The 111217-nt window shown below is 63.8% G+C and carries 116 protein-coding genes, 1 tRNA gene and 2 riboswitches (1 of these 119 cut by a window edge); of the genes, 42 read left to right on the top strand and 75 right to left on the bottom strand.

The annotated features are described in order from the left end of the window. Nucleotides 1-424, top strand: partial view of a multicopper oxidase family protein gene (locus tag QRM57_RS06085; RefSeq protein WP_284985926.1) — the 3' end only. 1652 nt of this gene lie to the left of the window's left edge; only the last 424 of its 2076 coding nucleotides appear in the window; its start codon lies off the left edge, out of view; it ends in the stop codon at nucleotides 422-424. Nucleotides 425-430: 6 nt separating this feature from the next. Here QRM57_RS06085 and QRM57_RS06080 read toward each other — a convergent pair whose 3' ends face one another. Together QRM57_RS06080 and QRM57_RS06075 are read right to left on the bottom strand one after the other, a co-directional pair. Continuing rightward, nucleotides 431-670 carry a hypothetical protein gene (locus QRM57_RS06080; RefSeq protein ID WP_235518934.1) on the bottom strand — a complete coding sequence of 80 codons (240 nt, stop codon included), beginning with the start codon at nucleotides 668-670 and terminating at the stop codon, nucleotides 431-433. Between the two features lie 69 nt (nucleotides 671-739). Beyond that, nucleotides 740-1657, bottom strand: coding sequence for a LysR family transcriptional regulator ArgP (locus QRM57_RS06075; protein WP_257368917.1), 918 nt, complete (start codon nucleotides 1655-1657; stop codon nucleotides 740-742). Between the two features lie 68 nt (nucleotides 1658-1725). On the opposite strand from QRM57_RS06075, the gene QRM57_RS06070 reads away from it, so the two are divergent. From QRM57_RS06070 to QRM57_RS06055, 4 genes are all read left to right on the top strand, one after another. Further along, the gene (locus QRM57_RS06070) at nucleotides 1726-2355 is read left to right on the top strand and encodes a LysE/ArgO family amino acid transporter (RefSeq protein ID WP_235518930.1); all 630 of its coding nucleotides are present in this window, start codon (nucleotides 1726-1728) and stop codon (nucleotides 2353-2355) included. An 81-nt stretch (nucleotides 2356-2436) separates the two neighbouring features. Further along, a complete protein-coding gene (locus tag QRM57_RS06065) occupies nucleotides 2437-3147 on the top strand; it encodes a response regulator transcription factor (RefSeq protein ID WP_026543233.1) in 711 nt (236 codons plus the stop codon). Nucleotides 3148-3149: 2 nt separating this feature from the next. Beyond that, nucleotides 3150-4595, top strand: a complete 1446-nt coding sequence (locus QRM57_RS06060; RefSeq protein ID WP_284985925.1) for a sensor histidine kinase — start codon at nucleotides 3150-3152, stop codon at nucleotides 4593-4595. A gap of 135 nt (nucleotides 4596-4730) precedes the next feature. Continuing rightward, entirely contained in the window at nucleotides 4731-5021 is a 291-nt protein-coding gene (locus QRM57_RS06055; protein WP_257368920.1) for a WXG100 family type VII secretion target, read from the top strand. 118 nt (nucleotides 5022-5139) lie between these two features. Here QRM57_RS06055 and QRM57_RS06050 read toward each other — a convergent pair whose 3' ends face one another. The 5 genes from QRM57_RS06050 to QRM57_RS06030 all read right to left on the bottom strand — a co-directional run bounded on the left by QRM57_RS06050 (nucleotide 5140) and on the right by QRM57_RS06030 (nucleotide 9640). Beyond that, complete coding sequence (locus QRM57_RS06050; RefSeq protein WP_284985924.1) at nucleotides 5140-6192, bottom strand: ribonuclease HI family protein; 1053 nt, start codon at nucleotides 6190-6192, stop codon at nucleotides 5140-5142. Between the two features lie 121 nt (nucleotides 6193-6313). Next, nucleotides 6314-7939: a chaperonin GroEL gene (gene groL / locus QRM57_RS06045; protein WP_172324129.1), complete on the bottom strand. Its 1626-nt coding sequence runs from the start codon at nucleotides 7937-7939 to the stop codon at nucleotides 6314-6316. Nucleotides 7940-8263: 324 nt separating this feature from the next. Then, nucleotides 8264-8467, bottom strand: coding sequence for a cold-shock protein (locus QRM57_RS06040; RefSeq protein WP_011773737.1), 204 nt, complete (start codon nucleotides 8465-8467; stop codon nucleotides 8264-8266). A gap of 170 nt (nucleotides 8468-8637) precedes the next feature. Further along, nucleotides 8638-9255: a LytR C-terminal domain-containing protein gene (locus QRM57_RS06035; RefSeq protein WP_284985923.1), complete on the bottom strand. Its 618-nt coding sequence runs from the start codon at nucleotides 9253-9255 to the stop codon at nucleotides 8638-8640. Nucleotides 9256-9304: 49 nt separating this feature from the next. Continuing rightward, on the bottom strand, nucleotides 9305-9640 hold the full coding sequence (locus QRM57_RS06030) for a DUF3263 domain-containing protein (protein WP_374111512.1): 336 nt from the start codon (nucleotides 9638-9640) through the stop codon (nucleotides 9305-9307). 107 nt (nucleotides 9641-9747) lie between these two features. On the opposite strand from QRM57_RS06030, the gene QRM57_RS06025 reads away from it, so the two are divergent. Further along, entirely contained in the window at nucleotides 9748-10515 is a 768-nt protein-coding gene (locus QRM57_RS06025) for a uracil-DNA glycosylase (RefSeq protein ID WP_257368924.1), read from the top strand. 200 nt (nucleotides 10516-10715) lie between these two features. Then, the gene (locus QRM57_RS06020; RefSeq protein WP_284985922.1) at nucleotides 10716-11555 is read left to right on the top strand and encodes a siderophore-interacting protein; all 840 of its coding nucleotides are present in this window, start codon (nucleotides 10716-10718) and stop codon (nucleotides 11553-11555) included. Nucleotides 11556-11578: 23 nt separating this feature from the next. Here the strand turns inward: QRM57_RS06020 and QRM57_RS06015 are convergent, their stop codons facing one another. The 9 genes from QRM57_RS06015 to QRM57_RS05975 all read right to left on the bottom strand — a co-directional run bounded on the left by QRM57_RS06015 (nucleotide 11579) and on the right by QRM57_RS05975 (nucleotide 23482). Then, a complete protein-coding gene (locus QRM57_RS06015) occupies nucleotides 11579-13066 on the bottom strand; it encodes a threonine/serine exporter family protein (protein WP_257368926.1) in 1488 nt (495 codons plus the stop codon). Nucleotides 13067-13094: 28 nt separating this feature from the next. Beyond that, the gene (locus QRM57_RS06010) at nucleotides 13095-14411 is read right to left on the bottom strand and encodes a peptidoglycan bridge formation glycyltransferase FemA/FemB family protein (protein WP_284985921.1); all 1317 of its coding nucleotides are present in this window, start codon (nucleotides 14409-14411) and stop codon (nucleotides 13095-13097) included. A 110-nt stretch (nucleotides 14412-14521) separates the two neighbouring features. Then, nucleotides 14522-15610, bottom strand: a complete 1089-nt coding sequence (locus QRM57_RS06005; RefSeq protein ID WP_284985920.1) for a lipid II:glycine glycyltransferase FemX — start codon at nucleotides 15608-15610, stop codon at nucleotides 14522-14524. Between the two features lie 84 nt (nucleotides 15611-15694). Further along, the gene (locus QRM57_RS06000) at nucleotides 15695-16516 is read right to left on the bottom strand and encodes a DNA/RNA non-specific endonuclease (RefSeq protein WP_257368929.1); all 822 of its coding nucleotides are present in this window, start codon (nucleotides 16514-16516) and stop codon (nucleotides 15695-15697) included. Between the two features lie 38 nt (nucleotides 16517-16554). Continuing rightward, on the bottom strand, nucleotides 16555-17955 hold the full coding sequence (locus QRM57_RS05995) for an L-serine ammonia-lyase (protein ID WP_284985919.1): 1401 nt from the start codon (nucleotides 17953-17955) through the stop codon (nucleotides 16555-16557). Between the two features lie 187 nt (nucleotides 17956-18142). Next, entirely contained in the window at nucleotides 18143-18529 is a 387-nt protein-coding gene (gene gcvH, locus QRM57_RS05990) for a glycine cleavage system protein GcvH (protein ID WP_257368931.1), read from the bottom strand. Nucleotides 18530-18563: 34 nt separating this feature from the next. Then, a complete protein-coding gene (gene gcvT / locus QRM57_RS05985; RefSeq protein WP_284985918.1) occupies nucleotides 18564-19712 on the bottom strand; it encodes a glycine cleavage system aminomethyltransferase GcvT in 1149 nt (382 codons plus the stop codon). A 13-nt stretch (nucleotides 19713-19725) separates the two neighbouring features. Then, nucleotides 19726-22572: an aminomethyl-transferring glycine dehydrogenase gene (gene gcvP / locus QRM57_RS05980; protein ID WP_284985917.1), complete on the bottom strand. Its 2847-nt coding sequence runs from the start codon at nucleotides 22570-22572 to the stop codon at nucleotides 19726-19728. A 52-nt stretch (nucleotides 22573-22624) separates the two neighbouring features. After that, a riboswitch (glycine riboswitch) is annotated at nucleotides 22625-22748 on the bottom strand. Nucleotide 22749: 1 nt separating this feature from the next. Continuing rightward, a riboswitch (glycine riboswitch) is annotated at nucleotides 22750-22847 on the bottom strand. Nucleotides 22848-22942: 95 nt separating this feature from the next. Continuing rightward, nucleotides 22943-23482, bottom strand: coding sequence for a TetR/AcrR family transcriptional regulator (locus QRM57_RS05975; RefSeq protein WP_284985916.1), 540 nt, complete (start codon nucleotides 23480-23482; stop codon nucleotides 22943-22945). Between the two features lie 72 nt (nucleotides 23483-23554). On the opposite strand from QRM57_RS05975, the gene QRM57_RS05970 reads away from it, so the two are divergent. Further along, complete coding sequence (locus tag QRM57_RS05970) at nucleotides 23555-25102, top strand: MFS transporter (RefSeq protein ID WP_284985915.1); 1548 nt, start codon at nucleotides 23555-23557, stop codon at nucleotides 25100-25102. A gap of 58 nt (nucleotides 25103-25160) precedes the next feature. Here QRM57_RS05970 and QRM57_RS05965 read toward each other — a convergent pair whose 3' ends face one another. Next, complete coding sequence (locus tag QRM57_RS05965; RefSeq protein WP_284985914.1) at nucleotides 25161-25976, bottom strand: sigma-70 family RNA polymerase sigma factor; 816 nt, start codon at nucleotides 25974-25976, stop codon at nucleotides 25161-25163. A gap of 210 nt (nucleotides 25977-26186) precedes the next feature. On the opposite strand from QRM57_RS05965, the gene QRM57_RS05960 reads away from it, so the two are divergent. Further along, nucleotides 26187-26732 carry a flagellar protein FlgN gene (locus QRM57_RS05960; protein WP_284985913.1) on the top strand — a complete coding sequence of 182 codons (546 nt, stop codon included), beginning with the start codon at nucleotides 26187-26189 and terminating at the stop codon, nucleotides 26730-26732. A 504-nt stretch (nucleotides 26733-27236) separates the two neighbouring features. Here the strand turns inward: QRM57_RS05960 and csrA are convergent. From csrA to QRM57_RS05830, 26 genes are all read right to left on the bottom strand, one after another. Further along, the gene (gene csrA, locus QRM57_RS05955) at nucleotides 27237-27476 is read right to left on the bottom strand and encodes a carbon storage regulator CsrA (RefSeq protein WP_235518896.1); all 240 of its coding nucleotides are present in this window, start codon (nucleotides 27474-27476) and stop codon (nucleotides 27237-27239) included. A 4-nt stretch (nucleotides 27477-27480) separates the two neighbouring features. After that, a complete protein-coding gene (locus QRM57_RS05950; RefSeq protein WP_257368938.1) occupies nucleotides 27481-28446 on the bottom strand; it encodes a hypothetical protein in 966 nt (321 codons plus the stop codon). Continuing rightward, nucleotides 28424-30475, bottom strand: a complete 2052-nt coding sequence (locus QRM57_RS05945; protein WP_257368939.1) for a flagellar biosynthesis protein FlhA — start codon at nucleotides 30473-30475, stop codon at nucleotides 28424-28426. The genes QRM57_RS05950 and QRM57_RS05945 overlap by 23 nt, the downstream gene beginning before the upstream one ends. Continuing rightward, nucleotides 30472-31557 carry an EscU/YscU/HrcU family type III secretion system export apparatus switch protein gene (locus tag QRM57_RS05940; RefSeq protein WP_284985912.1) on the bottom strand — a complete coding sequence of 362 codons (1086 nt, stop codon included), beginning with the start codon at nucleotides 31555-31557 and terminating at the stop codon, nucleotides 30472-30474. Before QRM57_RS05940 ends, QRM57_RS05945 begins: the two co-directional genes overlap by 4 nt. Beyond that, the gene (locus tag QRM57_RS05935) at nucleotides 31557-32315 is read right to left on the bottom strand and encodes a flagellar biosynthetic protein FliR (RefSeq protein WP_284985911.1); all 759 of its coding nucleotides are present in this window, start codon (nucleotides 32313-32315) and stop codon (nucleotides 31557-31559) included. The genes QRM57_RS05940 and QRM57_RS05935 overlap by 1 nt, the downstream gene beginning before the upstream one ends. Before the next feature lies 1 nt (nucleotide 32316). Continuing rightward, a complete protein-coding gene (gene fliQ / locus QRM57_RS05930; RefSeq protein ID WP_159708780.1) occupies nucleotides 32317-32592 on the bottom strand; it encodes a flagellar biosynthesis protein FliQ in 276 nt (91 codons plus the stop codon). Then, nucleotides 32592-33335 carry a flagellar type III secretion system pore protein FliP gene (fliP, locus tag QRM57_RS05925; protein WP_235519720.1) on the bottom strand — a complete coding sequence of 248 codons (744 nt, stop codon included), beginning with the start codon at nucleotides 33333-33335 and terminating at the stop codon, nucleotides 32592-32594. The genes fliQ and fliP overlap by 1 nt, the downstream gene beginning before the upstream one ends. Before the next feature lie 122 nt (nucleotides 33336-33457). After that, complete coding sequence (gene fliO / locus QRM57_RS05920) at nucleotides 33458-33985, bottom strand: flagellar biosynthetic protein FliO (RefSeq protein ID WP_284985910.1); 528 nt, start codon at nucleotides 33983-33985, stop codon at nucleotides 33458-33460. Beyond that, nucleotides 33986-34711 (bottom strand): flagellar motor switch protein FliN, encoded by a 726-nt coding sequence (gene fliN, locus QRM57_RS05915; RefSeq protein ID WP_284985909.1) that lies wholly within the window; start codon nucleotides 34709-34711, stop codon nucleotides 33986-33988. Then, a complete protein-coding gene (locus tag QRM57_RS05910) occupies nucleotides 34708-35604 on the bottom strand; it encodes a flagellar motor switch protein FliM (RefSeq protein WP_284985908.1) in 897 nt (298 codons plus the stop codon). The genes fliN and QRM57_RS05910 overlap by 4 nt, the downstream gene beginning before the upstream one ends. A 63-nt stretch (nucleotides 35605-35667) precedes the next feature. Then, nucleotides 35668-36489, bottom strand: a complete 822-nt coding sequence (locus QRM57_RS05905; protein WP_284985907.1) for an OmpA/MotB family protein — start codon at nucleotides 36487-36489, stop codon at nucleotides 35668-35670. Continuing rightward, a complete protein-coding gene (locus QRM57_RS05900; protein WP_284985906.1) occupies nucleotides 36486-37298 on the bottom strand; it encodes a motility protein A in 813 nt (270 codons plus the stop codon). The genes QRM57_RS05905 and QRM57_RS05900 overlap by 4 nt, the downstream gene beginning before the upstream one ends. A gap of 3 nt (nucleotides 37299-37301) precedes the next feature. Next, nucleotides 37302-37676, bottom strand: a complete 375-nt coding sequence (locus tag QRM57_RS05895; RefSeq protein ID WP_284985905.1) for a flagellar FlbD family protein — start codon at nucleotides 37674-37676, stop codon at nucleotides 37302-37304. A 155-nt stretch (nucleotides 37677-37831) separates the two neighbouring features. Then, nucleotides 37832-39004 carry a flagellar hook protein FlgE gene (locus tag QRM57_RS05890; protein ID WP_235518879.1) on the bottom strand — a complete coding sequence of 391 codons (1173 nt, stop codon included), beginning with the start codon at nucleotides 39002-39004 and terminating at the stop codon, nucleotides 37832-37834. A gap of 47 nt (nucleotides 39005-39051) precedes the next feature. Next, nucleotides 39052-39492 (bottom strand): flagellar hook assembly protein FlgD, encoded by a 441-nt coding sequence (locus QRM57_RS05885; protein WP_284985904.1) that lies wholly within the window; start codon nucleotides 39490-39492, stop codon nucleotides 39052-39054. A gap of 14 nt (nucleotides 39493-39506) precedes the next feature. Next, on the bottom strand, nucleotides 39507-41327 hold the full coding sequence (locus tag QRM57_RS05880) for a flagellar hook-length control protein FliK (RefSeq protein ID WP_284985903.1): 1821 nt from the start codon (nucleotides 41325-41327) through the stop codon (nucleotides 39507-39509). Continuing rightward, entirely contained in the window at nucleotides 41327-42001 is a 675-nt protein-coding gene (locus tag QRM57_RS05875) for a C40 family peptidase (RefSeq protein WP_284986233.1), read from the bottom strand. The genes QRM57_RS05880 and QRM57_RS05875 overlap by 1 nt, the downstream gene beginning before the upstream one ends. A 2-nt stretch (nucleotides 42002-42003) precedes the next feature. Further along, complete coding sequence (locus QRM57_RS05870) at nucleotides 42004-42429, bottom strand: flagellar FliJ family protein (RefSeq protein ID WP_284985902.1); 426 nt, start codon at nucleotides 42427-42429, stop codon at nucleotides 42004-42006. After that, nucleotides 42426-43763, bottom strand: a complete 1338-nt coding sequence (locus QRM57_RS05865) for a FliI/YscN family ATPase (RefSeq protein WP_284985901.1) — start codon at nucleotides 43761-43763, stop codon at nucleotides 42426-42428. Before QRM57_RS05865 ends, QRM57_RS05870 begins: the two co-directional genes overlap by 4 nt. Continuing rightward, nucleotides 43760-44377, bottom strand: coding sequence for a FliH/SctL family protein (locus QRM57_RS05860; protein ID WP_284985900.1), 618 nt, complete (start codon nucleotides 44375-44377; stop codon nucleotides 43760-43762). The genes QRM57_RS05865 and QRM57_RS05860 overlap by 4 nt, the downstream gene beginning before the upstream one ends. Beyond that, a complete protein-coding gene (fliG, locus tag QRM57_RS05855) occupies nucleotides 44367-45395 on the bottom strand; it encodes a flagellar motor switch protein FliG (RefSeq protein WP_235518867.1) in 1029 nt (342 codons plus the stop codon). The genes QRM57_RS05860 and fliG overlap by 11 nt, the downstream gene beginning before the upstream one ends. Continuing rightward, complete coding sequence (gene fliF / locus QRM57_RS05850; RefSeq protein ID WP_284985899.1) at nucleotides 45392-47026, bottom strand: flagellar basal-body MS-ring/collar protein FliF; 1635 nt, start codon at nucleotides 47024-47026, stop codon at nucleotides 45392-45394. The genes fliG and fliF overlap by 4 nt, the downstream gene beginning before the upstream one ends. Beyond that, nucleotides 47026-47325: a flagellar hook-basal body complex protein FliE gene (fliE, locus tag QRM57_RS05845; protein ID WP_284985898.1), complete on the bottom strand. Its 300-nt coding sequence runs from the start codon at nucleotides 47323-47325 to the stop codon at nucleotides 47026-47028. The genes fliF and fliE overlap by 1 nt, the downstream gene beginning before the upstream one ends. Then, entirely contained in the window at nucleotides 47325-47717 is a 393-nt protein-coding gene (locus tag QRM57_RS05840; RefSeq protein WP_235518861.1) for a flagellar basal body rod protein FlgC, read from the bottom strand. The genes fliE and QRM57_RS05840 overlap by 1 nt, the downstream gene beginning before the upstream one ends. Further along, nucleotides 47717-48058, bottom strand: coding sequence for a flagellar basal body rod protein FlgB (locus QRM57_RS05835; RefSeq protein WP_257368956.1), 342 nt, complete (start codon nucleotides 48056-48058; stop codon nucleotides 47717-47719). The genes QRM57_RS05840 and QRM57_RS05835 overlap by 1 nt, the downstream gene beginning before the upstream one ends. Before the next feature lie 119 nt (nucleotides 48059-48177). Then, the gene (locus tag QRM57_RS05830; protein WP_284985897.1) at nucleotides 48178-48834 is read right to left on the bottom strand and encodes a cyclodeaminase/cyclohydrolase family protein; all 657 of its coding nucleotides are present in this window, start codon (nucleotides 48832-48834) and stop codon (nucleotides 48178-48180) included. Nucleotides 48835-48924: 90 nt separating this feature from the next. On the opposite strand from QRM57_RS05830, the gene QRM57_RS05825 reads away from it, so the two are divergent. Further along, nucleotides 48925-50151 carry an amidohydrolase gene (locus QRM57_RS05825; RefSeq protein WP_284985896.1) on the top strand — a complete coding sequence of 409 codons (1227 nt, stop codon included), beginning with the start codon at nucleotides 48925-48927 and terminating at the stop codon, nucleotides 50149-50151. 1 nt (nucleotide 50152) lies between these two features. On the opposite strand, the gene QRM57_RS05820 is transcribed toward QRM57_RS05825, so the two are convergent. The 4 genes from QRM57_RS05820 to QRM57_RS05805 all read right to left on the bottom strand — a co-directional run bounded on the left by QRM57_RS05820 (nucleotide 50153) and on the right by QRM57_RS05805 (nucleotide 53205). Next, on the bottom strand, nucleotides 50153-50437 hold the full coding sequence (locus QRM57_RS05820; RefSeq protein ID WP_284985895.1) for a hypothetical protein: 285 nt from the start codon (nucleotides 50435-50437) through the stop codon (nucleotides 50153-50155). Continuing rightward, complete coding sequence (gene fliS / locus QRM57_RS05815) at nucleotides 50424-50882, bottom strand: flagellar export chaperone FliS (RefSeq protein WP_284985894.1); 459 nt, start codon at nucleotides 50880-50882, stop codon at nucleotides 50424-50426. Before fliS ends, QRM57_RS05820 begins: the two co-directional genes overlap by 14 nt. Beyond that, a complete protein-coding gene (gene fliD, locus QRM57_RS05810) occupies nucleotides 50879-52261 on the bottom strand; it encodes a flagellar filament capping protein FliD (protein ID WP_284985893.1) in 1383 nt (460 codons plus the stop codon). Before fliD ends, fliS begins: the two co-directional genes overlap by 4 nt. A 107-nt stretch (nucleotides 52262-52368) precedes the next feature. Continuing rightward, nucleotides 52369-53205: a flagellin N-terminal helical domain-containing protein gene (locus QRM57_RS05805; protein WP_257368962.1), complete on the bottom strand. Its 837-nt coding sequence runs from the start codon at nucleotides 53203-53205 to the stop codon at nucleotides 52369-52371. A gap of 229 nt (nucleotides 53206-53434) precedes the next feature. Between QRM57_RS05805 and QRM57_RS05800 the strand changes: the two genes are divergently transcribed. From QRM57_RS05800 to QRM57_RS05785, 4 genes are read left to right on the top strand one after another with little or no spacing between them, the layout of a single operon-like run. Then, nucleotides 53435-53917 (top strand): flagellar protein FlgN, encoded by a 483-nt coding sequence (locus QRM57_RS05800; RefSeq protein ID WP_257368963.1) that lies wholly within the window; start codon nucleotides 53435-53437, stop codon nucleotides 53915-53917. A gap of 30 nt (nucleotides 53918-53947) precedes the next feature. Beyond that, complete coding sequence (gene flgK / locus QRM57_RS05795; RefSeq protein ID WP_284985892.1) at nucleotides 53948-55381, top strand: flagellar hook-associated protein FlgK; 1434 nt, start codon at nucleotides 53948-53950, stop codon at nucleotides 55379-55381. Nucleotides 55382-55384: 3 nt separating this feature from the next. Continuing rightward, nucleotides 55385-56272, top strand: coding sequence for a flagellar hook-associated protein FlgL (gene flgL / locus QRM57_RS05790; protein WP_284985891.1), 888 nt, complete (start codon nucleotides 55385-55387; stop codon nucleotides 56270-56272). Continuing rightward, on the top strand, nucleotides 56269-56652 hold the full coding sequence (locus QRM57_RS05785) for a flagellar assembly protein FliW (protein WP_284985890.1): 384 nt from the start codon (nucleotides 56269-56271) through the stop codon (nucleotides 56650-56652). The genes flgL and QRM57_RS05785 overlap by 4 nt, the downstream gene beginning before the upstream one ends. A gap of 128 nt (nucleotides 56653-56780) precedes the next feature. On the opposite strand, the gene QRM57_RS05780 is transcribed toward QRM57_RS05785, so the two are convergent. Then, nucleotides 56781-56996 (bottom strand): DUF4312 family protein, encoded by a 216-nt coding sequence (locus QRM57_RS05780; protein ID WP_235518841.1) that lies wholly within the window; start codon nucleotides 56994-56996, stop codon nucleotides 56781-56783. Between the two features lie 67 nt (nucleotides 56997-57063). Then, entirely contained in the window at nucleotides 57064-58059 is a 996-nt protein-coding gene (locus tag QRM57_RS05775; RefSeq protein WP_284986232.1) for an NAD(P)/FAD-dependent oxidoreductase, read from the bottom strand. A 122-nt stretch (nucleotides 58060-58181) separates the two neighbouring features. On the opposite strand from QRM57_RS05775, the gene QRM57_RS05770 reads away from it, so the two are divergent. Further along, on the top strand, nucleotides 58182-58769 hold the full coding sequence (locus QRM57_RS05770) for a helix-turn-helix domain-containing protein (protein WP_284985889.1): 588 nt from the start codon (nucleotides 58182-58184) through the stop codon (nucleotides 58767-58769). Here QRM57_RS05770 and QRM57_RS05765 read toward each other — a convergent pair. Next, on the bottom strand, nucleotides 58766-59056 hold the full coding sequence (locus tag QRM57_RS05765; protein WP_235518839.1) for a helix-turn-helix domain-containing protein: 291 nt from the start codon (nucleotides 59054-59056) through the stop codon (nucleotides 58766-58768). The genes QRM57_RS05770 and QRM57_RS05765 overlap by 4 nt on opposite strands. Nucleotides 59057-59123: 67 nt before the next feature. On the opposite strand from QRM57_RS05765, the gene map reads away from it, so the two are divergent. Beyond that, entirely contained in the window at nucleotides 59124-59903 is a 780-nt protein-coding gene (gene map, locus QRM57_RS05760) for a type I methionyl aminopeptidase (RefSeq protein WP_284985888.1), read from the top strand. 216 nt (nucleotides 59904-60119) lie between these two features. Further along, complete coding sequence (locus QRM57_RS05755; protein WP_284985887.1) at nucleotides 60120-61658, top strand: APC family permease; 1539 nt, start codon at nucleotides 60120-60122, stop codon at nucleotides 61656-61658. A gap of 113 nt (nucleotides 61659-61771) precedes the next feature. Here the strand turns inward: QRM57_RS05755 and QRM57_RS05750 are convergent, their stop codons facing one another. The 11 genes from QRM57_RS05750 to QRM57_RS05700 all read right to left on the bottom strand — a co-directional run bounded on the left by QRM57_RS05750 (nucleotide 61772) and on the right by QRM57_RS05700 (nucleotide 71992). Further along, entirely contained in the window at nucleotides 61772-62317 is a 546-nt protein-coding gene (locus QRM57_RS05750) for an AMIN-like domain-containing (lipo)protein (protein ID WP_284985886.1), read from the bottom strand. A gap of 216 nt (nucleotides 62318-62533) precedes the next feature. Then, complete coding sequence (locus tag QRM57_RS05745) at nucleotides 62534-62836, bottom strand: DUF4193 domain-containing protein (protein ID WP_211712788.1); 303 nt, start codon at nucleotides 62834-62836, stop codon at nucleotides 62534-62536. Nucleotides 62837-62967: 131 nt separating this feature from the next. After that, a complete protein-coding gene (locus QRM57_RS05740; RefSeq protein WP_284985885.1) occupies nucleotides 62968-63180 on the bottom strand; it encodes a hypothetical protein in 213 nt (70 codons plus the stop codon). A gap of 80 nt (nucleotides 63181-63260) precedes the next feature. Continuing rightward, nucleotides 63261-64466 (bottom strand): L-2-hydroxyglutarate dehydrogenase, encoded by a 1206-nt coding sequence (gene lhgD, locus QRM57_RS05735; protein WP_284985884.1) that lies wholly within the window; start codon nucleotides 64464-64466, stop codon nucleotides 63261-63263. Nucleotides 64467-64633: 167 nt separating this feature from the next. After that, nucleotides 64634-65128 carry a DUF805 domain-containing protein gene (locus tag QRM57_RS05730; RefSeq protein ID WP_284985883.1) on the bottom strand — a complete coding sequence of 165 codons (495 nt, stop codon included), beginning with the start codon at nucleotides 65126-65128 and terminating at the stop codon, nucleotides 64634-64636. A gap of 412 nt (nucleotides 65129-65540) precedes the next feature. After that, nucleotides 65541-67091, bottom strand: coding sequence for an o-succinylbenzoate--CoA ligase (gene menE, locus QRM57_RS05725; protein WP_284985882.1), 1551 nt, complete (start codon nucleotides 67089-67091; stop codon nucleotides 65541-65543). Between the two features lie 11 nt (nucleotides 67092-67102). After that, nucleotides 67103-68428: an MFS transporter gene (locus tag QRM57_RS05720; protein WP_284985881.1), complete on the bottom strand. Its 1326-nt coding sequence runs from the start codon at nucleotides 68426-68428 to the stop codon at nucleotides 67103-67105. A 41-nt stretch (nucleotides 68429-68469) separates the two neighbouring features. After that, nucleotides 68470-68925: a MaoC family dehydratase gene (locus QRM57_RS05715; protein WP_235518828.1), complete on the bottom strand. Its 456-nt coding sequence runs from the start codon at nucleotides 68923-68925 to the stop codon at nucleotides 68470-68472. A gap of 31 nt (nucleotides 68926-68956) precedes the next feature. Beyond that, nucleotides 68957-70153: an acyl-CoA dehydrogenase family protein gene (locus tag QRM57_RS05710; RefSeq protein WP_284985880.1), complete on the bottom strand. Its 1197-nt coding sequence runs from the start codon at nucleotides 70151-70153 to the stop codon at nucleotides 68957-68959. Nucleotide 70154: 1 nt separating this feature from the next. After that, entirely contained in the window at nucleotides 70155-71045 is an 891-nt protein-coding gene (locus tag QRM57_RS05705) for an amidohydrolase family protein (protein ID WP_257368977.1), read from the bottom strand. Between the two features lie 2 nt (nucleotides 71046-71047). Continuing rightward, nucleotides 71048-71992, bottom strand: a complete 945-nt coding sequence (locus QRM57_RS05700) for an SDR family NAD(P)-dependent oxidoreductase (protein ID WP_284985879.1) — start codon at nucleotides 71990-71992, stop codon at nucleotides 71048-71050. A gap of 139 nt (nucleotides 71993-72131) precedes the next feature. On the opposite strand from QRM57_RS05700, the gene QRM57_RS05695 reads away from it, so the two are divergent. The 4 genes from QRM57_RS05695 (at nucleotide 72132) to QRM57_RS05680 (ending at nucleotide 74070) form a co-directional block, all read left to right on the top strand. After that, nucleotides 72132-72590, top strand: coding sequence for a MarR family winged helix-turn-helix transcriptional regulator (locus QRM57_RS05695; protein ID WP_211712778.1), 459 nt, complete (start codon nucleotides 72132-72134; stop codon nucleotides 72588-72590). A gap of 89 nt (nucleotides 72591-72679) precedes the next feature. Beyond that, nucleotides 72680-72901 carry a hypothetical protein gene (locus QRM57_RS05690; RefSeq protein ID WP_284985878.1) on the top strand — a complete coding sequence of 74 codons (222 nt, stop codon included), beginning with the start codon at nucleotides 72680-72682 and terminating at the stop codon, nucleotides 72899-72901. A 42-nt stretch (nucleotides 72902-72943) separates the two neighbouring features. Further along, on the top strand, nucleotides 72944-73675 hold the full coding sequence (locus tag QRM57_RS05685; protein WP_284985877.1) for a DUF72 domain-containing protein: 732 nt from the start codon (nucleotides 72944-72946) through the stop codon (nucleotides 73673-73675). Between the two features lie 29 nt (nucleotides 73676-73704). Beyond that, entirely contained in the window at nucleotides 73705-74070 is a 366-nt protein-coding gene (locus tag QRM57_RS05680; RefSeq protein WP_284985876.1) for a cupin domain-containing protein, read from the top strand. A 61-nt stretch (nucleotides 74071-74131) separates the two neighbouring features. Here the strand turns inward: QRM57_RS05680 and QRM57_RS05675 are convergent, their stop codons facing one another. Continuing rightward, the gene (locus QRM57_RS05675; RefSeq protein ID WP_257368982.1) at nucleotides 74132-74593 is read right to left on the bottom strand and encodes a GatB/YqeY domain-containing protein; all 462 of its coding nucleotides are present in this window, start codon (nucleotides 74591-74593) and stop codon (nucleotides 74132-74134) included. Nucleotides 74594-74660: 67 nt separating this feature from the next. Beyond that, nucleotides 74661-75941, bottom strand: a complete 1281-nt coding sequence (locus QRM57_RS05670; RefSeq protein WP_284985875.1) for an NAD(P)/FAD-dependent oxidoreductase — start codon at nucleotides 75939-75941, stop codon at nucleotides 74661-74663. 134 nt (nucleotides 75942-76075) lie between these two features. Here QRM57_RS05670 and QRM57_RS05665 point away from each other — a divergent pair, with 134 nt between their 5' ends. Continuing rightward, nucleotides 76076-76852, top strand: coding sequence for a histidine phosphatase family protein (locus QRM57_RS05665; RefSeq protein WP_284985874.1), 777 nt, complete (start codon nucleotides 76076-76078; stop codon nucleotides 76850-76852). Then, the gene (locus QRM57_RS05660) at nucleotides 76836-77759 is read left to right on the top strand and encodes an NAD(P)H-hydrate dehydratase (RefSeq protein WP_284985873.1); all 924 of its coding nucleotides are present in this window, start codon (nucleotides 76836-76838) and stop codon (nucleotides 77757-77759) included. The genes QRM57_RS05665 and QRM57_RS05660 overlap by 17 nt, the downstream gene beginning before the upstream one ends. 13 nt (nucleotides 77760-77772) lie before the next feature. Here QRM57_RS05660 and QRM57_RS05655 read toward each other — a convergent pair whose 3' ends face one another. Beyond that, nucleotides 77773-79440: a RecQ family ATP-dependent DNA helicase gene (locus tag QRM57_RS05655; protein WP_284985872.1), complete on the bottom strand. Its 1668-nt coding sequence runs from the start codon at nucleotides 79438-79440 to the stop codon at nucleotides 77773-77775. A gap of 139 nt (nucleotides 79441-79579) precedes the next feature. Further along, nucleotides 79580-81139 carry a glycoside hydrolase family 32 protein gene (locus tag QRM57_RS05650; protein WP_257368987.1) on the bottom strand — a complete coding sequence of 520 codons (1560 nt, stop codon included), beginning with the start codon at nucleotides 81137-81139 and terminating at the stop codon, nucleotides 79580-79582. Nucleotides 81140-81451: 312 nt separating this feature from the next. Here QRM57_RS05650 and QRM57_RS05645 point away from each other — a divergent pair, with 312 nt between their 5' ends. The 8 genes from QRM57_RS05645 to QRM57_RS05610 all read left to right on the top strand — a co-directional run bounded on the left by QRM57_RS05645 (nucleotide 81452) and on the right by QRM57_RS05610 (nucleotide 89545). Beyond that, nucleotides 81452-82888, top strand: coding sequence for a glycoside hydrolase family 32 protein (locus QRM57_RS05645; RefSeq protein ID WP_257368988.1), 1437 nt, complete (start codon nucleotides 81452-81454; stop codon nucleotides 82886-82888). A gap of 45 nt (nucleotides 82889-82933) precedes the next feature. Then, nucleotides 82934-84271, top strand: a complete 1338-nt coding sequence (locus tag QRM57_RS05640; protein WP_284985871.1) for an ABC transporter substrate-binding protein — start codon at nucleotides 82934-82936, stop codon at nucleotides 84269-84271. A 48-nt stretch (nucleotides 84272-84319) separates the two neighbouring features. Continuing rightward, complete coding sequence (locus tag QRM57_RS05635) at nucleotides 84320-85201, top strand: carbohydrate ABC transporter permease (protein ID WP_257368990.1); 882 nt, start codon at nucleotides 84320-84322, stop codon at nucleotides 85199-85201. Further along, nucleotides 85198-86100: a carbohydrate ABC transporter permease gene (locus tag QRM57_RS05630; RefSeq protein WP_284985870.1), complete on the top strand. Its 903-nt coding sequence runs from the start codon at nucleotides 85198-85200 to the stop codon at nucleotides 86098-86100. Before QRM57_RS05635 ends, QRM57_RS05630 begins: the two co-directional genes overlap by 4 nt. Nucleotides 86101-86138: 38 nt before the next feature. After that, on the top strand, nucleotides 86139-87218 hold the full coding sequence (locus QRM57_RS05625; protein WP_284985869.1) for a LacI family DNA-binding transcriptional regulator: 1080 nt from the start codon (nucleotides 86139-86141) through the stop codon (nucleotides 87216-87218). Between the two features lie 115 nt (nucleotides 87219-87333). Next, nucleotides 87334-88227 (top strand): glucose 1-dehydrogenase, encoded by an 894-nt coding sequence (locus tag QRM57_RS05620; protein WP_284985868.1) that lies wholly within the window; start codon nucleotides 87334-87336, stop codon nucleotides 88225-88227. Between the two features lie 218 nt (nucleotides 88228-88445). Further along, nucleotides 88446-89051: a TasA family protein gene (locus QRM57_RS05615; protein WP_257368994.1), complete on the top strand. Its 606-nt coding sequence runs from the start codon at nucleotides 88446-88448 to the stop codon at nucleotides 89049-89051. Nucleotides 89052-89137: 86 nt separating this feature from the next. Further along, entirely contained in the window at nucleotides 89138-89545 is a 408-nt protein-coding gene (locus tag QRM57_RS05610) for an Hpt domain-containing protein (RefSeq protein ID WP_284985867.1), read from the top strand. 11 nt (nucleotides 89546-89556) lie between these two features. On the opposite strand, the gene arr is transcribed toward QRM57_RS05610, so the two are convergent. Further along, entirely contained in the window at nucleotides 89557-89967 is a 411-nt protein-coding gene (arr, locus tag QRM57_RS05605) for an NAD(+)--rifampin ADP-ribosyltransferase (RefSeq protein WP_284985866.1), read from the bottom strand. Between the two features lie 88 nt (nucleotides 89968-90055). On the opposite strand from arr, the gene QRM57_RS05600 reads away from it, so the two are divergent. The 3 genes from QRM57_RS05600 (at nucleotide 90056) to QRM57_RS05590 (ending at nucleotide 92881) form a co-directional block, all read left to right on the top strand. Then, nucleotides 90056-90568, top strand: coding sequence for a DUF2306 domain-containing protein (locus QRM57_RS05600; protein WP_284985865.1), 513 nt, complete (start codon nucleotides 90056-90058; stop codon nucleotides 90566-90568). Next, nucleotides 90565-91341: an alpha/beta fold hydrolase gene (locus QRM57_RS05595; protein WP_284985864.1), complete on the top strand. Its 777-nt coding sequence runs from the start codon at nucleotides 90565-90567 to the stop codon at nucleotides 91339-91341. Before QRM57_RS05600 ends, QRM57_RS05595 begins: the two co-directional genes overlap by 4 nt. Before the next feature lie 265 nt (nucleotides 91342-91606). Then, a complete protein-coding gene (locus QRM57_RS05590; RefSeq protein ID WP_257368999.1) occupies nucleotides 91607-92881 on the top strand; it encodes a Fic family protein in 1275 nt (424 codons plus the stop codon). A gap of 71 nt (nucleotides 92882-92952) precedes the next feature. On the opposite strand, the gene QRM57_RS05585 is transcribed toward QRM57_RS05590, so the two are convergent. Then, nucleotides 92953-93029 (bottom strand) — tRNA-Thr (locus QRM57_RS05585). 162 nt (nucleotides 93030-93191) lie between these two features. Beyond that, the gene (locus QRM57_RS05580) at nucleotides 93192-94070 is read right to left on the bottom strand and encodes a DsbA family protein (RefSeq protein ID WP_257369000.1); all 879 of its coding nucleotides are present in this window, start codon (nucleotides 94068-94070) and stop codon (nucleotides 93192-93194) included. Between the two features lie 176 nt (nucleotides 94071-94246). On the opposite strand from QRM57_RS05580, the gene QRM57_RS05575 reads away from it, so the two are divergent. The 5 genes from QRM57_RS05575 to QRM57_RS05555 all read left to right on the top strand — a co-directional run bounded on the left by QRM57_RS05575 (nucleotide 94247) and on the right by QRM57_RS05555 (nucleotide 100939). Beyond that, nucleotides 94247-95749, top strand: coding sequence for an alpha,alpha-trehalose-phosphate synthase (UDP-forming) (locus QRM57_RS05575; protein WP_284985863.1), 1503 nt, complete (start codon nucleotides 94247-94249; stop codon nucleotides 95747-95749). Further along, nucleotides 95739-96542 carry a trehalose-phosphatase gene (otsB, locus tag QRM57_RS05570; protein WP_284985862.1) on the top strand — a complete coding sequence of 268 codons (804 nt, stop codon included), beginning with the start codon at nucleotides 95739-95741 and terminating at the stop codon, nucleotides 96540-96542. The genes QRM57_RS05575 and otsB overlap by 11 nt, the downstream gene beginning before the upstream one ends. 199 nt (nucleotides 96543-96741) lie before the next feature. Then, a complete protein-coding gene (locus QRM57_RS05565) occupies nucleotides 96742-97824 on the top strand; it encodes an ABC transporter ATP-binding protein (protein ID WP_142936539.1) in 1083 nt (360 codons plus the stop codon). A gap of 110 nt (nucleotides 97825-97934) precedes the next feature. After that, nucleotides 97935-99521 (top strand): beta-N-acetylhexosaminidase, encoded by a 1587-nt coding sequence (locus QRM57_RS05560; RefSeq protein ID WP_284985861.1) that lies wholly within the window; start codon nucleotides 97935-97937, stop codon nucleotides 99519-99521. Next, nucleotides 99518-100939 (top strand): DUF4032 domain-containing protein, encoded by a 1422-nt coding sequence (locus QRM57_RS05555; RefSeq protein ID WP_284985860.1) that lies wholly within the window; start codon nucleotides 99518-99520, stop codon nucleotides 100937-100939. Before QRM57_RS05560 ends, QRM57_RS05555 begins: the two co-directional genes overlap by 4 nt. Nucleotides 100940-100946: 7 nt before the next feature. On the opposite strand, the gene QRM57_RS05550 is transcribed toward QRM57_RS05555, so the two are convergent. Beyond that, nucleotides 100947-101630: a GntR family transcriptional regulator gene (locus QRM57_RS05550; protein ID WP_284985859.1), complete on the bottom strand. Its 684-nt coding sequence runs from the start codon at nucleotides 101628-101630 to the stop codon at nucleotides 100947-100949. 52 nt (nucleotides 101631-101682) lie between these two features. Continuing rightward, complete coding sequence (locus tag QRM57_RS05545) at nucleotides 101683-101946, bottom strand: hypothetical protein (protein WP_284985858.1); 264 nt, start codon at nucleotides 101944-101946, stop codon at nucleotides 101683-101685. Nucleotides 101947-102152: 206 nt separating this feature from the next. Here QRM57_RS05545 and QRM57_RS05540 point away from each other — a divergent pair, with 206 nt between their 5' ends. Beyond that, complete coding sequence (locus tag QRM57_RS05540; RefSeq protein WP_284985857.1) at nucleotides 102153-103382, top strand: amidohydrolase family protein; 1230 nt, start codon at nucleotides 102153-102155, stop codon at nucleotides 103380-103382. 83 nt (nucleotides 103383-103465) lie between these two features. On the opposite strand, the gene QRM57_RS05535 is transcribed toward QRM57_RS05540, so the two are convergent. The 3 genes from QRM57_RS05535 to QRM57_RS05525 form a co-directional block, all read right to left on the bottom strand. Continuing rightward, entirely contained in the window at nucleotides 103466-103954 is a 489-nt protein-coding gene (locus QRM57_RS05535; protein WP_257369007.1) for a pyridoxamine 5'-phosphate oxidase family protein, read from the bottom strand. 102 nt (nucleotides 103955-104056) lie between these two features. Then, complete coding sequence (locus tag QRM57_RS05530; protein WP_284985856.1) at nucleotides 104057-105337, bottom strand: MFS transporter; 1281 nt, start codon at nucleotides 105335-105337, stop codon at nucleotides 104057-104059. 253 nt (nucleotides 105338-105590) lie between these two features. Then, nucleotides 105591-107024 carry an FAD-binding oxidoreductase gene (locus QRM57_RS05525; RefSeq protein ID WP_284986231.1) on the bottom strand — a complete coding sequence of 478 codons (1434 nt, stop codon included), beginning with the start codon at nucleotides 107022-107024 and terminating at the stop codon, nucleotides 105591-105593. Between the two features lie 289 nt (nucleotides 107025-107313). Here QRM57_RS05525 and QRM57_RS05520 point away from each other — a divergent pair, with 289 nt between their 5' ends. Then, a complete protein-coding gene (locus tag QRM57_RS05520) occupies nucleotides 107314-109056 on the top strand; it encodes a glycoside hydrolase family 13 protein (protein ID WP_284985855.1) in 1743 nt (580 codons plus the stop codon). 19 nt (nucleotides 109057-109075) lie between these two features. After that, on the top strand, nucleotides 109076-110098 hold the full coding sequence (locus QRM57_RS05515; RefSeq protein ID WP_284985854.1) for a LacI family DNA-binding transcriptional regulator: 1023 nt from the start codon (nucleotides 109076-109078) through the stop codon (nucleotides 110096-110098). A 25-nt stretch (nucleotides 110099-110123) separates the two neighbouring features. Here QRM57_RS05515 and QRM57_RS05510 read toward each other — a convergent pair whose 3' ends face one another. Continuing rightward, nucleotides 110124-110642, bottom strand: a complete 519-nt coding sequence (locus QRM57_RS05510; protein WP_257369011.1) for a GNAT family N-acetyltransferase — start codon at nucleotides 110640-110642, stop codon at nucleotides 110124-110126. Further along, complete coding sequence (locus QRM57_RS05505; RefSeq protein ID WP_257369012.1) at nucleotides 110635-111129, bottom strand: SRPBCC domain-containing protein; 495 nt, start codon at nucleotides 111127-111129, stop codon at nucleotides 110635-110637. Before QRM57_RS05505 ends, QRM57_RS05510 begins: the two co-directional genes overlap by 8 nt. Nucleotides 111130-111217: the final 88 nt, after the last annotated feature.

Genomic DNA, 111217 nt, shown 5'->3' with positions numbered 1-111217 from the left:
AGAAGTAATGGTCCTGGACCGGCAATTCCGTTTTGTCGATGGAATTCCGCGTTTTGCCTTCACCGTCAACGGCGCAGCCTACCCCTTGGTCCCCTCCATTGACGTGTCTCTCGGCGACACCGTGAAGGTGACGGTGGTGAACCGCACTGCCGAACCACATCCCATGCATCCGCACGGGCACCATGTGCAGGTCCTGAGCCGGAACGGCGTGGCCCCCACGGGCTCGCCGCTGCTGCTGGACACCGTTGACGTTCAGCCTGGCGAGGTCTGGGAACTGCTGCTGCACGCCGACAACCCGGGCATCTGGATGGACCACTGCCACAACCTGGATCACGCGGCGGAAGGGATGATGATGCTCCTGAAGTATCAGGGGGTGTCATCGCCTTTCATGCACGGGGGCCACGCCCACAACAGGCCGGAGTGAAGTGGGTCAGGCGACCATTCGGCTGGTGGCCGAGATGCTGACGTGGTCCACCACGGCCCAGCACTCTTCATCGCGGAGCTGTGCACTGGCGAAGCGTTCGGCTGCGGCGAGGTCCTGGAAATCCTCGCGGCGGACATGGCCGGTGTCGGTGTCCAGGTATGTCACATGGAACTCGACGTCGTCCCTGTCGCGGAGCTGGTGGACGGTGTTGGAAGCTGCTGTGGTGGGAGCTGCTGTGTTTGCCATGTTTTAAGTGTGGAACGGGGCACTGACATTATTGGAAGCATCAGCGGGCGTGTCCGGTTCCAGGGACATTTACAGCCTCCTCAGATACTGGGCAGAAACGTCCCGCACCGTCTCGCTGAGGACGTCCAGGACCCGTGAGGCCGTGCGCCACCGTTGCCAGTAAAGCGGAACATCGAACGGCCTGTCCGGTGCCAGCTCGACCAGCCGGCCGTCCGCTATGTCCGGCCCGCATTGCACTTCGGGGATCAGCCCCCAGCCAAGGCCCAGGCGGATGGCGTCGCCAAAATCGTGCGAGGCCGGAACGAAATGGCGGGGACCCCGGCGCTCGGGCACGCTCCCGGCCTCAGCCCACGACTGGACGAAAGCCCACTGATAGGTGTCCTTGCGATCGAAGTCGACCGTGGGGGCAGCGTTCAGCGACACCCCGTTGATACCCTTCGGGAAATCAGGGAACCATCGGGCCAGATACTGCGGCGCAGCAACGGGAAGGTATCGCATGACCCCAAGGCTCTCGACGCGGCATCCTTGCACTGGTTCAGGGGTGGCCGTGACTGCTGCCATGACTGTTCCTGACCGCAACAGCGACGTTGAATGCTGTTCGTCATCCCGATGGAGGTCGAACGTCACGTTCAGCTCCTGCGGAACCTTCACCAGCGCCTGCAGGAACCACACGGCCAGCGAATCCGCGTTGACGACGATCGGCACGGCGAGTTCCGCTCCCTCCGAGCCCAAACCAAGTTCCCTGCCCGCGTCGGCCTCAAGCTGCGCCACCTGGCGTGCCAGCCGCAAGACCACCTCTCCGGCTTCCGTTGCCTGCACGGGGTTGCTTCTCCTTAGCAGCACCCGGCCCGCCGCCTGCTCGAGCGCCTTGAGCCGCTGGGACACTGCCGACGGCGTGACATGTAGTTGGCGCGCGGCCGCGTCCAGCGTTCCCTCCGAGAGGACGGTGGCGAATGTGAGCAGCTGTTCGGACGGAAACTGGAACATTAGAACAGCTTACGCCGCATCAAAATACTTAGCTGGTCTAATGCTTGGCGCATCCGTAATTTCGAAGCGTGACTATTACTGACATCTCCCACTCCGCGGGCCTTGGGCTCGCCACAGGCCTGGCCCTCATCGTCGCGATCGGGGCACAGAATGCGTTCGTGCTTCGTCAGGGGATCCGTGGCGAACACATAGGTCCGATCGTCGCGGTATGCGCCCTCTCCGACGCCGTCCTTATCGCTGCCGGCGTTCTGGGCATCGGCGCCCTGGTCACTGCCGCACCGGCCGCCGTCGTCGTCCTCCGCTATGTGGGCGCAGCGTTCCTGGTGACCTATGGCCTGATGGCCGCACGGAGGGCCTTCCGCCCCCAGTCGCTGACCAGCGATGGCCCGGACGACGGCGGCGCGAGGCGCGGCCTGGCGGGCGCCGTCGCCACCGTCCTGGCCCTGACCTGGCTCAACCCGCACGTCTATCTGGATATTGCCTTGATCGGCTCCCTGGCCAGCGCGCAAGGAACTCCCCTGCAATGGTGGTTCGGCGCCGGGGCAATGCTGGGCAGCATTCTTTGGTTCTGCTCGCTGGGATTCGGTGCGCGGTACCTTCGTGGCTTCTTTTCGAGGCCCCGCTCCTGGCGGATCCTGGACGGCGGCATCGCCGTGACCATGGTGGCATTGGGAGCGGGCCTGGTCCTCGGTGCATGATGCCGTCCGTGGACTTCCCGCGCAGTTTGCTCACATGCAGCATTCAGAAAACTCCCAGTTACTGGGAGGATCATGGATGGCATGAAAAAGAACGGTCCCGAAGCCAAGCTTCTTGTGGTTGATGACGAACCCAACATTCGTGAGCTGCTGTCCACGTCGCTGCGTTTCGCAGGGTTCGAGGTAGTGGCCGCTTCCAACGGTCGCGAAGCCCTTGCTGCGGCCGATCTCCACGCCCCGGACCTCGCCGTCCTGGATGTCATGCTGCCGGATATGGACGGTTTTACCGTGACCCGGCGCCTCCGCGCGGCCGGCAAGCATTTCCCCGTCCTGTTCCTCACAGCGAAGGACGACACCGAGGACAAAGTCACGGGCCTCACCGTGGGCGGGGATGACTATGTCACCAAGCCTTTCAGCCTCGACGAGGTTGTAGCCCGTATCCGGGCCGTCCTCCGCCGTACCCAGCCGCTCGAAGACGACGACGCCGTCATCCGCGTCGACGACCTCGAACTCGACGACGACGCCCACGAGGTCCGTCGCGGCGGAACTGTCATCGAGCTGTCCCCCACGGAGTTCAAGCTCCTGCGCTACCTCATGCTCAATCCCAACCGTGTCCTTTCCAAGGCGCAGATCCTGGACCACGTGTGGGAGTACGACTTCAACGGCGATGCCTCAATTGTCGAGTCGTACATTTCGTACCTGCGCCGCAAGGTGGACATCGATCCCGACGCCGCCGCCCTCATCCAGACCAAGCGCGGCGTGGGCTACGTGCTGCGGACGGCCGAGAAGCGCTGACCTTGCTGCAACGCTGGAAGTCGGCCTCACTGAGGTCGCAGCTCGTCGCCATCATCATGGGTCTGCTCCTGCTGGCCCTGGCAGCGACGGGCGCGGGAACCCTGACCCTGGTCAAGAGCTACCTGCAGGGCCAGGTGGACGACAAGCTCAAGGCGGCAGTTGCCTTGGCGCAGGACCGCCAATCCTTTGACAAGTTGTCTGAACCCAACACTGCCGTTCCCACGGACTACTCCCTGACGCTCTATGTGCCGGGTCTGGACCCCTACCCCTTTGGCGGGAACCAGAGCGACCGCCCGGCGATCGCCAACATCACCGCTGCAGAAGCCAAATTGCGCGGCAATGCGCCCTTCCAGGTCAAGGGCACGGCGGGGACCAACTGGCGGGTTGTCGCCGTTGGCGTGATCGCCAACGGGCAGAACGGCGTGGTGATCATCGGCCTGCCGCTGACCCCGGTGGACAAAGTGATGGAGCACGCCGTCCTTGTGGTGGTCGGCGTCGGCCTTTTGACGCTGGTACTGGCCTTCTTCATTGCCACGTGGACCGTGGCCCGGTCCTTCAGGCCCCTGGCCAAAGTGGAAAAGACGGCTGCGGCCATCGCGGCCGGCGACCTGTCCCGCCGTGTTGAAATCGATAATCCACATACAGAAGTGGGCCGCCTCGGCGGATCACTGAACGCCATGCTGGCGCACATTGAGGCGTCGTTCGCAGCCCGGGCTGCTTCTGAGGGGCGGATGCGGCGCTTTGCGGCCGACGCCTCCCACGAACTCCGCACGCCCTTGGTCACCATCCGGGGCTTCTCGGAGCTCTACAGGCATGGCGCCCTGACCACGGAAGAAGATGTGGCCATGGCCATGGGCCGGATCGAAAGCGAAGCCAAACGGATGGGCTCCATGGTCGAAGACCTGTTGCTGCTGGCCAGGCTGGACGAGCAGCGGCCGCTGCAGCTCAAGCCCGTGGACCTGCACCTCCTGGCCCACGACGCCATGGTGGACACCAAAGCTTCCTCGGGCGACCGGACCATCACCCTGACAGGACTCGACGGCGGCTCCCCCGCCCCTGCCCCCGTGCAAGGAGACGAAGCCAAACTCCGGCAGGTCATTGGGAACCTGGTGGGCAATGCCCTGCGATATACGCCGGAAGGCAGCCCGATCGAGCTTGCCGTTGGTGTCCGGAACACGCCCGCTGGCGCCGAGTCGGTCATCGAGATCCGTGATCATGGACCGGGAATTCCGGAAGACGAGACCAACAAGATCTTCGAACGCTTCTACCGCGCTGACACCTCGCGCACCCGAGAGACGGGTGGCAGCGGCCTTGGCCTGGCGATTGTGGCTGCCATCGTGGGCTCGCACGGCGGAAGCGTCCGTGTTTCAGAGACCGACGGCGGCGGCGCCACTCTGGTGGTCAGCCTCCCCTTCCACGAGCAACCCGCCGAGCTTCTCTCCACGTAGTACCGCACTTTCGACGCCGTTTTCCACATAGCGGCAGACGTTCGTTCCGCGGTTGAAGCCTGCTGCCTAGGCTCGATGGTGTGGCCCACACTTACCGCCGCACCATGCGGAACACCTTCGTCGAAAGGCACAACCATGTCCGTCATCTCCGTCGATACCGAGATGCTCCAGCTCAAGTCCGACAATGTCCGGGGAACCATTGACCGCATCAGTTCGGACGTTCACACCATGAAGCGCGGGCTTGAGGAACTCCAGGCAACGTGGAAAGGAACTGCGGCCGCGAACTTTCAGTCCCTGGTTCTGGAATGGTCCCTGACGCAAAGCAAGGTGGAGGCATCGTTGGCTTCCATCACCGTGGCGTTGTCCACTGCGGCCTCAAACTACGCCGAAGTCGAGCAGGGCAACACCCAGCGGTTCACCTACTAGGAACCGCCAGCCCGCCGGCACAGTCCCGCGCACTCCTGCGGGGCCGGATGTCTTCCCCTGAACTATCCGGCCCCGCAGGTCACGCCGCACCTGTTGTCCTCGGTTGGCGTCGCTGTCTCTATGGCTCCAAGGTGCCCTGGTGGAACCTCAGCCGCCATTGGCCGCGGTCCAACATCCAGATCGAGCTGCGAAGCGCAGAGCCCGCGTGGGCGTAACTGCGGTAGTTCAGCAAAATGGTGGTTTCATTGAGGCGGTCGGCGCTCAGGAGCTCCAGCTCTCCCGGTTCGCCCGGGTCCTCTTCCAGCGCCATCATCATGGCGTCCCGCGTCCAAAACCGGCCGGAACTGCCAATCTCCGCGAAGTCCGGGTGGAGCAGCACTCCAATCCTGCCAATGTCCGCCCTCACATCCGGTCGCAACAGTTCCCGTTCCAAGGCAAGGACCGTGTCTTCCGGCGAGAGCTCCGGGGCCGCTGCGTCACCTTCCAGTTCACTGAAAAGGTCCGCTTGGCCGAAGATGCCTGACTCGCCGAAGAGCGTCGGCTCAAAGTGCGGCCGGGAACTCCTGGGCGGCGCGGCAACGGCATTCGCAGAAATAGCCGTCGCGGTGGCGGCCCTGCCGGCGGTGACCGTCGCGGAGCTTGCTGCTGTCCCAACCGAGGTGGTTCCGGAGGACCCGGAACCCTCGGCCACGGAGTCATGCTTGGCGCCCGGGAAACCTGGTCCAACCCGCGGTGCGACGCCCTGTTGATACGCCACGGCGACAGCCCGGGCACGCTCATCCGCGGCTTCGTTCAGATCGTGTCCTGCGTGGCCCTTGACCCATTCGAAAGTGTATTTGCGGCCAACGATCGCCTGATCGATGTCCTTGAGGAGATCGACGTTGAGCACCGCCTTGCCGTCCGCCTTACGCCATCCTTTGCGCTTCCAGCCCGGCATCCATTTGGTGATGCAGTTGATGACATACTGGCTATCGCACAGGATCAGCAGTTCCTCGTGGGCAACATGGGCCGTGGAGCGGAAAAGATCCAGGACTGCCATCAGTTCGCCCTGGTTGTTGGTGCCATGTGGCCAACCTCCTGCATGCCAACAGGAGTCGTCAACGTACCAGGCCCAACCGGCCGGCCCAGGATTACCGAGGGCGGACCCGTCGGCGGCAGCAATAATCGTCATACCGTTAATCCTGCCAGAACCCACGGACACTAAAACCGTGGTAGGCAGCAAAACGGCGGCCCCCTCCAGTTGGTGGGGACCGCCGTCGTTAGCTCTGAAACGAAATGTTCAGCGAGGGGGCTTAGAAGCCGCCCATGCCGCCCATGTCGTCGCCGCCCGGAGCCGGAGCGTTCTTCTCGGGCTTGTCAGCCACTACAGCCTCGGTGGTCAGGAACAGACCAGCGATGGAAGCAGCGTTCTGGAGAGCCGAGCGGGTGACCTTTACGGGGTCGTTGACGCCGGCAGCCAGGAGGTCTTCGTAGACGCCCGTGGCAGCGTTCAGGCCGTGGCCGGAAGGCAGGCCGCGAACCTTGTCGACGACAACGCCCGGCTCGAGGCCAGCGTTGAACGCGATCTGCTTCAGCGGAGCGTCGATGGCAACCTTGACGATGTTGGCACCGGTTGCCTCGTCACCCTGCAGGGTGAGGTTGGCGAATGCCTTGGCGCCTGCCTGGATGAGGGCTACGCCACCACCGGCAACGATGCCTTCTTCAACAGCAGCCTTGGCGTTGCGGACTGCGTCCTCAATGCGGTGCTTGCGTTCCTTGAGCTCAACTTCGGTTGCGGCACCGGCCTTGATGACTGCAACGCCACCGGCCAGCTTGGCCAGGCGCTCCTGCAGCTTCTCGCGGTCGTAGTCGGAGTCGGAGTTTTCGATCTCGGCACGGATCTGGGCCACGCGGCCTGCGATCTGCTCGGCGTCGCCGGCACCTTCAACGATGGTGGTCTCGTCCTTGGTGACAACAACCTTGCGGGCGGTGCCGAGGAGTTCCAGGCCAGCGTTTTCGAGCTTGAGGCCAACTTCTTCGGAGATGACCTGGCCGCCGGTGAGGATGGCGATGTCGGCCAGCTGGGCCTTGCGGCGGTCACCGAAGCCCGGGGCCTTGACGGCGACGGACTTGAAGGTGCCACGGATCTTGTTGACGATCAGGGTGGCCAGGGCCTCGCCCTCGATGTCTTCGGCGATGATCAGCAGCGGCTTGTTGGACTGCATGACCTTCTCCAGAACCGTGACGAGTTCCTTCACGTTGGAGATCTTGGAGTTGACGATCAGGATGTACGGGTCTTCGAGGACCGTTTCCTGGCGCTCTGCGTCGGTGACGAAGTAAGCGGAGATGTAGCCCTTGTCGAAGCGCATGCCCTCGGTGAGCTCAAGCTCCAAGCCGAAGGTGTTGGATTCCTCGACCGTGATGACGCCTTCCTTGCCCACCTTGTCCAGGGCTTCGGCGATCAGGCTGCCGATTTCCGGGTCACCGGCGGAGATGGAAGCCGTGGCTGCGATCTCTTCCTTGGTTTCGATTTCCTTGGCAGAGGCCAGCAGTTCGTTGATGACTGCTTCAACAGCCTTCTCGATGCCGCGCTTGAGGGACAGCGGGTCGGCGCCGGCGGCAACGTTGCGCAGGCCTTCCTTCACCAGTGCCTGGGCGAGGACGGTTGCAGTGGTCGTACCATCGCCAGCGACGTCATCCGTCTTCTTGGCAACTTCCTTGACCAGTTCTGCACCGATCTTCTCGTAAGGGTCGTCCAGCTCGATCTCCTTGGCGATGGAAACGCCATCGTTGGTGATCGTGGGGGCGCCCCACTTCTTTTCGAGGACGACGTTGCGTCCACGCGGGCCGAGGGTGACCTTGACGGCGTCAGCGAGGATGTTCAGGCCCCGCTCGAGGCCGCGGCGTGCCTCTTCATCAAATGCAATGATCTTGGCCATAACGGCGGTAGTCCTTTCGGGACAGTCGTTAAGAAGGTACCTGTCAGATGCGGTGCCCGCGACGGACGGTCCTTTGCTTGCGGCCTATGTATGCCCCGCGCTCCGAACCTCACCACACCAAGGTTTTTCTTGATCCTCCAGCGATCCGGCAGCCGATCGGGACCGGCGTAAGCCGGGCCATACTTAGCAGTCGAACCGTAGGAGTGCTAAATCAATAATTAGCACTCGACCGGGGAGAGTGCAAGCAGGAATGCGTCTTTGCGACGGAAATCAAGGGGGTTTCAGCCATGAGCTGAGCCGGTCAGGCGTTGGCCTGCCCCAGGGCTAGGCGACGCGCACGCCTTCTGCCTGCGGCCCCTTCTGTCCTTCCCCCAATTCGAACTCCACCCGCTGGCCCTCCTCGAGGGCCCGGAAGCCATCCATCTGGATGGCGGACCAGTGCACAAAAACGTCGTCGCCGGACTCATCCACAGTGATGAATCCGTAGCCCTTTTCGGCGTTGAACCATTTGACGGTTCCCAATGCCATGATGCCCACACTTTCGCAGTAGCCAAGACCGGTTGCCGGGATCTCCGTACCGGAATCAATCCACTGTAACCACAGTCACTCCTGCGGCGCTGCCGGTGGGCAGCAGTGCTTCGGTTTTGTTATTGATGCTTAACCGAGTTGGGGCTCAAAGGTGCTCCTACAGCGGCCCGCTACTGGTATCCGGGACCGGCAACAACCACCAGGGGCTGCTGGATTTCCGGGGACTCAACGATCGACTGAATGCGCAGCAGGGTTCCCAACGCTTCAGCGTTGGCCTTCTGCGCAGGACTGTTGTAGAAGATCACGGAGGTCTGCTGCGGCAGGCCACCCCAGTTCCCAACTGTACTCAGCGTCCAGCCATCGCCCTGTACCAGACCGGCCACCCGGCCTGCCAGGCCAGCCGTGCCAGCGCCGTTGTAGACAGCCACGGGAATGGTCTTGTCTACCGGAGCCGAGGACGGAGTAGCGGACGGAACGTTGGACGGTGACGCCTCGGGGCTCGGTTCACCCGAAGCCGTGGGAGCCGGTTCGCTGGGCGCCGCAGAAGGCGAGGTATCAGTACTCTGCTGGGGTGCCGGCGTCGAGACGTTAGAGGAGGCGCTGGGGCCCACCACGCCGAGGTTTGGAAGGATCAGGAAGGCCACCAGGCCCAGCACCAGAGCGACAGCTCCGACTGTGAGGACCGGCCACAAGGCAGGGCGGGCAGTCTCCTGGGCGTCGCGGTGGACGCCCTGGCGATTGGTGGTTTGCGGAACCTGGTCGAATTCATCCCTGGCAAATTTGGTCATGGTGAAGCGTTGTCCTTGCTGGTTGCTGCTGACAGATCAGCCTGGCGATTTACGCGTCGGACCCCAAGCGACGTGCCGTCCGCGCACGTTGGCGGGACGTACGTAGTCTACGCAATCTCTTGACGAGCATGGGATCGTGGGCCAACGCGTCCTCGGTATCGATCAGCGCGTTCAGGATCTGGTAGTAATGCGTAGCGGAGAGATCGAACAGCTCACGGATAGCCTGTTCCTTGGCGCCTGCGTACTTCCACCACTGCCGTTCAAGTGCCAGCATTTGCTGGTCGCGTTCACTGAGGGGCGATTCGCTGCGGGTTTCAGCCGCGAGGTCCTCGAGGGAAAAACCTGTCGCCTGCTGCGCCATCGGTTCCGGTGCTGGTTCCGCCACGGCATACTCCTTCGACGCTTGATGGGAAATTGTCCTACCCCTATGTTACGGGTGAATAACAACGCTGTCATTCGCCCCGCCTGGCAGGCGCGGGGGACAATGGCGTGATGACTGGCGAGGATGCACTGTTTGAACTTGAACCGGCAGGCGTGGCGGATAGCGACTTCGCGGAACTGATCGACCGTCCGCTGGAAGAGCTAATGGCGCCCGACTGGGCGGACGCCTTGTTGCCCGTGGAAGACCAACTCCGCGCCGCCCTCGCGTTCGTTGCCGGCCAGGCCGCCAACGGGCGCCAGGTCCTGCCGGCGGCCGACAATCTCCTGCGCGCCTTCAAACAGCCGCTGGCCGACGTCAAAGTACTCATCCTCGGCCAGGACCCCTACCCAACTCCGGGACACGCCGTCGGTCTTTCCTTCGCTGTTTCGGGGAGTACGCGACCCATCCCGCGGAGCCTCGCCAATATCTACCGCGAACTTCATGAGGACCTCGGCCTGCCACCTCGCGTCCATGGCGACTTGAGCGAATGGACCCGCCAGGGCGTGCTCCTGCTGAATCGTGTCCTCAGCGTCGAGGCGGGAAATGCCGGCTCGCACCGCGGCAAAGGCTGGGAGGACATCACGACGGCGGCTGTCACCGCCGTCGCCGACCGAACCACCAGTACCGGGCAGCAACAGCCACTCGTCGCCATCCTGTGGGGGAAGGACGCTGAGGGTGTCGTGCCGCTGCTCAAAGGAGCGCCTTCGCTCGTGTCGGCCCATCCCAGCCCGTTATCGGCGTCGCGGGGCTTCTTTGGCTCCAAGCCGTTCAGCCGGGCCAACGAGCTTCTGGCCCAGCAGGGCGCCGGGCCGATCGACTGGGAGTTGCCGGTCCTCTAGCGCTCAGCCGCCAAAGGCCGCGAAGCGGACGGAACGTGAGAGAGCGTCTGCCCGAAGCGGACGGAACGTGAGCGAGGGTTTGCCCCAAGCGGACGGAACGTGAGCGAGCGTCCGCCCCAAGCGTACGGAACGTGAGCGAGGGTGTGTAACGTTCGGCCCTATCCAGCCGACGTCCAGCGCACTAGCTTAGGCTTGCCTATATGGCCGCTCTCCCCGTCACCTCGTCCGCTACCCGCAATACCCGCCCACAGGTCAACCTGACCGTGCTCAGGAAAGAACTCCTTTCCCCACACATGGTGCGGATTGTGGCCGGTGGGCCAGGTTTCAGCGATTACGCAAACAACGACTACGTGGACCGCTACGTCAAAATCGTTTTTCCCCAGCCGGGCGTCGACTACGACTTCCCGCTGGACCTCTGGACCATCCGCGAGACCATGCCGCGCGAGCAATGGCCGCACACCCGGACCTACACCATCCGCTGGGTGGACGTGGCTGCGCAGGAGCTGGCGATCGACTTTGTTGTCCATGGTGACGAGGGACTTGCCGGGCCGTGGGCTGCAGCAGCCGAACCAGGTGAAACGCTGGTCTTTACGGGCCCCGGCGGTGGCTACAATCCCGACCCCAACGCCGACTGGTACCTTTTCGCCGGCGACGACGCCGCCATCCCAGCGGTTGCCGCTTGCGTGGAGGCACTGGCTCCTGACGCACGCGGCGTTGCTTACCTGGAGGTGGACAGTGAGGCGGACATCTTGCCTATCGCGGCACCTGCCGGCCTGGAACTGCGCTGGCTGCTGCGCGGCGGCGTGCCTGCCGGCTCCAGTGACCTCCTGCTCGAAGCCCTAAGGACCACCGAGTGGCTGCCCGGCAAAGTGGACGTCTTCGCCCACGGCGAGCGGGGCTACATGAAGGGTCTTCGGGAGATCTTCTTCGTCCAGCGGGGCTTGGAACGTTCGCAGGTTTCCTTGTCCGGGTACTGGGCACAAGGGCGCGTCGAAGAGGTCTTCCAAGCCGAGAAGAAGCTCCCCGTAGGGAAGATCTAGCAAGCTCCAGCACCCCTCAAAGGCTAGCGCCGACGCACCCTGCGGCGTTCGTTGCTGGACAGGCCCTTCGTCAGCGGCCTGGCCAGGTTGTCGCCGAGCACGATACCCGCGGCCACTCCCAGGACAATCGCTCCGGCGTTAAGCATCCCGCCGGCACCGGCCAGGAAGTCGCCCCCTTCAACGGTGAGGGCATACATCGAACGGAAGATCGTCAGGCCGGGCAGCAGGATCAAAGCCGCGGGAACAGCGACGACCAGTTGGGGAGCACCCAACTTCAGGGCCACCACACGGGCCAGCAAGCCGATGACCACCGCCGCGACAGCGGGCGATAAACGATCGCCAAGACCAGCTTGGCCGACCCCCCACAAAACGAAGAAGCCCACTATGCCGACTGCCGCCGTCGGAATCAGCAACCGCATCTGGGTTTGTTCCGTGACGCCGATGGCAACCACAGCGACGGCGATGAGGACGGCGCGCCCCCACAACGGATACGCGTCGGGGAATGTTTGCGTGACATCCAGGACAGCGCTGCCCATGAGGGTGCCCACCACGACGGCGACACCGATCCCTGCCACGATCGCCCCGAAGGTGAGCAGCGTGGAGAGGAACCGACCCGCGGCGGTGACCGGGAAGCCGTTGATCGCATCCTGTACCGACGACACGAGCCTGCCCGTTGGGAGCAGCAGCAGGATTCCGCCCGCCACCACTATGGAGGGAGCGATGTCCACACCTGCCCAGCGGAGCATCAAGGCAATGAAGGTGACAAGAAACGCGCACGCCATGGTGTTGAAGAAGTCCGCCGTCCTCCACCTGGCCAGTTGACGGGAAAGCAGGCTGATCAGGATGTTGGAGCAGAAGGCCACCGCTGATGCGCCGAGCCCACCGCCCAGGACGCCCACGAAGACAGCCGCGAAGATACCGAACGCTATGGTCACCATCCATCGAGGGAAGGGCTTGGCGCTGCGGATAATTTCGTTCAACCGGCGCACGGCTTCGTCGCGGCCCACTCCCCCGGCCACAATGTCTGTGACCAGTTGGTGCACCTGCGCCAAGCCTGCGTAGTTGTTGGTCCAGGAGCGCACCACACGGAGGAGCGTGATGGGCGTCTGGTCCTTGGGCGCATAGTTGATGGCCACCGACTGGTTGGTGATGTCCACTTCAACGTTCTTCAGGCCCAGGGCAGCCGTGACGGCGATCATGCTCGTCTCGACTTCCAAGGCGCCGGCACCGTATCGGAACATGACTTCAGCCAGGTGCAAGGCAAAATCGATGGTCTTGCGGGCGGATGCATCCACCCCCACTACCTGGATGGTGGGGTTGGCATACGGGCTGCCCGCCAGCCGGTCCACGATGTTCATGGGAGCCGTCGGTGGGCTATCGCCTTGCACCAGGCGCATCAGCATGCGTTTGGCGTTGACGTTCTGCCGGACCTGCGACGGCCTAAGCGGCTGGGTCTTGGGCAAGCCGTCCGTGTGGGGCCTGCTACCGGACCCCTCGGGGCGTTCAGTCACGCGGTGATCCTCCCCTGCGCTTGTGTGATTAGTGGTTCCTCCGTAGTCTTCCTACGACCGGCAATTTCTCAAGTGGCAATCGTCCCAGTACTGTCTGGGCGGCTCCTGCAAGCTTCCTGGCCAGGCGGTAGGCGTTGAACGTGAGCGGGTTCACCGGAGCCACGAAGTCGCCAATCAGCTGGACCACCTCGCCGCCAAACCCCTTCTTGAATTCATACCCACCGTGACCGGTGTCGTCCTGGCCTTGGATGCCGAACGTGCCGTAGAAGTTGTACCGCGAGTACCCGTTGTTGAGCGCGTGGAGCATCATGCCCCAGTACAGGGACGTGGCGCCGTTGAAGTAGATGTAGTCCTGCACCGTGCCACCGATAACGCAGGTCAGTTCGTCGCCGGAGCACGCGAAGTGGATGGCCGCCACCGTGGCAACCCCCACGGAATCGGGGAAACGCTCGATGTCCTTGAGGCTGCGCTCGTAGCTGTCCACGAGGTCCTGGACCACCTTGACGCGGTTGGCCTTCTTCTTGCTGCCGGTCTCCTCGACTTCACGTTTCAGTTCGGCCAGTGTCTTGGATTCAGCTTCGAGCCGCTCCGTGATGGACGCGCGGTACTCGGGGATGTTGATCTTGGCCATCATGAGCTTGGTGAACTCATCGGAGGTGTTCCGGAGCAGCTGCTCGTAGTACTCCCGCTCGCGGTACGTGAAGCCCTTCTCGTCGCCTGCGGTGCTCAGCGCGGTGTAGAAGTCGTCCAGCGTCTCCAGCGTGGCCTGTTCCAGGTAGACGCCGTTCTTCTCGGCCTTCCGGATCGCCTTGCGGGTGCGGTAGTTCATGCCCATGATGAGCTCTTCGGAGTCCGCGAACCCATCGAGCTGCTTGATGAACATCCAGTTGATGTTGGCGAAGTTCATGTCGAAGCCCTGGTGTTGGAAGCCTAAGCCCTCGAGTTCCTTGAGCAGCGGGCGGTTGTCCTCAACCTCCGGGTGCTCGGCGCCGTCTTCGTCACGGGCGATGTAACGAAGGTTCGGCGAGATCCGGAGTTCGGCCGCCTTCTTCGAGGCGGCATGCTTCTTCAACTGCTCGACGACGAAGCGAACCACGGCGGGGTCGCTGTAGTCCATCAGTGGTCCCTTGGCGCAGTCTGCGGTCTTGTAGCCAAAACGGTTGGACGTGTAGACGAGCTTTCCCGCAGCAATGAGGCTGCCGGCGCGGGTTACGCCAAAGAGCTCGACCTCCTGGCCACGGGCTCGTTGGAAGCGCGTCAGGTCCATGGACTGGATGAAGCTCCCCTGTGGGTGTCCCTTGGCGAACGTCTCGAAATCAGCGTCACTGAGAATCGCGAATTCCATGTCGGTTCCAGCCTCGATCGGAGTCAAAGAAATTACCTCACCTAGATTAGATTTGCGCCCGTTGGTGGCCGGGGCGGGCCTGTGGGTTGGCTTGCTGGCTTGGGTGTCCGTCAGTAGAACTGACCGCCGGTGCGCATGGTTTCGAGCCTTCTGAACACCTTCTCTGCGCCCTTGAGCCACAGCTTGTACCGGACAGGGCCCAGCACGAGGTCGTAGCAGCCCACGAAGTCCGTAACGGTCTTGGTGAAGCTCGTCTTGAACGATCCCAGGCCGTAGAGCGGGTGGCTCTTGTCCTTGATCCTGGCAGCTGGGGGTGTGCCGCAGAAGTCGTATTCCACGCAGCCGAGCTCCTGCATGCGCTGGATGGCTGCCCATTGGACCAAGTGCGAGTCGCCATACTGTTTACGGTTCTGCGTGGAACCGCCGTCCTTGTAGGTTGCCTTGGAACCGTAGTTGATGACGAAAGCGCCAACGCTCGGGGCACCGTCCTCGTAGACGAAGAAGAAGTGTCCCTGGCCCCGACTGCAAAACTCTTCCCAGAAGGTGGCGTAGTACTCGTAGCTTCGCAGCGGCATGGCGCCCTTGGCGTTCATGGTGTTCTGCATCAGGGCGTAGAGCTTCTTGTAGCTGTCCTGGCCGGGCTCTGCTTCCACAACTTCGCAGCCTTCGCGCTCCGCCCTTCGGACCGCATTGCGGGCCCGGGACGAAATACTCCGCAGGACTTCGTTCGCCGGGGCGGAGATGTCCAACAACGCCGTGGAATCGTTGGACTGGATATTCGGAGCCTTGACCAGGCCAGACGCCTTCAGCTTCGCGACCACCTCAGGTGACTCCACGACGTCGGGCTCGATCTTAATGCTGAAGACGTTCAGCTTCTGTTCCTTGGCCAACGCCGCCACCGCCCTGAGCATGGGCTCGATCTCGTCCGCCGAGGCAGCATCCGGTCCCTTGATCAGGTACCAGAGCCGGCCGAGAACGGGGAACTTCTTCTCCAGCAGCAGGTTGTAGCTGGCGTACCCGGCGGTTTCCACCACCACGCGGCGGACCAGCCAGCCGTTGCCGTCCTTTACTGCGGCGTAGGCGTCCGACTGCAGCATGTTGCCGCCGTTCGGATTGGCCGTGACGTGCTTGTCCCAGTTATCGGTTTCCTCGGCGGTGGCAAAGCGGGCAGTAAATTCTCGCAAGGTGGCCGTGTCCAATCTCAGGGTTTTGGTGCAGTGTTCAAAGGCATGCGGACATGCAGCTCCAAGTCTATCGGGCCGGGAAAAATCTTCCGGTTCGCCCTAAAGCCTGATCTGATCCGCGCTTTCCAACTTAATGGCCTTCGGCGCCTTTCCGAGCTCTCGCTGGCCGCTGGCCAGACGATCTGCGTTCACCAACCGGCTGAGGCTGAGCCCGGTCAGATCCGCAATCTCCCCAATGGGCACCTGGAACGTCCGGAACGGCCCCAACGGCGGCGGTTCGCCTTCCAGGAGCCGCTGGTCGATGGCCCGTTTCAGCTCTACTTTGCCCAGGAGCGGCGACTGGTCCAGGACGAATCCCGCGGCCGCCAGTTTGGCATCACTGGTCCATGCAGCGATCTTCCAGAATTTCCGTGGAACCTGCACGCCCCTGTACGGGGGGTCGTCGTCGAGAAGAACCGGCCCCGTGAAGACGCTGAGCTTGGCATCGTAGGCATCAGCGTGTTCCAGGACATGGTCCTCCAGCCCCACCCACAGTTCCTTGCCTTGGTTGAAGTCATCAACCTGCGGCGCAGCATTGGTGAACACGAAGGTGTCCTGGTTGGCCTTTTTGGCGGTGGCAGGATCTCCCCACACCGGGTCCAGACGCCGCACCAGATGCCCGCGGTCAAACGCGTTGTTCTTGTAGACGTCCGGACCGGCCTGCTGCTCCCGGGGAATCCGGTCATCGAAATGCCAGGTACCTTCACGGGCCAGCGGGTTCAGCTCCTTGCCGTTGATATTGACCCCCACGATCGCCGCGAGCTTCCGGGAAACCCGGAAACGCACGGAGAAGTGGATGTAGTCCAAAAGAGTCGTCGTCGCCGACGGACTGGGCAGCTCAAGGCGTGCCCGCAAAAAATCCCTGTCGTATCCCCCGCTCATGGATACAGCATGGCACTAGGCACCGACAGTAAACAGACTCAGCATTCGACGACGTTGACGGCGAGGCCGCCCATCGCTGTTTCTTTGTATTTGTGGGACATGTCCTTGCCCGTTTCACGCATGGTCACGATCACCTCGTCCAACGAGACCCGGTGCGTACCGTCACCCCACAACGCCATCTTCGCCGCGTTGATCGCCTTCGCCGCAGCGATCGCGTTCCGCTCGATACACGGGATCTGCACCAACCCGCCAATCGGATCACACGTCAACCCCAGGTTATGTTCCATCGCGATCTCCGCCGCGTTCTCCACCTGACCCGGGGAACCACCCATCACCTCAGCCAAACCCGCAGCAGCCATCGACGACGCCGACCCGACCTCACCCTGACAACCCACCTCAGCACCCGAAATAGACGCCTGCTCCTTGTACAACACACCCACCGCACCGGCAGCGAGCAGGAACTTCACCACCACATCGTCCTTATCAGCCTGGGTCGCTTTATCCATGCCCGGCGCGTAATTCAACGCGTAATACAACACCGCCGGAATGATCCCCGCCGCACCATTGGTCGGAGCCGTCACCACCCGCCCACCGGAGGCGTTCTCCTCATTGACCGCCAACGCGATCAGGTTCACCCACTCCTGCCGGTACTTCGGATCGTTCCGGTCCTTGTCCTCCTTCAGGAGCCGCTCCAACCAATCCGGCGCACGACGACGGACCTTCAACCCACCCGGCAACACGCCCTCACGCTGCAAACTGGTTTCAACACAAGCCTCCATCACAGCCCAGATATGCAGCAGACCCTCCCGGATCTCCTCCTCGGACCGGGACGCCCGCTCATTAATGAACATGATGTCGCTGATCCCCAAACCCTTGGACGCGCACCGGCCCAACAACTCCGCCGCCGTCCGGAACGGCAACGGCAACTCCTTCTTGGACTCCTCCAACTCCGCCTGAGCCGCGTTCTCCTCGCCCTCCCGGACAATGAACCCACCACCGACCGAGAAAAACGTCGCCTCCTTCAGCACGTTCCCCTCGGCATCGGAGACAGCAAACTTCATCCCGTTCGTATGCCGCGGCAACACCGTCAAGGGATGCAAAACCATGTCCTCCACCGCATACGGCAACAGAACCTCACCAGCCAGGTTGAGCTTCCCCGTCTCCGCAATCGACGCCAACCGTGCCTCCACCTCATCGGGAAGGATCAACTCCGGCTCAAAACCCTCAAGCCCCAACAGGGTCGCAGTGAACGTCCCATGCCCACGACCGGTCGCCGCCAACGACCCATACAGGTCCACCCGCAACGACGCCACCGAATCAAGGACGCCAGCGTCCTTCAACTCAGAAGCGAACACCGCCCCGGCACGCATCGGGCCCACCGTATGCGAACTCGACGGACCAATGCCTACAGAGAACAGATCGAAAACACCAACAGCCATAGCCGTGATTCCTTCATAAAAACTTGAGATGTCCCGGCAGATGGTCCTGCCGGATGGCCGCTCCCGCTTGTGGCGGAAGTCAACCGAAGCACGACGCCGGATGGCCCCCAAAGGCGGCAACCCGGCGTCGCAATTTTTCAGTTACTGGTTACCACGCTACGCCCATGGAGCTCGCGTGGCGGGATACCTAGGACAGGTCTCCGCCATTCTTGGAGGCGTATTCCTCGGCGGAAAGCAGCGGACCGTCGGCCTCGGCGGCCACCTTGAACAGCCAGCCTGCACCGTAGGGATCATTGTTGATCAGTGCGGGGTCGGAAACAACGGCGTCGTTGATTTCGGTGACCTCGCCGGTGACGGGCGAGTACAGGTCGGAGACCGACTTGGTGGACTCAACTTCGCCACAGGTCTCGCCTGCGGTCACAGTGGAACCGACCTCGGGCAGGTCAACATAGACAATGTCGCCCAGTGCGTCGGTGGCAACCTCGGAGATACCAACAGACACCGAGTTCCCTTCGCCGCGGGAAACCCACTCGTGTTCGTCGGAGTACTGAAGTTCGGGCGCTACTTTGGGCATTCTGTTTCCTAACGTGTGGTGAATGAAAAACTGGCTACTTTTGGCGCTTGTAGAACGGCAAGGCAACGACCTCGAAAGGCTCGGCCTTGCCGCGCAGGTCGATGTCCAGCGCGGTTCCAACCTCGGCAAACTCGACGTCGACATACGCCAACGCTACCGGGTAGCCGAGCGTCGGGCTGGGCTGGCCGGAGGTCACTTCGCCAACAACCGCTCCGTCCTTCAGGACCGGGTAGTGGCTGCGTCCGGCGCGGCGCCCCAGGCCCTTGAGGCCAACGAGCTTGCGGCCGGTAGTGGACCCGGCCCCGTCCGCCTTCAGGGCAGCCAGGGCTTCCTTGCCCACGAAGTCGCCTTCCTTGGACAGCGCAACCACGGGCCCAAGTCCTGCGGCGAAGGGGTTGCCCTCACGGGAAAGTTCGTTGCCGTAGAGGGGCATGCCCGCTTCGAGCCGGAGGGAGTCGCGGGATGCGAGGCCGGCGGGGATGAGCTCGCCGTCATCCGCGACTGCGGCAATGGCCTGCCACAGGGCTGCGGCGGATTCATTGGGCACGAAGATCTCGAAGCCGTCCTCGCCCGTGTAGCCGGTGCGGGCCAGGAGCAGGTCCTGGCCGCTGCCGGCCACCAGGAACGTGACCTCGACGGCGGCGTAATACTTCAGTTCCGTGACCAGGGAGTGCTGCTCGGCAGGCACGAGCCGCAGCAGGATCGATTCCGCAAGGGGACCCTGGACGGCGATGAGTGAGGTCTCGGCGGAGGCGTCCTGAACCACAACGTCGAATCCGGCGGCCCGTTCGGCAAGGGCGTCAGCCACTACCTTCGCGTTGCCCGCGTTGGGGACTACGAGGAACTTGTCCTCACCTTCTTCGGGTGAGGGGCGACGGTAGGTGATGAGGTCATCGATGATGCCGCCGTCTTCCTGGCAGATCAGCGAGTACTTGGCCTTGCCGTCGGCCATGGCGGAGATTTTGCCTACCAGGGAGTAGTCCAGGAACGCAGCAGCTTCCGGCCCGGTGACCCAGACTTCGCCCATGTGGGAGAGGTCGAACAGGCCTGCGGATTTGCGGACGGCGTGGTGCTCAGCCAGCTCCGAGGAGTACTTGAGCGGCATTTGCCAGCCACCGAAGTCGGTGAAGGAGGCGCCGAGTTTCTTGTGCTCTTCGTAGAGGGCCGTGTAGTTCTCAGTCATTTTCCGGAACCCCCTAGTTCTCGAAGTCTTCGATGGGCGGGCAGGAGCAGACCAGGTTGCGGTCTCCGGCTGCGCCGTCGATGCGGCCAACGGGCGGGAAGTACTTGTCCTGCTTCAGGTGGTGGACCGGGAAGGCAGCCTGCTCACGCGGGTAGGCGCGGTCCCAGTCGGAACTTACGACGGCGGCTGCCGTGTGGGGCGCGCGGCGAAGCGGGGAGTCCTGCACGGAGAAGTCACCGGCAGCGACCTGGTCGATTTCCTTGCGGATGGTGATCATGGCTTCGATGAAGCGATCGATCTCCACGAGGTCTTCGGACTCGGTGGGCTCCACCATCAAGGTCCCTGCAACCGGGAAGGCGAGCGTGGGGGCGTGGAAGCCGAAGTCAATGAGGCGCTTGGCCACATCTTCAGCGGTGACGCCGGTCTTGGCCGTCAGTTCCCGCAGGTCCAAGATGCACTCGTGTGCCACGAGTCCACCTTCGCCGGTGTAGAGCACCGGGAAGTGGTCGTTGAGGCGGGACGCGATGTAGTTCGCAGCGAGCAGCGCGGACTTGGTTGCTTCGGTGAGGCCCTGGCCACCCATGAGCTTCACATATGCCCAGGAGATCGGCAGGACACCGGCGGAACCAAAGCGGGATGCGGAAATCGGAACGTCGTTGCCTTCGGTCCAGGAAGCCGCATCGCCCGGCATGAACGGTGCCAGGTGTGCCTTGGCGGCAACCGGACCAACGCCGGGACCGCCACCGCCATGCGGGATGCAGAAGGTCTTGTGCAGGTTCAGGTGCGAGACGTCGCCACCGAACTTGCCCGGCTGGGCAAGGCCAACAAGGGCGTTGAGGTTGGCACCGTCGATGTAGACCTGCCCGCCGGCTTCGTGGATGGCGTCGCAGACTTCGCGGACGTCGGCATCGTAGACACCGTGCGTGGACGGGTAGGTGATCATGATTGCCGAGAGGGCGTCGCGGTTGGCCTCGATCTTGGCCTTGAGGTCTACGTGGTCGATGGTGCCATCCGGCGCGGTGGCAACGACCACCACCTTCATGCCCGCCAGGACGGCAGAGGCAGCGTTGGTGCCGTGGGCGGAAGCCGGGATGAGGCAGACGTTGCGCTGCTCGTCACCGTTGGAGTGGTGGTAGCCGCGGATCGCGAGGAGCCCGGCGAGTTCACCCTGGGAACCGGCGTTCGGCTGGATGGAGACCTGGTCGTAGCCGGTGATCTCGGTCAGCTGTGCCTCGAGGTCGGTGATGAGCTCACGCCAGCCTTCTGTCTGGGAGTCCGGCGCGAACGGGTGGATGGAAGCGAACTCCGGCCAGGAGATAGCTTCCATTTCGGCCGTGGCGTTGAGCTTCATGGTGCACGAACCCAGCGGGATCATGGTGCGGTCCAGCGCGAGGTCCCGGTCGGACAGCTTGCGGATGTAACGCAGGAGCTGGGTTTCGGAGCGGTGGGTGTTGAACACCGGGTGCTGCATGAAGTCGCTGGTGCGCTCAACGGAGGATTCCAGCGCGAAGCCTTCAACGGCTTCAGTTACCGAAGCGCCGAAGACGCTTGCGACGTCGGCGACAATCGCCGTCGTCGTTGTTTCATCCACTGAGATGCCAACCGTGTCGGCGTCGACGCCGCGCAGGTTGATGCCCTTGGCCTCAGCTGCGGCCACCAGCTCGGCGGCCTTGCCCGGGACGCGGACCGTGATGGTGTCGAAGAACGAGCCGTGGAGGACCTCGACGTCGGCAGCCTTCAGGGATGCGGCCAGGGTCCGGGCGTGGTCGTGGGCGGTCTCCGCGATTGCCTTCAGTCCCTCGGGGCCGTGGTAAACCGCGTACATGGAGGCCACAATCGCCAGGAGTGCCTGGGCTGTACAGATGTTGGACGTAGCCTTCTCGCGGCGGATGTGCTGCTCGCGGGTCTGCAGCGCCAAGCGGTAGGCGGGGACACCGGCGTCGTCCTTGGAAACGCCTACCAGGCGGCCGGGCATGGAGCGCTCCAGGCCCTTCTGGACGGCCATGTACGCGGCGTGCGGGCCGCCGAAGAACAGCGGCACGCCCAGGCGCTGGGCGGAACCAACAGCGATGTCGGCGCCCTGCTCGCCCGGAGGGGTGATGAGCGTGAGGGACAGGAGGTCGGCGGCGACCGTGACCAGCGCGCCGCGCTCTTTGGCTTCAGCAATGACGGCGGAGTGATCGAACACGCGGCCGGAAACGCCGGGCTGCTGGAGGACGACGCCGTTGATGGCACCTTCCGGAAGACCGGCGCTCAGGTCGGCTACCTCAACTTCGAAGCCGAGCGCTTCCGCGCGGCCCTTCACGATCGCAATGGTCTGCGGGAGGCAGTCGGCGTCGAGGACAGTCTTGCCGTCCTGGGCGGACTTGTTCTTGTTGGCGCGGCGCATCATCAGCACGGCTTCGGCCACAGCCGTTGCTTCATCCAGGAGGGAAGCGTTGGCGATGGGCAGGCCCACCAGGTCCTGGACCATGGTCTGGAAGTTGAGGAGCGCTTCGAGGCGGCCCTGGGAGATTTCCGGCTGGTACGGGGTGTAGGCGGTGTACCAGGCCGGGGACTCGAGGATGTTGCGGCGGATCACCGGCGGCGTGACGGTGTCGTAGTAGCCCTGGCCGATCATTTGCACGGCGGTCTTGTTCTTGGAGGCGAGCTTGCGGAGCTCGGCAAGGACTTCGACTTCGCTCAGGGCGTTCTGCAGGGTGAGGGCGACGTCCTGGCGGATGTCGTTGGGGACGGCGGTGTCGACCAACGCGTCAACGGTGTCGTAGCCCACGGACTTGAGCATGGTCTCAATGTCGGCCTGGCGGCGGGCGCCAATATGCCGATCAACGAAGGTGGTGGAGGCAGAACTAACCGTCACGAAGGAACTCCATTACTTGGGCGGCGTTTGGGTACGCCACAGTGGCTGGGTTCCTCCCCGCTCTGTATTGGACCTGAGAGTTTCCGCGTTGTTGGAACAACATCGCTTGCACCGTCGGTGAGCACAGCACTCTTTCACCCTTCGGTGGTCAGAGCGCCTGCTGCTTTCCAGAGTTGCCTTGCCGCGGCGGTGCGTGGGCCTGAGAGATTCCTGGGGAGGGTTTGCTCCTACGGCGCCTGCATCACGTGCTTGCAGGACTCTCCCGCCGCAGATCATAGGCAATGTTCAGTTATAACGCGGCCCGATTTCAGGCAGGCCACAAGGGTTAATTGTCCTACGTGTGGCGCGTCGCCGCAAATGGGATGATGCGCTACTTCCGCAGCCGCTCCAGCACTCCGAGCAGGATTTTGACGTCGGCTTCCCGGCCGCCGTCGCTAGCCTCCTGGCCGCCCTCGAACATTGCGTTGAAATACAGTCCGTCGCCCATGTAGCTAACGGCCTTCGCTACCTCGGGTCCGACATCCTTGGCCAGGACATCAAGCCACTGCTTTTGGATTCCGGCAAACCTGCGACGCGTTTCTTCGTGGGCAACCTCGGCCAGCCGGGTAGCAGCGACGAAAGCGCGGTCCATCGGCGTCCCGGCCCACAATGACGTCCGGATGAAGTAGGCAGCGGCACCGTCCGGCGCGGCCCTCATCTGCTCAATGTCCTGTACTGCCAGTTGGTCCAGGCGTTCCAGGAGGGCGCTGATCAGCGACTCCTTGTTGGGGAAGTGGTACAGCAACCCGCCCTTCGAGACGCCGGCACGCTTGGCAACTGCGTCGAGCGTGGCGGCCCGCTCCCCCACCTCTATAAGGAGGGATTCGTAGGCATCCAGGACGGCGTCCCGGGCAACTGGTTTTCGTGGCATGAGTACATCATTCCCTAAAGGCTTGCTGGGGTTTAATTTGAAACTATACCGTCTGGACGGTACAGTAAAGACATGTTCTCGCCGTCCTCCACCCAAGCTCCCAGTTCAGCTCGTCCCGTCATGGGCCCTGCACCGTGGCGCGACTGGACGGCCCTGGCACTCCTGATGTTCCCGGTACTGCTGGTGGCCGTCGACAACACCGCGCTCACCTTTGCCCTGCCCGAGATCGCCCGATCCCTCGATGTCGGTGGCGTGCAACTGCTCTGGATCGTTGACGCCTACCCCTTGGTCCTGGCCGCACTCCTCGTCTCCATGGGCAACCTCGGCGACAGGATCGGCCGACGGCGGCTGCTTCTGATCGGCAGCACGGGCTTTGCTGCGGTTTCGGCTGCTACTGCGTTCGCGCCCTCAGCAGAATGGCTGATTGGCGGACGCGCCGCCCTTGGCGTTTTCGGCGCCATGCTGATGCCCTCAACGCTTTCCCTGATCCGGAACATCTTCACCGACCCCAACCGCCGCCGGCTCGCTATTGCCGTGTGGGCGGCCGGGTTCTCAGGCGGTGCTGCCCTCGGGCCGATCTTCGGCGGTTGGCTGGTGGAACACTTCTGGTGGGGTGCCGTCTTCCTGGTGGCAGCCTTCCTGCTGCTGCCGCTGCTCGCCTTCGGAAAGGTCCTGATCCCCGAGTCCAAAGACGCGAACCCGGGCCGCGTGGATGTCCCCAGCATCGCTTTGTCCATCTTGACCATGGCTCCGTTTGTCTACGGCATCAAAGAATTCGCAGTGCACGGCTTTGGGGCATCAGCCGCGGCGTTCATGCTTTTCGGTCTGGTGATGGGTGTCCTCTTCGTCCGACGCCAGCAGAGGATCGACAGCCCGATGCTGGATGTCAGCCTGTTCAAGAACAAGGTATTCAGTACGGCAATCGTTGCCAACGTACTTTCCCTCTTCTCCATGACCGGCTTCATCTACTTCTTCGCCCAGCACCTGCAATTGGTTGAGGGCCAGTCCCCCATGGAGGCGGGTATCGCAATGATCCCGGCCCTCCTGGCAACAGTCATCGCCGGACTGCTGGTGGTGCCCCTGGTCAAAAAGGTCCGGCCCGGTTTTGTGGTGGCCGGAGGGTTGACGCTCAGTGCCGTTGGCTACCTCGTGGCTGTTGTGGGCGACCACGGCAGCGGCCCCGTGTTCCTCCTGTCAGCCCTCACAGTTCTTGCTGTTGGCGTGGGTGCGGCGGAGACCATCTCCAACGACCTCATCCTGGCCTCCGTACCGGCTGACAAATCCGGGGCAGCATCAGCCATCTCGGAGACCGGTTACGAGTTGGGTTCGCTGTTGGGAACGGCTGTCCTTGGTTCCATCCTCACGGCCTCCTACCAGCACAACCTGGTCATACCTGACGGCGTGTCCGGCCACGCCGCCGAAAAGTCCGGGGAAACCCTGGCCGGCGCCGTTGACGTTGCTTCCACGCTCCCAGCGCCCTTGGCTGAAGCCTTGACGGCCTCGGCACGCGTCGCCTTTGACTCCGGCGTCCACGTCACTGCGGCGATTGGGCTGGTACTCATGGCAGGAGCGGCAGCCCTTGCCGCCGTCGTACTCCGGCGTGTCCCCAAGGCGCACTAGCCGAGTCTACGCAAGGAGGCCGGGTCGCTGAGCGGCCCGGCCTCCTTCGCGTCAGTGTCTAAACGGCGCTGTTGAGTGAGGTCCCCAGGCTAAAGCCGCGGGTGATTCCACCCGTGGTTGCCGCGGCAAGGGATGAAAGATAGTCATTGCGGCGGCGGGCTGTGATGCGCGATTCCGGTTCGAAAACCTGGTCGGGCGAATCGGCGTAATGGGCCGCCAGGCCGTCGCGCATGAGCCGGATCCCCTCAGCCCGCTGCTGCGAGACGGCGGCATGCGTGGAACCCAGTTCCTCGGCAAGCTCCTTCACGGACCGTCCCGCGAGATAGATTTCCTGGACGACGAAGCGCATTTTTTCGGGGAGGGCATCGACGGCGGCACGCAGGTACTTGATCCGCTCATCAGCCAGCACCGAGTGTTCCGGGGAATCCGTGGGGGACGCAACCGTGTCCGCCACCACCTCATCCAGTGAAGTCAGCGTCCGGGATGCGTCCACCAGGGCAGCTTCAACATGGCTACGCTCGACACCCAGGGCCGAAGCCATCTCGGCGACGCTGGGACCCCGTCCCAGCATGCTGGTCAAGGTCTCCTGGACGCCCAGGGTTTCCTTGATCCGCTTGCGGGCCGACCGCGTAGCCCAATCTCCGGCTCTCATCTCGTCCGCAAAGGCACCTACGATCCGGCGGCGCGCGAAAGCACCGAACGGAACACCGAGGTCCGGATCGAAGGAATCAGCAGACGTTATCAGGGCAACGGCACCGACAGAAGCAAAATCATCGCGCGATAAATGCGACGCGCGCGCGCAAAGGTCAGAGACCAGGTAACCAACGAGCGGAAGGTGCTGCAACACCAGCTCGTTGCGCTGTTCGCGATTCAAAAGTGAGTCCCCCCATGAGACCGGATTATTGAGTTGCAAACCCGACTTCTTTGCCGTTTCGCCGATGTCCAGAGACCAATCAGAGCATCGTTGTTGAGCGTTCAATCAGGTACGTATTCAGTGAACATACCACCTCAAAAGCTCCCTGCGTGTACGCTCGACAGAAGTAAAGATAAACCCTGCCAAATTGTGATTTTGGCGGGCCATAAAATGAATTGGGGAACCGTGGGGGCGGACGAGCTATCGGCAACGCTGTGGCGCGAACGGAGGCAGCTGGATTTCCTGCTTTTCCTCCTCGAAACACAGCTCCTGCATCTCCGGGCAGGCAACTGGCACCGGTTGACCTTCACCGCGGCCGAACTCGAAAAAGTCCTGGAAAATCTACGTTTCGAATCCCTCGCACGCGGCGTGGAAGCCTCCGCGCTGGCCGCCGAATGGAAAGCCCCCGATCAATCCACCCTTCCATCCCTTATTTCGCTGGCGCCCCCGGGACTGTGGCCCGAACTCCTTGACGATCACCGCCGGGGACTGACTGCGTTGTTGGCAGGAATTGACCTTGCCGTTGCCCGGAATGTCGAGCTGTTGAAAGCCCCACCGGACGTGGCCGGGATACCGTCGCCGGGCACCGATGAGGCACTGGTTAGCGACGTTGCGGACTTGGACCTCCTGGCCCGTGATTCGAACATCCAACGCGCCTTGGCTGCAGTGCGCTCGGCTACCCTGCCCACGCTGCGCGATTTCCTGGAGCTGGACTAGCCCCCCCTCGACGCTCCATCACATCCCGGCGCCTTCCGCCCAACCCTCCATCACAACCCACCCCCATCAGCCCAACCCTCACTCACAACCCACCCCCATCACCCCAACCCTCACTCACAACCCACCCCCAATCAGCCCATTCAGCCCAACCCTCCATCACAACCCACCCCCGTCAGCCCAACCCTCCATCACAACTCTGCGCCTTTGGCAGTAGACGCCCATCCGTGAACCGCATTTACTGCGCCACCATGGGTGGCGAGCTCTTCCCGCGGATCCCAAGGCCCGGCGTCGACCTTCCCCAGGAGGACGCATCCGGCTCAACCGGGCGGGACGTGAGAGAGGATCCCCGCCCAACTGGGCGGGACGTGAGAGAGCGCCCCGCCCAACACGGTGGAACGTGAGAGAGCGTCCCGCCCAACACGGCGGGAGGTGAGAGAGCGTCCCGCCCAACACGGCGGAACGTGAGAGAGCGTCACGCCCAATAGGGCGGGATGTGAATGAGGGTCAGGCTTTGGGGGCAGGCGGGCGGAGGGCCGCCAGGAGTTCCTCGGCGTCGGGGCCGGCCTGGGTTGCTGCCAGGTTGGCTGCGGCGATGGCTTCCACCACCTCGCTGCGCTGGATGGACACTCCGCGGGGAGCCTCGATTCCGATCCGGACGCCGTCGCCGCGCCCTTCCATGACGGTGATGACAATGTCGTCCCCGATCATGATCTTTTCGCCCGGCTTACGCGTCAGTACCAGCATGCTTTCAATTTACCTTTCCGAGGACGGATGCGGTGGCGGGTTTGCCATCTACCCAACCGACAGGAATGTCCAGCGTATCCACCGTTTGCGGACTCGCGGTTTCCGAGGCACCGATGACGGCGAGCGCGTCAACACCCAATGACTCCCCTGCCACGACACGCTGGAGTGCCTGTACCCAGGCCTGGGTGTCTTCCGCTTTGTGCCGGGCGTCGACCACCACCCACATTTGGTCGGCGGCCAGGAGGGAGATGTCCGCGCCATGTGATGGCACGTCCCCCGGGCGTCCGAGCCCGAACGCAACCACCACAGTCTGGCCGGTGAGGACGGCCTGGGCGCGTGCCGCCGTCGTGCCTTGCCTTCCTTGGACGTGAAGGTGGCCGAAGGCGGTGAGCCTGCCCGCGGTGCGGACATCCGAGCCTCCGGCGGCTATGGACATTTCCAGTGCGGGTCCGAGCGCGTCGTCGCCGAGGCCCAAGAGGACGATGAGGTTACCGTCGCCTGTTATGGGCTGCGGAACCTTCGGCATGGGCTTATCGGCCGACGGCGGCATGGTCACCAGGGCCGGCACGGAGGGGGACGGACCGGCCGGCTGGAGTTCCTTGCCGAGTTGTTCCAGCAGGCCCGCGAAGTCCGGGGATGCGGTGGAGACCGGCGCGGGCGTGGGCTGGTGCATCTCAAGCTCGGCGGCGTCGGCTCGCTCCAGGAGTGCCGCGATGGCTGGCCCGTGGAGCTCGTGAACGGGACTTGGCTCAACAAGCCGGGCAGTCAGCGGCGCCTGCTGGCCAGCAGGTTCCGGGACGTCCGACACCTCCACCGTGGCTTCGAACCTGGCTGCGGCGAACAGCCCCACGATTCCCGGATTGGTGACCTTCTCGGCGGAGACTACGCGCGCACCGGGTCCGTACTGCTTGAGTGCTTTGGCGCGAATGGCTTCCAGCGACGCACCGCTAAGCTTGTAGCGCTTCTGCATGGCGGACCACCCCCACCGTCTCGATACGGATGTTGGCGGAGGTCACTTCGCGATACGAGAGGACGGGGACACCGCCGTCGGGGGCTGCGACGAGCCGCCGGATCGCGGGACGGAGGGCTGGTGCACACACAAGCACGGCTTCCCGGCCGGCAGCAGCGGCTCCGTCGGCAGCGGACTTCAGGGAGTTCAGGACACTGTCCAATTTCGCCTGGCCCATGACAATCTGGGTCCCGCCTTCGCCTGGACGCATGTCCTCCAACATGGACTGCTCCAACAACGGATCGATCATGATCACGTTCAGGACCGCCCCGTCCATGTACCTGTCCGCAAGCACCGGACCCAGCGCGTGGCGGGCCGATTCCACCAGCGATTCGGGGTCGGTGGAAACCTTGGCCCGCAACGCCAGTGCTTCGTAGATCCGCGGGAGGTCGTTGATGGGGACCTGCTCTTCGAGGAGTCCTTGGAGCACGCGCTGGATTTCGGCCAGGGACAGCAGGGCAGGCGTGAGTTCTTCCACGGCGGAGGGGCTCTGCTTCCGGACCCCTTCTGTGAGCACCCGGACGTCTTCGCGGGTCAGGAGCCGGGCCGCGTTTGCGGTGATGATCGAGGACAGGTGCGTTACCAGGACGGAGACCCGGTCAATGACCGTGGCTCCGGTCATTTCGGCGCTGTGCCGCATTTCCGTTGGAACCCATTTGCCGGAGAGACCAAACACCGGTTCCACGGTTGCGGTGCCCGGCAACGCGTCCAGGAATTCGCCCAAGGCAAGCAGCTTGCCCGACGGTGCCACTCCCCTTCCAGCCTCGACGCCGGCGATGCGGATGGCATAGGTGGACGGCGGCAGGTCCATCGCGTCGCGTGTGCGGACGGGAGGGACCACGAGCCCCAGTTCCATGGCGATCTTGTGCCGGAGGGAGCGTACCCGCGCCAGCAGGTCATCGGAGGCGCCGGAAACAATGTCCACAAGGTCCGGTGCGAGCAGGATCTCCACGGGATGGACGCGCATATCTTCCATGAGCCGCTCGTTGGGGTCCTCCTCCCCGGTCAAAGCTGCTGCGTTCTCTGCCTCCTGCGTTTCGGCCTGGAGTTTTTGTGCGCTGGCTACGCGCCTGGAAGCGAGGACCAGCAGCGCGCCCACCACCACGAACGGAAGGATGGGCATGCCGGGAATGAGGGCCATGCTGCCGGCAGCCAGGCCTGCGATCAGCAGGGCGTTGGGTGACTGCATGAGCTGCGAAGAAGCCGTGCGGCCCATGTCTTCTTCGGCATTGGACCGGGTGACGATCATGCCGGTGGAGACGGCCATAAGCAGTGCAGGAATCTGGGTGACCAAGCCATCGCCCATGGTCAGGAGACCGTAGGTGTTCAGGGCATCGCCGGCATCCATGCCGCGCTGCAGCACGCCAATGGCGATTCCGCCCACGAAGTTGATGATGATAATGATGATGCCCGCGATGGCATCACCCTTGACGAACTTCGAAGCACCATCCATGGCGCCGTAAAAGTCGGCTTCAGCGGACACTTCGGCACGCCGTTTCCGGGCTTCGGCGTCGGTGATGAGTCCGGCGTTGAGGTCCGCGTCGATGGCCATCTGCTTGCCGGGCATGGCATCCAGGGTGAAGCGCGCGCCCACCTCGGCAACACGTTCGGCACCCTTGGTGACCACCACGAACTGGATGACCACCAGGATCAGGAACACCACGGCGCCGATGATCAGCGAACCACCAACCGTGACCTTGCCGAACGCCTCGATGACCTGGCCCGCGAACCCCTGGCCCAGTACCAACCGGGTGGACGCCACGTTGAGTCCCAGCCGGAAGAGCGTAGCCACGAGCAGCAGCGACGGGAAGACGGAGAAGTCCAGGGGCTTCTTCACGAACATGCTGGTCAGCAGGATCAGCAACGCCAGGAGGATGTTGCACACGATCAGGAAGTCCAGCAGCGCGGCCGGCAGCGGAACAACCAGTAGCAGCACAATTCCTACGATGCCAACCGGCACGGAAAGCCGGGCGAACTTGTTGTTCTTCATGCCTTCATACTTTCTTTCATCTGATGGATTCCCCGTGCAGTTCCGCGTTTCTTCAGCGACATCACAAAGGCCAACACTCCGGCGACCGAGCGGTACAGCTCAACCGGGATCTCCTGGCCCAACTCGCAGGCCGAGTGCAGGGCCCGCGCCAAGGGGATGTCCTGGACCATGGGCACACCCTTGGCTTCGGCTTCCTCCCTGATGCGGGCAGCGATCAGCCCTGAGCCTTTTGCCACGACGCGCGGTGCCGATTTACCGGCGTCGTACTTCAACGCAACTGCCACGTGCGTCGGGTTGACCAGCACGACGTCCGCTTCCCCAATGGCGCCGATCATGCGGTTGCGGCTCATGCTGAGCTGGCGTGAGCGCCGTTGGGATTTGATCAGGGGGTCGCCGTCGGTGTTCTTGTTCTCGTCCTGGACTTCCTTCTTGGACATCCGCGTTTTCTTGCGGTTGCGGCGCATCACCACGAAGATGTCCGCCGCTGCCAGCACCAGCCCTGCGGCGACGGCGAACTGGATGAGCGCGCCAATTCCCCCCGCAGCCGCTGCCAATATCCCGGCAACCGGAAGCCCGCCAGCGGTCAACAGCACCGGCATCAGTCCCTGCACCACGGCGTAAAGGACAAGACCCACGACGGCGGTCTTCAGGAGCGCTTTGACGCCTCCCCATAGTGCCTGGCCGCCGAACATGCGTTTGAAACCGGCGAGCAGGTTGAAATGCTCAAACTCGGCCCGGAACTTCTTGAAGCGGATGCCACCCTGCAGGGCCGAGCCTGCCAGCACCACGACGGTGACAACCAAGAGCAAGGGCCCCAGGATTCCGGCCAGGGACCCCAGCCCTGCTTCGAGTGCAGCAACGGCTTTCGCGGGATCAGGCTGCGCGATGACGCTTTTCACGGTGAAGAGCTGGTCGACGGCCGCGTTTGTGGCGTGATCGATGGTTGCCGGGAGCATCGCAGCGGCGGCCCCCACTGCCAGCCAGGCCATAAGGTCCTGGGACCGGGACAGTTGCCCCTTTTCCCGTACCTCGCGCATGCGTTTGTCGGTGGCTTGTTCGGTCTTCTCTTGTGAATCCGCCACTAGCCCACCCCCATCAAAGTGTTGGCTGCCTGCTCGGCCAGGGTGGCCACGAGCCGGGGCAACGCCAGGAACAGGAAGCCTGCCAGTGCCAGGGTGATGAAGATCTTGAGCGGAAAGCCGAGCGAGAAGGCGTTGAGTGCCGGGGCCACGCGCGTCAGGAGTCCCAGTCCGACGTCGGCGAGCACCAGGACCACAAGGAGCGGACCGGCGATCTGCACGGCGGCGAGGAACATGCCTGTTACGGCGCCGATCATGGCCTCAATGGGCTGGCTGAGGTCGATGCCACCAGCCAAAGGCAGGGCGTTGAAGCTACCCATGAGGCCGCCAAGGACCATCTGGTAGCCGTCCGAGGCGAAAAGGAGTGCAAGGGCGGCCATTTGGAGGAGCCGGGTGAACTGGGCACCATTGACCATCATTTGGGGGTCGAACGCCTGGGCCATTTGGAAACCGCTGAAGAGGTCCACCAAGCTGCCTGCGGACTGGATCGCTGCGAAAATCACCATCACCAGGAAGCCCAGGACCAGGCCGGTGACCAGCTCAAGGACCACGGCCATGACGAATCCTGCCGTGTCCGACGGGACGGCTCCGGACGAGAGCCGCTGGGAGACGGCCAACCCCAACCCGATCCCGAGCATGGCCTTGATGCGGGTGGGGATGGCGTGGTGGGCGAACGGCGGAGCAACCACCAGGAAGGCTGTCATGCGAACCGATGCCAGCAAGAGGACCTGGATCCACGACTGGTCGACGGGGATGTCCACCTCACGCTCCGCCGATCAGGCCGGGGATGCGGGCGAACAGCTCATTGGTGAAAGCCACCATTTCCGAAATCATCCAGTGGCCACAGACCACCAAGGCGATCGCTACTGCAACAGCCTTGGGGACGAATGACAACGTTGCTTCCTGCAACTGCGTGATGGACTGCAGGAGCGAAATCGCCAGTCCCACCACCAGTGCGGTTACCAATGTGGGTGCGGCGAGCTTGGCTGCGACGATCATGGCCTGGAGGCAGATGTCCAGGACTGCATTGGTATCCATCAGCCGCTCGAATAGCTCTGGATCAGGGACGTGATGACCAGTCCCCAACCGTCCACCAGGACAAACAAAAGGATCTTGAACGGCAGCGAGATCATCACCGGAGGAAGCATCATCATGCCCATGGACATGAGCGCAGCGGATACCACGAGGTCGATGACCAGGAAGGGGATGAAAATGACGAAGCCGATAATGAACGCGGCACGCAGTTCCGAAATCATGAAGGCCGGAACCAGTGTCTGGAACGGCACGGCTTCAGGGTTGGCGGGGTTGTCCATCTTCGCGGCCCGGGTCATCAGCGCGATGTCCTCTTCCCGTGTGTGGGCCAGCATGAAGTGTTGGAGCGGAGACCAACCCGCGGACATTGCACCGTTGAAGTCCAGCCCGCCGTTCAGGTATGGCTGCACGGCCGCTGTATTGATGTCCGAGACGACGGGCCACATGACGAACAAGGAGAGGAACAGCGCGAGTCCGGCCAGGACCTGGTTGGGCGGGATAGCCGGCAAGGAGAGGGCGTTCCGGGTCATCGCCAGCACCACGAAGATCTTGGTGAAGGACGTCATCATGAGCAGCAGCGCGGGGGCTACGGAAAGCAGCGTGATCCCGATCAGTGTTACGACCGCCGTGGAGGGTGTCCCGTCGAGGCCGTTGATGTCTATGCTGACGTTCCCGGAACCGGGTGCCGCAGGTGGAGTTGGAGGCGTGGGCTGCGTGGGATCGATGGGGGTTGCCTGGGCGGCTGCCATTCCAAGCAACAGCAGAACGCCCGTGAACAACACGACTGCCGCAGCAGAGAACAACTGCGGCAGGGCGCGCCGGCGTGCGGCAGGAAATGGCCGGCCCGGCAGGCCGAACCCAGCAGTTCGGATCAATTGCGGCGTCCCCGGATGGCATCCGAGGCTTGCCGCCAAGTGGAAGCGGACAGGATGGAGCCATGCAGGGGGTGCTCCGGCATTTGGCCTCGACGGTGGAGTTCGCTCCGACGCCGAAGCACCGGCAGCGAGTCCGTTACCGGCTCCGGAAGCGACCCAGTGAGCGGCTGCGGACGAAGTTCAGGCTGGGGGCGACCCGATGCCTGCCGGAACAGCTCCGCGAAGCTCCCGGCCGACTGGGCTCCCACTGCTTCCTCCGGCTCCGGCGTTATGGCAGGAGTGTCACCGCTGTGGAGCACTGTCACCGCGTGCTCGGTGACGCCCAACAGGAAACGCTTGTCCCCGGCGTCGACCACCACCACTGACGCTTTCTGGCCTACCACCTGACGGCTCACGACCGTCAGCGCGGCATCCGCGCGCCGGCGGCCTTTGCCCTTACCGAGGCGCTTCTGCACCAGCCAGATGAAGCCCAGCACAGCTCCGAGGGCCACTAGCACCCGCAGCCCGAGGATCATTGTGTCCATCTACAGTGTTCCCTCGGACCCGTCCAGGATGCGGGTGATGCGCACTGCATAGTCCTGGTCCACCACCACAACTTCGCCATGGGCGATCAGCCTGCCGTTCAGCAGCACATCCGCCGGTGCACCGGCTGACCGGTCCAGTTCAATGACCTTCCCGGGCTCGAGTGCCAGGGCGTCCCGCACTGACATCCGGGTACGGCCGATCTCCACGGTCAACGCCATCTCAACGCTGCTGATCAGGCCCAAGCGGGCAGCCAGCTCGTTACCTTGTCCACGGGCACCGGCATCAGTGCCAGTACCGTTGTCCCGCACACGGACAGCGAACCAGCCGAAGGGGGCACCGCCGTCGTTCAGTTCAAAAACCGCAGTATCGGGGTCCGAGAGCAGCGCGGCTGAGTCCTCCTCGCGCACCTCACCCAGCACGCCGGCGTCGAACGCTGACGCGGCCTGTTCCAGAGCGGGACGCAGAACGTCGCCGGCCTGCACGGCATGCTGGACCGCACCACCCAGCCCGGCTCCACCGGCGGCGGCCAGGAACGACCGGTCCACCAGCAGCAGCGCAAAATCGGCCGTCAAGGCTCCAACAAACGTGGCAGTGACGGCCGGAGAAGCATAGGCGGCCGCGTCCTGCGCAGGAACGATGCCGGCAACACGGAGGGTGGATGCGCTGGGCAGGTGCAGCGCGAGGCGCTCGGCAGCAGCCGCCTGCAGGGTCAAAATGTTGCTCATCGCTGATGCTCCTCGGTTGTGACGATGACTGCGGCGGCGCGGGAGCCGTTGCGGGCGGCCGCGGCGGTGGCCAGGCGGGTGCCGTTGATGGTGACATCGAACGGACGGTTTTCAAGGTGCGGCAGCGGCAGGACATCTCCGACGGCGAGACCCAGGATCTGTGCGGGCGTCACCGGTGCGGCGGTCAACTGTACGGCCACATCCACCGGCACCTGCGCCAGTTGGGTGCGGACCAGTGCTTCGTTGTCGACGCTGTGGACCATGGGGTTTACATCGCCGAGCCTGGACAGCAGCACGTCGGCAGGAACTGCCAAGGTGGCCGCGCACTGGGTTTCCCCCACGTTGACGTTGAAGGACGCCACGATCATGAGCTCGGAGGGGGCGGCCGCCTGCGCGAACTGGGAGTTGTACTGGATGCCGTCCATCGTCACGGCCTGCGTCAGAAGGTTGCCCAGAGAGTACCGGAGGTCTTCCAGCACTTCCTCCACCATCCGGGAAACCAGTGCGTGTTCGATCTGGGTGAACTTCCGCTCCGGCACTGCGGTTTCCGTTGAACCCCCGAGCATCCGGCTCAGCCACGACAGGGCGGCCGTAGCGGGGAACTGGATGACCAGGCGGGATTCGCTGCCATCAATCCTGCAGAGCACCATGGACGTGACCGAAGGGAGGGAGGCCGAGTATTCGTCGTAGCTCTGCATGCTCAGCTGTTCCAGCGTGGCCGTGGACTTCAACCGCACCTTGGCTGTGAGCTGCGTACCCCACTGCCGGGCGAAGGTTTCGAAAGCAACTTCCAGGACCCGGCTATGCTGGCGCGGCAAAGTGGTGGGTCGACGGAAGTCGTAGACCTCTACGGTGCGCTGGCGTACCGCCGCGCGATCTTCCTGTTCTCCCACGGACGGCACTATCGGCACGTCGGAGAAGCGCGTAAGACGTTTCCCGCTACGACTATTTGGACTCTATTTCGCAGCTTTCGCCGCCGCCGCGGATTCCATGGTCTGGGCTTCTATCGCGCCGGGAATCAGCGCACGCACATCCTCCGGGCTGGAGGACAACAACACCACGTCCACGCGGCGGTTCAACTCCATGAGCTCCTCGGTGGAGTCGTCCGTCACCTGGCGTGCGGCACCAAAAGCCACTGCGCCGATCCGACCAGGCGGCATGCCGGCGTCGTCCACAAAGTACCGCAGGACGTTGACGGAACGGGCCGCCGACAGCTCCCACGTGGATGCATAGGCCGTGATTCCCTTGGCTGCGTGGCCCTCCACCATGACTTCAAGCCCGGAGCCCACCACGGTGGGTGCGATGGTCTTCAGGATCTCGAGGGCGCGGTTGGTCAGGTCCGGCATGTCCGGTTGGAAGAACGTCTGGGAGCCCACCAGTTTCACGGACAGACCCCGCTCGCCGACGTCGAACTGCACGTTTGCGCCAAGGCCCTGGGCATCGAGTTTGGCCTTCATTTCGTGCTCAAGGGCGGTGAGCTTGTCGGCTTCCTTGATGGCCAAATCCAGTGCCGAAAAACCTTCGCCGTCGGAAGCAGCGAGCTCCGCCGGGACCACAACGCCAGTAGCCGTATCCACTTTCTGGCTGATCTGGGTGCCGAAGCCCGTGGCCAGCGAATTGCGCAGCTTCTCGAACTTATCCTGATCCACCGAGGACATGGCGAACAGGACAATGAACATGCACATCAGCACCGTGACCATGTCCATGTAGGAAGCCATCCAGCGTTCGTCGACGTGGTGCTCCTCGGGCTGGGCACCCCGCCTCCTCCGGGTCCTCATGCTGCCTTGGACGCCGGCAACTTACCGGACTTGCCGCCGTCGTCCGCTTTTCCGTCTTTGGACTTGGCCTTGGCCCCTGCGGGCGCCATGGCCCGGAGCCGTTCGGCCAGAAGCAGCGGCTGGGTGCCGTTCTGCACAGCGAGCAGGCCCTCCATGAGGAGCGTCATGCGTTCGATTTCCAGCTCGGAGAGGCGCTTGAGCTTGGCACTCAACGGCAGCCAGATGAAGTTCGCGGACAGCAGGCCCCAGAGGGTGGCAACGAAGGCTGCCGCGATCATCGGCCCCAAATGGTCGGGCGATGAAAGGTTCTCCAGGACGTGCGTCAAGGAGACCACCGTGCCGATGATGCCGATAGTGGGCGCGTACCCGCCCAGGGCCGCGAAGAACTTGGACGACACGTGGTCGGCACGCATTTTGGTGTCGATTTCGTCCTCCATGAGCAGGCGCAATTCCTCAGCGTCCGTCCCGTCGGCGATGTTCTGGAGGGAGCGCTGCAGGAACGCATCCTTGGCGTTGTTGGCCTCCTCCTCCAAGGAAAGGAGGCCCTCGCTGCGGGCCTTCTCTGCGAGGCGGACCAACTCGTCGATGCTCTCCGTGGGCTTGGCGGGCTTGCCGAGGAAGGCCTTGGGAACGTCCTTGAAGGCCTTCCTGACATCCGCGAGCGTGTTCCCTGCCAGGCCCACCGCGATGGTGGCGCCGAAAACCAGGATCATTGGTGCCGGCAGGAGCAGCGACATGAGGTTCGCGTGCTCCAGGGTGACCATGGCCACCACGGATGCGAAGGCCAGCAGCAGGCCAAGAATTGTCATCGACTACGTTCCGTTCGGGTGGTTGTTCGGCTGCGGGCCGGGCTCGGGCGCGGGCTGCGGCGCGTCGGCCGGGCCAGGCTCGGGCGCGGGCTGCGGCGCGTCGGCCGGGCCAGGCTCAGGCTCGGGCTCGGGCTCGGGCTCGGGCGACCGGACCAGGCTCAGCGGATACCCTGTGCGTGCGGGAAGATCCTGGGCACGGCGAAGGACACTGGCACGGTAATCCGCGATCAGCTCCACCACCTCGGCGAGCGATTCCCGCACGACGTAAGCGGCGCCGTCGAGAGTCACCAAGTGGGTGTCCGGACTCTCGTGGATCCGTTCAAGGATGTCCGGGTTCACGGCGAAGCGTGTGCCGTTGAGGCGGGTGACAACGATCATGGGCCGTTTCTGGTCAGGGTGTGGCTGGAAGTGGTGCTGTCCCCTACTGTCGGCCGGACCGGGCCGGGCGTTAGCTTGCGTGCAGCCCTCTCCCGTCCTTGTTCGGTTATCCGCACGTACTACGCGGCTGGAATCCGGACAAGGACGGGATCTGCTTAGCGCTTCAGGTTGCTCAGTTCCTGCAGGACCTCGTCCGAGGTGGTGATGATGCGGGCATTCGCCTGGAAACCACGCTGGGCCACAATCAGGTTGGTGAACTCCTGGGACAGGTCCACGTTGGACATCTCCAGCGAACCCGAAGCCAGCGAGCCAAGACCGCCTTCACCGGCAACCCCAAGCTGGGCCGCACCCGAGTTGGCCGTGGCAACATACGCGGAGCCGCCGGCCTTCTCCAGGCCTTCGGGGTTGGTGAATCGCGCCAGGGCCACGCGTGCCAGGACTTCCTTGGCACCGTTACTGAAGGACCCCACCAAGGAACCGTCGCCAGCCAACGTGAACGACTCGAGTTCGCCCGCTTCCGCGCCGTTCTGGCCGGTAACGGAGAGGGTACTCATCTGCGCGAAGCCGGTGACCGCGCCCATGTTCACCGTGATTCCACCAACCGTCATCGTCCCGCCGGACGTCAAAGCACCGTTGGCGAAGGTCAAGGTGCCCGTTCCATTGGCTCCGTTGGCGTCCGCACCGGCCACATTCCAGCCCGTGGCCGAACGGCTGAACGTCAGGGTGAGGCTGCGCTCCGCCCCGTTGGCGTCGTACACCTTCACCTGGCGCTCCACGGAGGTGCCCACAGCGGCGTCGGAAGGCAGGTTGCCGCCCAAGGTGGCGTTCGTCGTCGCAACTGCCGGCGCGGTGGTGCCCGGCGACAACGTGATGGGCCCCGTTGCCCCGCCCGGGTTGACCACGCCGTTGGTGGCCGTCCAGCCCTGGAGGATGCCGCCGTCGGGACTGACCAAGCGGCCCGCAGCGTCCATCTGGAAGTTACCCGCGCGGGTGTAGTACTGCTGGGTGCCCTTGCCGGTGACGAAGAAGCCCTCACCGGAGATCATCAGGTCCGTGCCGCGGCCGGTGCTCTGCGACGATCCCTGGCCGAAGTTGGTGCTCACGCCGGCCACCCGGACTCCGAGACCGATCTGTGCGGGATTGGAACCGCCCACGTTCTGCTGCGGTCCCGCCGCGCCCTGCGTCATCTGGGAGAGCGTGTCCTGGAACTGGGCGGACGAGGACTTGTAGCCGGTGGTGTTCACGTTGGCGATGTTGTTGCCGGTGACGTCGAGCATGGCCTGGTGGGCTCGGAGGCCGGAAATTCCGGAGTACAGCGAACGGAGCATGGTGTTGCCTTTCTTCGGTTTTGGTTCGGGGTAAGTATTTTTGGGGATCAGGTGGTCTTCTTGGGCTCGACGGCCGCTGGTGCCGTCATGCCGGTGATCAGGTCCAGGGGCACTTTGGCCTGGCCCACGCTCACGGTGGGGACACCGTCCGCGAACGACACCGCACTGGCGACGCCCGCGCCCTTGGTGCCGTCGGCGAGCGTATAGCTCACCTCGGTTCCGATGATCTGCGCCGCAGCGCTTCGCATCTGCAGCGAGAAGCTCTCCTTGGACCCGGCTGTCAGCTCGGTCATCTTCTCCATCATGGAGAGCTGCACGGACTGGCTCATCATCTGGTTGGTGTCCATGGGGGCACTGGGGTCCTGGTACCTCAGCTGGGTGACCAGCAAGGACATGAAGACCTCCGAATCCATGGCCTTGACCGGGCTTCTTGGGGTGCTGCCCGGGGCTGCGCCGTTGTTGGCCGCGATTGCGGGAATGGTTGTCATACTCGTCTCTTTCGTCAGGCCAGGATGTCCAGGCGGTTCGGGCTACCCGGGCGGCGTACGACGCCGGGTGGCAGCTGTGGTTGGGCATCGGCACCTTCGTGCCCCGCTTCGCCCGGCCCTTGCTCGTTGGGGCCTCGCTCGATGGTCCCTTGTTCGCCGTGCCCTTGTTCGCCGGGCCCTTGGGTGCGGGTGTCCGGGTCACGTGTTCCGCTGCCGGGACCTGAGCCCTGCCCTGTTCCTTGGCCGGGATCCCGTCCGCTGCCTTGCCCGGGATCCCGGCCGGCGTCGGGTGGGCTGTTCTGTGAAGAGAGGCTCAGGCTCGCGCCGGAGTCTTCGAGGCTTCGTCGGAGCTCCGGAAGGACATGCCGCACTGCGTCCCTGCCCGCGTCCCCGGGTGCGAACAGTTCGATTCGCACGCCCGCGGCGTCGATGTGGGCCCTGACCGTGAGGGGTCCCAGGTCGTCCGGGGCAACACGCAACGTCATCACGTGCTCCCCGTGTCCTGCCGATGCCAGCGAAAAAAGTGGTGCGGCGAGCTGGGGTGCGAGGGCCGGTTGGGGTGCGCTAGCCAGCGGGGTTGGGGTAGCCGGCTGGGTTGGGATGGTGTTGAGCTGCGGGGGTACAGGCTGCAGGCTCGGGGGAATTTGCGAAGCCTGCGTGACTTGGGGTGCCTGGAGCGGGCCCGATTCGACGCTTACCTGCTGGTTAGACGCAAAGAAGCGTCTGTCGTGCAGCGATCCGTCGAATTGGAGGGCCGGCGACAGCACCGAAGCAGCGCCCACCCCTACCCCTGCACTGGTGCCCACCCCTACCCCTGCACTGGATGGAGGAATGGGCTGCGTCGCCTGGGGGCCGGAGGCAGCGGCAAGCCCAGCGCTCCCGGCAAGCCCAGCCGCACCAGCACCCGCCGCGTTCCCGGCCAAGCCGCCGTTCCCGGCAAGCCCAGCCGCACCAGCACCCGCCGGGTTCCCGGCAAGCCCCGTATTCCCGGCAAGCCCAGCCGCACCAGCACCCGCCGCGTTCCCGGCCAAGCCGCCGAGCCCGGGCACACCCGATTCGGGGGTTTGCTGCGAATCGTGCCGTGCGTTCGGCACACTCCGCAGCGAAGCATCGAATTGGAGAGCACCAGAAAGCGCCGGAGGGGCATCAACTGCTACCCCGAAGCTAGGAACCATGGCCCCGGGCACGCCCATTTCGACGGCTTGCTGCCCATTAGACGGTAGGAATCGTCTAACCGGCAGCGAAGCGTCTAAATGGGTGGCCGAAGGAATCCCGGACACGCCAACATCTCCCTCAACCCGGGCCAATCCCGGCACCCCGGCAGCCACATAAACACCAGCGGGCACAGCAGACACAAGTGCATCCGATTCGGGGGCTTGCTGCGAATCGTGCCGTGCGTTCGGCACACTCCGCAGCGAAGCATCGAAACGGACAGAGGAAGAGACCTCAAACCCTCCCCCGGCACTGGCCACGCTCGCACCGGGCACGCCCCGCTCGGGGGTTTGCTGCGAATCGTGCCGTGCGCCCGGCACACTCCGCAGCGGAGCATCGAAACGGGCATCCCCGGCAATCCCGAAAGGAAGCGCGGGAAGAGCATCCGCCGCTCCCCCCGGGCCACCCACAGAATCCCCGGCCGCGTCCGTTTCGATGGCCTGCTGCGAATTAGACGGCAGGGAACGTCTATCCTGCAGCGCACCGTCGAGCTGGCCGGCGGGTTGGGCTTCGGCTGCCATCACGGCCTCGAATGCGCCGTCGTCCCCTGGGCCATGAGGCATCCGGGCGCCGGAACCAAGCTGGGGACCCAGGAACCGCAGCCCCGCGGCAAAGGCGGACATCAGGCCACCCCGGCCGGAACAATCCGACGGATCGAGGTCAGGTTGGAGTACTTTTCCCAGGCGTCCCGGATCTGGATGGTCTGCCCGGGCACGGGTGCGTCGATGGCTTTCCCGTTGCCCAGGTAGATGGAGATGTGCTCTCCGCCGTAGCTGACAAGGAGGTCCCCTGGCTTCGCTTCGGCCAGGGAGGCCACAGGGGTTCCTTTCTTCATCTGGTCGCTGACCACCCGGGGTAGTTCCACGCCCAGGTCCTTGAAGACCCTTTGCACGAATCCGGAACAGTCCATGCCTACTGCCGGGTTGGTTCCACCCCAGACGTAGGGCACGCCGATGTACTTCTTGGCTGCTGCAACCACGGCGTCACCCGACGTCGTGCCGCCGCTGCCGCCGACTGCCGCCGCTCCGGTGGCCGCCGTCGTGCTTCCCAAGGCCGCGTTCGAAGAAGTCGCACTCCCTACGGCCGGCAGCAGGGAACCCAGGCCTGAAGCAAGGGAAGTGGAGGTACCCATCGCGCTGCTCAACGCGGAGGCGAAGGACGCAGCGTCGGAGGCTGAGGTGGCTGAGGCAGCCGAGCTCCCAGCGGAGGCTGAAGAGGCTGGGGTAGAACGGGTCGGCGATGTCAGCTGTTGCAGGGACGCTTCGATGTTCTGTATCCGCCCAATGGCGTCGGTCATGCTCACGGGGTGGCCTTCCTGTGCCAGGCGGTGGATGCGATCTCGTCCAGGACGCCCTGCTCCGCGTTCAACTGTGCGGCAACGAAAGCGGCGTCGTGGCGGACTTCGAGCTTCTCCAGGCCCACCGCCCGGCGCTTGGCTTCGGTGTAGTCGGCGCGGGCAGCGTCGGCGTCCGCCTCGGCACTGGCTACCAGGGCGTCGAGTTCGGCCAGCATGCTCTGCGAGGACGCACGGGCCGCGGCGATGGCCAGCAACGACGCCGAATCCCCTGCGTGCCCGTTCGAATCGGCAAGCACCTCGCGGGCTTCCGCACGCCGGACCCGCAATGACGCGGATCGTGAGTTGGCGGCGGCGAGCCCGCTTTCCGCGGACGTCTGTTCAGCCTGCCGCAGCCTCAACAGCCCGGCAAGGGAGAATTGTCGGTTCACGCTGCTCCTTCAAAGTGTCCAAAGTTGGCTGTGAGCTGGGCCAACGCGTCCCAGGACCCATTGTTGGGCGTCGATTCGCCCATTGGCTGGCGCAGGAACTGGTTGATCGCGTCCTCGTGGTCAAGGGCCGCGTCCACCAGCGGGTTGCTGCCCCGCTGGTACGCGCCGACGTCGATCAGGTCCTGCGCGCCACGCCTCGCCGCCAGGACTCTCCGGAGGGCAACGGCGAGCGCGGTGTGCCTGGCAGGGTTGACCTTGGAGGCGACCCGGGACACCGAACCGAGGACGTCGACGGAGGGAAAGTGCCCCGTGACGGCGAGTTTCCTGTCCAGGACCACGTGTCCGTCCAGGATGGAGCGGGCGGCGTCGGCGATGGGTTCGTTGTGGTCGTCGCCGTCCACCAGAACGGTGTAGATGCCGGTGACGGAGCCCCTTTCGGCGGTGCCGGCGCGTTCCAGGAGCCGGGCCAGGACGGAAAAGGTCGACGGCGGGTAGCCGCGTGTCGCTGGCGGCTCACCTGCGGAGAGGCCGATTTCGCGTTGGGCCATGGCCACGCGGGTGAGTGAGTCCATCATGAGCACGACGTCCTTGCCGGCTTCGCGGAAGGACTCGGCGATGCGGGTGGCGGTGACGGCGGCCCGGAGCCGCATGAGGGCGGGTTCGTCGGAGGTGGCAACCACCACCACGGAGCGGGCCAACCCTTCGGCTCCAAGGTCGTCTTCCAGGAACTCGCGGACTTCACGGCCGCGTTCCCCAACGAGGGCGATCACGGAGACTTCGGCGTCGGTGCCTCGGGCCACCATGGACAACAGCGAGGACTTTCCCACGCCGGAGCCGGCGAAGAGCCCCATGCGTTGGCCGCGACCCAGGGTGGTCATCGTGTCGAGTATGCGGACTCCGGTCTGCAGGGGCGTGTCGATCCGGGCCCGGCTCATGGCATTCGGCGCTTCCTGATCCAACGGAACCGTCGGGGACGGTGGAAGTGGCCCCTTGCCGTCGATGGGCCGGCCCAGCGCATCGAGCACCCGTCCGAACAGCCCGGCGCCGGTGGGGACGAGCATGGGAGACCCCGCGGCCCGTGCGGGTGTTCCTGCCGCGACGCCGGTCAACCGGCCCAGGGGCATGCACCGCAGCGTGCCACCCACAGAGGCGACCACTTCGGCGTCGAGCGTTTCCGTTCCGGAGCCGACCGTCACCAGCTCCCCCACTGCGCAGTGCAGCCCGGCGACGTCCAATCCCAGTCCGAGCACGGAAGTCACGGTGCCTACGCGTTGCGGGGCGGCGGCGGCCAGTGCTGCACGGAAACCGTTCGCGTGGGGGCGGTACGCCGTCACTGCCGGACCTCGAGCAGGGCTCTCCGGGCCCGGTCCAGCGCGGTACCGATCTGGGCGTCAATCCATCCGTTCGGGTACTCGCCGATAGCGTCGCCGGGCCTGAGCGTGGCATCGGCTTTCAGCTCCACACCGGCAATATCGTCAACACCCGCGGCTTGGAGCGCTGCGATGTCGTGTGGGTGGAGGCGTACTGCGGTGACGTGTTCGACGCCGGTGCTGCCGCCGGCTCCCAGCGCGCGGTTCAGTGCCGCCCGGGCCGTGTCCGCGCCGTGGGCGAGCTCGTATCCGAGGATTGCCTCGGCCAGTTCCACCGCGCTGGCCGCCAGCACGTCCTGCATCTCGTCCAAGGTGATTTCCTGGCGCTGCTGGGCCGCTTGTGCTGCAGCCTGCAGGACCTGTGCGGAACGGGCCAGGGAGGACCTGCCAGCGTCGAGCATTTCCTGGTGCTCGGCCCGCAAGCGCTGCTGGAGCTCGCCGTGCTCGACTGCGGCGGCTTGCATACCGGCGGCATAGCCGGCCGCATGGCCTTGGACGAAGCCGCGATCGGCGTCATCGGAACGGTCGGTGGTGCCAACCGGCGGGAAGGTGATGCGGGTGAAGTTCTCAGTAGACAAAGTCGTCCTCGTCCCCGCGCCGGACCACGATCGCGCCTTCGGCTTCGAGTTCGCGGATGGAGCGGACGATCTCCGCGCGGGCTTCCTCCACTTGCGAGGCACGAACCGGACCGGAGGCGGCCATCTCGGCTTCGAGGATTTCCAGGTTGCGGCCGGACACGTTGGCCCGGACGGTATCCAGAACCACGGCCGGGGCGCCCTTCATGGCTACTGCCAGGACGTCGGCGCTGACTCCGCGGAGGATCCGTTGGATGTCCCGCGGTTCCAGCTTCACGATGTCCACGAAGGTGAGCATCCGGGCCCTGACCTCGGTGGCGAGCTCGGGATCCAGCGTGCCCAGGCCGTCCAGGACGGAGCGTTCGGTGGTGATGTCGGACCGGTTGATGATGTCCACCAGCGGTTGGATACCGCCAACGATTTCGTTTGACTTCCGCTGCGACATGACAGCGCCGGCCCTGGCTTTGAGGGTTTCAGCCACGATCCCAACGGCTTCGGGTGATGCTGAGCCCATGGTGGCGATGCTGCGGGCAACATCGATGCGCTGGGTGTCGCCGAGACCCGCCATGACGGCGGAGGCCTTCCCCGGCCGCAGGTGGGCGAGGATCAGTGCGATGGTTTGCGGGAGCTCGCCGTCGATCAGGGCCAGGATTTGCCCGGGATCCATCATTTCCAGGAACTCGAACGACTTACCGGCCATGGTGGACGCGAGCCGGTCCATGAAGCCGGCGGCTTTGTCCGCGCCGAAGGATGCTTCCAGGAGCCCGACGGCGAATTCCTGGCCACCGCGGGCAGTGCGGCGCCCGCTGACGGCCAGGCCGTGGAATTCGTTGATGACGTGGTCGGCGACCACCGAGGACACACGGCGGAGCCGAACGATTTCGGCCGCGATGTCTTCGGCTTCGGATTCGGAGAATTGGGCCATGACGGCTGCCGCGCTGGACGGGTTCATTTGCATGAGCACCACCGCCACTTTTTGCACCCCGCTCAGGGCTGAGGCTTCCGGGACCATCTGGCTCATACGGACTGCCTGTCATCCATGAGCCCGCGCAGGTACTCGGCCGTGCGTGCCGGGTTGTCAGCTACCATGGCTTCGATTTGGGCGCGCTTCAGTTCGCCGTCGAGGGCCTCGGAGCCTGGCAACGGCAGCGCCGGAGTGGGCTGCACCGGGGCTTGGGGCTGGATGGAGGTCAGTTCGATCGCTGTGGTCGGCGGGCCGGTGAGGGCCGGCGTCTGAAGGGCTTCGGGGAGGGCGTCGTAATCCATCTGCTCGCCCAGGTCCACAGGCTCGCGGCGTTGGCGGCGTTTGAGGGTAATGAGCACAACCACGATCAGGGCGATGGCTGCCAGCATGATGCTGCCTGCAAGGATGAGGGTGTTCATCAGGGCTGCATCTTTGGCAGCGGCAGCGTCGGCTTTCGCCGCCCCGAGTGCTTGGGCGGCTTTGTCGGCGGCAGCGGTGCTGAATGGCAGCACCTCCACAGTGACCACGTCACCCCTACCCGTATCGATCCCTGCCGCTGAGGTGACCAGCGCGCGCACCGAGTCCACGTTTACCCCTCCAGCTGCGGCCTGGTTGATCGCTACAGAGATGGTCTGGCGCTTCACGGCGCCCTGCGGGATGGTCCGGTCCTCGGTGACCTTGTTGACGGCGTTGTTCTTGGTGGTGTCGCTGGAATCGTAGGATCCGTTGGCGTTGGAGCCACCGGGCACTGCGATGTTGTCCGGGCCGAGGACGCCTGCGGCGCCGCCACCGGTACCGGTGTACTTTTCGGTTTTGGTGGACTCGCTGAGCGCCGGAGTGTTGGCCGCGGGCGCGAACGTTTCGCTGCGCTGCTGGGCGGACTCGGCGGTGACATCCGCTGCGACGGCGACCGTTGCGTTGCCCGGGCCCACGACGCTGTCCAGGACTGCCCGGACTGCATCCGAGGTTCGTTGCTGGTAGTCGGTTGCCTGCTTGGAAGAGGAACCGGTGGCTCCCCCGCCCACAGTGGACAGGACGTTGCCTTGGGAATCGACCACAGAGACGTTGGTGGGTTTGAGGTTCTCGATGGCTGCCGAGGTCAGGTGCACAATGGCCTGCACCTTGTCAGCGGACAAGGTGGTGCCGGGCTGGGTCTCAACGAACACGGACGCTGTGGCCTCAGGGGTGGTGTCCACGAACACGGACTTCTCGGGAATGGCGAGCCGGACCGCTGCGCTCTTCACGCCGTCCATGGCCTGCACCGTGGTGCTCAGTTCGCCCTCCAGCGCCCTTTTGTAAGTGACGGATTGCTGGAATTCGGAGGATGTGACACCCAACTTATCCAGCAGCGAGTATCCGGTGGCAGCAGCGGAAGGGAGTCCGGCGGCAGCAGCCTTCAGCCGTTCGTCGTAAACCTTGTCCTCCGGGACCAGGATGGTGGAACCGCCATTGCTGAGCTCGTAGGGGATGTTGTCCTTCCGGAGCTGCTCCACGATGCTGTTGGCGTCGGTGTCTTTCAAGCCGGAGAACAGGGGTGAGTAGGCGGGCTTTCCCAGCCATGCGGTCAGCGCGACGCTGCCAAGCACCAGCACGGCCACGCCCAGGATGGCGAGGGTGCGCTGGGCGGGGCTGAACGCCTGGATGCCGCTGCCGAACTTGCGGAAAAACTGGGAAATCGCCGGTGGCATCAGGCCTGCATCCTCATGATCTCGTTGAACGCGTCAATACCCTTGTTCCGGACAGCGGCCACCAGTTCAAAGGTCACCTGCGCACGGGTGGACGCAAGGGTCGCTTTGTGGATGTCGTCCAGGTTGCCGGTCACCGCAGATACGGCCAGTTCCTTGGATGTCGATTGCAGGGACTGCAAATTGTCGACGGCGCCCGTCAGTGCGGCTCCGAAGTCGCCGCCGGTGCTGGCTGGCGCTGCCGGGCTTACGTAGCCGGTTCCGCTGACGCCTTGGACCGCTGTTATTGGGCCGATGGCCATCAGGATTTTCCTATCTCAAGGGCCGCCAGGTAAGTTTCGCGCGCGCGGTCAACCACTTGGGCGTTGGCCTGGTAGCCGCGCTGGGCGATGATCAACGTGCCCATCTGCTCTGCCATGTCGATATCCGGGTAGCGAACGTTGCCGTTGGCGTCGGCCAAGGGGTGGTCCGGCTGGTAGACAATCCGGCCTTCGCCATTTCCCAGCGGTGTGCTCTTGACGTACACGCCGTCGCCGTTGTTGCCCTCGGCGGCCTCGATGTAGCGTGCCCGGAAAACCTGCCCGTCGGTCCTGGAAGCGTTGTTCATGTTGGCCAGGTTGTCGGAGACTGCATCGAGCCATTTGCGGTGTACCGTCAGTGCGGAACCGGCGATTCCGATCGCGTCAAACGTCATCAGTTGGTCCTCAGTGCGGTGCGGAGGGACGTGAATTCGCCGGTTGCTGCCCTTGAAGCGAATTGGTAGCGCAGGACTGTGTCAATGTTGGAAAGGGTTTCCGTGTCCAGGTTGACGTTGTTGCCGTCGGTGCGGGTGGGCTCATCGGACGGGCTTATGGACGCTTTGACGTTGCCGTCCCCGGAACGTACCGAAGCGGCCAGCTGGTCTTCGAAGGACACCCTTTTGGCGTGGTAGTTGGGCGTGTTGACGTTCGCGATGTTGTTGGCGATGGTCCGCTGGCGCAAGGCGAGCGCGTCCAGGGCGCTGGCCATGGCGGCGGAAGTCACGGATTCAAGCACAAAGTCCTCACCTGCTGGTGTCCTAAGGCCAATCCGTGGCCATGCATCGAGCGATCCCTGCTCAGCAACAGTTATCGGCAGCGCCTGCGAACCCGTTAGGAGAATACTTCCACTTATTTTTAGCGCTGCGTCGGTGCGGCTTTCCCGTCCACGCTTGCCGTCAGTTCGTCGATCCGGTCCAAGGCTTCGCTGAGCCGGCTGACCGTGTCCCACAGCCTGGGGTGCTGCTCCCGGACTTCCTCGAGTTCGGCACCTGCCGACGTGAGCGAACCGAGGTCGAAGCTGACATTGGTCCTTGCCCCGGCAATCGCAGCCCTGAGCGCCCCGAACGCCACCACGACGTCGGCGATGAGCGCCGGATTTCCGTGCGCAGCCAGCCAGCCAAGGTCCTCGATGGCGTCCATGGCTTTCCCGCCCAGGACGGCGGATGCTTTGGCCGCATCAACCGATGCCCGGTGGATGGCGTCGTCACGTTCCGGTCCTGGATCCAAGCGGAAGGCAGCGCCGAACGCCTTGGATGCGGCAGCGTCGTCGTCGGCCAGCCGCAGTGCGGTACGACGAAGTTCCTTCGCCCGTCCATGCAGCGCCTTCAACTCGGACTCCCGCTCCTCCTCAGCCTCCGTATATCCGGCCACCATCGAGGTCAGCGAGGCAGCGATGGCCAGCATCACCCCGGTCCCGGCACCGCCGCCGGGCGAGCCGGTTGATTCGGCGAGGGCTTCCGTCCACGCTTCCACAGTGGCTGCCTGAGTTGTCACTGACCCGGAATCATTCATGGCACCAGTCTGCCCTCTGGCTTCCCAGCAAGTGCGGATTTCGCGTCGATACACTGGCCGTACCGACGACGTCGAAAGAAGGGCAAAGACATGACCATTGACCTCGAAGAGCTGTACAAAGACCTGCACACGAATCCTGAACTCTCGTTCCAGGAAGTCCGGACCGCAGGGATCGCCGCGCAACACCTCCAGGACTTTGGCTTCACCGTGCACCGCAACGTGGGAAAAACCGGCGTTGTGGGTGTGCTGGAGAACGGCCCCGGCCCTGTGGTCATGCTGCGCGCGGACATGGACGCTCTTCCCGTCAAGGAAGCCACCGGCCTGGACTACGCAAGCACGGCAGCCGGCGTCGATCATGAAGGCAAAGACGTTCCCGTCATGCACGCTTGCGGGCACGACGTGCACGTGACCTGCCTGTTGGGGGCCGTTGAATCGTTGGCCGGGCAGCGCCAGGAATGGCAAGGCACCCTGATTGCGGTGTTCCAGCCGGCCGAGGAATGGGGCGGCGGCGCCCAGACCATGGTCAAGGACGGCCTCTACGACCGCGTCCCGAAGCCCGATGTGGTTCTCGGCCAGCACGTTGCACCCTTCCCGGCAGGCTGGTTCGGGGTGCGCTCCGGTGTCACCATGGCCTCCGCCGACTCCTTGAACGTGGTGCTGCACGGACGCGGCGGCCACGGTTCCCGCCCCGAAACCACCGTTGATCCTGTCCTTATGGCAGCCTCAGCCACGGTCCGCCTGCAGGGCATCGTGTCCCGGGAGCTCGCTGCCAGCGATTCCGCAGTGGTAACAGTGGGACAAATCCATTCCGGAACCAAGAACAACATCATCCCCGAGACCGCGAGCCTTGGGCTCAGCGTACGTTCCTTCAGCAACGCCACCAGGGACAAGGCCCTGGGTTCCATCGAACGGATCATCCAGAGCGAAGCAACCGCTTCCGGTGCAGCCAAGGACCCGGAGTTCCACTACGAAGAGCACTTCCCCCTGACGGTCAACGATGAATCGGCCACGGCTAAGGTAAGGGCCGCGTTCCAGGCGACCTTCGGCGAGGGCCACATCATCGATCCGGGACCGGTGTCCGGCAGCGAAGACGTGGGAGCCTTGGCCAAGGCTGCGGATGCTCCCCTGGTCTTCTGGTTCCTGGGCGGAGCCGATCCTGTGCTCTTCCAGGAGTACGCCACAACAGGTCGGTTGCCGGAAGACATCCCGTCCAACCACTCCCCTTATTTCGCGCCGGTGATCCAGCCAACCCTGCAGCGCGGAACGGAAGCGCTGGTCACCGCGGCCCGCGAATTCCTGGGGTCCTCCGCCAGCTAAGTCAGCCGCGCACGTCGAGCAGCAGGGGCCTGTCCGACGCCGACCCCGAAGGAACGGCGTCGATGGCACCCAACTGCGTGCCGGCGTCGTGCTTCAACCGCGTAAGGATAGCGACCGCGTCCGCCTGGGCATCAAGGACCCTGCGGGCGCGGTCGGCCAAGGCGGCGGGCAAGGGTCCCGCGTCGGTCGGCGGCGCCCACGGCCCTGCGGGGCCGCCCGAAACGGCACGGGCAATGTCGCGTTCAAAACCGTCCAGGATCGCGGACCAGGCCTCAAGCGACTCCAAGGGCCCTGCCCGACGCAGCAACGGAGGCAGAAACGGACCCAGCAACGGATCCAGCCGGGGTGTCAGCCGACAAGGCAGCAGAGGCCTCGTGCCAGCCTTGGCGGAGTGGCTCCAGAAGGCCGATGCACTCCTTGGTCCGTTCCACGTCCCGGTAAATGTTGGCGCCGATCAGGGCTTCCATGGAGTAGTCGTAGATGCTCGCGAGCGAGGCCGCGCCATCCCACGCGTCGGTCCGCAGGGTGGAGCGCAGCTCAGCCACGATCGCCTGGGCGTGCAACAGGTTTTCCCTTGCGGTGTCCCAATTGCTGCTTTCCTGCGCCAGTTGGGCACGTTTGAGGTCCAGCAGGAGCCGGTCGTAAAGCATGGTGAGCAGACGCGCCGGGGGTGCCGAGAGGACGGCGTCGTCGTTGTACCGGGAAAGTTGCTGGGCGCGGAGAGTCATCATGCTCCTGAGGACTGCTTGGAGAGGCTGGAAATTTGGCCGGACAACCAGGCCGACTGGGACTGGAGGCCGCCGAGCAGCACCTCCATGTTCGTATAAACGGATTGGAGCGTGGCGCGGCGGGTAATGAGGCGCTGATCCCAATCCGCGATCCTGTTGCCGAGGTCGCGCACTTCGGATTCGCGGCCTTTGATCAGCCCGGACACTGCGCCCGTGTACGGATCAGACGCGGCGGTGGCTGCCTCGGCGAGCCTGGCTGCCAACCCCTGGACGGCGGCTTGCGTGGCGGCGGGGTCTGCGGCGAGTGATTTCGCGAACTTGTCGGCGTCGAAGGTGAAGTCGCCGGCCTTGGTGATGTTGATTCCGTACTCGGAGGGCGACTTCCCGTCGATGGGCCGGGACAGTGCTGTGAGTACTTGGTCGTTGACGGCACGGACAGTGCTGTTGCCGGTGAAAATTCCGGCTTTGGTCACTGTGGCGCCCTTGGTGTCCGTGGTTTTGGACACGGAAGAGTAGATGGCGATGAACCCCAGAACGTCGTTGACGGACTTGACCAGGTCCTCGGCCTTCTTGGTGATTCCGGGAACGTCGCTGGCCACGGTCACTGTCACCGGTCCTGTGGTCACTGCCGAGGCCGTGATGGAGACGCCGGGAAGGACATCCTCAAAAGTATTGGTAGCGGAGCTAAGGACCTGCGCGGCGGGCGTCCCGGCATACAGCGTCGCTTTCGCGTCCTGGGCGGACTTCACGACGGCGGCAGTCGGCTCCGTCATCAGGTCCACCGCGGTGCCGTCCCCCACTTGCGCGGCCGTTCCCCGGTAGGCGGTGAAAGCACCTGCTGCCCCGGCCGTGGTGGCAGTGAGCTGCAGCCGGTAACTGCCGTTGCCGGCCGGAACCTTCACGGCGTGTGCGCCCGCTGATGCTGCGTTGATCGCCGAAACCACGTCATCCAAGGAAGTCCCTGAGGGAGCAATCTCGGTCTTCTTACCCGTGGAATCGACGATCGTCAGCCGTTCAGGCACCCCGGCGTTGGACGGCCAGGCGGACATAGCTGCCGTGACGTTGACCTGCGTTTGGGCCAACTGCGTCACGGTCAGGTCGATCGATCCGGCGGTGGCCGCCGTCGTGGTTTTCGCGGTGATGGCAGGTGAACCGCTGGTTGCGGTGAACAGGTTCAGGGCACCGGCAGCCGTCCCGGCAACGGCGAGCTCCTTCAGCGCGGTGAGTTTGGTGTTGAAGGACTGCAGCGTGGAAATGATGGTCTGGTTGGACGCCAGCTTGGTCTTGAGCTGGGTCTGCGGCAGGGCTTCGACGGACATCAACGAGTTGATGATGTCCGTGGTCTTAAGGCCGCTGACAAGGCCGTCGATAGCTGTTCCCACGCGGGTCCCTTCCGGAAGGCTCGTAAAGCAAAGGTGTCCGACGACGACCGGCCAGGATGGGGCCTGGCCGGCCGCCGTCAGCTCATGCGGCTAAATGCTGTGAAGGCTTAGCGCAGGAGGGACAGGACACCCTGGCCGGACTGGTTTGCCTGGGCCAGCATGGCAGTGCCGGCCTGGGACAGGATGTTGGCCTTGGTGTACTTGACCATTTCAGCTGCCATGTCCGTGTCGGCGATGCGGGACTGTGCGGCCTGCAGGTTTTCGCCGGAGACGTTCAGCGTCTTGATCGCGTGGTCCAGGCGGTTCTGGTTGGCGCCAAGGTCCGAACGCTGTGCCGAGACCGTGGTGATCGCTGCGTCAATAGCGGTGATCGTGGTCTGCGCTGCGGCGTTGGTGGTGACGTCGAAGCCGGTGGCGCCGGTAGCCGAGGACAGCGTGCCCGCAGCCGTTGCAACATCGCCGAGGTTGACGGAGATGGTGTCGTTGGCGGTACCAGCGGTGCCAACCTGGATGTTCTTGGAACCGCCCTTGAGCAGGTCAATGCCGTTGAAGTTGGTGGACTGCGTGATGCGGTCCAGCTCCTTGCCCAGCGAATCCGCTTCATCCTTGATCGCCGAGCGTGCCGCGGTGTTGTTCGTGTCGGAAGCACCCTGGACTGCGAGGTCGCGCATGCGCTGCAGAACGGAGTGAACCTCGCTGAGGGCACCTTCAGTGGTCTGGATGAGGCTGATGCCGTCCTGGGCGTTACGTGCGGCAACCGCGGAGCCGCTGACCTGGGACTTGAGGCCTTCCGAGATGGCAAGGCCGGCTGCGTCGTCTGCAGCACGGTTGATGCGCAGGCCGCTGGAAAGCTTTTCCATCGACTTGGACAGGTTGTCCTGGGTGGCGTTCAGGTTGCGGTACGCGTTGTTCGCCATCAGGTTGTTGTTGATCTGCATGCCCATGTTGTTTTCCTCCATGATGTGGACTTACTGTGCAACAGCCCATCCGTGGGCCGTCACCCAGCACTATCGACTGGCCATCGCGGGCCCGTTAGGAAAAATCCGAAGGAAAGATTCAGGGACCTTCCCGCCTAACCCCTGCCAGCCGGCGGCCGATAACTAATGGGGAGTTGGCGGGAGGTACGCCATCACAACCGCACCCGATACCGACCAGAACTGGAGTTGACCCCCTGTGGCCATCCATGAACTGTCAGCACTGCTGTGGCGCGAGCGCGAACTTCTCGATCTCCTGACCTTCAAGCTCGAAGAAGAACAGTTGCTCCTGACAGCAGGCAAGTCCCGTTGGCTGCCCCACGGGACCAGGGAAGTGGAGCAGGTCCTGGAGCGCGTTTCCCAGGCTGGCCTCGCCCGCACGGTGGAGATCGCCGCGGTCGCTGCGCAATGGGGCGTATCCCAGGATTGTTCCTTGGCTGAGCTCGCCGCAGCCGCGCCGGAGCCCGCCTGGGCCGAGGTCCTCACCTCCCATGTCACCGCGATGCGCCAGCAGGCAGCGGCCATCAAGGAACTCCGCGACGCCAATGAGCAGTTCCTGCGTGCGGCCGTCCGTTCCACCCAGGAGACACTCGCCGACCTGAAACCCGCGGCGGGAACCTACGACTCCCACGGCCGGACCGGGGACCAATCGGCCGCGCACCTGGTCGACCGGCAATTCTGACCGCCCACCCAGCGAAAAGGACATCTTCACGTGAGCACTTTCGGCGGACTCAACACGGCCTACCGTGGCCTCACCGCAGCGCAGCAGGCCATCAACCTGGCAGGCCAGAACATCGCCAACGCCACAACCCCCGGCTACACCCGTCAACGGCTGGACCTGTCGGCCATCGGCGCGCCCGTCCCGGTTGGGCTGAACCCGGCCACGGGCCAGGCCGGCCAGGGCGTCTCGGTGGACGGTATAGCGCGGCTCGGCAGCAGCTTCCTGGACGCCGGGGTTCGCAGGACCGGGGCCCAGTCCGGTTTCGCGGGGATCCGGTCCACGGAACTCCAGCGCCTCGAAGATGCACTGCAGGAACCCGGCCCCCACGGAATTTCGACGGCGTTGCACACCTTCTGGGCATCATGGCAGGGAGTCTCCAACCACCCGGGCGACTCCGCTCCGGCGTCGGTCCTGCTTGATACGGCCTCCACCCTCAGCGAAACCGTCTCAGCCGGTTACAAAGCGCTCGACGCCCAGTGGAGCCGGGTCCGTGGGGAAACCTCTGCCACTGTGGACGAACTGAACGCCACCGCAGGCAAGGTGGCGGAATTGAACGCCACCATCCGCTCGGTCCTGGCCTCCGGGGGTTCCGCGAACGAACTCATCGACACCAGGAACCAGATGACCGAGGCCATAGCCACGCTGGCAGGTGGCACCGTCCGCGAGAATCCGGACGGCACCGCGGACGTCTTCATCGGAGGCAACGCACTGGTGTCCGGGACCTCGCACCGCGCATTGACGCTTGCCGGACAAACCTCAATGGGCGGCCCCGGACAGCCGGTGCAGCTGGAGTGGGCGGACCGTGCCGGCCTGGCGGTAAACCTCGACGGCGGCCAACTCGCCGGAGCTGTCTCGCTCCTGGCTCCCGCGGCGCCGGGAAGCAAAGGAGCCGGAACAGGCGGTCCGATCGCCGAAGCTGCAGAGGCTTACAACGCCTTCGCCACCCAACTGATGAACGACGTCAACGCAATCCACCGGACGGGCCAGACGTCCACCGGTGCCGGCAACCTGGACTTCTTTACCAGCACGCCCGGCGTCCCGGTGGCGCTGTCCCTGCGCGTCGTTCCCACCAGTGCTACGGGAATCGCGACCGGCGCACCCGGTGCGGGCTCCTTGGACGGCAGCATCGCGGATGCGGTGGCCCAAATCGGTTCGAAGCCGGGCGCGCCTGACACCTTCTGGAATGGAGTGGTGGCAGGCATTGGGATGGCCTCCAAATCAGCCCAGCAGCACTCGCAGCTGGCAGACGCGGCGAGCGTGGCCGCCGTCGGGCAGCGTTCGTCAGCCGTCTCAGTGAGCCTTGATGAGGAGAACGTCGCACTCCTCGCGAGCCAACACGCCTACCAGGCCGCGGCGCGCGTCATGACCGCAATCGACGAAGCCCTGGATGTCCTGATCAACCGCACCGGATTGGTGGGAAGGTAAGCCATGCTCAATCGCGTCACCAACCAGATGATGTCAGCTTCCGCGCAGCGGAATCTCCAGACCGCCCAATCCCGGCTTGCAGAGTTGCAGGAACGGGCCCAGACGCTGAAGAACATCAGCCGCCCATCCGACGACCCCGCCGGTGCCGCCCAAGCCATCGCAATGCGCGCACAACTCAGTGCGGCCACACAATACGACTCCAACATCAGCGACGGCAATGGCTGGCTCGCGGCCGCCGATACCGCTTTGGGACAGTCCACCAACATCCTCAATCGCGTCCGGGACCTCGTGATCCAGGCCTCCAACGGCACCCTTAACAGCAGCGCCAAGGAGGCCATCGCCGTCGAGATCGAAGGCCTCGGCAAGGACCTCCTGACCCAGGCCAACACGCAGTACTTGGGCCGCAATGTGTTCGCCGGCAACTCGGACACCGTGGGTGCGTTTACCAACACCGCTCCCCCTTCTTTCGTGGGCACCGGCGGCGGGTCCGTGGAACGTCGCGTTGACGCCGCCCGGACTGTGCGCGTGGATTCCGACGGCGGAGCGATCTTCGGCGATGGCGCCGGCTCTGTTTTCGCCCTGGTGAGTGACGTCGTCGCCGATATCCGTTCCGGCGCGGACCCCAATGCCCGGCTGGCCGCGCTCGGCGATCGCATCAAGGCCGTGATCGACGGCCGCTCCGATGTTGGCATGCGGCAAACGCGGCTCGGGCAGGCCCAGGACTCGCTGGAGGGGATGAAGGCTACGCTGGAAACTCAAAGGTCCCGTGTCGAAGACATGGACTTGGGAAAGGCGGTCATGGATTTGAAATTGCAGGAAACCAACTACCAGGTGGCACTTGCCGTCTCGGCCAAGGTGCTCCAGCCGACGCTGATGGACTTCCTCCGATGAGCACGGCACTGGCGTTCGACACGCTGACTTTTGCCTCCCCCATGCCCGGGCTGGAATCGGCTGAGGGGTTCTCGCTGCGCGGCATCGCCGGAGCAGAAGGACTCTACGCCCTGGAAGTGGCTGAGCCGCGCGCCCGGATGTTCGTAGCTGACGCCTCCGTGTATGTCCCTGATTACGAGCCAGCCATTCCCGCGGCGTCGTTGGATGCGCTGGGTCTGGCCAGTGTTGCCAACGCAACGGTCCTGGTGGTGGTTAACCCGGCGTCGGAGAAGACCACCGTGAACCTGATGGCACCACTCCTGGTCAACGCGGAGGGCACGTGCCTCCAAGTGATCCTGGACGGCGCCGTGTATCCGCTCCGGGCAGAGCTGGCACGCTAGGGAGATTCGCGTCACAGCGGGTCCCGCGCAGGGCGATCCCGCGCAGCGCTAGTCCCACGCAGCGGAAAGGCGCTGCCGGAGCAGCGCCTTTCGGTGGATCGGTTCTTCGGGTCAGTCCAGGTTGGCGCCTAGACCTTCTCGCGGATGCGGTCGATCTTCGGTTCGGAAACCTCGAATTCCCTGCGACGGCGGGCCAGGAAAGTCCACAGTGTTCCTTCCGTCCGCGGACGGCTTTCTGCGGGCGCTTCCGTTTCCTTCACTGGCTCAGACGTGTGCGTCTCGGGCTTGCGCGCGGAGTCCTTCTTCGTGCGCCGCTCGAAGTCGTCATAGTACGCGTAGCACATACCCAACCTCCTTCAACGGCTGTCCTTCAATGTTCCTCGCTCTTGGTCCCTGCGTCGACCCTTTTGCTCACATTCGGACAGCCAACCGGGCAGCTTCCACGGCCAGTGCGGTCTCTTCGAGCATCAGATCCGCGTTGATGGCAGCCGCAGCCATGGAGCCCGAAGCCGCGGAAGCCATCACTTGGCCGGTGAGGTCGGTAACGTTTCCGGCCGCCCACACCCCGGGGACGGAGGTAGCTCCACCGGGCTGGCTCACTTCGACGAGGCGGCCCACCCCCATCGGGTGCTCCACCGTGGAAATACCCAAGGACTCAAGGACGCCGGATCGTGCCTCCACCCGCGGTCCGGCCACGAGGGCGTCCACGGGAACCACCTTGCCGGATTCCAGGACCACGCCGGCCAACGCATCATCGGAAACGTCAAGGGAACGGACCTTGCCCTCAACCACAGTGATGGAACGGGCCGCGAGTTGTTCCCACTGCTCCTCAGTCGGCTCCACAATGTCGTTGAGGAACAGCGTGATGGAGGGGCTCCACTGGCGGAACAGCAGTGTTTGGTGCAAAGCCATGGGGACGGATCCCAGGATGCCGATTGCCTTGTTCCTGACTTCCCATCCATGGCAGTACGGGCAGTGCAGGACGTCCTTGCCCCAGCGCTCACGGATCCCTTCGACGTCGGGCAGGATATCCACGACGCCGGTGGTGACCAGCAAGCGGCGGGCGGCCACTGTACTGCCGTCCGCCAGTTCCACCTCAAAGGCGGGCTGGGCTGCGGTGCCCGGTTCCGCCGTCGTACGCTGTTCCCCGGTTGGGCGCGCCGCTACGGCTTCCCCGCCCACGACGTCGGCCCCGTAGTGGATTGCCTCATCCCGCCCCAGACTGAGTAGCTCCGTGGGGTTGATTCCATCGCGGGAGAGGAAGTTGTGTACGCCGGCCGCCGGCGCGTTCCTGGGCTCGCCGGCGTCGATCACCAGAACGGATCGAAGGGCGCGGCCCAAACTTACAGCCGCACTTAACCCAGCTGCGCCACCACCAACAACCACTACGTCGTACTGTCCGGCCATCCGGCTGTTTCCTGTTTCCACTATGCCTCCACGTCATCGGAGCGGCCCTGCGCCGCTCCTTCCATGGTTTGGCACATCATCGTGAACAGCAAAGAAATTTGCCAGTATGGCAAACTGATCCCATGGCTACAGACTTCAGCTCCATGCTCGACGCCGTTGGTCCGCGCCTGAGGGCGATGCGGACGCAGCGTAACGTGACCCTCGCGGAAGCTTCGGAAGCCACGGGCATCTCGGTCAGCACCCTCTCCAGGCTGGAGGGTGGCCAGCGGAAACCCACGCTGGAACTCCTCCTGCCCTTGGCGCGCCTCCATCAGATCCCGCTGGAGGAGCTCATTGACGCTCCGGAAACGGGCGATCCCCGCATCCATCTCAAGCCGCACGTCCACCCCTGGGGCACCGCCCTTCCCCTGACCCGACGACCGGGCGGCATCCAGGCCTTCAAAATGGTGCTCCGAGGTGCCACGGGCAAGGAAACCCCGGAACCCCAGTCACACGAGGGCTACGACTGGATGTACATCCTCAACGGCCGGCTGCGACTGGTCCTGGGCGGGAACGACTTTGTGCTGAAGCCCGGCGAGGTGGCCGAATTCGATACGCGGACGCCACATTGGTTCGCGAGCGCCACCAAGGACCCGGTTGAGCTGCTCACGCTCTTCGGTCAGCAGGGCGAGCGGATGCACGTGCGGGCACGCCCGCAGCGCCAGGGCTAGGACGCGAGCCTTTCGCGTTCGCCGCGACGGACGGTCCCGGGTTCGGGCTGGTTGATCTCGGCCCACACCTCATCCAGTGACAAGCCAAGGACCTCGGCGATTGCGGCCACGGTGGGGAACGCGGGGGTTGCTACCCTTCCGGATTCGATCTTCCTGAGGGTTTCAGGGGAAACCCCTGCATCCAGGGCAGTTTCGAGCATGGACCTCCCTCCCCTGGCGCGTCGCAAAAGGGCGCCGAGACGCTGTCCGCGTTCGGCCTCTGCGGGTGTGAGGGGCAGCCTGACCATGGATCCAATTCTAATACCGGGATAATATGGCCGGGATAGTTATTGGTAATCCCGCGAAAGGCCCTCCATGATCGAGATCCTGACCCCCGCCGAACTGCTCCGGGCAAAGGACTCCGGCGCCCTCGTCGCCAATATCCTGCACACCCTCAAGCAACGATGCGCAGTGGGAACCAACCTCCTGGACATCAACCAGTGGACCAAGGAAATGATCCTCGAAGCGGGCGCGCAGTCCTGCTACGTCGACTACGCACCGTCCTTTGGCCGGGGACCCTTCGGGCACTACATCTGCACTGGGGTCAATGACGCCGTCCTCCATGGAAAGCCCCACGACTACGCCCTGGCCGACGGCGACCTACTGACCCTCGACCTCGCGGTTTCCCTTCGGGGCATCGCGGCAGACGCCGCGATCAGCTTCATCGTGGGCGACTCGAAGCCCGCCGAAAGCGTGGCGATGATTGAAGTGACCGAGCGCGCCCTGCGTGCCGGGATTGCCGCGGCCCGCCCGGGGGCCCGGATCGGCGACCTCTCCTACGCCATCGGTTCCGTTCTCACCGAGGCCGGGTACCCGGTCAACGTCGAATTTGGCGGGCACGGCATCGGATCCACCATGCACCAGGACCCGCATGTACCCAACATGGGCCGGCCCGGACGCGGATACAAACTGCGCCCCGGCCTGCTGCTTGCACTTGAACCGTGGGTCATGGCGGACACGGCACAGCTCGTCACCGACGCGGACGGCTGGACCCTGCGCAGCGTCACCGGCTGCCGCACGGCACACAGCGAGCACACCATCGCCATTACCGCCGACGGTGCGGAAATCCTGACCCTGCCAACCCTCGGCGGCTAACCCGGACGATCGGGGCGGCGAAGTCACATATGAATGGGATTCATTTGGGCCTTGCGCCGGAGCGTGACACAGGCCATACTAAATGAACGCTATTCATTTAGTGACTGTCGTCTCACCGGAGTACATGCCACCATGATTGAACTTTCCCGCCTCGAAGGCCCCACTTCCTTGGCCAGCACCACGCAGCAACCTTCGGCCATCTAGAAAGGGCCCCATATGAGCCAGACAATCCGCCGCAGCAGCGTCGATGCTGCAGAGTCGCACAACATCAGCGGCAAGGGACTGAAGACGGGGCAGTTGGGGCTCCTCGCCGTCGTCGTTCTTGGCATTTCAACTATCGCCCCGGCGTATACCCTCACGGGTGCGCTCGGACCCACCGTCAACCAAGTCGGGCTCCAGTTGCCCGTTATTTTCCTGATCGGGTTCATTCCCATGATCCTGGTCTCGCTCGCATACCGGGAGCTCAACGCTGACTCCCCGGACAGCGGCACCACCTTCACCTGGGTCACCAAGGCCTTCGGCCCATGGGTTGGCTGGATGGGCGGCTGGGGCCTGCTCGCAGCGAACATCATCGTCCTGTCCAACCTGGCGGGCGTCGCCGTGGACTTCTTCTACCTCTTCCTGGCCCAGGCCACCGGCTCACCCGAGCTTGCGGACCTGGCCTCCAACAAACTCCTGAACGTTGCAACCTGCTTCGTCTTCGTGGCACTGGCCGTCTGGATCAGCTACCGCGGCCTGCACACCACCAAAATCGTTCAGTACGGCCTGGTCGGTTTCCAACTGCTGGTCCTGGGCCTGTTCGTGGCCATGGCGTTTGCCAACTGGTCCACCTCCGAGACCGCGATCCCCTTCAGCTGGGACTGGTTCGACGTGACCAAGGTGGAAACCTTCGGCCAAATCGCTGCAGGCATCTCGTTGTCGATCTTCGTGTACTGGGGCTGGGATGTCTGCCTCACGGTCAACGAGGAAACCGCCAACGGCAAGAAGACTGCCGGACTGGCAGGCACGCTCACCGCTGTCATCGTCCTTGGCATCTACCTGCTGGTCACCATCGCCACCATGATGTTCGCCGGTGTAGGAGATGCAGGAATCGGCCTGAACAACGCCGAGAACCACGCCAACGTCTTCACCGCGTTGGCCTCCCCGGTCATGGGTCCGTTCGCGATCCTCATGTCCCTCGCGGTGCTGTCGTCGTCCGCGGCTTCCTTGCAGTCCACGTTTACGTCGCCGTCCCGCAGCCTGCTGGCCATGGCGCACTACGGTGCACTCCCGGAGCGTTTCAGCCACATGAGCAAGAAGTTCTCGACGCCGGGCTTCGCCACTGTCGCTGCAGGCGTCCTGTCCGCCGGGTTCTACGCGGTGATGCACGTGATCAGCGAGAACGTCCTCAACGACACCATCCTGGCTCTGGGCCTGATGATCTGCTTCTACTACGGGCTCACGGCCATCGCCTGTGTTTGGTACTTCCGCAACAGCGTGTTCTCCAACGCCCGGAACTTCTTCTTCCGGCTCGTCTGCCCGCTGCTCGGTGGCCTGGGACTCTTCGTGGTGTTCATCCAGACCGCAGTGGACAGCTGGGATCCGGATTTCGGCAGCGGCTCGGAAATCTTCGGTGTGGGGCTCGTGTTCGTGCTTGGCATCGGAATCCTGGCCCTCGGTGGCGTGGTCATGCTTGTTCAGGCCCGCATGCGTCCCGGGTTCTTCCGTGGCGAGACCATCCGCAAGGACACCCCGGCACTGGTAGTTCCGGAGTAGCCGGTCCGCACGGCTCGCGTTACGCCGAGTTCGTGGGAAAGCGGCCAGCTCGCAGGGAAGTTTCCCACGAACTGGCCGCTTTCCCACGTTATGGAGGGCCAAGGGCCGACCGATCACCAGTGGTGGGCGACATCCACTACCAGCCGGGACCCGCCGTCGGGCCCGTCCAAGGTGAGTACCCTGAACGGAAGCCGGGCACGGACCCCCAGCCCAATGCTCGTGGTTCCTTCGAAGCTGCCGGCGAAAACCACCTGCCGGAACGTCTGGTATCCCGAAACGTTGGACAGTTCCGCCTTGGCCGCGGGTTCATAGGTGGGCTGGCCGGCATGGTTGTACGACGGCGCCGTCACAACCACCTGCAGGTCCGCGCCCCCCAGCACCGGGATGGGGAAGCCTGTCGGGTCCTGGGTCACCACCGGAACATACTGCACGGAGTAGCCGGCAACCTTCCCGGCCATATCGATCACCAGGCGATCGAAGCACGGCTGTTGGCCGGTGCGGACGCCTGTGACGTTGGCGGCGCTCATATCGGGATCGGCCTTGGCCAATGAACCCCACGAGATGCCGCAATACGTGGCGGCCGAGGCTGGTCCCGGCGCCATCAGACCGAGTCCGGCAATGGCCATGACGGCCGCCAAACCCGCTCCCAATTTCCTCATTTTTTGTGCCCCCTTCAGGCTACGTTGATACTTCAACATTAGGAGGGTGGGAGGGGCTTGGGGCGGGTTGTGGCCGCTTCGGCACGCAACCGTTAAAGGGTGCGCCGATTGGTCACGGGCGGGTCATGACAAGGTCCCGCGGGCCGTGTTTTCAGGCCGGAAACGGGGTCTCCGTACCTTGGTTCGTGATCGAAGGTAACGAGACCCCGGCGTTATCTAGCCTTCGCAGTCCTTGCAGTACTTCAGGCCGTTCTTTTCCAAAGCCACCTGCGAGCGGTGACGGACCAGGAAACAGGATCCACAGGTGAATTCGTCGGACTGCTCAGGGACCACTATGACGGTCAGCTCTTCACCCGAAAGGTCAGCCCCGGGAAGGTCAATGCCTTCGGCTGTGTCGATGTCCTCAACGTCGATCACAGCGGTCTGGGCACCGCCGCCACGGGATGCCTGGAGGGCCTCAAGCGATTCAGCGGGAGACTCTTCTTCTGTCTTGCGCGGGGCGTCGTAATCAGTAGCCATTGGGTGTTCGCTTTCGTTGCTGCATAGTGCCCATTCCGGCACCTCAGTGATGCAGTTTAGGGCATGCTACCCACAAATTACGAAAAGTGTGCCCAACGCAACAGTCCTTGGCTTTCCGACACTGCCGAAGGCTATATTCCCTGCCTTGAAGCGTGGGATTGAATGGCCTGCGAACCGGCAACGGTCACCCCGCTGAGTGCCGGCAACCACGTCAAATCCGCGGCGTCGGATCCGGGGCTCCCCGACTCGGGCCCGGCGCAGTCCATCACGTAGGCGGCTTCAATGACGGAGCCCAGCTTGGCGAGCGCGGTGGCAGCCCAGCTTCCAAGAGTCGATGCGATCATGCCGCCACGCTATCCACCGTGTGGTCCGGAGCGGTTTCAGGTACGTCACGGGCTTGTTAACTGTCTGGCGCCTCCCGTGGTCACTCTGCCAGGGCCTGCTCCACGATGTACTCCGCGATGGCCATCGACGACGTCGCGCCCGGGGAAGGCGCGTTGCGCACCATCACCGTGTCCCGGCGTCGTGCAATGACAAAGTCGTCCACCAGCGAACCGTCACCGTTCATGGCCTGGGCACGCACTCCACGGGTACCCGGCAGGACGCTGGCCCCCTCAAGCGAGGGCACGAAGCGCATTGCCTCACGGATGAACTTCTTCCTGCTGATGACGGTCTGGAATTCCCGGGCAGCAGACGGCACGTTATGCCAGGCGAAATTCCAGAAGCCCGGAAAGAGTGCGTAATCCAGGACGTCCCGGACATTGACGTTTTTCCACGCGTAGGATTCACGACCAAAGGAGATAAATGCATTGGGGCCCAGCATCATTTCGCCGTCTATGCGTTTGGTCAGGTGCACACCGAGGAAAGGATGCTTCGGGTCCGGCACCGGATAAATTAGGCCTTTCACGTGCTCCCTGGCTTCGCGCCCCAGAAGGAAGTATTGCCCGAAGAATGGCACTATCCGCGGAGTCGAGGGCTCTCCTGTTGCTTTGGCGAGGCGGTCGGATTGAAGGCCTGCGCACGTAACCACCAGGTCATAGTGTTCGTTGCCGTCTTTCGTGGCCACCACCACGCCGCTCCCCTGCTGTTCCAGCGACGTCACCTCGGTCCCAAGGCGGATGGTCCCGCCCGCTGCGTGGACGTCGTCGGCGAGCGCCCGGGTGATGGCTGCGTAGTCGACAATCGCCGTTTCAGGCGAGTGCAAAGCAGAAAGCCCGACGGCGTTTGGCTCCACCTCGGGTATCTGGTCACCCCGCAGCATCCGCGCTCCGGGCACCCCGTTGGCCGTGGCGCGGGCGAAGATGTTGTCCAGGCGTTTGGACTCCTCCGGTGTCTGGGCAATGACCAGCTTGCCGCAGGCCTCGTAGGGAAGGCTCTTGGCTGCGCAGAATTCCTGGAGCAGCTCCACCCCACGGCGGCACAACCGTGCCTTCAACCCACCGGGTTCGTAATAGAGGCCTGCATGGACCACCCCGGAGTTGTGCCCGGTCTGGTGGGCTGCCAGGTGGTCTTCCTTCTCATACACGGTGACCTGGACGTCGTCGAGGGTGTTGGTCAGTTCCCTGGCCACAGCGATGCCGATGATCCCGCCGCCAACCACTGCGGCGCGTTTGATGTTTCGCGTGGACATGGCACTCCTCGTCGTTGGGGTCGGTCCGTGTCAGTCACAGCATGTCATGTCCGGCGCATCGGAACTCGGAAGCGGGCACGTAAAAGGGGCGGCACACCGGGTGCCGCCCCTTTCATTGGAGCCTACTGCTTGGTGCTCGGCTGACTAGGCAGTCGGCTGGTCGCTGACTAGGCAGTCGGCTGGTCGAAACGCTGGCCGGCCGGGTTAGACGGCAGGAGCGCAAAGATGAGCAGTGCCAGGCCGCCAAGGCCCGGGATCAGGCCGAGCAGGACGAGCCAGCCGCTGAAGTTGCCGTCGTGGAGACGGCGCACCAGCAGCGCGATGGATGGAATCAGGACAGCCAGGTAGAAAACGACAATCAGGATGAGGCCGACGACTGCGCCCGGCCCCGGTACGGAGGTGCCGTTGGAGCTAACGGTTGCGCCTGCGGCTCCAAGGATGCCGGTGAGGAGCTGCAAGACGAAACCGACGACGCCCAGGACCAGGGCGACCCACCAGTATTCACTACGGCTGGCGCGGCCGTTGAAGGCGGTGTACTTCTTGAAGAAACGGTTGACTGCTGCGCCGATCGGGGCGCCGTAGTAGGGAGCCCACAGTGGCGGCTCGCCGCCTTGGGCGGCGTAGGGCTGGGTCTGCTGAGGTTGCTGCGGGTAAGAGCTCATTAGTATTTCCCCCGGGTAGGTTTGAGGCGCTCAGGTGATGAGTCGTGCCTTATCGTAATGCCCCGGGAGCCAATAAGGCAGTTTGATGGACAAAGTTAACCCGGATTTAGCCTGTTGACGGATTATTTCCCCCAAACCCTCACTCACAAACCACCCCCAACCCCCAAACCCTCACTCACCAACCACCCCCATCCCCCAAACCCTCACTCACAAACCACCCCCATCCCCCAAACCCTCACTCACAAACCGTGGGACGTGAGATAGCGTCCCCACCAAACGGGCGGGATGTGAGCGAGCGTCAAAACCAAACGGGCGGGATGTGAGATAGCGTCCGCACCAAACGGGCGGGACGTGAGATAGCGTCCGCACCAAACGGGCGGGACGTGAGAGAGCGTCCAGGGGTGGGGAACCCTTATTGAGCGAACTGTTTCCGCAGGTCCATCTTGCGGATTTTCCCGCTGGCCGTCCGCGGCATCTCCTCGACGAAAACCACGGACTTGGGGATCTTGTACCGGGCCAGGCGCCCTTCCAGATGCGCCCGCAGTTGATCCTCCGTCAAGGTCCTCCCCTCACGCAGGGTAACGATGGCCCGGGGCACTTCACCCCATTTGTCGTCGGCAACTCCGATGACGGCCACGCTCCCCACCTCAGGCAGCTCCGCTATGGCAGCTTCAACCTCCGCCGGGTAAATGTTCTCGCCGCCGGAAATGATCATGTCCTTGAGACGGTCCGAGACGAACAAGAAGCCCTCTTCGTCCTGGTGGCCCATGTCGCCCGAACGGAACCAGGAAGAGTCCGCGTAACTGTCTGCGGTGGCCTCGGGCCGGTTCCAGTACTCCTTGATGACGTTGGGGCCGGAAATCTGGATCTCGCCGACAGCGCCGAGAGCAGCAACACCGCCCAGTGGATCAGCGATCCGCACATCCGTGAAGAAATGCGGCAACCCGGCGGATCCGGCTTTCTCCTTCGACCGGGACACCGGCAGCATGGTTGCCCCGGGCGCGGTTTCGGTCATGCCATAGCAACTTGTGAAGCCGATGCCGCGCTCCTCATACGCGTCCAGAACACGCTGCGGAACGGCAGAACCGCCGCAGGTGAGCTTGTCCAGGGAGCTGAGGTCCGCCGTCGACCATTCCGGATGGTCGCAGAGCATCTGGAAGGTGGTGGGGACGCCGTTGAGCGTGGTGACTTTATGCTCGGCCACCAGTTCCAGTACCCGCCCGGCGTCGAATTTCGCTTCAAGAACCACGGTGGCGCCCTTGAGCAGCATCGGCAGCAAGCCCATGTCCAAGGAGGCCACGTGGAACAGGGGCGAGATCATGAGGGCCACGTCGTTGCGGTTCAGGTCCATGTCCACCACGGTGTTGATGCAGTTCCAGGTGATGTTGCCGTGCGTCAACAGCGCACCTTTTGGCTTGCCCGTGGTGCCGGAGGTGTAAAGGATCATGGCGCCGTCGTCCAGGGTCACCGCCATATCCAAGGGCGTGTCGCCTGCCGCGTCAATCACGTCGCCGTAAAGCTCGACGCCGGATGGCAGCTCGTCAGCGGAACTGTCAGGGCCGTCGTCGGGCGCCACCACAAGACGGTGCGTTACCACTGTGTCTGTCACGGACGCGGACGCTACGACTTCCAAAGCGGAAGCGTTGACCAGGAGCCGCGCGCCGGAGTCTTGCAGTTGGAACTGCAGTTCCGGGGTAGCGAGCCGGGTGTTGAGCGGCACGAAGATGGCCCCGACCAGCCCGCAGGCAAAGAAGGTCTCCACAAAGGAGGGGTGGTTTTCCCCGAGATAAGCCACCCGGTCCCCCTTAGTCACACCCCTGGCGACCAGTGCATTTGCCAGGCGATCGGTGCGGGTGGAGAGTTCGTCGTAGCCCAGGACCTGGCTGCCCGAGACGAGGGCCGCTTTGCCCCCGGACTTGGCACGGCGGCGGTGCAGCCAGGATCCAACTCCGTTGTTGTCCATGGTCCGTACTCCTAACTGACCGTTGAAAGGTCGTTGTTCTTAGACTCCCGCGTCAGCAGGATGAAGACAATCGACACCAAGGACATTGCCGAGAGGAACACCACCACGGGGACGATGCTCTGCCCCGCGTCCTTGTAGAGGCCAGCCACGATGCCCGGGGTGAAGCCGGCACCGATCAGGGTGGCCAACTGGTAGCCCACCGCGGCACCGGTGTAGCGGTTGGTGGTGCCGAACTGCTCGGACACGAACGCGGCCAGCGGCCCGTAAAGGGAGGAATGCAGGATCAGGGCAACCGTGAAGGCCAGGAAGATCATGGCGATGTTGCCCGAGCTGAGCATCCCGAACATGGGGAACAGGTACAGGATGAACAAAGCCAACCCTGTGACCATCACTGGACGCCGTCCGAAACGGTCGGACAATCTTCCGCCCAGGAGGACGAACAGAATGGAAATGGCCGAGGCTCCCGCGAAGGCATAGAGCACGCCCTGCTGGGGTGCGCCCTTGGAGACCGCGTAGGTGACGGAGAATGTGGGCAGCACTACCTGTAGTCCGAACCCGGCGGCACCGGCGAACATGATCATGATCAGGGCCTTGGGACGCCGCAGCACTTCCAGTAGCGGGATCTTGCGCTTGGTTCCTTGTGCGCTTTCCTTGGCCACCGCTTCAGCGAAGATGGGGCTTTCGGAGACCCGGAGCCGCACGAACATACCGACAATCAGGAGCACGAACGACAGCAGGAACGGCACACGCCACCCCCAGGCAAGGAAAGCATCCTGCGGAAGGGCGGAGAAGATGCCCATGACCACCGTTCCCAGCACGGCACCCGTCGGTGCACCGGCGTTGACGAACGACGCAGCGAACCCTCGCCGTTTGGGGTCTGAATGTTCCAGCGCCATCAGCGCCGCGCCGCCCCATTCACCCCCGACGGCGATGCCCTGGCAGACGCGCAGGACCACAAGGAGCACGGCACCCCAAGGACCGATGACGTTCGCTCCCGGGATCAGCCCGATTAGCGTGGAGGCAATGCCCATCATGGCCATCGAGACGATGAGCATCCCTTTTCGCCCGATGCGGTCGCCGAAGTGGCCAAAGATGATGCCACCCAATGGCCGGGCGACATAGCCGGCGGCGAAGGTGGCGTAAGCGGCAACCACGCCAACCCATTCGTCCGTGCCGGCAAAGAAGACTTTGGGAAAGGCAACGGCCGCGGCTGTTGCGTACAGCAGGAAGTCGTAGAACTCGATGGTGCTGCCCAGATAGCTGGACAAGATGACCGTGCGTGCTTCTTTGCGCTTAGCGGCCGTGCTCGACGTAGCGAGCGCAGTGTGTCCTGACATGGCTGTTCCTTGGGAGAGGAGGGATATTGCTGGTGGAAGGTTTATTTGTAGAAACGGGCGAGGAATTCAGCCACGACGGCGGGGCGTTCCTGGCCTTCGATTTCGATGGTGGCGTTGACCTTGATCTGGGCACCGCCCTTGACTTCACTGACCTCGGCGATGGTGCCGTTCATGCGGACCTTGGAGCCCACCTTGACCGGTGAGGTGAAGCGGACTTTGTCCAGGCCGTAGTTGACCTTGGTGGTGACCCCGTCCACGTCGAACAGCTCTCCCCAGAACGGGATGATCAGGGAAAGCGTGAGGAAACCATGCGCGATCGGGGCACCGAAGGGGCCGTCCTTGGCGCGTTCGGGGTCGGTGTGGATCCATTGCTGGTCGTCCGTGGCGTCGGCGAACAGGTTGATCTGCTGCTGGGTGATTTCGCGGTAATCAGTGGTGCCGAGGTCCTTGCCGGACATGGTGAGCAGGGTGTCGAAATCGACGACGAGATTGGGCATCTTTGCCTCCTGTGTTGTTGTTTGAAGAGATTCAGCGGGTGAAGGCACTCTCGCCCGTGAGGACGCGGCCGATGATGAGGGCGTTGATTTCATGGGTGCCCTCGTAGGAATAGACGGCTTCCGCGTCGGCGTGGAAACGCGCGACGTCGGCGGCGAGCGTAATGCCGTTGCCGCCCACCACTTCGCGGGCCAGGGCGACGGTTTCGCGCATCAGAAGGCTGGTCTGCATTTTGGCGAGCGCCGAGTCCTGGTCCCGCACGATCCCTGCGCTCTGCTGTTCGGTTAGACGCACCACGAGCGACAAGCTCGCAGTGAGGTTGCCGAGCATCCGGGCCAGCTTCTCCTGCACCAGTTGGAAGGAACCGATCGACCGGCCGAACTGTTGGCGTTCCTTGACGTACGCCAGTGCGGCTTCGAACGCTCCGGCCTGTATCCCGGTGGCGATCCAGGCAACGTCCGAGCGCATGGCGCGCAGCATCGCCGCAACGTCCTTGAAGGAGTTCACGTTGCGAAGGCGCATGGCTTCCGGGACGCGGACACCGTCCAGGGTAATGTGCGCATTCTGCATCATCCGCAGGGACGTCTTGCCCGTGATCTTCTCCAGGCTGACGCCGGCGGCGGTTCGGTCCACGAGGAAGGCCTTGACCTGTCCATCGGCGACATCCCGGGCGAACACACACAGCACATCCGCAGTTGAGGCGCCCCCAATCCAACGTTTGGCACCGTCCAGAACCCATGTTCCGCCGTCGGAATCTTCTTCAAACCGGGCGGGGGTGGCCAGTCCGCCGGCAATGTCCGAGCCGTGTTCCGGTTCCGTCAACGAGAAGACACCCTTGAGTGAAAAATCCACAACCTGCGGCATCCACTGTTTCTGTTGTTCCTCCGACGCGCCCACCCGGATCGCCGTCCGGAACAACCCGGCCTGCGCGGTGTACCAGGTGGCCAGGGAAGCATCGGTCCGTGCGAGTTCGAAGATCCGGAACCCCTGGTAGATGCCCCGGGCCGGAGCGTCGAAGGGTTCCATCAGGTCAAGGTCGATCAGCGGTTGGGCCAATTGCTGCGGGAACTCCCCCCGCTCCCAGTACTCGGCCAGGAGCGGCTTGGCCTCGGCGTCCAGGAAGCCGCGAAGCCGGGCCAACACCTCCCGCTCTTCAGTAGCGAGGAGCGCTTCGGCGTCGTACCAGTCCCCCACTACGTAGAGCCGTTGTTCCAATGCGGTGGTGGACATCTCAACCACCGAGCCCGAGCAACCGCACAGCGTTGTCCTTGAGGATTTTCGGCCGGACCTCGTCCTTCAACGGCAGGTCCGCGAACGCACCTAGCCACTTCTGCGGAGTGATCAGGGGGAAGTCCGTGCCGAACAGCACCTTGTCCTGCAGCACCGAGTTGGAGAGCCGAACCAAGGACTCCGGGAAGTACTTCGGGGACCACCCCGACAGATCGATGAACACGTTGGACTTGTGTGTCGCGATCGAGTTGGCCTCGTCCTGCCACGGCACCGACGGGTGGGCCATGATGATCTGCAGGCCCGGGAAGTCGGCGGCGACAGCATCGAGCAACAACGGGTTCGAGTACGCCAGCTTGATGCCGTATCCCCCGGGCAGACCGGCCCCCATGCCGTTTTGGCCCGTATGGAAAATACAGGGCAGGCCCAGTTCCTGGAGGGTCTCCCAGAGCGGGTAGAACTGCTCGTTGGACGGATCGAAACCCTGCAAGGACGGGTGGAACTTGAAGCCACGGGCACCGAGCTCAACGGCCTGGTGCTTGGCCCCGGCGATGGCGTCCTCGCCCGTCCGCGGGTCCACGCTGCCGAAGGGAATCAGCACGTCGTTGTTCCGCGCCGCGCCCTCGATCAGTTCCGGGATGCTGTTGGGTTCGTGCTTGAGCTGGGTGCGCGCGTCAACAGTAAAGACGACGGCGGCCATGTTCAGTTCGCGGTAAACCTCGGCGATCCTGTCCAGCGACGGCGTCCGGTCCTCGGCCTTGAAGTACTTTGCCGAGGCCTCCGTGAGTGCATCAGGGAGTGAGCCGTGGCCGCAGCTGTCCACTTCGAGGTGGACGTGCATGTCGATCGCATCCAAGGCAGCCGCGTCGATGCCCGGTTCGTAACGGGTGGCCATGATCAGCGGGCCTCAGCCTTGGCCGGTTCGGGCTGCAGTTCCTCGGGCAGCGGCAGGAATTCCTCGCCGAAGCTCTGCAGGTTTTCCTGGCCGAAGAGCGTGCCGGCGCTCTCCCGCAGTGCCTCGTAGCTCCAGCCGCCTTCGCGGTATTCGGTGCTGGCAGCGGTCGGGTGGGTCCAGACCTGCAGCCGGTCACCGCCGGCGCCGATCGCCTGGCCGGTAATCCCGGCAGCTTCGTCGGAGGCGAGGAAGGCAATCAGCCCGGCGACGTCGTCGGCCGTTCCGAAACCGAGGTCGTGGCGGAAGAAGGACGGCATGGCCTCGCCACGCTCGTCCGCTTCCACGGCCTTCTGGAAGTACGGGACCGTCTTGGTCATCGCGGTGGCGGCCACCGGGATCACGGAATTGACCGTCACGCCGGCCCTCTTCATCTCCAACGCCCAGGTCCGGACCATTCCCACGATTCCGGCCTTGGCGGCGGCGTAGTTGGTCTGTCCGAAGTTGCCGCGCTGGCCCGTGGGCGATCCGATGGTGATGATACGGCCCGCGATGTTGTTTTCCTTGAAGTACGCAAACGCTTCACGGACGCAGGTGAAGGTGCCTTTCAGGTGCACGTTGATGACCAGGTCGAAATCCTCGTCGGTCATCTTCAGCAGGCTCTTGTCCCGCAGGATGCCGGCGTTGGTGACCAGGATGTCCAACCGCCCGAACGTATCGACTGCGCCCGCCACCAGCGCTTTGGCGGCGTCTGTGGTTCCCACGGGGACCACGACGGCGGTGGCCCGGCCGCCGTCGGCCTCAATCTGCGCGACTGCGTCAGCAGCGGTTTCCTGGTTCACGTCATTAATCACGACGGCGGCTCCCTGGCGGGCGAGCTCCCTCGCGTAAGCGAGTCCAAGACCCTGTCCGCTCCCGGTGACGATTGCAACCTTGCCGTTCAAGCTCATGGCGTGCTCCTTCGCATGCAGTAACCGGCCGGAGCCGGTGGGGCCGATCCCACTGCGGCGTGAGATCCTTGTCATGATCAATGAGAATACGGATCATTGAAAAAGTCAACGATTGTTTTTCATTACTATTGGAGTTGTCATGGGACCGCAAAGCACCGAAGTGGAAACCCCGCGCCTGGCCGCCGCCAAAATCGGCAACGATGTGGGCCTGCTGCTGGCCAAGCTCCACGCCACCGGCTCCCTCCTGAACAACAAGGCGCTGGCGGATTATGGACTTCGGGAACGGTCGTTTTCCGTGCTGACACTCGCCTGCAGCGGACTGGAACCTACCCAGCGCGAGCTGGCCGATTTCCTCAGCCTGGATCCCAGCCAGGTTGTCAGCCTGGTTGACGACCTGGAACACCGCGGCTTGGTCAAACGGGCCCAGGGCAAGCAGGACAGGCGCGCCAAGATCATCGTTTCCACCGCCGAGGGCCGCCGGATCCACAACAAGGCCCGTGCCGCGCTGGAAGTTTGCGAGCAGACGCAACTTGAAGGGCTAAGCGAGGACGAAAACCTGCAGCTCAGGGCGCTGCTCAAGAAGGCGCTGTGGGGGTAGGCCTGCATGGACATCTGCACAGCGCCCACATGGGACGATATGCAACTGTCCATTTCGGCGGTTCTGTCGTTGTGTCAGGATCAGGGATCATGAACTTCCCGCTCTTTCACGATCCCCTCCAGGGCGCCGTCGCTGTTGACGCGCAGCCCGTTCGGGACCCCCAAATTCGCCGCCAATCGCACAACTCCAGCCGCGCGGAGCGTCCGGCAGTCCACGGGTCAAAGCCGATCCGCAGCGCCCGCCAACGTGAGGTCGCCAAAGTCGCAGAGGACCTCCGGGCCCTCATGGCCAGTACCGCAGCGAAGCAGTAGCGGCTCGCGTTAGCGGGCATCCGACGCGGGTACATTTCCAGCATGGGTATCCACATAGGTACATCCGGCTGGAGTTACGACCATTGGGAGAACGTTCTCTATCCGCCCGGCCTTCCGACCGCCAAGCGGTTAGCTCACTACGTGGCGCGTTTCAACACCGTGGAACTGAATGCCAGCTTTTACCGTTGGCCCCGCGACACCTCGTTTGCCAGCTGGCGGAACCGGCTGCCTCCCGGTTTTGCCATGTCGGTCAAGGCCCCTCGAGGCCTCACGCATGCCAAGAAGCTGTACAGCCCGGAGGTCTGGGTGGAGCGGATCGTGCGCTGCTGGCACGAACTGGGCGACAAGAGGGCCGTGCTGCTGGTCCAACTCCCGCCCGGTTTCGCCCGTGACGACGCCCGGCTCGACTACTTCCTGGCTGCCCTGCCCCACTGGATCCGCGTCGCCGTCGAATTCCGGCACGACAGCTGGGACCACCCCGAGGTGTATGCCCTCCTGGAACGGCACGAGGCCGCGTACTGCATCATGAGCGGCGCCAACCTCCCCTGCATTCTCCGGGCCACCGCGCCGTTCGTCTATCTGCGGCTGCACGGCCCGGACCACCAGCATCTCTACGGTGGCTCGTACTCCGATGACGACCTCCGGTGGTGGGCCGACCGGATCCGCGAGTGGGGCAACGCCGGCAAGGACGTTTACGCCTACTTCAACAACGACGGCGGTGGTAACGCCGTGCGGAACGCTGAGACTTTGCGGTGGCTGCTTGAGGCGGGATGACGCTCGCTTTCCGCTGCTACATTGGGCAAATGACTGACGTGCACAACGTGACTAATGCCCTCGCCTCGATCTCCGACCATTGGCAGCCGCACAGGCTGACCAGCATCAACGATTACGACATCAAGCTGGTGAAACTCCAAGGCGAATTCGTTTGGCACACGCACCCCGACACTGACGAGTTGTTCATGGTGCTTTCCGGCGAGCTGACAATCCAGCTGCGCGACCGCGACGTGGTTCTTGGCCCTAACGATGTTTTCGTCGTTCCCCGCGGCGTAGAGCACTGCCCCAAGGCTGACGCCGAAGTCTCCGCCCTCCTCATTGAGCCCAAAGGCACTGTCAACACCGGAGATGCTGGCGGCGAGATGACGTCAGAGTTGCAGGAGTTCGACGCCTGAAGCGACGCATGTTGCCGCCTTCACCGCGTACGCGGTGTGATACCGCTCCAGCCCAGCCGTTTTAGCCCAAACGCCCGCGCACAATTTCGCTAACGGTTTTTCCGTCGAAGCGTCCTGCCACCTTGGCGGTAACGGGCTTCATCACGGCTCCGATGGACCGCATGGAAAGCTCCTGGCCGTCCGCTTTCAGGTCAGCAATGGCCTCATCGACGATTGTTTCCACCTCTTCACGGGTGAGGGCCTTGGGCAGGTAGGCCTCGATGATCTCTGCTTCAGCCACCTCTGAAGCGGCACGGTCGGTTTCGCCGGCCTCCGTGTAGATGCGGGCGGTGTCGCGGCGCTTGGCAGCTTCCTTCTGCAGCAGCGAGGTGACCTGGGCGTCGTCGAGCTCCACCGGCGTTTTGCCGGACTTCTCGCGGGTGGTGATTTCGCCCAGGACGTTGCGCACGGTGGTAAGCGCGACCTTGTTGCCGGCCTTCATGTGGTCCACGACGTCGGCCTTCAAGCGTTCTTTGAGTGACATGATGCTCCTTGTTTGGGTGTCCTCCTGCTATCTTCCCAGTTCGGCGCCCAGCGGTGCACTCAGGTGTTCAGGCAGTCCCGGGTGGAGCTTGCTCCGGTGGGTCCTTCTCGACCGGTCCGCTCACCACAACCTGCGCGGGGCTGTGCAGCAGGTAGCCGTTGAGCCAGGAGAACAACGCACGCGCCTTCTGCTGGAGTCCGGACAGCAGGGCGAGGTGCACCAGCAGCCAGGACAGGAAAGCGAAAGGCCCCTGCAACTGGTGGCGTTTGCGTCCGAGCTCGGCCACGGCCGCGCCGCGGCCCACCATCGCCATGTACCCCTTGTCGAAGTAACTGAAGGGCTTTCGCGTGCCTCCCTGCAGGTCAGCGACGATGTTGTTGGCCGCCCACTTGCCCGCTTGTTGGGCGACGGATCCCAATTGGGGCAGCTTGGCTCCGGTGGAATCGGTGATGTTGGCGGCATCCCCCAGGACATAGACCCCGTCAACGTCGGGCGCGGTCAGGTCGGGATTAACATCGATGCGCCCTCCCCTCCCCTGGGTGAGGCCGGAGTTGGCGATCAGGTCCCCGGCTTTCAGGCCGCCGGCCCACACAACAATCTGTGCAGGCACGGTGCTGCCGTCCGCCAACGTCACACCATCCTTGCGAACTTCAGTGACCCCGACGCCCATGTGCAACTGGACCCCGATCTTGGTCAGGTGTTCCGTGGCGTAGCTTTGGGATTTGGTGGAGAACATGTTCAGGACACTCGGAACCATGTCCACCAAATGCACTTTGCACCGCGCAGCAAGGCCTGGCGAGAAGTACTTGCTGACAACGTATTTGACGTTCTCTGCCATGGCCCCGGCGGTCTCTACCCCGGTAGGGCCACCGCCCACCACTACAATGTCCACGGATCCGTCGGGGCTCCTGTCGGCCTGGTCCAGTAACCGGGTGAGGCCTGTACCGAGTCGGGTGGCATCGGTGACCGAGTACAAGGGATATGCGAACTCCTCCGCGCCGGGCGTATTGAAGAAGTTGGGGACGGCTCCGACGGCGATGACCAGGACCTCTGCGCGCAGGGTTCGGCCCTCCGCTGTGGTGACGGACCGCTCTGCCGCATCCACGGATTCCACCTTTGCTGTCAGGACCCGGACGGACTTGAAGCGTCGGAAGACCGAGCGGAGGGGCCGGGCAATGGCCGAGACTCCGATTTGCGAGGTCGCCAGCTGGTAAAGGAGCGGCTGGAACTGGTGGTAGTTGTTCGAATCGATGAGCAGGACGCGAATGCCCTTTCGGCCAAGCTCCTTGGCTGCTGCAACGCCTGCGAATCCGGCACCGACCACAATGACTTGGTATGAGTCCTCCATGCGAGCAACTTACTTCACAGGAGGCCCATGCGACAGGGGTCGACGGCGGACACCTCACGTTTAGTCTCTGGTCCGGTGGGTACGCAGTGGGTAGGGTTCTGAATTCGACAAAGCACGCGGAAAGGTGATCTTTAGTGAAAGAGGACGGACTGACAGACGCTGTGCAGGAGGCCGGGGCTGTCGAGTTGCTGCTGATAAGGCACGGTGAGAGCGAAGGCAACGTGGCCGCAACCGAGGCGCACCTGTCCGGAGCGGAAATCATCGATGTGCCTGCGAGGGATCCCGATGTGAACCTGTCCGGGACCGGGCAAGAGCAGGCCAAAGCCCTGGGAACGGCGTTGGCCAGGATCGCAGAGGAGCTGCGGCCCGATGCCGTAGTGTCCTCCCCTTACGCACGCGCCCGGCAAACAGCGGAAATCGCGGTCGAAACGGCGGGTTGGCCCGTGAAAGTGCTCACGGACGAGCGCCTGCGTGACCGTGAACTGGGAATCCTGGACCGGCTGACACGTCGCGGAGTGGAGAGCAGGTACCCCGATGAGGCCGAGCGGCGGCTCTGGCTCGGCAAGCTGTACTACCGGCCGCCGGGCGGCGAATCGTGGGCGGACGTTGCCCTGCGGCTGCGCTCGGTCCTGGACGAACTCAACACCCTCGCGGCAGGCCACCGGGTGATGTTGGTCTGCCATGACGCCGTGATCCTGCTGATCCGCTACGTCTTGGAGGGCATGTCCGAGGACGAAATCCTGGACCTTGCGGCGAGTACATCGGTACTCAATGCCTCGATCACACGCTATGTCCGTCCCAGTGGTGCGGGCCGTTGGGAATTGGAAAGCTTTAACGTGGCCGACCACCTGGCCGAGGAAGGCGTGACGGTCACAGAGCACTCCGGAGACGCCAGTGTCCACCCACAATGACCACAAAGAGCCCGCTCTGGTAACCCCCTCCCTGCTGCGTGACTGGCCATTGCCGGCACCGGGCGACAGCAAGTATTCACGGGGAGCAGTGCTGGTCATAGGTGGGGCACGTGCCACCCCGGGCGCGGCTCTGCTTGCCGGCACCGCCGCCCTTCGCGCGGGTGCAGGAAAAATATCGTTGGCGGTCGCTGAATCAGTGGCTGTGCAGGTGGGCGTTGCTTTCCCGGAGTGCGGGGCCCTGGGCCTGCCGGAAACGGATGACGGATCCTTAACCGGTAAAGGCCTGGACCGGATATCTTCCTATCTGGACGGTTCGGACGCGGTCCTGATCGGTCCTGGCCTGGACGATCTCGACCTGGCTGAGACGATGCTTCGGGCGCTGCTGGAGCGGGAGGAACAAAGCGGTGACCCGGACGGCGACGGCGGCCCCGCCGTCGTTCTTGACGCTTATGCGCTGGGGGCGCTGACCAAGCTGGAAGACCACATCGGGCCGTGGCGTGGCCGGCTGATCCTCACACCCAACCCCACGGAAGCCGGGATCCTGCTGGGCCGGGACGTGGACACTCTGGAAGGGGCCATTGTGGAGATCGCCCAACGCTTTGACGCCGTGGTCAGCTGCCAGGGCTACATTGCCGGGCCATCTACCCCGGACGCGGACACGGCAGGACTTTGGAAAATCACCACAGGCTACGGCGGCTTGGGGACATCGGGCAGCGGGGACGTCCTTGCCGGTGCCATTACCGGGTTGCGGGCCCGCGGAACCAGCGATGCGCAGGCTGCGTGCTGGGGCACTCACCTCCACGCGGCTGCGGCCGATCGCCTGGCCAGCAAGCTCGGTCCCTTGGGCTTCCTGGCCCGCGAGCTCAGCGACCAACTCCCTGCCCTCATGCTGGAGCTGAACACCTGACGCCCCAGCCAAACTACGCCGGTTTCAGCAGCTCGTGCTCCACTACCGCAGTGCGGGACAGGGTCTTGTAACCCTCCTGCTCGAACAGGACTGTGATGACGTCATCCTCGTGGCGCATCACCAGGCCCTGCCCCCACTCCTTGTGGATCACCGTTGATTGAAGCGGAAACGGCTCATCAGATGCTGCGGGCACAGGGTCCGTACCAGTCGGAGCTTCGGAAGGGTCCGCCGCCTCGGTGCACGTATCGCAATTGCCGCACGGCTGGGGCATGTCCTCGCCGAAGTACCCCAGGAGGAACTGGCGCCTGCAACCGTCCGTTTCAGCGTAGGCACGCATCATGGTGAGCCGGGATTGGTCTACGCGCTGCCGGGCCTCGGCCAGCTCGACCGCCCGCTCCACCAAAGCGGGCAGCTTGGCTTTGGACGTGAGCCGAACGCCACGTTTTCCGGGGGTAACGGCACTGGCTTCCTCGAGCTGGCTTACCAGCGCGGTGACCCGCCGCGGCGGGAAGCCGGTGAGCTCTGCAATGGCGCTCTTGGGAGCTGGCGACTTGGCGTTCTTCACCACGGTTAACACCGCGAGAAGAGCCTCGGGGTCCGGCGAATGGGTGCCGAAGAACTTCCGCAGCCCCAAGTCCTCCTCCCGGTAATGGAGGATGGCTGAGGCGGGCTCCCCGTCCCTGCCAGCACGTCCGATTTCCTGATAATAGGCATCCAGGGACTCCGGGATGTCCGCGTGCACGACGAACCGCACGTTTGCCTTGTCGATGCCCATACCGAACGCTGTCGTGGCCACCACAACGTCCAGTTCGTCGTCCAGGAATTGCTGGTGGATGCGTTCGCGTTCGGAGGCATTCCTGCCCGCGTGATAGGCCTCTGCACGGAGCCCGGCCTCGGCTAGCTTGCTGCTGTACTTTTCCGTGTCCTTGCGTGTTGCGGCGTAGAGCAGCCCCAAACCGTCGGTTTTGGCCAATGCGGCGACCTGTTCCACCACGGCCTTACGCTTGCCTTTGTCGTCCTGGTGGCGGACGACGTCGAGGCTGATGTTGGGGCGGTCGAAACCGCGGACCAGGATCAGTGGGTCCGTCATGCCCAGGCGCTCCACGATCTCGTCGCGCACCGGCGGGGAGGCCGTGGCGGTCAATGCCAGCACTGGCGGGTTGCCCAAGCGTTTGCGGACATTTCCCAGGTCCAGGTAGTCGGGCCGGAAGTCGTGACCCCAGGATGAAACACAATGCGCCTCGTCAACGACGAACATGGTGACGTCCATCGCGGCGATCCGGTCCACCGTCTCCTGCTTGGCCAGTTGCTCCGGCGCGAGGAAAAGGAATGTGGCACGGCCTGAACCCGCTGCCTCCCATGCGGCCTCCACGTCGGCATCACTGTGGGACGAGTTGACCGCGACCGCGGCGCCCTCCCCCAGGTCCTCGGCCAGGCCGTCGAGCTGGTCCTCCTGCAAGGCAATGAGGGGAGAAATCACGACGGCGGGTCGTCCCGTTTTGTTGTGAAGGTACTGGGCCGCCACCTGGTAGGTGGCGGACTTGCCGTACCCGGTTGGCATGACGGCCAGGACATCACGGCCCTCGACCAGGGCACTCATGCCGGCCAGTTGGCCGTCGCGCAAAGTTGTGAGGGAAAAGGAAGACGCCGCAAGGGCGGCGAGGGCAAGGTCATCGGACATTAAGAGGAAAGCTCCGCATAGGTGGTTCCTGCGGCCACTTGCATCAGCCGAGGTAACCAGCCTAGCGCGAGGCGAGGGCCGCCGTCGTCCGCGTCCTTGCGTTTGTGGATAACGACGCAACCCTCGCCCCGCCGCTCCGCTAGATGGGAGTTCCGAACTCGCGGATGGTTATTCCGGTGAAGGTGGCTGGGCCACCGTCGGCGTAGAGCGAAATGCCGGTGTCACCTTCAGCGAAATGCACCTGCTGCGACACCACTGTGTGCCCGGAATTGACGAAGACCTCCACGCTTTGGGTGTCGACAAAAATCCGCAGGTGCACTGACCGCGCGCCGGCGTCAATGGGCGCGGCAGCACGCGTGTAAGGCGTCAACGCGTATCCGCCCTGGTCTGACGGCGCACGGTCCACGTAGAGATCTCCACCGTATTTGCCAATATTGGTGTGCCGCGAACCGTCGGCGGAACGCCCCACGGACACCCCAACATTCGCTGCGGCATCCCAGGAAATGTCGAGCTCCAACTCATACGCGCGCCCGGACCACGGAAGCACTGCGCTTCCGTTCACCGTGCGATCAGGAAGCTGAACGGTGGCTGTCGCGTAGGACTCGAGAGCGGCGATGGGGGCGCTCAACAGGCTGTACCAGCCACCGGACTGGCGCTCCAGCCGAAGCTCCCGGACTATCGAGTTCTGCCCGTTGTAGCCATCCGTTGCGTCCGTGGGGACGTCCCGGGCAGCGTACTTCCAGTTGTTCATCCAGGCGACGGCGAGCCGCTTTGTTTCGGGCGCTTCCACGGCCGGCCACGTCACCGCGGCGTACCAATCCCACCCCCAGTCGAGCCACTGGGGCGTCAGGTTATCGGCTGTGAACTCCGTGCCGTTCCAGGAACCGGTCCAGTAGGCGTAGGTCATGGGCAGGCCAATGCTGTATGCATCCATGCTCGCCCCGAAGATCCAATGCCGGGTGCCGTCGTCGGCGGTCATCTCGTACAGATCGGGGCATTCGATCCCGCCGAGCGCGTGGTTGGGGTAGTCGAAGTTGGAGGTCCACTGCCAGTCGCGCAGGTTGGATGAGGTGTAGAAGGCTGCGTAGCGTGCCCGCCCGATGACACACACCCATTCGTTCCGTGCGGTGTCCCAGTGGATCTTCGGGTCACGGAACCACTCGGCATTTTCGACCTCCGCGGGCGTCGTGGCGGCGCGACCGTCGGTGTTCACAATCACCGGGTCCGGCAGCGCTGTGAAGGTAAAGCCGCCGTCCGTGGACCAATAGAGGTATTGCTCCTGGTACTTGCGGATCCCGTCCGTGGGCTTGGTCGCGAGGGCGATCACCGCCCCCGCGCCATAGCCCGCCGTGTTCGCTGTATCCACCACCGCCGATCCTGACCACACAGGAAAATCGGGTTGGAGCGGCATCACCACACCGTGGTGGGTGAACGAGACGCCATCATTGGTGGTCGCGTGGTCCCATCCGCCCTGGCCGTTGTTGATGCTGGAGTGCAGGTAATAGAGCTGGTAGGCGCCGTTGGTGTGGACCGGCCGTTGGGGATCACACAGCCAACCAGACGGCGGTGTCATGTGGTAAACCGCCCTGAGGGAGGGCGCCGCTTGGGCTGTTCCGGCGGCGACGCCTCCCATGAGCAGCGCCAAAGCGCCCGCTCCCGTCCCTTGCAGGACTGTTCGGCGTGAAAATTCGAGCGTCATGAAGTGGTTCCTCTCAAGCATTCAGTGGCATGAGGGCGTGACAAAGGGGCCGGCCAGGGTGTGGCCGGGCGCGCAAAAGCTACGCCGTCATAGGGCTGGAGAACATGTTTCGATGACGGTGACCAGGTCAGCCCGCTCGGCGTCGAGGGAGCGCGGTTTGTCATCGGTAGCTAGGACCATAGTGGCTTCCCGAGGCAACGGTCAAGCGTTTTAGCACCGGAAGAATATTTTGCTAAAACGCTTGATCAATGGATGTGACCTGCGCTACCTTCATGGTGATCAAACGCTTTAGCAGAATGGACATCAGCGAAGATGAAACGCTCAGTCTTCTTCCAGCCCGCCGACGGATGGGTTGGGGACCTCATCCCCTTCGAGAAGGACGGGGAGTTCTGGCTCTTCTACCTTCATGAAGAACGCTCCCACCCCAAGCCCGGAACGGCATGGAACCTGGTCACCACCAAAGACCTCACCCAGTTCGAAAACCACGGTGTCGCCCTGCCGCACGGAACCGAGGACGAACCGGACTTCAATGCCTACACAGGCAGCGTGACAGTCGACGGTGACGGCACCCACCATCTGTTCTACACCGGCCAAAATCCGCGAAACCTGGGCCCTGACGGCGCTCCCCTCCAACTGGTCATGCACGCCACCAGTACTGACGGGATGCGGAGCTGGACCAAGCACCCGGAGCTCACCTTCGGCGCACCGGAGGGGTACGAGACCGGCGACTGGCGCGACCCCTTCGTCTTTTACGATCAGGAAAGCGGACTCTGGCGCATGCTCATCGCAGCCCGGCACTCCAAGGGCCCCGAACGCCGCCGGGGTGTCATCGCCCAGTGCGTCTCCCGGGATTTGATGACCTGGGATTATGCGGATCCGTTCTGGGACCCGCGCCGCTACATCACCCACGAGTGCCCGGACGTTTTCCAGTGGGGCGACTGGTGGTACATGGTGTACTCCGAGTTCTCCGAATCGTTCACCACCAGGTACCGCATGGCCAAAAGTCCCACCGGTCCATGGTCGGTACCCGAGCTGGACAGCATCGACGGCCGCGCCTTCTACGCTTCGAAGAGCGCCGCCCGCGACGATCGGCGATTCTTCTTCGGCTGGATAGCCAGCAAGGAAGGCAACGCCGACGACGGTGCGTGGCAGTGGGCGGGCACCATGTCCGTCCTGGAAGCCCGCCAGAACCCGGACGGGACGCTCGGGTTCGGTTTTGCCGACGAACTCGTGGAGAGCTTCTGGGAGGACGTGCCGGTAACGCTGCCCGTTCCAATGCCGGCCACCCTGGACGTGCCGGACAACTACTCCGCCATGGTGTCGAACGAGGAACTGCCCAGCCAGTTCTACGCGAAGGCCGTGTTCGACATAGCGCCCAACACCACCGAATGCGGGCTGCTGCTCCGGTCAAGCCACGACGGCGACCAGTCCTACGTGCTGCGCCTCGAACCCAAACGGGGCCGACTGGTCCTCGATCGTTGGCCCCGTGAAGTGACCGGCGATGCCCAGTGGCAGGTGTCGGGCGATGTGCCCTTCGACATCGCCTTGGAACGCCCCTGCCACCTCGCCGCAGGCAAGCACACGCTCGAGGTGATGGTCGACGGCGACACGTGCGTCGCCGTCGTCGACCGCCAAGTGGCGCTGAGCGCAAGGATCTACGACCGCCCCACCGGACGGATCGGCGTCTTCGCCGGCGAAGGCGCGGTCACCGTGGCCGAACTTGAGATACGCCAACGCACCGACAACTGAATAACCCCAACCCATCATTCCGACCAATCAAGGGAGATTGTCCCCATGAAGAAACTTTTCCGGGCCGCAGCCGTTGCGGCTGCCTGCGCGCTGGCGCTGACGGCGTGTGGTGGCGGCGGCACCGCGGGCAACCCAACCGACGTGAGTCCTACCGGCGAGATCAAGCCCCGCGAAATTTCCTGGCTGCTGTCCCGGCCCGCCGACGGCGCCGTCATCAACATCATGAAGAAGCTCGCCGATGACTACGCCAAGGACCACCCCGGCTTCGCGCTGAACCTCATCACCACCCCGGACCGCCCCTCTTACATCCAAAAGCTCGAAACGTTGGCCGCCGCGAACAAGCTCCCTGAACTGTTCGACACGGACGCCACCCCCTTCGCCCAGCAGCTGGCCAAGCAGGGCAAGATGGTTGACGCCGACAAACTGCTCAAATCCTTGGGGGTCTACGACGACTACCGCCCCGGGGCCCTGGACTACCAGCGCTTCGACGACGGCTCCCTGTACATGATTCCGTTCCAGTTCGAGCTCGAATTCATGTGGTACAACAAGGCACTGCTGCAAAAGGCCGGCGTTTCCGTTCCGAAGTCCCTCGATGACATCCCTGCCATGTGCACGGCGTTGAGGAAGGCCGGCATCACCCCCATTGCTCTGGACGGACAGGACCAGTGGCCGTTGGAACGCTACGTCGCCTACCAGCCGTTCCGTGAAGCCGGGCCGGAGTTCGTGCAGAAACTGAAGAAGGGCGAGGCCTCATTCGCCGACCCGGCCGGGAAAAAGACGGTGGGGTGGCTGGCCGAACTTGGCAAGGCCAACTGCTTCCAGGACGGGTTCTCGGCCCAAGGCTATTCGGACGCCCAGAACCAGTTCACCTCCGGCCAAGCAGCCATGTACAACATCGGAACCTGGGAACTCCCCAGCCTTGCCACCGACAAACTGAACCCTGCCGTGCGGAACGACATCGACTTCTTCACCCTCCCCACCACAGAAGGAGCGGTAACGGCCGCGAACGAGTACGTCTCACCCTCGGGAATCGGCATGGCCGTGAACTCCAAGACCTACGATCCGCTGGTCAGCGACTTCCTGAAGTTCGCCCTGGGGAAGTATCCGGCGGAATACGCCGCAACCGGCGCCCTGTCCCCCACCACCACCGTCCAAACCGCGGTGCCGGCGAACGCCACGCCGCTGTACAAGAAGGCCCTCGACGCTGCGAACGGCCTCGGGAGCAAGCAGGCCATGCCGTGGGACACCCAACTGGACCCAACCACCAACGGCAGGTTGCAGCAGGAACTCGTCCTCCTTGTGCAGGGAAACATCACCCCTGAACAGTTCACGCAAACGATGGACGACGCCATCAAGCAGAACGCGCCCAAGTTCTTCAAGTAGACACACATGCGGGGGGCTGCAAAAGCCCCCCGCACCGAAAGGCCCACCATGCTTCCCAACAGGTCAAGGACATCAGTCCTGGTATTCCTGCTCCCGCCCCTCCTGCTCTATTGCGCAGCCGTGCTTTTCCCGATCCTCCAGTCGTTGTTCCTGAGCTTCTTCTCGTGGAACGGCATCAGCGACATGGAGTTCGTCGGACTGGCGAATTACGTCAGGATGCTCACTGCCGATGACATTTTCTGGCGCTCATTCTTCAATGCCCTGCTTTACCTGGTCATCTGCCTGGTCCTGCAACTCGGCGGCGCCCTGGTGGTCGCCAGCCTGCTGACCTCCCTGCGTCGCGGCCGGGAACTCATCAAGACCCTCTACTTGCTGCCCGCCGTCATCTCGACCGTAGCCATTGCGTTCCTTTTCGTGCGCATCTACTCGATCGACCCCGTGGGCCTGCTGAACCAGTTGTTGCACTGGGTAGGCCTGGGGTCCTTGGAGAGGGCGTGGCTCTCTGATGTGAACACCGTCCTGGCAGCAGTGTCCGCGCCCGAAGGCTGGCGCTTCACGGGACTTTACATGCTCATCATCTACGCGGCCCTCATCGCCGTACCCAAGGAGCTCGAAGAAGCCGCGGTCCTTGACGGCGCCTCCAAATGGACGCTTTTCACCAAGATCCGGTTCCCGTACATCCGCCCGGTATGGATCACCACAACCATCATGGCCACCACCTATGGCCTGCGCGGGTTCGACATCCCCTACCTGATGACCAACGGAGGCCCGGGTCAATCGTCCGAGCTGCTGACTACCTACATGTACAAGACAGCATTCACCAGTACCGATTTCGGGTACGCAAGCACCATCTCCGTGTTCATCGTGATCGAGTGCCTCGTCGCCGTCGGCCTCATCCTGTTCATGCTCAAGCGGAAGGCAGACTCATGATCGCCCAGACAGCTCCGGCCACTACCCGCACCGCCCCACCACCGGCACCCGTTTACAAGCCGCGGCGCCGCAAGCCCAGCCTCTACCGGACCCTGTCGCGGGTCCTGATCATGCTCATCGTGATTGTCCAGGTCTACCCTCTGGCATGGCTGTTCCTCACCAGCCTTCGCACCGAACAGGACTTCGCCACGGGAGACCCGTTCGCGCTTCCCGGTTCCCTCACCTGGGAGAACTACGCCCGCGCCTTCGAAACGGGAGACCTGGGCCGGAATATCCTCAACAGCTTCATCGTGACCATGGGCGCCAACCTGCTCATTGTCTTGTTCGGAATGATGGCCGCCTACGCCATCCAGGTTCTGGGCTTCCGGTTCAGCCGGTTCGTTCGGGGCCTGTTCCTGGTCGGGATTATTGTTCCCGTCCAAATCGCACTTGTCCCGCTCTTCATCGATTACTCAACCGTGAACCTGCTGGACACCTATCAGTCGATGATTATCCCGCTGGCCGGATTTGCCCTCCCGATGTCGGTTTACCTGTTCTCGTCATTCTTCGAATACATTCCCCGCGAAACCTACGAAGCCGCTTCCTTGGACGGCGCCGGACCATACCGGATATTCGGTCTCATCACCCTGCCGTTGTCATTGAACACCGTGGTCACAGTGGTCCTGGTCAACAGCATCTTTATCTGGAACGACTTCATTTTCGCCAACACGTTTGTCCTTTCGGAGGAACTGAAAACTATCCCGTTGGGCCTGCAAAACTACATCGGCGCCATGGGCAAGGTTGACTGGACGGCCACCTTCGCAGCAGTGTGCGTAACCATCACGCCATTGCTCCTGGTTTTCCTGGTGCTGAACAAGGCCATGATCCAGGGCCTTGAAAGCGGGGCGACCAAGGGATGACGGCATCCACGGGCGGATATACTCCTGGTGGAGGACAGATGATTTCGCAGGAGAAAAATCCGGGCAACGCGGCCACCCCCGACGTTCCTGTCACAAGGGACCGCGTACATCCAGTGACCCTCCGCGAAGTGGCAGAAGCAGCCGGCGTTTCCACGGCCACAGTTTCCCTGGTGATCAACAAGAAAAAGAACGCGCGCATCGCGGACGAAACGCGCCGGCGCGTCAACGACGCCATTCGGCAGCTCGGATACCGTCCCAATGCGATGGCCAAGAACCTGGTCAGTGGAACCTCAAAGTTCATCGGGCTGGTAGCCGACGGAGTTGCTACCACCCCCTTCGCCGGCCAGATCATCCACGGCGCACAGGACGAAGCCTGGAAACACGGGTACGCGCTCCTGATAGCCAACACCGAGGGCAACGTGGACCTGGAAAAAGACGCCATCGCCATGATGCTGGAGTACAAGGTCCGCGGCATCCTGTATTCCACCTGGTTCCACCGGCCCACCGAGGTTCCGTCGACGTTGCGGGAATCCGATTTTGTCCTGGTCAACTGCTTTTCGCCGGATTCGCCGTCTGCCCGGGCTGTGATTCCGGACGAGGCCCAGGGCGGGCAGTCGGCAACGGAGATCCTCCTCCGCGGAGGCCACCGCCGGATCGCCTTCATCAACACCACCACCCCTGCCCCGGCAAAGGACGGGCGGCTCGCCGGCTACCGTGCAGCGCTGGATGCTGCGGGCATACCATTCGACCCTTCACTGGTTCTGGAGGCCTACCCGGACCAGGAAGGCGGCTACGGCGCCACCGGCGAGCTCTTGGAACTCGACGTGTCCGCCGTCTACTGCTACAACGACCGGATGGCCATGGGCCTGTACGACGGCCTGCGGGAGAACGGCCTGTCCATCCCGGACGACATCGCGGTGGTGGGGTTCGACAACCAGGAAGTCATCGCAGCACACCTTCGCCCGCCACTCTCCACCGTATCGTTGCCCCACTACGAGCTCGGGGCGGCCGGCGTCCGCATGCTGCTGGGCCTTGAGGCAGCCCCGGACGGTGCTGCTTTGAAAATCGAATGCCCGGCTGTTGAGCGTGCTTCCGTCGCCGTTCACTCGGCGGCATAGACACGGGTATCCGCCTGCGACTTGGCACGCACACCTCCACGTGCCTAAGGTAGAAATCGTAAGCCTACTTAGCTTTTCCGTCCGAGTTCCACGATGAAGGACCAGGAGGACCACCATGACTGACCAGTACACCTTCCGAAACCCGGTCACCGCCTACGAGCACATTTCCCCGCCCAAGCAGCACCAGCCTGAGCCCGGCCTCGACGCAGAATTGACGCCGAAGGCGGACCTGGGCGAAGAAGGCTACCGGGGCACGGGGCGGCTGGAAGGACGCAAAGCGATCATCACCGGAGCCGACTCCGGCATCGGAGCCGCTACCGCCATCGCCTTCGCACGCGAGGGAGCCGACGTCGTCCTTTCCTACCTGCCCGAAGAGGAAGAAGACGCGGCCCGGATCGCCAACCTCATCGAAGCCGCAGGCCGCAAGGCCGTCAAGGTTCCCGGCGACCTCAAGGACTCAACCACCTGCCAGGAACTCGTGGACACCGCCGTCGCTGTGTTGGGCGGGGTGGACATCCTGGTCAACAACGCCGGCAAGCAGGTGGCCCAGAAGGACCTCGCCGACATCACGGACGAGCAGTTCGACCACACGCTGAAGACCAACGTGTACGCGATGTTCTGGTTGACCAAGGCCGCCCTCCCGCACTTGGAGCCAGGCTCAACCATCATCAACACCACCTCCATCCAGGCCTACAACCCCTCGCCGACGCTGGTCGATTACGCCACCACCAAGGCAAGCATCAACAACTTCACCAAGGGCCTGGCGCAGCAGCTTGCGCCCAAGGGAATCCGTGTGAACGCGGTGGCTCCAGGACCGATCTGGACACCGTTGCAGGTCAGCAGCGGACAGCCGAAGGAGGAACTGCCCGAATTCGGCCATTCGACTCCCCTGGGCCGCGCCGGCCAACCCGCTGAGCTCGCCCCGGCGTATGTCTTCCTCGCCTCGCCTGAATCCAGCTACGTGGTGGGCGAAACGCTGAACGTCAACGGCGGCAACCCCACCCCGTAGGACCGCTCTAACTGAATAACGACGCCGGTGCCTCCCCCGTGCGGGGAGGCACTGTTGCGTTTGGCGCGAGTCTTGAGGTTTTCCTGAGGGACTGTTGCGGGTTTGCAGGATTGGTTCTTGAGGGTGGCCCGGCACAGTAGTTCTTGTCAGCCAGAGAGGCTGGAACGAAGAACGGCCGGCCGGTCTCACGGTGGCCTACCGAAAGGACACTGATTCCCATGGCCATCAGCCTCAAGACCACCTCCGGCAAGATCCTCGCTTCCGTCGCACTGGTCGGCACCGCAGCCGCCGTCGCCGGCATGGGAACCTACGGCGCGTTCACCTCCTCGACCTCCGCCTCACAGGCCGTCACCGCAGGAACCGTCACCATCGCCCTGGGCACCGGCGCCAACAACACCCTCAACGTCCCCGTCGCGGGCCTGCTGCCCGGGGACAAAGTCGAAAAGCTCGTCACCCTGGCCAACACCGGCAACTCCGATCTGAACAACGTCACCCTCACCACCTCCGCCGGTGCCACCGGATCCCTGCTCACCACCGACACCACCAACGGCCTGCAGCTGACCATCGAGAACTGCTCCGTTGCCTGGACCGGCACCGCCGCCCCCTACACCTGCGCCGGCACCAAAACCACCGTCCTGGCCTCGGCCCCCGTCATCACCGCGAACAAGGTCCTGAACAACCTGACCTCCCTGACCAGCACCAAGACCGACAACCTCAAAGTCACCACCGCCTTCCCCACCACCGCGGACAACACCTTCCAAGGCGCCACCTCCACCATCGCCTTCTCCTTCACCGGCACCCAACGCACCGAAACCACCAAGTAACCAACCACCGCACCACCAAGCTCCGGGGACCGGCCTGTTTGCCCTTCAGGCCGGTCCCCGGTCCACACCCGAAAGGAAGTCCAGGAATGAGCGCACCGCGAAACAACCGTGAGGGCCTCGACCTGGACCGGCTCCGCAGCCTCGCCGATGACCTCGGCGACCCTGCCCCGGCGTTGCGGTTCCTGACCAAGTACCTGTCCATGCTTACCGGCCGCGTTGAACGGATCGCACGGGCCGTGGAACAGGGAGACGAGGAAGAGACCACCAATGCTGTCCTGAGCCTGAAGATCAGCTCAGCGATGGTTGGGGCGATCGAAACGGAGCACCAATGCCGGGCCATCGAATCCATGATCAGGGAAGACCACTTCGACTACGCGGCCGACGCGCTTCCAGCCCTCCGGCAGACCGCGGACCGCTGCGTGGCAGCCCGATCTGACCTCATCAGCGCGGCCCACGCCTCCATGACGCGGCACGGTGGATTCTTCCGGGCCTGAAGGGCCTGGCACTAGTTGATGATCTCGCCCCGTTCGTCCGCAAGGATGGCGCCCAGGCGTTCCTTCCAGGCACTCAGCGCCTCCGGGGTCAGACGGGTCCAGTCGGTCACTTCGCCGATCACGCGGAGTGGGGCGGTGCTCCGATACGAACGGGTGGGGTTGCCCGGAAACTTCTTGTCCGTCACGTTCGGATCATCCTCGAAGGGTCCGGTCGGTTCCACAGCGTAGACCCGCGGCTCACCCTCCCCGGCTGCGAGCTCAGCGGCAAGTCCCGCACCGTCCCTCAGAGCAGTGAAGTAGATGTGGTTCATAATCACTTCCGGACGGTAGTTGGACCTGAAGCCCGCCCTCAGGAGGTCTCCCTCCCGGAGATCTGCCTTGGTGCCATGGAAGAAGGGGCCGTCGTCACGAGGTTGGGTCACGGGACCACCCTAACCCCGCGACACGAAGCTCCGTAGCGTTCAACCGGGCTGAGGCGGATCGGTCCGCCCTGACCACTAGGCTGGCCGTATGCCTTCGCCGTGGACATTCCTCATTGCATTGCACGCCATCGCCGCAGGCTACGCGCTGATCTTCGGCGCCGTGAACCTGCTCCGCCGCAACAAAGGCAGTGTGGCGCACAGGATTCTGGGCCGTATCTGGGCTGTGGCAATGTACGTAGTGGTGCTTACCTCCTTCGGGATCCGGACCATTGACGGCGGGTTCAACTGGCTCCATGCTCTCTCGGTTCTGACTTTCTGCACGCTGACCGTCGGCTTATGGTCGGTACGCACAGGCAACATCCGAGCCCACCAACGCTTCATGACCGGGAGTTACTTTGGCCTTGTCGGAGCCTTCATCGGTGTCGTCGCCGTACCTGACAGGCGGCTCCCCCAGATGGCTGTTCACGACCTCGCGGCCCTCACCCTGTGGGCTGGAGCCCTCGCACTCACCGCAGGACTCACCGTTGCCGGCCTGCTGCAATTGCGCCCAGGACCGGGGCCCAGCCCAGCATCCGGGAGCAGGGATAAAGTGGCACAGTGAACTTCGCCGAAGCGCCCGACGGCACCGGACTCGCCTGGACGTCCGAGGGCGAAGGCGAGCCACTGCTCCTCATCGCCGGACAGGCAACGGCAATGGATGGTTGGGGCCCGACGGCGGAACTCTTGTCGCGCTTTTACCGCGTCATCCGCTTCGATCACCGAGGGATTGGACGGAGTGGGCGGGGTGACGCCGATCGGTACACCACGCGGCTCCTCGCCGAAGACGCAGCAGCTGTCCTCTCCGCCGCCGGAGCGGACAACGCACATGTGTACGGCCACTCAATGGGTGGGCGCGTTGGGCAATGGTTGGCCATTGATCATCCGGAGACGGTCCGCACCTTGATCCTCGCCGCCACCAGTGGCGGCAAATGGCCGGATCCGGCAACCCAACCCGAAAGAGCCGCCCTCGAAGCGCTGGTGGGCGGCGACATGTCCCGGCTCGAACCGCTCTTCTTCGACGCCGACTGGGTCCAGCGCAATCCTGACGCGACGCATGCTTTCTTCAATTCCCCGGCCTCGGCATGGGCCAAAGCCCGGCATTTCAGGGCGAGCCGGGACCACGACGCGTGGAGCGCACTGGGGTCCATCAAGGCACCCACTTTGATACTTCATGGGACTGTTGACCGGCTCACCCCATTGCCCAATGCCCTGCTCCTCCGCCGGCATATTCCCCGGTCAGTGCTGGTGCGGGTGCCCGGCGCTGGTCACGGTCTCCATTTGGACCGCCCCGAAACAGTCGATTGGATCCGTCAATTCATCGCCCGCACAACGTGAACGCAAGCCTCCCTGGCTGCGCGGCTTATCCGACCGGCTGGAGTTTAGGATCCTCACCGAGTTGGCTGGTGGGCACTTTGTAGGTTTCCCTCAGGCGGACCATGGATGTTGGTTCCCTCCCATCATCCGGTTCAGGCAGAAGCGTTGGTCCGCAGCGGTCGTAGACGTTCGACTGAGCGCCGGCAACATGAGAACCAGGGACGCTGATATTCTCATTTCACACTCACTATGAGAAAATCAGGGTTAAACCTTCTCAAAGGAAACCATGGACTCCCAGGCTAGACACCCGCACGGCATCCCTGCCGGCGGACAGTTTGCCGCAAACCCGCACGCCGAACCAAGCGTCTCCCTGTTCGACGGCGCCGGGGGCTGGCCGGCAATTGGCTATGAGGAGCATCCGTGGGAAACCGACCCCAACCGTGGCGCCTCCCGACGGCAGCGGCTGCTGGCCCGCGGACCCTATGAGGCCGCAGTCGCTCCCGAGATCGCTGGCCTGGATCCGGCCATTGATTCCCGAACCCAGGCGTTGGCAGAAGCGGCGACAGTGGAGATGGTCCGCTTCGACTCTGAGCTGGGCCGGGATACCACACCGTTCGCGGCGCTGCTACTGCGCAGCGAGTCCGCCTCCAGCTCCCAGATTGAGAACCTGACCGCTGGCGCCCGCAAGATCGCCCTGGCCCAGCTTGGTGACACCTCCAGCACAAACGCCTCACTGATCGCCTCCAATGTCAGGGCCCTGCAGGCTGCGATCGACCTGTCCGAGGACCTGTCAGTGCAGAACATCGCGGTCATGCACCACGCCCTGCTGAACGCCTCAGACGAAAACATCGCCGGTGAGTACCGGGACGCGCAGAACTGGATCCGCGGCAACTCCCCACACACGGCCGAGTTCGTCCCGCCCCACCCGGATCGGGTGATGCCGGCAGTCGAGGACCTGGTGACCTTCATGCAGCGTGACGACATCCCGGCCCTGACCCAAGCGGCGATCGCGCACGCCCAGTTCGAAACCATCCACCCATTCGCCGACGGCAACGGCCGCACCGGGCGAGCCATCGTCAGCGCCCTGCTGCGTGCTAAGGGCGTCACCGAGAACGTCACCGTGCCCGTGTCCTCGGGATTGCTGACCGATACCCGCCTGTACTTCCACGCACTGGGCGCCTACCGCGAAGGGGACATCCAGCCGATCGTGGAGCGCTTTGCCGAGTCCGCTGTCCGCGCCGTCGACAACGGCCGGCAACTGACGACAGACATTGAGGCGGTAGAAGCAAGCTACAGGGAACGCCTGGCGGGTGCACCCTCATCCGTCCGTAAAGTCCTGGACCTGGTACCAAAGGAGCCGGCACTGACGGCTGAAATGGTCGCCGAACACACTGGGGCCTCCATGGCCACCGCCTACCGGGCAGTGGAACGGCTGGAACACGCGGGCGTCTTGGCATCCGCCGGAAAAATCCGCGGCACCCGGGTTTGGGTGGCTCCGGACATCATCGCAGCCCTGGACGCCTTCGCCGACCGGGCAGGACGCAGAAACAGGCATCGATAAAGACCGGACGCGTTCTACAGAGCAGCAGAAAAACCCCTCCATCCCGGCAAGCGCCGGAATGGAGGGGTTCGTGGAGCCCCCTGTCGGATTCGAACCGACGACCCCCGCTTTACAAGAGCGGTGCTCTGGCCAACTGAGCTAAGGAGGCGAAACAACACAACAGCGCCGCCGAAACAACGCTAGACAAGGTTAGCCCACACCCTCCCCCGCAACGAAATTCACACGCAGGGCGGTACCACGAGACTCAAAACAAACAGCGGCCGGTCACCCAGCAAGGGGTGACCGGCCGCCGTCGTAATTCAAGGAAGGCTTAGCCCTTTGCCGTGATGGCGGTCTGGATTTCAGCGTTCAGGTCCGTGGAGCCGTCCCACTGCTTGCCGTCGACAAAAACGGTAGGCGTACCCGTGACGCCGATCGCTGCGGCTTCCTGCGTAGCAACCTTCACCCAGGGGCGGTACTGCTTGCTGTCGACGCAGGAGTCGATGTTTGCCGCACCTACCTCGGTGGCCATGGCCTTCAGGTCCTTGTCAGAGATGCCTGCGCTGCCTTCAGCCGGCTGGCGCTCAAAGAGGAGGTTGAAGAAGTCCGCGTACTTTTCCGGGGAAGAGTTCACCACGCAGGCCGCAGCGTTCGCCGCGCGCGAGGAGTAGTTGGTGGTGGACTGCTGGTCCAGGAAGCCAAGAGCGCGGTATTCGAGGGAGATTTTTCCATCGTTGCGGAGCTTGGTCAGCGAGTCACCGTAAGTGGTCTCGAAACGCTTGCAGACGGGGCAGATGAAGTCGATGTAGGCGACCACCTTGACCGGCTTTCCGGCCTCAGCCTCGCCACCGGGAACAGTCACGGTTGCGGGCTTGCTGGCCAGCGGAGCAGGAACATCGGCCACGTTGACGCTGGCGGGTTCGGACTTCACAACCTCGCTGTTGGCCAGCAGGGTGACGCCACCATGGACGTTGCCGTTGGCGGGGGTGGGGCCGTTGTCGGCAATCGGCGCGTTGTTCTGGACGTTGCCAACAACCACGAACGCCACCACCGCGATGATGACAACGATGGCAACCACGATGCCCCAGCCGACCAGAAGCTTGTTGCGCTTCTCTTTCTTCAACTGCTCTTCGCGGATTGCGCGCGCTTTTTCCCGTGCCTGGGCGGTGCGCTCAGCCTTGGACAGGCGGGATTCGTTTGCGGGGCTCATCAGTTCCTCGGGTTACTCGACGTCGTAGTGAATATCTAGGGCAACGGGGACAGTTTACGGGAGCGAACTTGGAGCTCTACCGCACACCCTCCCGCCCGGTTGTTGAACGATCAACTGCCCGTGAAGATTCCACTAGTAGGCTGGGAGTTGAGTCACAGCAACCCCAGGGAGCGTTAATGCAGGAACCGGCAAGCGAAAAACTCAGTACCGAACAAGCCCCCAAGGCTTCTCCAACCAAGAAGCCTACGGCCAGCACGTTCGATTTCATGGTGGTTTCCAACCGGCTGCCCGTAGACCGTTGCAGCAGTGACGGCGACGGCGACGGCGGTGACGGCTGGCGCCGTTCGCCCGGCGGCCTGGTCACGGCCCTGGCCCCCATGATGACAAAGTCCGACGGCGCGTGGGTGGGTTGGCATGGGGCCCCCGACGAGACGGTGCGGCCCTTCAGCCACGAAGGCATGGACCTGGTCCCGGTCCAGCTCAGCAGCCACGAAGTTGAACTGTATTACGAGGGCTTTTCCAACGCGACCATCTGGCCGCTTTACCATGACGTCATCGCCCCGCCGGAGTTCCACCGTACGTGGTGGGACTCCTACCGGACGGTCAACAAGAAGTTCGCCGACGCCGTCATCCGCCACGCCGCGGACGGTGCCACTGTGTGGGTCCAGGACTACCAGCTCCAACTGGTTCCCCGCCTGCTGCGCCAGGCCCGGCCGGACCTGAAGATCGGCTTCTTCAACCACATCCCGTTCCCTCCGCCGGAAATTTTCGCGCAACTGCCCTGGCGCCGCGAGATCATCGACGGCCTGCTGGGGGCGGACCTTCTGGGCTTCCAGCGTCCCAGCGATGCCGGCAACTTCATGCGCTCCGCACGCCGGTTCCTGGGCGCCAGCGTCAAGCAGCAGCAGGTCCACGTGAAGGGCCCCGACGGCGAAGTCACCCACATCGCCCGGGCCCAGGCCTTCCCGATCTCCATCGACGTGGACCAGATCCGGCAGCTGGCAAGCAATCCGGACATCATTGAGCGTGCCAAGCAGATCCGCCGGGACCTCGGCAACCCAAAGACCATCCTCCTGGGCGTCGACCGGCTCGACTACACCAAGGGAATCGGGCACCGGCTCAAGGCCTTCGAGGAACTCCTCGCCGACGGGCAGATCAAGGTCGAGGACGCCACGCTCATTCAGGTGGCCAGCCCCAGCCGCGAGCGCGTGGAACAGTACAGGCTGCTGCGCGAGGAAATCGAAGGCACCGTCGGTCACATCAACGGCACCTATGACACAATCCAGAACACAGCCGTCCGCTACCTGCATCACAGCTACCCGGTGGAGGAGATGGTGGCGCTGTACCTGGCCGCCGACGTCATGTTGGTGACCGCACTGCGCGATGGCATGAACCTGGTGGCCAAGGAGTATGTAACCGCCCGGGCAGATGACGACGGGGCGTTGGTGCTGAGCGAATTCGCCGGTGCCGCCGACCAGCTCAAGCAGGCGTTCCTCATCAATCCGCACGACATCGACGGCCTCAAATCAGCCATCCTCCGCGCGGTCAACCTCGAGCCCAAAGAGGCCCGCCGTCGCATGAAACTGATGCGGAAGCAGATCCTGGATCACGACGTCGATCACTGGTCGGCCGAGTTCCTGGCCGCACTTGAGGAAAAGGTGGTCCGCGATGACAGCTGAAAAACTTTCCTTGAAGCCCGAACTGCTGGACGCCATCCGACGCATCGCCGACACCGAGCATCTCTTGGTGGCCCTCGACTTCGACGGCACGCTCTCCCCTCTGGTGGACCGCGCAGAGGACGCCCGGCCGCTCCCGCGGTCCGCCGCCGCTTTGGCGGAACTCGCCGAACTTCCACGCACGACGACGGCACTCATCTCGGGCCGGGCATTGGACAGCTTGCGGCTGGTCGCCTCCCCTCCGGCCGCCACGCTGCTGGTTGGGAGCCACGGGGCAGAGGTCTGGCTGGGGGAAGGCTCCCACGGTTTGGAACTGGACGACGAACAGCGCACAACGCTGGCTGCAGTTCGTGATGTGCTCCAGGAAATCGTGGAGACGGCTCCCGGGACGGTGCTCGAAGACAAGCCTGCCGGTGTCGTCCTCCATACGAGGATGGCAAAGGACGACGTTGCCGAGGACGCTGTGGAAGCCGCTACGCGCGTGCTCCGCGAATATGCAGGTGTCTATTTGAAGACGGGCAAGCGGGTGCTGGAAACCTCGGTAGTCCACGCTTCAAAGGGTGAGGCTGTGGAGTTCCTCCGGCAGGCAACCGGCGCGACGGCCATACTGTTCGCCGGGGATGACGTCACGGATGAGGATGCTCTGGGCCGGCTGATGGGTGATGACGTGGGCATCAAAGTCGGCTTGGACTTCACCCAAGCGCAGTACCGCGTGGAGGCTCCAGTCCACATGGCGGAGCTGCTGGAGGCGCTGCTGAGGGAGCGTCGCCGCGTGGTCGCCACGCCCGACCGGTGACCAACGGCACATGTGAGCTTTGTAACATTTAGGTCTTTCATCCAAAAGTCTGACATACTCTTGGATGTGATGTGACGCACAGCACCGTGCGACGTCACACGATCCTCCCCGGCCAATGGCCGGGGAGTTCAACTGAAGAAAATGAACCATTCACAACGGATCGTCCGGCACGTACCTGCCGGTGAAGGGATTGATAACTGTGGCTACAGTTACTTTTGATAACGCTACGCGTCTGTACCCGGGCACAGATAAGCCCGCCGTCGATAAGCTCAACATCGACATCGCCGATGGCGAATTCCTGGTCCTCGTTGGACCCTCCGGTTGCGGTAAGTCCACCTCGCTGCGCATGCTCGCAGGCCTTGAGGACGTCAACGCAGGCCGCATCCTCATTGGCGACCGCGACGTCACGGACGTTCCGCCGAAGGACCGCGACATCGCAATGGTCTTCCAGAACTACGCCCTCTACCCGCACATGACCGTTGCGGACAACATGGGCTTCGCCCTGAAGATCGCCGGCGTTTCCAAGGAAGAGCGCGCAGAGCGTGTCCGCGAAGCCGCCAAGCTCCTCGACCTCGAGCAGTACCTGGACCGCAAGCCGAAGGCACTCTCCGGCGGTCAGCGTCAGCGTGTTGCCATGGGTCGCGCAATCGTCCGTAACCCCCAGGTCTTCCTCATGGATGAGCCGCTTTCCAACCTTGACGCCAAGCTCCGCGTCCAGACCCGTACGCAGATCGCGTCCCTGACCCGCCGCCTGGGCGTCACCACGGTTTACGTGACGCACGACCAGGTCGAGGCCATGACCATGGGTGACCGCGTGGCTGTGCTGAAGGACGGCCTGCTGCAGCAGGTTGACACCCCCCGCAACCTGTACGACCGCCCGCAGAACGTCTTCGTTGCAGGCTTCATTGGCTCCCCGGCCATGAACCTGCTGGAACTGCCGGTAGTCGACGGCGGCGTTCAGTTCGGTGGAACGGTCTACCCCGTGCCGCGCGACGTCCTCCAGGAAGCACACGGCCAGACGGTTACCGTTGGCTCGCGTCCGGAAGACCTGGAGACGGTCGGCAACGGCGAAGGCCTCCAGGTCGAGGTTGACGTTGTTGAAGAGCTCGGCGCCGACGCTTACGTCTACGGCCACACCATCCTTGATGGCAAGAGCCACGACATCGTCGCCCGCGTCGATGGCCGTCGCCCCCCGATGAAGGGCGAGTCCATCTTTGTTCGTCCGCAGTCCGGCCACGTCCACCTGTTCGACACCAAGACCGGCCTCCGCCTGGGCGACTAATCCCCCGCCCCTAGGCGCTGACGCGTCTGTACGTTCCGCATTGTGATAGCGGCCCGACCCCTCACGGTCGGGCCGCTCTCGCGTTAACCTAACTCCTGTGAAAGAACGGCATGAACACGACAGATACCCTGATCCCCCGCCCCTCGCACGTCGAATCCCTGGACAGCCCTGCCTTCACGCTCGCCCCCAACGCCCGGATCGTGGCCAGTGATCCTGCCGTGCCCGTCGCTGAGCAGCTCGCTTCGCTTCTGCGCCGTGGCACCGGTTTCGAGCTGCCCATAACGGAGGACACCCGCCCCGGTGACATCGTCCTCGAGCTGGTGGACATGTTCGACGGCGGCCCGGAAGCGTACTCGCTCACTGTCACCAGCGATGCCATCCGGCTTTCGTCCTCCACAGATGCCGGCCTGTTCAACGGAGTGCAGACACTGCGCCAGCTTTTCCCCGCATCCATCGAGGGTACGGAGCCGGGCGCCGATGGCGCCTGGGTGATTCCCGCCGTCGAAATCGCTGACGCGCCGCGTTTCGCCTACCGCGGCGTCATGCTGGACGTTGCCCGCAACTTCTTCACTGTGGAGGAGGTGAAGGAGCAGATCGATGTCATGACGCAGTTCAAGCTGAACGCACTGCACCTGCACCTTACCGATGACCAGGCGTGGCGCATCGAAATCCTGGAGCCCAAGGAGAATCCGTCCGGTCTGGACTACGCCAACCTCACCCGGCTGGGCGGCACGGGCGCCGTCGAGGTCCCCACTGCCGTGCCTGCGCGCGGCAACTCGGGCTTCTACACGCAACAGGATTTCCGGGACATCCAGGCGTACGCCGCCAGCCGCAATGTCCTGGTGGTGCCGGAAATCGACCTCCCCGGGCACGTCAACGCCGCCCTCGCCGCCATCCCTCAGCTCAATCCGGACGGCAAGGCCAAACCCATGAGCACCACGGCCGAGGTTGGCTGGTCAACCCTGAGCGCGGACGTGCCCGCCACCTACGAGTTCGCCCGCGAAGTCCTCGGACAGCTCGCCGACATCACAGTAGGCCCGTACCTGCACATCGGTGGAGACGAAGCCCACGTCACGGCCCACGAGGACTACGTCGCCATGGTGCAGCAGTTTGTCCAGATAGCCGCCGCGACGGGCAAGGCCGTGGTGGGTTGGAACGAATTTGCCGCCGTCGAGCTTCCGGATGGTGCGGTGATCCAGTACTGGCACGGCGATCTGGAGGCCACCGTGCGACAGGCCCACAACAGCGGAACACCGGTCATCATGTCCCCCGCAGCGAACACCTACCTGGACCAGAAATATGATCCGGAAAGTCCTGTTGGGTTGTCGTGGGTGGAGGGCGGCCCCTTTACCTGGTCCGAGTATTACAACTGGGACCCGGTCCAGGGCGGCCTGCACGACGAACAGATCCTCGGCGTCGAAGGCCCCCTGTGGTCTGAAACGGTACGGAACAACAAACAGGCCCAATGGCTCCTGTACCCACGGGCGGTCTCACTGTCGGAAGTGGCCTGGTCCGGTCAGGAAGTCCGCAACGCCGGTGACTTCCGACGTCGGCTCGGCGCCTTGGGTGAGCGGCTGGCGCGGCAAGGCGTCGTCTTCCAGGAAGCGCCCGACGTCGAATGGTCGGCGAAGCCGGAGTATCCCTTTTCAGGCGCGATGACCGCCAGCGACCCCAAGTACGGAACAATTGAGGCATGAGCGAGCAAAACGGAGCCCAGTGGCACGACGAACCCACCGACTACGGGCAGATCGGCAAGCTCCCCAGGACTGAGGCAGCCAGCGCGCAGGACACCGCACCGCCGGCCAGCGTGATCGGTTCGCTGAACATCACTGCTGCGGCAGCCGATCCCGAGCTGCTGGACCTGCCGTGGCACATCGCCCTGGAGGACTGGCCAACCGAGAACCTCGCCGCCCTGCCCCGCGGTATTTCCCGGCACATCGTCCGCTTTGCCCACCTTGGCGGCTCGGTCATTGCCATCAAGGAAACCTCAGAACACGTCGCCCGCCACGAGTACCACATGCTCCGTAAGCTGGCACGGCTGGACGTTCCCTGCGTGGAACCGGTGGCCGTCATCACCGGCCGCACCACCGCGGACGGGCGTCCGCTGAACCCGGTGCTGGTCACCCGGCACCTGAAATTCTCCATGCCCTACCGCGCGTTGTTCTCCCAGATGCTGCGGAAGGACACGCTGACCCGCCTCATTGACGCGCAGGCGCTGTTGCTGGTGCGACTGCACCTGGTGGGTTTCTATTGGGGTGACGTGTCACTGTCCAACACGCTGTTCCGCCGCGACGCCGGCGCTTTCGCCGCTTACCTGGTGGACGCGGAAACGGGTGAGCTTTACCCGGACCTTTCCATGGGCCAGCGTGAATATGACCTCGAAATCGCCCGGGTGAACATTGCCGGTGAACTGATGGATCTGTTGGACGGTGGGCTGATCGAGGAAAAGGTTGACCCGGTAGCCACCAGCGAGCTGATCATGGACAGCTACCGCCGGCTCTGGACCGAGCTCACGGAGAAGGAGTCCTTTGAGCTCGGCGAGCGTTGGCGCGTGGGTGCGCGCATCCGCCGCCTCAACGAGCTGGGCTTCGACGTCGAGGAATACGCCATCAAGACCACGGCGGACGGCTCCACCATCCAGCTCCAGCCAAAAGTGGTCGACGCCGGCCACCACCAGCGGCGGTTGCTTCGCCTCACGGGTTTGGACGCCCAGGAGAACCAGGCCCGCAGACTGTTGAACGACATGGACCAGTTCCGTGCCGACAACAACCCGGAACTGGATGAGGAGATCAGCGCCCATATTTGGGTCAGCCAGATCTTCGAACCCATTGTCCGTTCCATTCCCCGCCACCTGGCCGGGAAGCTGGAACCGGCAGAGGTCGTCCATGAAGTCCTGGAGCACCGCTGGTACATGAGCCAGAAGCAGGACAGGTACGTTCCGCTGGCCGAGACGGTGCAGTCCTACCTGGACACCGTGCTGCAGCACCGCCGTGACGAGGCAGCCATCATGCTGAATCCGGACACTGAGTTGTTGAAGATCCTCGAGGTCGAAGTGGAGGAATCCGGCCGCTACGACGACGAGGATGAAGACGAGTACCCGGACGCCGACGACTAGTGGAGCTTCAGGGCTCCAGCGTCTCGGCGAGGCCTGACAGGACCGGTTCGCGGCCCAGTTCGATGTGCGAGTACGCCAGGGAGTAGGCCAAGTCGGGCCGGCCTTTCAAGATGGCGTTGCAGAGCTCGGTGTGCTCGTCGCGTTGGAGTTCGTTGCTGCGGTTGTGCGCCAGCCCGAAAATCCACCGCATCCTGCCGAACAGCGGCTTCACGGACTCGATCAGCAGGCGGTTTCCGGACAGGCGGACGATTTCGGCGTGGAGTTCGGCACTGATCACGGCGACGTCCTCCGTCCGGTCCTCATCGATGGCCGAGGTGGAGGCCTGCATCAGCTCCTCCAACCGGCCGCCGTCGGCACCTTCTGCCACCCGAGTGGCAGCCCTCCGGGCGGCGAACGTTTCCAGGCACAGCCGGATGTCGAACAGTTCGTTGACGTCGGTGAGGGTCAGCTGCCGGACCACGGCACCGCGGCGCGGGAACGTCTGGACAAAACCGTCCTGTTCCAGTCGTTGGATGGCTTCGCGCACCGGAATACGCGAGACGTTGTAGACCTCGGAGAGTTCGCGCTCGCGTAGACGCACGCCCTGGGCATACGTGCCTGTGACTATGCCCTCGAGCACCAGTTGATAGACGTTCTCGGCACGGGCCTCATCGTCGCGGCCAGTTCCGGTTTCCGGCATCGCCTCAGCCACTGTCAAACCTTCCCTCACACCCTTGCACGCCTCGTGTGCCGGACGGCGCCGGTCAGCGTTCCAACCGAGCATACACGGGAGGAAACAGCTCATTGGCCGGGCGGTTCAGGGTGTCCCGAACGGTGTAGGCCTGGCGCATCTTGTCGAACAATTCCTGACCCTTCAGGCGCCAATAGTCCAGGTCCACCCCGTCGATCACACCGTCAGCCATGATGGTTCGGCCGGCCACCACGGACAGCACAGCCTGGCGGGCTGTTCCGTTCAGGACGAGCGTCCGGAGTGGATCGTCGTGGACGCCGTCACGGATGTCTCCCAAGGAGAAGGATGTCCCTGTCCGCAGATGCCACCGCCGTTTCCTTCAGCAACCCCTTGCACCCGTACACCAAGGCGCTGTTGTCAGCTGTGCCATTGCAACCAGATTCCCACACCAGCCACACCGGACGCACCCGCCTGCCACCACGCAGGTATGGCTGCCACGGTGCTGTCCGGTGTGCAATAGATTCACTACCAAAGGAGCAAACATTGAACACCCTGATCCGCGCCGTTCGCCCGTGGGGGCATGAGCTCAGCGACGTCAGCATCGTTTCGGGCCCAACGGGCGGCCAGATCACCGCCGTCGAACGTCACGACCATGCCCGCGCAGTTCCGGAAGGCGTCACAGTGGTGGAGGGCCGGGGACGGCTACTCCTCCCGTCCTTTTCCGATGTCCATGTGCACCTCGATTCGACCCGGATAGGCTTGCCGTTCCGCGAGCACACCGGCGGTCCGGGCGTGTGGACCATGATGATGAACGACCGCCTCAACTGGCGCAATGCCGAGGTCCCCCTGCAGGACCGCGTCAACGACACCCTGGGCCGGATGATCGCGCGCGGCACCACCCGCGTGCGCTCATATGCGCAGGTGGATGTGGACTGCAGGCTCGAACGATTCGAGGCGGTGGCAGCGGCCAAGGAGAAGTTTGCGGGTCAGGCATCCGTGGACATCATCGCTTTCCCCCAGGCCGGGTTGTTGTTGGAAGAAGGCACAGTGGAACTCATGGAGGAAGCACTGAAGGCCGGTGCCAACGTCATGGGCGGCATCGATCCCTGTACTCTGGACCGGGATCCGGCCAAGCATCTGGACATCGTGTTCGGCCTGGCCGAGAAGTATCAGGTGCCCATCGACATCCACCTGCACGAGCCAGGCGAACTGGGCGTCTTCAGCACGGACCTGGTACTCGAGCGCACCCGGGCCCTGGGCATGCAAGGCAAAGTGACCATGTCCCACGCCTACCAACTGGGCAGCGTCAACGAAGCCACTACCCGCAGGCTCATTGACGCCTTTGCGGAGCTGGACGTTTCCTTGGCTTCGGTAGCTCCTTCCGCCGCAGGACAATTGCCCATCCCGCTCCTCACCGAGGCCGGCGTCCGTTTGGGGCTGGGCGAAGACGGCCAACGCGATTACTGGTCCCCTTACGGCAACACGGACATGCTGGACCGTACATGGCAGCTGGCGTTCACGCACGGTTTCCGCAAGGACGAGCTGATCGAGCACTGCCTGGCCATTGCCACCATCGGCGGCGCAAGCATCCTTGACCCCAGCGCTACCCGGCTCAAGGACACGGCTCACCGTCCCGGCGTCGAAGTTGGCGATCCTGCCGAACTGCTCCTGGTGGACGGCGAAACGGTGGCCTCCACGGTGATGGACCGCGGCAAGGACCGTACCGTGATCCATGCAGGCCGTGTGGTGGCTGACCAGTTGGAACTGGTCTAGCCGCTACGAAACCCGCTCTGGTTGGTTCTCCTCACCGTTGAGCGTGAGGAGTGCCGAACCAGGGCGGGTTTCGTTGTTAACGGCTACTCGCTTCGCGCAGTTGGCGCGTCATCCAGCGGCGTCCACCACGTCACAGCCGGAGTGACTGTGAAGCGACGGCCTGTGACTTTGCTGGGTGTGATGCGGATGAACTGGTCCTTCTGGCCGGCTTCCCACGGAAACAGCAGGAGCCCGATCGTGTCCAGCACGTCCTGGGTCAGCTTCACCGCGGACGCCTGGCCCCTGACCACGACGCTCCACGCCACGCCGGTTTCAGCGTTGACCCCGTCGGCCTCGATGGCCACCGGGGTGTCGCCAAGGGCCGCGTGGAGCTTGGTTCCTTCGCCGGTCCTGAAGACCAGGGTTCCGTGGTCCACTTTGTAATTCACGGGGAAAATATCGGGGTGGTCGTCCACCCACACAGCCAGCCTGCCAACTGATACGCCGCGCAAGAGCTCCCAACACTCGTTGGTTTCAAGGATTTCCGTAGCGGGGGTGGCTGGCTGATTCGTCCCTGATGCTGAGGTCGTCATATCGCCGAGGATACGCCGCAGAGTGACCCCCCGAAAGGCCCAGCCTGCCACCGGAAAGGCTGTCTTCAGCGCTAGGTGGTTCCACCGACGTCGGACAACGCCTCAGCGAAGAGATCCAGCCTTCGACGCGGGTTGCAGGGACGCCTCGGCCGGTTCGACGCTCACCAGGGGCCCACGAATGGCAAGGAAGCCTGCCCCGGCCAGCACCAGCGCCTCAGCCGCGAGCGCCCAGAACGTCACTTCCCAACCGCCCGTCATGGTGTGAAGCAATCCGGCGCCCAAGGGGCCCAGCGAAGCAAGCGCAAAGCCGAACCCTTGACTCATGGCCGAGAGCCGACCCGCTGATTGCGGCCCCGCCGAGCGGATCACCACCAGTGCCATGGCCAGGCCAAAACCAGCGCTTTGCACAACCCCGAGTATGCCGACCATGAGGAACTGCAGCCCTACAGGTGCAACCAGCACTCCCACGAGTGCGAGGGCCACGGATATTCCAAGTCCGGGCGCCATGACCCGCAGTATCCTGGGCCGGCCCGCCAGGACAGGAGCAAGGAGGCTGGCCGGCAATCCAGCGAGGCTGAACCATGCCAGCAATGCCGCAGCTTCCGAAGGCGAGAGCCCCCGGGATACCAGGTACACAGCCAGCCATGAGGTGATGGCGAAGTAGAGCATGGCCTGCAAACCGAAGAACGCCGTGACCGCCCATGCTGTGCGCTGCTTCCTGAGTGGGTTGGCTGAGCCAGGTACTGGGCTGGCCGAACCAGGCACCTGGCTTGCCGTTCCCGGCGACGGGGGTGTCGACGTCGTGCGTCCTCCGGAGCGGTGGATCAAGAAGGCCCCCAGCAGGGCCGGCACGGCCCAGGCGGCAAGTGCCGACGGCAGGCTTCCGCCGAAGGCCTGCTCCAGTGGCTGGACCAGCCCGGCCCCAAGTGCGGCACCTAGTCCAAATCCCATGGTGCAAAGGCCAGTCCACCACCCCGTTCCCCTGTTGGATTTGACGATCTGCGGAACCAACACGCTGGCGCTCATGATCGCCATGCCGGCCAGGAAAGTGCCCGGGAGCAAGAGGGCTGGCACGGTCGCACGGAGGATCAGCGCTGCAGCCAACGCCAGTAGTGCCACGGCTACGGCCCGTCCGATTCCCAGTCGGCGAGCCAGCCACGGCCCAACGGGTCCCGAAATCCCGAAAGCCAACACCGGCAACGTTCCCAAGAGCGGAAGCAGCGAAGGATCGAGTCCATAAACCCCGTGCACCTGATTCATCACCCCGGCCACCGTAGTAATAGCCGGCCGAAGATTGATGGACACCATCACAAGTGCGAGCAAGATCAGGCCCGTCGTCGTCCTCGAACCCAGCCCCGCCCCACCCACCCGGTTTTCACGCACGCAATCCTCCTCATAACATCTTTGGTATACCAAATAAGAGTATGGGCAGAACCCAAGAATTGTAAATGTGTGTAATTGATGCAGCCAGGGGATGGGATAGTCATACTTTGGAATACCAAGGGCGGGGCGTGCATCCAACGGCGCCCCCAAGGGGCCCGAAGGGCCGGAACGCGGCAGCGCGCGTCTAAGGGAGGAACGACCGAGCGCGCAGAGCGTTCCGGCCCTTCGGGCCCGGCCCACCCAGATGTCGGACCTAGATAGCCTTCCCCGGGTTCAGGATCCCCTGCGGATCGAACAGCTCCTTGATCCGGCGCTGCAGCTCCCGCACGGGCTCCGGCTGCTCAAGTCCCAGCCAGCGCAGCTTGTATTGCCCTACGCCGTGCTCACCGGTGATGGTTCCACCCATCTGGAGCCCCACCCTGATCGACTCGTCCAGGGCTGCGTTAAGGCGCTGCAGGGCGTCGGCGTCGGTGGCCGGGTCCACCCGGTCCATCCAGAAGGTGGGGTGCAGGTTACCGTCGCCGGCGTGGGCCACTACCTTGAGCCGGACCTGGAACCGCTCGGCCATCGCTTCAAGGGCGGCTACGAAGTCCACCAGCCGCGATCGTGGGACGGCAATGTCTTCGCCTACCCGGAATTCGTCGTCGACCTCGACGCCGCGGCTGTTGCGTCGCAGTTCCACCAGCATTTCGGCTTCGGCGCTGGCTTCGGTGGTAACGGTGGCGCCACCGTCGGCGAGGACCTGCCGTACGACGTCGGCCTCCGCAGCAGCACCGAAACCGTCGGTCTGGATGAGCAGCAGGGATTTGCCGCGTTTCTGGAGGTCTCCCCCGTGCAGTTCGTCCAGTTGCACCAGCGTGCCGTTGTCCAGAAGTTCCATGATCGCTGGCTGGACCCGTGCCCGGCCTACAGCGAGGACGCCCGCGGCGGCGCTGCGGAAGTCCTGGTAGAAGGCGGCGATGGTGTGGATTTCGCGCGGCAGGTATTTCAGTCGTACTGTCACGCCCACCACGATTCCCAGTGTTCCTTCGGAGCCCACCAGCAGGGCGGTCAGGTCGTAGCCCGCGACGCCCTTGAAGGTCTGGTGGCCGGTGTGCATCAGGGAGCCGTCAGCCATGACGACATCCAGTGCCAACACGGAATCACGCGTTACACCGTATTTGGCGCAGCGCAGCCCGCCCGCGTTCGTGGCCACGTTGCCACCGATGGTAGACATTTTGTAGCTGGCGGGGTCCGGCGCGTACATCAGTCCGTGTTCGGCGGCGGCGGCGTTCAGGTCGGCATTGATGACGCCGGGTTCGACGACGGCGGTCTCGTCGTCGGGGTTCAGGTCCAGGATGCGGTTCATCCGTTCGAGGCTCAGGACGATGCACCCTTCGGTGGCGTGCGCACCACCGGAGACACCTGTTCCGGCGCCTCGGGCGACGATCGGAACCCGGTGTGCGGCGCAGGTGCGGACGACGTGTTGCACGTCCGCCACGGACTCAGCCCAAACGACGGTAAGGGGCAGGTGCCGTTCCAAGAGGGGGCCCTGGTCGGCTGAGTAGGTGTTGAGGGTTTCAACGTCCTGGGCCAGATTGCCGGCGCCCAGGCCTTCTGCAAGGTCGCGCAGGAAAGCCCGCTGCGCTGGTGATGGCTGGGCTGCTTCGCCTTGGCCGTGTGTGCGTTTCTGTGGTGTACCGGCCATGGCCATTTCGTCAGACAAGGTGTTCCCTTCACACGAGCACCGCGGACACGCCAACCCGGCAGTCTTCGCAGTGTTTTCCGTGCTCATAGTCTAGCCAGCGGACCCGTGGCCTTTTTGGCACAGCCAGGCTAAATCCCTCGGCCTCCCACGATGACATCTGTAAGCGTTTCCATACATAGCCCCGAACTTACTCCTGTGAAAATCCGCGCTACTGCGCCTTGCTGTGGGTGACGCGTTCATAAAAGTGGAAGCGCTTTCAATATTCCGGGCTGTCTCCTACGATGTGTCCATGTCCGTTGATTCATTGCTCTCAGTTGAGGCCTACGAGCCCACTGCTGCATTCACGCAGGTAACCCCAGTCCACAACGCCTCCGACGCCCACGGTTGGTGGCGTTCCGCCGTCATCTACCAGATCTATCCGCGGTCCTTCCGCGACCTCAACGGGGACGGCGTAGGAGACCTGGCTGGCATCACGGAAGAACTGGGGAAGCTTGCAGCTTTGGGAGTGGACGCCGTGTGGCTGTCGCCGTTCTACCGTTCGCCCCAGAGGGACGCAGGTTACGACGTGAGCGACTACTGCGACGTCGACCCGCTGTTTGGCACCCTGACGGACTTTGACGCACTGATTGCCGAAGCCAACAGGCTGAACCTGCGCGTCATTGCGGACCTGGTTCCCAACCATTGCTCCGACCAGCACGTAGCGTTCCAGGCGGCACTCCAGGCCGGACCTCATAGCCCCGAGCGCAACATGTTCATCTTCAGGGACGGGCTTGGTCCCGACGGCAACGAGCCGCCCAACAACTGGCAGTCGCATTTTGGCGGCTCGGCCTGGACCCGCATCATCGAAGCGGACGGGCGGCCAGGACAGTGGTTCCTGCATCTTTTCGACTCCTCGCAGCCGGACTTCAACTGGGACAACCCTGCGGTCCACGCAGAGTTTGAACGCGTGCTCCGTTTTTGGCTGGACCGCGGTATTTCCGGCTTCCGTGTTGATGTTGCCCACGCCTTGGTCAAAGCCGCAGGCCTTCCCAACTGGGGCGGCCGCGCTGATGGCAACAGCTCGGACGGCTTCCCGGGCCAGGATGCTCCCATGTTCGGCCAGCCCGCACTGCACGACATCTACCGGCGCTGGCGCTCCATCCTGGAGGAATACGGGCCGGACCGCATCCTCTGCGCCGAAGCCAATGTGGACCCGCTTCCGCGGCTGGCGCTGTGGGTCCGCCCCGACGAGATGCACCAAGCCTTCAACTTCCCGTACCTGCATGCCGGCTTGGACGTCTACCGCCTTCGCCACACCATCACTGACTCCCTGGTCTCGCTGGATGCTGTCGGGGCCCCGAGTACTTGGGTTCTCTCCAACCACGATGTTGTCCGGCACGTTTCCCGGTTCGGATACGACGGACCCGGCCCCCGCGATGGTGATGGCATAGGGCCTGACGACGTACAGCCCAACGAGGAACTCGGACGACGGCGGGCTGCCGCGGCCACCATGTTCATGCTCGGCCTTCCGGGCGGCGCCTACCTTTACCAGGGTGAGGAGCTGGGCCTCCCCGATTCCACCACCATCCCCGCCGCGCTTCGGCAGGACCCCACGTTCAGCCGGACAGGCGGGGCCCGCATCGGCCGCGACGGCTGCCGTGTGCCGCTGCCGTGGCGAGCGGCGGACGCCAACGCCGGCTTCGGGGACGGCAAGGATCCTTGGCTGCCCCAGCCCGAGTCCTGGCCCACACTGGCGAGGGACAAGCAGGAGTCCGATCCGGCGTCGCACCTTAACCTGTACCGTGAATTACTGGCCGAAAGGGCCGCACTCCGACTCGGTGAAGGATCTTTGGCCTGGGTGGAGGATTACTGCAGCGGCTCGTCACTCGCGTACCTCAACGGAAACATCCTGGTGGTCATGAATACGGCACACCAGCCCATGCCGATGCCGCCCGGAGAGCTAATCCTGCGCAGCTCCCGGCATGTAGGCACGGAACCACAGGCTGCTGATCAAATAAGCTCGGGAGAGACAGTCTGGCTCAAAGTCAGCTAAATCTTTTTCAAGGAGCGGGATGACCGGTATCAAGGACGTTGCCGAGCGCGCAGGTTTGTCCGTGGCAACAGTTTCCCGGGCCCTGAGCGGTAAAGGCAGCGTATCCCCTGCCAGCCGCGAACGTGCCCGGGCCGCCGCCTGCGAGCTGGGTTTCGTTTTGTCCTATCCCGCGTCCAGCCTGGCGTCCGGCCGGACCCACAACGTTGGCCTGGTGGTGCCCTCCGTCCATCGCTGGTTCTTTTCAGCGGTGGTGGAGGGCGCATCAGCAGCCCTGTTGGAGGCGGGCTACGACCTCACGCTCTACAACATCGGCGAGAATGCGGCCCACCGGCAGAGTGTCTTCAACGATTTCCTTCTGCGCAAGCGTGTGGACGCGGTCATTGCGGTCTCCTTGGAACTGAGCGAGAACGAACTCCGGCAACTGCATGCCGTGCACCGCCCGATCGTTGGCATCGGCGGGCCATTGCCTGGAGCCTCCACCATCAGGATCGACGACACGGCCATTGCGCGCCAGGCCACCAACCACCTTCTAGGCTTGGGGCACACCAGGATCGCCCACATCACCGGTCATGAAGCCTACGATCAGGACTTCCATCTGCCCGGAACCCGCCGCACCGGTTTCGAAAAAGCAATGAACGACGCCGGATGTCCGGTCAGGCCCGAATGGATCGTTTCTGCGGACTTCACCATAGAAGGCGCCTATGCGGCCGCCCGGCAGTTGCTTGCCGGCGCGCCGGAACGGCCAACCGCCGTCTTCGCAGCATCTGACGAAATGGCGATCGGCACCATCCTGGCTGCGCGCGACTTCGGGTTGCGCGTCCCGGATGACATCTCGGTCATGGGCATCGACGGACACGACCTTGGGAACGTCCTGGGACTGACTACCATCGACCAGGATGCCAAGGGTCAAGGGGCACTTGCAGTCCGTACCCTCCTTGGGGCGATCACCAACGGCACCCCTCTCGTCGCAGCGGACACGCAGCACCCCACCAGGCTCGTTGTGCGCACCAGCACCGCTGTTCCACCGGCCGACGCGAACTAGCTGTACTAGCCCTTTGTCCCGCCGTCTACAGCAGCCGTTCCATCACGAGCTCCAGCTTGGCCGGATCCTGCGGATAGGGCCGGCTGGCACCCGTCAACTCGAATCCATGGCGGCTGTAGAACGCTTGAGCCCGGGCATTGTCCTCATGGACTCCCAGTTCAAGACGATCGGCCCCCAAGGACTCCCCTGCGACCCTGCACGCCGCATTCAAAAGCTCATCAGCCAATCCCAAGCCGCGATGCTCAGGGGCCACGTAAACGCTAATGAGCATAGCGACCGGCGCCAACCCAGGATCCTGCGGGTGCTTCAACACCACCCTCATCAGCCCGTAAAGTCTGTGATCGTCTTTGCCCCCATCCGCAACCAGCGTGACGTTGCCATCCCCGCACATTGTGGCCGCTCGTTGCTGCCATTGGGTATCCGTCTGCCGACGTGCCGCATCCAGGTTTTCGACGTAAGCCATGGGGGTGTCAGCAAGCATCTCCAAGCGAATGTTCTTCAGCAACAACCAGTCATCGGCGTGGAGCCGGCGGACCCTAGGCAACGGCTCCGCCCATGAATCTCACGTAGCGCTGCAGCACGCGAGGCCAACCCTCAGCATAGGAAGCCCGTGAAGCCGCAGGGTCCTCGGCGCCTTCCCAACCGTCGTGGACCAGACGGACCTCTGTCCCGTCATCAACGGCACGGAACGCAACACGGATCTCCGTGGACCACAAGGGTGTGCTCGCCGGATACCAGCTGGCATGGAAGGAGAGGGGAGGCTGCCAGTCGTCAATGGTGCCCCAGACAGAGGTGCGGCCGTCCTCGGCTGTCTCCAGGATCAGGTTCTCCTCGAACTCCACATGGGAACCGAGCCCAAAGACGCTCTCCTCCTCCATGGGCCACCACAGGTGGGGGTGGTCAGTGAAGCCTTGGAAAGCATGCGATACGTTCGATGGGACCACCACGGTCACTACCAGGGGCTCAAGCTCATTGCCGGACTGCTCGGAGGGCTCGGGTTCGGACGCGGGATGGCTGAAGAGATTTTCCATGACCACCTACTTTACCGGCGGCTCGAACCGGGTTGTTAAATGGGGGGAGCCCCGACCGTCGTGGTCGGGGCTCCCCCTTGTTAATGGT

The sequence above is a fragment of the Arthrobacter sp. fls2-241-R2A-172 genome, assembly GCF_030208885.1.
Lineage (GTDB): Bacteria > Actinomycetota > Actinomycetes > Actinomycetales > Micrococcaceae > Arthrobacter.
This window is presented reverse-complemented; position numbering and strand designations above follow the sequence as displayed.

What these genes read in the sequence shown, in the direction of transcription:
- QRM57_RS05880 (WP_284985903.1), bottom strand. Translation starts at nt 41,327, where the DNA reads ATGTCCGCCTTTGCCGCGGGGCTGCGGTTCCTGGGTCCCCAGCTTGGT.
- QRM57_RS05695 (WP_211712778.1), top strand. Translation starts at nt 72,132, where the DNA reads ATGGGACCGCAAAGCACCGAAGTGGAAACCCCGCGCCTGGCCGCCGCC.
- QRM57_RS05535 (WP_257369007.1), bottom strand. Translation starts at nt 103,954, where the DNA reads ATGACGACCTCAGCATCAGGGACGAATCAGCCAGCCACCCCCGCTACG.
- QRM57_RS05675 (WP_257368982.1), bottom strand. Translation starts at nt 74,593, where the DNA reads ATGTCACTCAAAGAACGCTTGAAGGCCGACGTCGTGGACCACATGAAG.
- QRM57_RS05780 (WP_235518841.1), bottom strand. Translation starts at nt 56,996, where the DNA reads ATGTGCTACGCGTACTATGACGACTTCGAGCGGCGCACGAAGAAGGAC.
- QRM57_RS05765 (WP_235518839.1), bottom strand. Translation starts at nt 59,056, where the DNA reads ATGGTCAGGCTGCCCCTCACACCCGCAGAGGCCGAACGCGGACAGCGT.
- QRM57_RS05645 (WP_257368988.1), top strand. Translation starts at nt 81,452, where the DNA reads ATGAAACGCTCAGTCTTCTTCCAGCCCGCCGACGGATGGGTTGGGGAC.
- QRM57_RS05670 (WP_284985875.1), bottom strand. Translation starts at nt 75,941, where the DNA reads ATGGAGGACTCATACCAAGTCATTGTGGTCGGTGCCGGATTCGCAGGC.
- QRM57_RS05785 (WP_284985890.1), top strand. Translation starts at nt 56,269, where the DNA reads ATGAGCACGGCACTGGCGTTCGACACGCTGACTTTTGCCTCCCCCATG.
- QRM57_RS05905 (WP_284985907.1), bottom strand. Translation starts at nt 36,489, where the DNA reads ATGAGGACCCGGAGGAGGCGGGGTGCCCAGCCCGAGGAGCACCACGTC.
- QRM57_RS05705 (WP_257368977.1), bottom strand. Translation starts at nt 71,045, where the DNA reads ATGGCCACCCGTTACGAACCGGGCATCGACGCGGCTGCCTTGGATGCG.
- QRM57_RS05740 (WP_284985885.1), bottom strand. Translation starts at nt 63,180, where the DNA reads ATGATCGCATCGACTCTTGGAAGCTGGGCTGCCACCGCGCTCGCCAAG.
- QRM57_RS05630 (WP_284985870.1), top strand. Translation starts at nt 85,198, where the DNA reads ATGATCGCCCAGACAGCTCCGGCCACTACCCGCACCGCCCCACCACCG.
- QRM57_RS06025 (WP_257368924.1), top strand. Translation starts at nt 9,748, where the DNA reads ATGACTGGCGAGGATGCACTGTTTGAACTTGAACCGGCAGGCGTGGCG.
- QRM57_RS05770 (WP_284985889.1), top strand. Translation starts at nt 58,182, where the DNA reads ATGGCTACAGACTTCAGCTCCATGCTCGACGCCGTTGGTCCGCGCCTG.
- QRM57_RS05895 (WP_284985905.1), bottom strand. Translation starts at nt 37,676, where the DNA reads ATGATCGTTGTCACCCGCCTCAACGGCACACGCTTCGCCGTGAACCCG.
- fliO (WP_284985910.1), bottom strand. Translation starts at nt 33,985, where the DNA reads ATGGACACAATGATCCTCGGGCTGCGGGTGCTAGTGGCCCTCGGAGCT.
- QRM57_RS06000 (WP_257368929.1), bottom strand. Translation starts at nt 16,516, where the DNA reads ATGAGCGGGGGATACGACAGGGATTTTTTGCGGGCACGCCTTGAGCTG.
- QRM57_RS05655 (WP_284985872.1), bottom strand. Translation starts at nt 79,440, where the DNA reads ATGTCCGATGACCTTGCCCTCGCCGCCCTTGCGGCGTCTTCCTTTTCC.
- QRM57_RS06040 (WP_011773737.1), bottom strand. Translation starts at nt 8,467, where the DNA reads ATGGCATTGGGAACCGTCAAATGGTTCAACGCCGAAAAGGGCTACGGA.
- QRM57_RS05635 (WP_257368990.1), top strand. Translation starts at nt 84,320, where the DNA reads ATGCTTCCCAACAGGTCAAGGACATCAGTCCTGGTATTCCTGCTCCCG.
- QRM57_RS05945 (WP_257368939.1), bottom strand. Translation starts at nt 30,475, where the DNA reads ATGAAGAACAACAAGTTCGCCCGGCTTTCCGTGCCGGTTGGCATCGTA.
- QRM57_RS05625 (WP_284985869.1), top strand. Translation starts at nt 86,139, where the DNA reads ATGATTTCGCAGGAGAAAAATCCGGGCAACGCGGCCACCCCCGACGTT.
- QRM57_RS05710 (WP_284985880.1), bottom strand. Translation starts at nt 70,153, where the DNA reads ATGTCCACCACCGCATTGGAACAACGGCTCTACGTAGTGGGGGACTGG.
- QRM57_RS05900 (WP_284985906.1), bottom strand. Translation starts at nt 37,298, where the DNA reads ATGACAATTCTTGGCCTGCTGCTGGCCTTCGCATCCGTGGTGGCCATG.
- QRM57_RS05875 (WP_284986233.1), bottom strand. Translation starts at nt 42,001, where the DNA reads ATGACCGACGCCATTGGGCGGATACAGAACATCGAAGCGTCCCTGCAA.
- QRM57_RS05520 (WP_284985855.1), top strand. Translation starts at nt 107,314, where the DNA reads ATGTCCGTTGATTCATTGCTCTCAGTTGAGGCCTACGAGCCCACTGCT.
- QRM57_RS06020 (WP_284985922.1), top strand. Translation starts at nt 10,716, where the DNA reads ATGGCCGCTCTCCCCGTCACCTCGTCCGCTACCCGCAATACCCGCCCA.
- lhgD (WP_284985884.1), bottom strand. Translation starts at nt 64,466, where the DNA reads ATGTCCACGCGAAACATCAAACGCGCCGCAGTGGTTGGCGGCGGGATC.
- QRM57_RS05560 (WP_284985861.1), top strand. Translation starts at nt 97,935, where the DNA reads ATGAACACGACAGATACCCTGATCCCCCGCCCCTCGCACGTCGAATCC.
- csrA (WP_235518896.1), bottom strand. Translation starts at nt 27,476, where the DNA reads ATGCTGGTACTGACGCGTAAGCCGGGCGAAAAGATCATGATCGGGGAC.
- QRM57_RS05755 (WP_284985887.1), top strand. Translation starts at nt 60,120, where the DNA reads ATGAGCCAGACAATCCGCCGCAGCAGCGTCGATGCTGCAGAGTCGCAC.
- fliG (WP_235518867.1), bottom strand. Translation starts at nt 45,395, where the DNA reads ATGAGCCAGATGGTCCCGGAAGCCTCAGCCCTGAGCGGGGTGCAAAAA.
- QRM57_RS06075 (WP_257368917.1), bottom strand. Translation starts at nt 1,657, where the DNA reads ATGTTCCAGTTTCCGTCCGAACAGCTGCTCACATTCGCCACCGTCCTC.
- QRM57_RS05750 (WP_284985886.1), bottom strand. Translation starts at nt 62,317, where the DNA reads ATGAGGAAATTGGGAGCGGGTTTGGCGGCCGTCATGGCCATTGCCGGA.
- QRM57_RS05680 (WP_284985876.1), top strand. Translation starts at nt 73,705, where the DNA reads ATGACTGACGTGCACAACGTGACTAATGCCCTCGCCTCGATCTCCGAC.
- fliS (WP_284985894.1), bottom strand. Translation starts at nt 50,882, where the DNA reads ATGATGACTCTCCGCGCCCAGCAACTTTCCCGGTACAACGACGACGCC.
- QRM57_RS05950 (WP_257368938.1), bottom strand. Translation starts at nt 28,446, where the DNA reads ATGCAGAAGCGCTACAAGCTTAGCGGTGCGTCGCTGGAAGCCATTCGC.
- map (WP_284985888.1), top strand. Translation starts at nt 59,124, where the DNA reads ATGATCGAGATCCTGACCCCCGCCGAACTGCTCCGGGCAAAGGACTCC.
- QRM57_RS05505 (WP_257369012.1), bottom strand. Translation starts at nt 111,129, where the DNA reads ATGGAAAATCTCTTCAGCCATCCCGCGTCCGAACCCGAGCCCTCCGAG.
- QRM57_RS05555 (WP_284985860.1), top strand. Translation starts at nt 99,518, where the DNA reads ATGAGCGAGCAAAACGGAGCCCAGTGGCACGACGAACCCACCGACTAC.
- otsB (WP_284985862.1), top strand. Translation starts at nt 95,739, where the DNA reads ATGACAGCTGAAAAACTTTCCTTGAAGCCCGAACTGCTGGACGCCATC.
- QRM57_RS05615 (WP_257368994.1), top strand. Translation starts at nt 88,446, where the DNA reads ATGGCCATCAGCCTCAAGACCACCTCCGGCAAGATCCTCGCTTCCGTC.
- QRM57_RS05720 (WP_284985881.1), bottom strand. Translation starts at nt 68,428, where the DNA reads ATGTCAGGACACACTGCGCTCGCTACGTCGAGCACGGCCGCTAAGCGC.
- fliF (WP_284985899.1), bottom strand. Translation starts at nt 47,026, where the DNA reads ATGCCACCGGCGATTTCCCAGTTTTTCCGCAAGTTCGGCAGCGGCATC.
- QRM57_RS05515 (WP_284985854.1), top strand. Translation starts at nt 109,076, where the DNA reads ATGACCGGTATCAAGGACGTTGCCGAGCGCGCAGGTTTGTCCGTGGCA.
- QRM57_RS05825 (WP_284985896.1), top strand. Translation starts at nt 48,925, where the DNA reads ATGACCATTGACCTCGAAGAGCTGTACAAAGACCTGCACACGAATCCT.
- fliE (WP_284985898.1), bottom strand. Translation starts at nt 47,325, where the DNA reads ATGGCCATCGGCCCAATAACAGCGGTCCAAGGCGTCAGCGGAACCGGC.
- QRM57_RS05885 (WP_284985904.1), bottom strand. Translation starts at nt 39,492, where the DNA reads ATGACAACCATTCCCGCAATCGCGGCCAACAACGGCGCAGCCCCGGGC.
- QRM57_RS05690 (WP_284985878.1), top strand. Translation starts at nt 72,680, where the DNA reads ATGAACTTCCCGCTCTTTCACGATCCCCTCCAGGGCGCCGTCGCTGTT.
- flgL (WP_284985891.1), top strand. Translation starts at nt 55,385, where the DNA reads ATGCTCAATCGCGTCACCAACCAGATGATGTCAGCTTCCGCGCAGCGG.
- QRM57_RS06035 (WP_284985923.1), bottom strand. Translation starts at nt 9,255, where the DNA reads ATGACCAAATTTGCCAGGGATGAATTCGACCAGGTTCCGCAAACCACC.
- gcvH (WP_257368931.1), bottom strand. Translation starts at nt 18,529, where the DNA reads ATGCCCAAAGTAGCGCCCGAACTTCAGTACTCCGACGAACACGAGTGG.
- QRM57_RS06080 (WP_235518934.1), bottom strand. Translation starts at nt 670, where the DNA reads ATGGCAAACACAGCAGCTCCCACCACAGCAGCTTCCAACACCGTCCAC.
- QRM57_RS05745 (WP_211712788.1), bottom strand. Translation starts at nt 62,836, where the DNA reads ATGGCTACTGATTACGACGCCCCGCGCAAGACAGAAGAAGAGTCTCCC.
- fliP (WP_235519720.1), bottom strand. Translation starts at nt 33,335, where the DNA reads ATGGCAGCCGCCCAGGCAACCCCCATCGATCCCACGCAGCCCACGCCT.
- fliN (WP_284985909.1), bottom strand. Translation starts at nt 34,711, where the DNA reads ATGAGCAACATTTTGACCCTGCAGGCGGCTGCTGCCGAGCGCCTCGCG.
- QRM57_RS05775 (WP_284986232.1), bottom strand. Translation starts at nt 58,059, where the DNA reads ATGGCCGGACAGTACGACGTAGTGGTTGTTGGTGGTGGCGCAGCTGGG.
- QRM57_RS05715 (WP_235518828.1), bottom strand. Translation starts at nt 68,925, where the DNA reads ATGCCCAATCTCGTCGTCGATTTCGACACCCTGCTCACCATGTCCGGC.
- menE (WP_284985882.1), bottom strand. Translation starts at nt 67,091, where the DNA reads ATGGACAACAACGGAGTTGGATCCTGGCTGCACCGCCGCCGTGCCAAG.
- QRM57_RS05685 (WP_284985877.1), top strand. Translation starts at nt 72,944, where the DNA reads ATGGGTATCCACATAGGTACATCCGGCTGGAGTTACGACCATTGGGAG.
- QRM57_RS05730 (WP_284985883.1), bottom strand. Translation starts at nt 65,128, where the DNA reads ATGAGCTCTTACCCGCAGCAACCTCAGCAGACCCAGCCCTACGCCGCC.
- QRM57_RS05600 (WP_284985865.1), top strand. Translation starts at nt 90,056, where the DNA reads ATGCCTTCGCCGTGGACATTCCTCATTGCATTGCACGCCATCGCCGCA.
- QRM57_RS05590 (WP_257368999.1), top strand. Translation starts at nt 91,607, where the DNA reads ATGGACTCCCAGGCTAGACACCCGCACGGCATCCCTGCCGGCGGACAG.
- QRM57_RS05700 (WP_284985879.1), bottom strand. Translation starts at nt 71,992, where the DNA reads ATGAGCTTGAACGGCAAGGTTGCAATCGTCACCGGGAGCGGACAGGGT.
- fliQ (WP_159708780.1), bottom strand. Translation starts at nt 32,592, where the DNA reads ATGGATACCAATGCAGTCCTGGACATCTGCCTCCAGGCCATGATCGTC.
- QRM57_RS05970 (WP_284985915.1), top strand. Translation starts at nt 23,555, where the DNA reads ATGTTCTCGCCGTCCTCCACCCAAGCTCCCAGTTCAGCTCGTCCCGTC.
- QRM57_RS05525 (WP_284986231.1), bottom strand. Translation starts at nt 107,024, where the DNA reads ATGGCCGGTACACCACAGAAACGCACACACGGCCAAGGCGAAGCAGCC.
- QRM57_RS05575 (WP_284985863.1), top strand. Translation starts at nt 94,247, where the DNA reads ATGCAGGAACCGGCAAGCGAAAAACTCAGTACCGAACAAGCCCCCAAG.
- QRM57_RS05620 (WP_284985868.1), top strand. Translation starts at nt 87,334, where the DNA reads ATGACTGACCAGTACACCTTCCGAAACCCGGTCACCGCCTACGAGCAC.
- QRM57_RS05995 (WP_284985919.1), bottom strand. Translation starts at nt 17,955, where the DNA reads ATGGCTGTTGGTGTTTTCGATCTGTTCTCTGTAGGCATTGGTCCGTCG.
- QRM57_RS05975 (WP_284985916.1), bottom strand. Translation starts at nt 23,482, where the DNA reads ATGCCACGAAAACCAGTTGCCCGGGACGCCGTCCTGGATGCCTACGAA.
- QRM57_RS05830 (WP_284985897.1), bottom strand. Translation starts at nt 48,834, where the DNA reads ATGAATGATTCCGGGTCAGTGACAACTCAGGCAGCCACTGTGGAAGCG.
- QRM57_RS05960 (WP_284985913.1), top strand. Translation starts at nt 26,187, where the DNA reads ATGAATTGGGGAACCGTGGGGGCGGACGAGCTATCGGCAACGCTGTGG.
- QRM57_RS05840 (WP_235518861.1), bottom strand. Translation starts at nt 47,717, where the DNA reads ATGACGTTTGACGCGATCGGAATCGCCGGTTCCGCACTGACGGTACAC.
- QRM57_RS05805 (WP_257368962.1), bottom strand. Translation starts at nt 53,205, where the DNA reads ATGGGCATGCAGATCAACAACAACCTGATGGCGAACAACGCGTACCGC.
- QRM57_RS06050 (WP_284985924.1), bottom strand. Translation starts at nt 6,192, where the DNA reads ATGACGATTATTGCTGCCGCCGACGGGTCCGCCCTCGGTAATCCTGGG.
- QRM57_RS06055 (WP_257368920.1), top strand. Translation starts at nt 4,731, where the DNA reads ATGTCCGTCATCTCCGTCGATACCGAGATGCTCCAGCTCAAGTCCGAC.
- QRM57_RS06065 (WP_026543233.1), top strand. Translation starts at nt 2,437, where the DNA reads ATGAAAAAGAACGGTCCCGAAGCCAAGCTTCTTGTGGTTGATGACGAA.
- QRM57_RS06010 (WP_284985921.1), bottom strand. Translation starts at nt 14,411, where the DNA reads ATGGAATTCGCGATTCTCAGTGACGCTGATTTCGAGACGTTCGCCAAG.
- QRM57_RS05650 (WP_257368987.1), bottom strand. Translation starts at nt 81,139, where the DNA reads ATGACGCTCGAATTTTCACGCCGAACAGTCCTGCAAGGGACGGGAGCG.
- QRM57_RS05640 (WP_284985871.1), top strand. Translation starts at nt 82,934, where the DNA reads ATGAAGAAACTTTTCCGGGCCGCAGCCGTTGCGGCTGCCTGCGCGCTG.
- QRM57_RS05890 (WP_235518879.1), bottom strand. Translation starts at nt 39,004, where the DNA reads ATGCTCCGTTCGCTGTACTCCGGAATTTCCGGCCTCCGAGCCCACCAG.
- QRM57_RS05580 (WP_257369000.1), bottom strand. Translation starts at nt 94,070, where the DNA reads ATGAGCCCCGCAAACGAATCCCGCCTGTCCAAGGCTGAGCGCACCGCC.
- gcvT (WP_284985918.1), bottom strand. Translation starts at nt 19,712, where the DNA reads ATGACTGAGAACTACACGGCCCTCTACGAAGAGCACAAGAAACTCGGC.
- QRM57_RS05610 (WP_284985867.1), top strand. Translation starts at nt 89,138, where the DNA reads ATGAGCGCACCGCGAAACAACCGTGAGGGCCTCGACCTGGACCGGCTC.
- groL (WP_172324129.1), bottom strand. Translation starts at nt 7,939, where the DNA reads ATGGCCAAGATCATTGCATTTGATGAAGAGGCACGCCGCGGCCTCGAG.